Annotated in this window: 107 protein-coding genes (2 of these 107 only partly in view); 66 read left to right on the top strand and 41 right to left on the bottom strand. The window is 56.2% G+C overall.

Annotated elements, in window-relative coordinates; genetic code table 11:
- The 8 genes from ACT2B1_RS15735 to ACT2B1_RS15700 form a co-directional block, all read left to right on the top strand.
- A protein-coding gene (locus tag ACT2B1_RS15735; RefSeq protein ID WP_481668118.1) for a DUF262 domain-containing protein crosses the window boundary here: on the top strand, positions 1-454 show its 3' portion. 1,484 nt of this gene lie to the left of the window's left edge; the window shows 454 of its 1,938 coding nt (coding positions 1,485-1,938); its start codon lies off the left edge, out of view; the stop codon is at positions 452-454.
- Positions 455-521: 67 nt separating this feature from the next.
- Positions 522-1,502, top strand: coding sequence for a helix-turn-helix transcriptional regulator (locus tag ACT2B1_RS15730; RefSeq protein WP_170385636.1), 981 nt, complete (start codon positions 522-524; stop codon positions 1,500-1,502).
- 143 nt (positions 1,503-1,645) lie between these two features.
- Positions 1,646-2,773: a metallophosphoesterase family protein gene (locus tag ACT2B1_RS15725; RefSeq protein WP_481668117.1), complete on the top strand. Its 1,128-nt coding sequence runs from the start codon at positions 1,646-1,648 to the stop codon at positions 2,771-2,773.
- 3 nt (positions 2,774-2,776) lie between these two features.
- On the top strand, positions 2,777-5,386 hold the full coding sequence (locus tag ACT2B1_RS15720) for an AAA family ATPase (RefSeq protein WP_481668116.1): 2,610 nt from the start codon (positions 2,777-2,779) through the stop codon (positions 5,384-5,386).
- Complete coding sequence (locus ACT2B1_RS15715) at positions 5,383-8,688, top strand: TM0106 family RecB-like putative nuclease (protein ID WP_481668115.1); 3,306 nt, start codon at positions 5,383-5,385, stop codon at positions 8,686-8,688. The genes ACT2B1_RS15720 and ACT2B1_RS15715 overlap by 4 nt, the downstream gene beginning before the upstream one ends.
- Positions 8,689-8,932: 244 nt before the next feature.
- The gene (locus ACT2B1_RS15710) at positions 8,933-10,978 is read left to right on the top strand and encodes a hypothetical protein (protein WP_481668114.1); all 2,046 of its coding nucleotides are present in this window, start codon (positions 8,933-8,935) and stop codon (positions 10,976-10,978) included.
- A gap of 1 nt (position 10,979) precedes the next feature.
- Complete coding sequence (locus ACT2B1_RS15705) at positions 10,980-11,546, top strand: ATP-binding domain-containing protein (RefSeq protein WP_481668113.1); 567 nt, start codon at positions 10,980-10,982, stop codon at positions 11,544-11,546.
- Positions 11,547-11,593: 47 nt separating this feature from the next.
- The gene (locus tag ACT2B1_RS15700; RefSeq protein WP_481668112.1) at positions 11,594-11,740 is read left to right on the top strand and encodes a hypothetical protein; all 147 of its coding nucleotides are present in this window, start codon (positions 11,594-11,596) and stop codon (positions 11,738-11,740) included.
- A 252-nt stretch (positions 11,741-11,992) separates the two neighbouring features.
- On the opposite strand, the gene ACT2B1_RS15695 is transcribed toward ACT2B1_RS15700, so the two are convergent.
- Positions 11,993-12,469, bottom strand: a complete 477-nt coding sequence (locus ACT2B1_RS15695; RefSeq protein WP_481668111.1) for a DUF7255 family protein — start codon at positions 12,467-12,469, stop codon at positions 11,993-11,995.
- Between the two features lie 81 nt (positions 12,470-12,550).
- Here ACT2B1_RS15695 and ACT2B1_RS15690 point away from each other — a divergent pair, with 81 nt between their 5' ends.
- The 5 genes from ACT2B1_RS15690 (at position 12,551) to ACT2B1_RS15670 (ending at position 20,013) form a co-directional block, all read left to right on the top strand.
- Entirely contained in the window at positions 12,551-13,234 is a 684-nt protein-coding gene (locus ACT2B1_RS15690; RefSeq protein ID WP_481668110.1) for a DUF6946 family protein, read from the top strand.
- A 276-nt stretch (positions 13,235-13,510) separates the two neighbouring features.
- Positions 13,511-14,143 carry a hypothetical protein gene (locus ACT2B1_RS15685; protein ID WP_481668109.1) on the top strand — a complete coding sequence of 211 codons (633 nt, stop codon included), beginning with the start codon at positions 13,511-13,513 and terminating at the stop codon, positions 14,141-14,143.
- A gap of 254 nt (positions 14,144-14,397) precedes the next feature.
- Positions 14,398-15,636, top strand: a complete 1,239-nt coding sequence (locus ACT2B1_RS15680; protein WP_481668108.1) for a hypothetical protein — start codon at positions 14,398-14,400, stop codon at positions 15,634-15,636.
- A gap of 1,401 nt (positions 15,637-17,037) precedes the next feature.
- On the top strand, positions 17,038-18,033 hold the full coding sequence (locus tag ACT2B1_RS15675; RefSeq protein ID WP_481668107.1) for an HIT domain-containing protein: 996 nt from the start codon (positions 17,038-17,040) through the stop codon (positions 18,031-18,033).
- Between the two features lie 15 nt (positions 18,034-18,048).
- A complete protein-coding gene (locus tag ACT2B1_RS15670; RefSeq protein WP_481668106.1) occupies positions 18,049-20,013 on the top strand; it encodes a DNA/RNA helicase domain-containing protein in 1,965 nt (654 codons plus the stop codon).
- A gap of 137 nt (positions 20,014-20,150) precedes the next feature.
- On the opposite strand, the gene ACT2B1_RS15665 is transcribed toward ACT2B1_RS15670, so the two are convergent.
- Complete coding sequence (locus ACT2B1_RS15665; RefSeq protein ID WP_481668105.1) at positions 20,151-21,140, bottom strand: AraC family transcriptional regulator; 990 nt, start codon at positions 21,138-21,140, stop codon at positions 20,151-20,153.
- Positions 21,141-21,337: 197 nt separating this feature from the next.
- Between ACT2B1_RS15665 and ACT2B1_RS15660 the strand changes: the two genes are divergently transcribed.
- The 6 genes from ACT2B1_RS15660 to ACT2B1_RS15635 all read left to right on the top strand — a co-directional run bounded on the left by ACT2B1_RS15660 (position 21,338) and on the right by ACT2B1_RS15635 (position 27,141).
- Positions 21,338-22,774, top strand: a complete 1,437-nt coding sequence (locus ACT2B1_RS15660) for a metal-dependent hydrolase family protein (protein WP_481668104.1) — start codon at positions 21,338-21,340, stop codon at positions 22,772-22,774.
- Positions 22,775-22,840: 66 nt separating this feature from the next.
- Positions 22,841-23,578: a DUF3299 domain-containing protein gene (locus tag ACT2B1_RS15655; protein WP_481668103.1), complete on the top strand. Its 738-nt coding sequence runs from the start codon at positions 22,841-22,843 to the stop codon at positions 23,576-23,578.
- An 8-nt stretch (positions 23,579-23,586) separates the two neighbouring features.
- The gene (locus tag ACT2B1_RS15650) at positions 23,587-24,483 is read left to right on the top strand and encodes a hypothetical protein (protein ID WP_481668102.1); all 897 of its coding nucleotides are present in this window, start codon (positions 23,587-23,589) and stop codon (positions 24,481-24,483) included.
- An 8-nt stretch (positions 24,484-24,491) separates the two neighbouring features.
- Positions 24,492-25,685, top strand: coding sequence for a carbohydrate porin (locus ACT2B1_RS15645; RefSeq protein ID WP_481668101.1), 1,194 nt, complete (start codon positions 24,492-24,494; stop codon positions 25,683-25,685).
- A 16-nt stretch (positions 25,686-25,701) separates the two neighbouring features.
- Positions 25,702-26,070, top strand: coding sequence for a hypothetical protein (locus ACT2B1_RS15640; RefSeq protein ID WP_481668100.1), 369 nt, complete (start codon positions 25,702-25,704; stop codon positions 26,068-26,070).
- Positions 26,015-27,141 (top strand): IS3 family transposase gene (locus ACT2B1_RS15635; protein WP_480721046.1). Its coding sequence is split into 2 segments (ribosomal slippage): positions 26,015-26,279 and positions 26,279-27,141, totalling 1,128 coding nucleotides; the frame shifts between segments, so codons are not numbered across the junction. The genes ACT2B1_RS15640 and ACT2B1_RS15635 overlap by 56 nt, the downstream gene beginning before the upstream one ends.
- A 55-nt stretch (positions 27,142-27,196) precedes the next feature.
- Here the strand turns inward: ACT2B1_RS15635 and ACT2B1_RS15630 are convergent.
- The 3 genes from ACT2B1_RS15630 to ACT2B1_RS15620 form a co-directional block, all read right to left on the bottom strand.
- Positions 27,197-27,406 carry a helix-turn-helix transcriptional regulator gene (locus ACT2B1_RS15630; RefSeq protein WP_170776861.1) on the bottom strand — a complete coding sequence of 70 codons (210 nt, stop codon included), beginning with the start codon at positions 27,404-27,406 and terminating at the stop codon, positions 27,197-27,199.
- Positions 27,407-27,495: 89 nt separating this feature from the next.
- Positions 27,496-28,005, bottom strand: coding sequence for a helix-turn-helix domain-containing protein (locus ACT2B1_RS15625; RefSeq protein WP_170776863.1), 510 nt, complete (start codon positions 28,003-28,005; stop codon positions 27,496-27,498).
- Between the two features lie 380 nt (positions 28,006-28,385).
- The gene (locus tag ACT2B1_RS15620; RefSeq protein ID WP_170776922.1) at positions 28,386-29,288 is read right to left on the bottom strand and encodes a LysR family transcriptional regulator; all 903 of its coding nucleotides are present in this window, start codon (positions 29,286-29,288) and stop codon (positions 28,386-28,388) included.
- Positions 29,289-29,418: 130 nt separating this feature from the next.
- Between ACT2B1_RS15620 and ACT2B1_RS15615 the strand changes: the two genes are divergently transcribed.
- Both ACT2B1_RS15615 and ACT2B1_RS15610 read left to right on the top strand, forming a co-directional pair.
- Positions 29,419-29,643, top strand: a complete 225-nt coding sequence (locus tag ACT2B1_RS15615) for a DUF1127 domain-containing protein (protein ID WP_170776865.1) — start codon at positions 29,419-29,421, stop codon at positions 29,641-29,643.
- The gene (locus ACT2B1_RS15610) at positions 29,633-29,857 is read left to right on the top strand and encodes a DUF1127 domain-containing protein (RefSeq protein ID WP_170383499.1); all 225 of its coding nucleotides are present in this window, start codon (positions 29,633-29,635) and stop codon (positions 29,855-29,857) included. The genes ACT2B1_RS15615 and ACT2B1_RS15610 overlap by 11 nt, the downstream gene beginning before the upstream one ends.
- A gap of 279 nt (positions 29,858-30,136) precedes the next feature.
- Here the strand turns inward: ACT2B1_RS15610 and ACT2B1_RS15605 are convergent, their stop codons facing one another.
- From ACT2B1_RS15605 to ACT2B1_RS15535, 15 genes are all read right to left on the bottom strand, one after another.
- A complete protein-coding gene (locus ACT2B1_RS15605) occupies positions 30,137-30,415 on the bottom strand; it encodes a hypothetical protein (RefSeq protein WP_170776867.1) in 279 nt (92 codons plus the stop codon).
- Positions 30,416-31,025: 610 nt separating this feature from the next.
- A complete protein-coding gene (locus tag ACT2B1_RS15600; protein WP_170776869.1) occupies positions 31,026-31,793 on the bottom strand; it encodes an HpcH/HpaI aldolase family protein in 768 nt (255 codons plus the stop codon).
- Positions 31,794-31,842: 49 nt separating this feature from the next.
- Positions 31,843-32,643: an NAD-dependent epimerase/dehydratase family protein gene (locus ACT2B1_RS15595; RefSeq protein WP_170776871.1), complete on the bottom strand. Its 801-nt coding sequence runs from the start codon at positions 32,641-32,643 to the stop codon at positions 31,843-31,845.
- Between the two features lie 30 nt (positions 32,644-32,673).
- Complete coding sequence (locus ACT2B1_RS15590) at positions 32,674-33,543, bottom strand: amidohydrolase family protein (RefSeq protein WP_170776873.1); 870 nt, start codon at positions 33,541-33,543, stop codon at positions 32,674-32,676.
- Positions 33,540-34,679 carry a mandelate racemase/muconate lactonizing enzyme family protein gene (locus ACT2B1_RS15585; RefSeq protein ID WP_170776875.1) on the bottom strand — a complete coding sequence of 380 codons (1,140 nt, stop codon included), beginning with the start codon at positions 34,677-34,679 and terminating at the stop codon, positions 33,540-33,542. Before ACT2B1_RS15585 ends, ACT2B1_RS15590 begins: the two co-directional genes overlap by 4 nt.
- Positions 34,676-35,329 carry a bifunctional 4-hydroxy-2-oxoglutarate aldolase/2-dehydro-3-deoxy-phosphogluconate aldolase gene (eda, locus tag ACT2B1_RS15580; protein ID WP_170776877.1) on the bottom strand — a complete coding sequence of 218 codons (654 nt, stop codon included), beginning with the start codon at positions 35,327-35,329 and terminating at the stop codon, positions 34,676-34,678. Before eda ends, ACT2B1_RS15585 begins: the two co-directional genes overlap by 4 nt.
- Positions 35,326-35,568, bottom strand: coding sequence for a hypothetical protein (locus ACT2B1_RS15575; RefSeq protein WP_170776878.1), 243 nt, complete (start codon positions 35,566-35,568; stop codon positions 35,326-35,328). Before ACT2B1_RS15575 ends, eda begins: the two co-directional genes overlap by 4 nt.
- Positions 35,569-35,651: 83 nt before the next feature.
- Complete coding sequence (locus tag ACT2B1_RS15570) at positions 35,652-36,395, bottom strand: ribonuclease activity regulator RraA (RefSeq protein WP_170776880.1); 744 nt, start codon at positions 36,393-36,395, stop codon at positions 35,652-35,654.
- A 16-nt stretch (positions 36,396-36,411) separates the two neighbouring features.
- Positions 36,412-37,335 carry a sugar kinase gene (locus ACT2B1_RS15565; protein ID WP_170776882.1) on the bottom strand — a complete coding sequence of 308 codons (924 nt, stop codon included), beginning with the start codon at positions 37,333-37,335 and terminating at the stop codon, positions 36,412-36,414.
- 72 nt (positions 37,336-37,407) lie between these two features.
- Entirely contained in the window at positions 37,408-38,151 is a 744-nt protein-coding gene (locus ACT2B1_RS15560) for an SDR family NAD(P)-dependent oxidoreductase (RefSeq protein WP_170776884.1), read from the bottom strand.
- A gap of 54 nt (positions 38,152-38,205) precedes the next feature.
- The gene (locus tag ACT2B1_RS15555; RefSeq protein WP_170776886.1) at positions 38,206-39,078 is read right to left on the bottom strand and encodes an NAD(P)-dependent oxidoreductase; all 873 of its coding nucleotides are present in this window, start codon (positions 39,076-39,078) and stop codon (positions 38,206-38,208) included.
- Between the two features lie 10 nt (positions 39,079-39,088).
- A complete protein-coding gene (locus ACT2B1_RS15550) occupies positions 39,089-39,523 on the bottom strand; it encodes a GlcG/HbpS family heme-binding protein (RefSeq protein WP_170519537.1) in 435 nt (144 codons plus the stop codon).
- A 19-nt stretch (positions 39,524-39,542) separates the two neighbouring features.
- Positions 39,543-40,829, bottom strand: a complete 1,287-nt coding sequence (locus ACT2B1_RS15545) for a TRAP transporter large permease (protein WP_010437285.1) — start codon at positions 40,827-40,829, stop codon at positions 39,543-39,545.
- Positions 40,830-40,831: 2 nt separating this feature from the next.
- On the bottom strand, positions 40,832-41,365 hold the full coding sequence (locus ACT2B1_RS15540) for a TRAP transporter small permease (RefSeq protein ID WP_170776888.1): 534 nt from the start codon (positions 41,363-41,365) through the stop codon (positions 40,832-40,834).
- A 76-nt stretch (positions 41,366-41,441) separates the two neighbouring features.
- Positions 41,442-42,416 (bottom strand): TRAP transporter substrate-binding protein, encoded by a 975-nt coding sequence (locus ACT2B1_RS15535; protein WP_170776890.1) that lies wholly within the window; start codon positions 42,414-42,416, stop codon positions 41,442-41,444.
- Positions 42,417-42,737: 321 nt separating this feature from the next.
- Here ACT2B1_RS15535 and ACT2B1_RS15530 point away from each other — a divergent pair, with 321 nt between their 5' ends.
- Positions 42,738-43,406 carry a GntR family transcriptional regulator gene (locus ACT2B1_RS15530; protein ID WP_481668099.1) on the top strand — a complete coding sequence of 223 codons (669 nt, stop codon included), beginning with the start codon at positions 42,738-42,740 and terminating at the stop codon, positions 43,404-43,406.
- 450 nt (positions 43,407-43,856) lie between these two features.
- Here ACT2B1_RS15530 and ACT2B1_RS15525 read toward each other — a convergent pair whose 3' ends face one another.
- Together ACT2B1_RS15525 and ACT2B1_RS15520 are read right to left on the bottom strand one after the other, a co-directional pair.
- On the bottom strand, positions 43,857-45,956 hold the full coding sequence (locus ACT2B1_RS15525) for a VapE domain-containing protein (protein ID WP_481668098.1): 2,100 nt from the start codon (positions 45,954-45,956) through the stop codon (positions 43,857-43,859).
- A gap of 674 nt (positions 45,957-46,630) precedes the next feature.
- Positions 46,631-47,671 (bottom strand): hypothetical protein, encoded by a 1,041-nt coding sequence (locus ACT2B1_RS15520; protein ID WP_481668097.1) that lies wholly within the window; start codon positions 47,669-47,671, stop codon positions 46,631-46,633.
- A gap of 173 nt (positions 47,672-47,844) precedes the next feature.
- On the opposite strand from ACT2B1_RS15520, the gene ACT2B1_RS15515 reads away from it, so the two are divergent.
- The 4 genes from ACT2B1_RS15515 to ACT2B1_RS15500 all read left to right on the top strand — a co-directional run bounded on the left by ACT2B1_RS15515 (position 47,845) and on the right by ACT2B1_RS15500 (position 52,673).
- Positions 47,845-48,456 carry a PepSY domain-containing protein gene (locus ACT2B1_RS15515; protein ID WP_481668096.1) on the top strand — a complete coding sequence of 204 codons (612 nt, stop codon included), beginning with the start codon at positions 47,845-47,847 and terminating at the stop codon, positions 48,454-48,456.
- Between the two features lie 38 nt (positions 48,457-48,494).
- A complete protein-coding gene (locus tag ACT2B1_RS15510) occupies positions 48,495-49,154 on the top strand; it encodes a response regulator transcription factor (protein ID WP_171123494.1) in 660 nt (219 codons plus the stop codon).
- Complete coding sequence (locus ACT2B1_RS15505) at positions 49,151-50,503, top strand: sensor histidine kinase (protein ID WP_481668095.1); 1,353 nt, start codon at positions 49,151-49,153, stop codon at positions 50,501-50,503. The genes ACT2B1_RS15510 and ACT2B1_RS15505 overlap by 4 nt, the downstream gene beginning before the upstream one ends.
- A 400-nt stretch (positions 50,504-50,903) precedes the next feature.
- Positions 50,904-52,673, top strand: coding sequence for a pilus assembly protein TadG-related protein (locus tag ACT2B1_RS15500; protein WP_481668094.1), 1,770 nt, complete (start codon positions 50,904-50,906; stop codon positions 52,671-52,673).
- A gap of 18 nt (positions 52,674-52,691) precedes the next feature.
- Here ACT2B1_RS15500 and ACT2B1_RS15495 read toward each other — a convergent pair whose 3' ends face one another.
- The 5 genes from ACT2B1_RS15495 to ACT2B1_RS15475 are packed head-to-tail and all read right to left on the bottom strand — an operon-like array spanning position 52,692 to position 58,443.
- Entirely contained in the window at positions 52,692-53,702 is a 1,011-nt protein-coding gene (locus tag ACT2B1_RS15495; RefSeq protein ID WP_481668093.1) for an Ldh family oxidoreductase, read from the bottom strand.
- Positions 53,703-53,712: 10 nt separating this feature from the next.
- Positions 53,713-54,342 carry a DUF3726 domain-containing protein gene (locus tag ACT2B1_RS15490; protein WP_481668092.1) on the bottom strand — a complete coding sequence of 210 codons (630 nt, stop codon included), beginning with the start codon at positions 54,340-54,342 and terminating at the stop codon, positions 53,713-53,715.
- Positions 54,339-56,024: a hypothetical protein gene (locus ACT2B1_RS15485; RefSeq protein ID WP_481668091.1), complete on the bottom strand. Its 1,686-nt coding sequence runs from the start codon at positions 56,022-56,024 to the stop codon at positions 54,339-54,341. Before ACT2B1_RS15485 ends, ACT2B1_RS15490 begins: the two co-directional genes overlap by 4 nt.
- On the bottom strand, positions 56,021-56,998 hold the full coding sequence (locus ACT2B1_RS15480; protein ID WP_481668090.1) for a membrane dipeptidase: 978 nt from the start codon (positions 56,996-56,998) through the stop codon (positions 56,021-56,023). Before ACT2B1_RS15480 ends, ACT2B1_RS15485 begins: the two co-directional genes overlap by 4 nt.
- On the bottom strand, positions 56,998-58,443 hold the full coding sequence (locus ACT2B1_RS15475; RefSeq protein ID WP_481668089.1) for an aldehyde dehydrogenase family protein: 1,446 nt from the start codon (positions 58,441-58,443) through the stop codon (positions 56,998-57,000). Before ACT2B1_RS15475 ends, ACT2B1_RS15480 begins: the two co-directional genes overlap by 1 nt.
- A 101-nt stretch (positions 58,444-58,544) precedes the next feature.
- Between ACT2B1_RS15475 and ACT2B1_RS15470 the strand changes: the two genes are divergently transcribed.
- Positions 58,545-59,414 carry a LysR family transcriptional regulator gene (locus ACT2B1_RS15470; protein WP_481668088.1) on the top strand — a complete coding sequence of 290 codons (870 nt, stop codon included), beginning with the start codon at positions 58,545-58,547 and terminating at the stop codon, positions 59,412-59,414.
- Here the strand turns inward: ACT2B1_RS15470 and ACT2B1_RS15465 are convergent.
- Complete coding sequence (locus ACT2B1_RS15465) at positions 59,411-60,136, bottom strand: glutathione S-transferase family protein (protein ID WP_481668087.1); 726 nt, start codon at positions 60,134-60,136, stop codon at positions 59,411-59,413. The two genes, ACT2B1_RS15470 and ACT2B1_RS15465, sit on opposite strands and share 4 nt — an antisense overlap.
- Positions 60,137-60,606: 470 nt before the next feature.
- On the opposite strand from ACT2B1_RS15465, the gene ACT2B1_RS15460 reads away from it, so the two are divergent.
- The 4 genes from ACT2B1_RS15460 (at position 60,607) to ACT2B1_RS15445 (ending at position 65,286) form a co-directional block, all read left to right on the top strand.
- Positions 60,607-61,557 (top strand): ABC transporter substrate-binding protein, encoded by a 951-nt coding sequence (locus ACT2B1_RS15460; RefSeq protein WP_171126155.1) that lies wholly within the window; start codon positions 60,607-60,609, stop codon positions 61,555-61,557.
- Between the two features lie 84 nt (positions 61,558-61,641).
- Positions 61,642-62,679, top strand: coding sequence for a quaternary amine ABC transporter ATP-binding protein (locus ACT2B1_RS15455; RefSeq protein ID WP_481668086.1), 1,038 nt, complete (start codon positions 61,642-61,644; stop codon positions 62,677-62,679).
- Positions 62,672-64,261 (top strand): ABC transporter permease, encoded by a 1,590-nt coding sequence (locus ACT2B1_RS15450; RefSeq protein WP_171126152.1) that lies wholly within the window; start codon positions 62,672-62,674, stop codon positions 64,259-64,261. The genes ACT2B1_RS15455 and ACT2B1_RS15450 overlap by 8 nt, the downstream gene beginning before the upstream one ends.
- Positions 64,262-64,311: 50 nt before the next feature.
- Positions 64,312-65,286, top strand: a complete 975-nt coding sequence (locus tag ACT2B1_RS15445; protein WP_481668085.1) for an arginase family protein — start codon at positions 64,312-64,314, stop codon at positions 65,284-65,286.
- Here ACT2B1_RS15445 and ACT2B1_RS15440 read toward each other — a convergent pair.
- Both ACT2B1_RS15440 and ACT2B1_RS15435 read right to left on the bottom strand, forming a co-directional pair.
- Entirely contained in the window at positions 65,283-66,251 is a 969-nt protein-coding gene (locus tag ACT2B1_RS15440; protein WP_171241261.1) for an agmatinase, read from the bottom strand. The two genes, ACT2B1_RS15445 and ACT2B1_RS15440, sit on opposite strands and share 4 nt — an antisense overlap.
- A 60-nt stretch (positions 66,252-66,311) precedes the next feature.
- Positions 66,312-67,829 (bottom strand): trimethylamine methyltransferase family protein, encoded by a 1,518-nt coding sequence (locus ACT2B1_RS15435; RefSeq protein WP_481668084.1) that lies wholly within the window; start codon positions 67,827-67,829, stop codon positions 66,312-66,314.
- Between the two features lie 183 nt (positions 67,830-68,012).
- On the opposite strand from ACT2B1_RS15435, the gene ACT2B1_RS15430 reads away from it, so the two are divergent.
- A complete protein-coding gene (locus tag ACT2B1_RS15430; RefSeq protein ID WP_481668083.1) occupies positions 68,013-70,448 on the top strand; it encodes a GcvT family protein in 2,436 nt (811 codons plus the stop codon).
- Between the two features lie 90 nt (positions 70,449-70,538).
- Entirely contained in the window at positions 70,539-71,510 is a 972-nt protein-coding gene (locus tag ACT2B1_RS15425) for a LysR family transcriptional regulator (protein ID WP_171123460.1), read from the top strand.
- Here ACT2B1_RS15425 and ACT2B1_RS15420 read toward each other — a convergent pair.
- Positions 71,507-72,532 (bottom strand): LacI family DNA-binding transcriptional regulator, encoded by a 1,026-nt coding sequence (locus ACT2B1_RS15420; RefSeq protein ID WP_171123458.1) that lies wholly within the window; start codon positions 72,530-72,532, stop codon positions 71,507-71,509. The genes ACT2B1_RS15425 and ACT2B1_RS15420 overlap by 4 nt on opposite strands.
- 138 nt (positions 72,533-72,670) lie before the next feature.
- Here ACT2B1_RS15420 and ACT2B1_RS15415 point away from each other — a divergent pair, with 138 nt between their 5' ends.
- The 12 genes from ACT2B1_RS15415 to ACT2B1_RS15360 all read left to right on the top strand — a co-directional run bounded on the left by ACT2B1_RS15415 (position 72,671) and on the right by ACT2B1_RS15360 (position 82,098).
- Positions 72,671-72,856 carry a hypothetical protein gene (locus ACT2B1_RS15415; RefSeq protein WP_171241257.1) on the top strand — a complete coding sequence of 62 codons (186 nt, stop codon included), beginning with the start codon at positions 72,671-72,673 and terminating at the stop codon, positions 72,854-72,856.
- Positions 72,857-72,880: 24 nt separating this feature from the next.
- Positions 72,881-74,026 (top strand): TRAP transporter substrate-binding protein, encoded by a 1,146-nt coding sequence (locus ACT2B1_RS15410; protein WP_171241256.1) that lies wholly within the window; start codon positions 72,881-72,883, stop codon positions 74,024-74,026.
- A gap of 86 nt (positions 74,027-74,112) precedes the next feature.
- Complete coding sequence (locus ACT2B1_RS15405) at positions 74,113-74,625, top strand: TRAP transporter small permease (protein WP_171123452.1); 513 nt, start codon at positions 74,113-74,115, stop codon at positions 74,623-74,625.
- A gap of 11 nt (positions 74,626-74,636) precedes the next feature.
- Positions 74,637-75,965: a TRAP transporter large permease gene (locus ACT2B1_RS15400; protein WP_481668082.1), complete on the top strand. Its 1,329-nt coding sequence runs from the start codon at positions 74,637-74,639 to the stop codon at positions 75,963-75,965.
- A 12-nt stretch (positions 75,966-75,977) separates the two neighbouring features.
- Complete coding sequence (gene hisD / locus ACT2B1_RS15395; protein WP_481668081.1) at positions 75,978-77,285, top strand: histidinol dehydrogenase; 1,308 nt, start codon at positions 75,978-75,980, stop codon at positions 77,283-77,285.
- Entirely contained in the window at positions 77,278-78,039 is a 762-nt protein-coding gene (locus tag ACT2B1_RS15390) for an SDR family NAD(P)-dependent oxidoreductase (RefSeq protein WP_171241254.1), read from the top strand. The genes hisD and ACT2B1_RS15390 overlap by 8 nt, the downstream gene beginning before the upstream one ends.
- Positions 78,036-79,016 carry an alcohol dehydrogenase catalytic domain-containing protein gene (locus ACT2B1_RS15385; RefSeq protein ID WP_481668080.1) on the top strand — a complete coding sequence of 327 codons (981 nt, stop codon included), beginning with the start codon at positions 78,036-78,038 and terminating at the stop codon, positions 79,014-79,016. The genes ACT2B1_RS15390 and ACT2B1_RS15385 overlap by 4 nt, the downstream gene beginning before the upstream one ends.
- A gap of 9 nt (positions 79,017-79,025) precedes the next feature.
- On the top strand, positions 79,026-79,436 hold the full coding sequence (locus tag ACT2B1_RS15380; RefSeq protein ID WP_171241252.1) for a universal stress protein: 411 nt from the start codon (positions 79,026-79,028) through the stop codon (positions 79,434-79,436).
- A 47-nt stretch (positions 79,437-79,483) separates the two neighbouring features.
- Complete coding sequence (comD, locus tag ACT2B1_RS15375) at positions 79,484-79,990, top strand: sulfopyruvate decarboxylase subunit alpha (RefSeq protein WP_170698774.1); 507 nt, start codon at positions 79,484-79,486, stop codon at positions 79,988-79,990.
- On the top strand, positions 79,987-80,541 hold the full coding sequence (comE, locus tag ACT2B1_RS15370) for a sulfopyruvate decarboxylase subunit beta (protein WP_171123440.1): 555 nt from the start codon (positions 79,987-79,989) through the stop codon (positions 80,539-80,541). Before comD ends, comE begins: the two co-directional genes overlap by 4 nt.
- A 319-nt stretch (positions 80,542-80,860) precedes the next feature.
- Positions 80,861-81,418, top strand: a complete 558-nt coding sequence (locus tag ACT2B1_RS15365) for a TetR/AcrR family transcriptional regulator (RefSeq protein ID WP_171241251.1) — start codon at positions 80,861-80,863, stop codon at positions 81,416-81,418.
- Between the two features lie 98 nt (positions 81,419-81,516).
- On the top strand, positions 81,517-82,098 hold the full coding sequence (locus ACT2B1_RS15360; protein WP_481668079.1) for a hypothetical protein: 582 nt from the start codon (positions 81,517-81,519) through the stop codon (positions 82,096-82,098).
- A gap of 65 nt (positions 82,099-82,163) precedes the next feature.
- Here the strand turns inward: ACT2B1_RS15360 and ACT2B1_RS15355 are convergent, their stop codons facing one another.
- From ACT2B1_RS15355 to ACT2B1_RS15345, 3 genes are all read right to left on the bottom strand, one after another.
- Positions 82,164-82,916 carry an outer membrane protein gene (locus ACT2B1_RS15355; RefSeq protein WP_254428783.1) on the bottom strand — a complete coding sequence of 251 codons (753 nt, stop codon included), beginning with the start codon at positions 82,914-82,916 and terminating at the stop codon, positions 82,164-82,166.
- 37 nt (positions 82,917-82,953) lie between these two features.
- On the bottom strand, positions 82,954-84,195 hold the full coding sequence (locus ACT2B1_RS15350; RefSeq protein WP_481668078.1) for a DUF3179 domain-containing (seleno)protein: 1,242 nt from the start codon (positions 84,193-84,195) through the stop codon (positions 82,954-82,956).
- A 63-nt stretch (positions 84,196-84,258) separates the two neighbouring features.
- Positions 84,259-85,926 carry a sulfatase-like hydrolase/transferase gene (locus ACT2B1_RS15345; RefSeq protein WP_481668077.1) on the bottom strand — a complete coding sequence of 556 codons (1,668 nt, stop codon included), beginning with the start codon at positions 85,924-85,926 and terminating at the stop codon, positions 84,259-84,261.
- 660 nt (positions 85,927-86,586) lie between these two features.
- Between ACT2B1_RS15345 and ACT2B1_RS15340 the strand changes: the two genes are divergently transcribed.
- The 3 genes from ACT2B1_RS15340 to ACT2B1_RS15330 all read left to right on the top strand — a co-directional run bounded on the left by ACT2B1_RS15340 (position 86,587) and on the right by ACT2B1_RS15330 (position 88,322).
- Complete coding sequence (locus ACT2B1_RS15340; RefSeq protein ID WP_256368401.1) at positions 86,587-86,712, top strand: hypothetical protein; 126 nt, start codon at positions 86,587-86,589, stop codon at positions 86,710-86,712.
- A gap of 496 nt (positions 86,713-87,208) precedes the next feature.
- Entirely contained in the window at positions 87,209-87,409 is a 201-nt protein-coding gene (locus tag ACT2B1_RS15335; RefSeq protein ID WP_171241248.1) for a hypothetical protein, read from the top strand.
- A gap of 256 nt (positions 87,410-87,665) precedes the next feature.
- Positions 87,666-88,322 (top strand): histidine phosphatase family protein, encoded by a 657-nt coding sequence (locus ACT2B1_RS15330; protein ID WP_171123427.1) that lies wholly within the window; start codon positions 87,666-87,668, stop codon positions 88,320-88,322.
- A gap of 27 nt (positions 88,323-88,349) precedes the next feature.
- Here ACT2B1_RS15330 and ACT2B1_RS15325 read toward each other — a convergent pair whose 3' ends face one another.
- On the bottom strand, positions 88,350-89,348 hold the full coding sequence (locus ACT2B1_RS15325) for an NADPH:quinone oxidoreductase family protein (RefSeq protein WP_171241247.1): 999 nt from the start codon (positions 89,346-89,348) through the stop codon (positions 88,350-88,352).
- Between the two features lie 142 nt (positions 89,349-89,490).
- Here ACT2B1_RS15325 and ACT2B1_RS15320 point away from each other — a divergent pair, with 142 nt between their 5' ends.
- The 17 genes from ACT2B1_RS15320 (at position 89,491) to ACT2B1_RS15240 (ending at position 107,108) form a co-directional block, all read left to right on the top strand.
- Positions 89,491-90,663: an acyl-CoA dehydrogenase family protein gene (locus ACT2B1_RS15320; protein WP_481668076.1), complete on the top strand. Its 1,173-nt coding sequence runs from the start codon at positions 89,491-89,493 to the stop codon at positions 90,661-90,663.
- A gap of 45 nt (positions 90,664-90,708) precedes the next feature.
- Positions 90,709-91,824, top strand: a complete 1,116-nt coding sequence (locus ACT2B1_RS15315; RefSeq protein ID WP_481668075.1) for an acyl-CoA dehydrogenase family protein — start codon at positions 90,709-90,711, stop codon at positions 91,822-91,824.
- Positions 91,825-91,906: 82 nt separating this feature from the next.
- The gene (locus ACT2B1_RS15310; protein WP_171123418.1) at positions 91,907-93,103 is read left to right on the top strand and encodes an acetyl-CoA C-acyltransferase; all 1,197 of its coding nucleotides are present in this window, start codon (positions 91,907-91,909) and stop codon (positions 93,101-93,103) included.
- The gene (locus tag ACT2B1_RS15305) at positions 93,104-94,108 is read left to right on the top strand and encodes an NAD(P)H-dependent flavin oxidoreductase (RefSeq protein ID WP_481668074.1); all 1,005 of its coding nucleotides are present in this window, start codon (positions 93,104-93,106) and stop codon (positions 94,106-94,108) included.
- A 2-nt stretch (positions 94,109-94,110) separates the two neighbouring features.
- Positions 94,111-94,761 (top strand): histidine phosphatase family protein, encoded by a 651-nt coding sequence (locus ACT2B1_RS15300; RefSeq protein ID WP_481668073.1) that lies wholly within the window; start codon positions 94,111-94,113, stop codon positions 94,759-94,761.
- 9 nt (positions 94,762-94,770) lie between these two features.
- Positions 94,771-95,808 carry a phosphotransferase family protein gene (locus ACT2B1_RS15295; RefSeq protein ID WP_171241243.1) on the top strand — a complete coding sequence of 346 codons (1,038 nt, stop codon included), beginning with the start codon at positions 94,771-94,773 and terminating at the stop codon, positions 95,806-95,808.
- A 10-nt stretch (positions 95,809-95,818) separates the two neighbouring features.
- On the top strand, positions 95,819-96,601 hold the full coding sequence (locus ACT2B1_RS15290) for an IclR family transcriptional regulator (protein WP_171241242.1): 783 nt from the start codon (positions 95,819-95,821) through the stop codon (positions 96,599-96,601).
- A gap of 295 nt (positions 96,602-96,896) precedes the next feature.
- Positions 96,897-98,138 carry a branched-chain amino acid ABC transporter substrate-binding protein gene (locus ACT2B1_RS15285; protein WP_254428784.1) on the top strand — a complete coding sequence of 414 codons (1,242 nt, stop codon included), beginning with the start codon at positions 96,897-96,899 and terminating at the stop codon, positions 98,136-98,138.
- Between the two features lie 88 nt (positions 98,139-98,226).
- On the top strand, positions 98,227-99,183 hold the full coding sequence (locus ACT2B1_RS15280) for a branched-chain amino acid ABC transporter permease (RefSeq protein ID WP_171123406.1): 957 nt from the start codon (positions 98,227-98,229) through the stop codon (positions 99,181-99,183).
- Positions 99,180-100,466: a branched-chain amino acid ABC transporter permease gene (locus ACT2B1_RS15275; protein ID WP_481668072.1), complete on the top strand. Its 1,287-nt coding sequence runs from the start codon at positions 99,180-99,182 to the stop codon at positions 100,464-100,466. The genes ACT2B1_RS15280 and ACT2B1_RS15275 overlap by 4 nt, the downstream gene beginning before the upstream one ends.
- Entirely contained in the window at positions 100,463-101,218 is a 756-nt protein-coding gene (locus ACT2B1_RS15270) for an ABC transporter ATP-binding protein (protein ID WP_171123402.1), read from the top strand. The genes ACT2B1_RS15275 and ACT2B1_RS15270 overlap by 4 nt, the downstream gene beginning before the upstream one ends.
- Positions 101,215-101,919, top strand: a complete 705-nt coding sequence (locus ACT2B1_RS15265) for an ABC transporter ATP-binding protein (RefSeq protein ID WP_217354435.1) — start codon at positions 101,215-101,217, stop codon at positions 101,917-101,919. The genes ACT2B1_RS15270 and ACT2B1_RS15265 overlap by 4 nt, the downstream gene beginning before the upstream one ends.
- A 123-nt stretch (positions 101,920-102,042) precedes the next feature.
- Positions 102,043-102,240 (top strand): Clp protease/crotonase-like domain-containing protein, encoded by a 198-nt coding sequence (locus tag ACT2B1_RS15260; protein WP_254449266.1) that lies wholly within the window; start codon positions 102,043-102,045, stop codon positions 102,238-102,240.
- Between the two features lie 8 nt (positions 102,241-102,248).
- Entirely contained in the window at positions 102,249-102,791 is a 543-nt protein-coding gene (locus ACT2B1_RS15255) for an enoyl-CoA hydratase/isomerase family protein (RefSeq protein WP_481668071.1), read from the top strand.
- Positions 102,788-104,008 (top strand): serine hydrolase domain-containing protein, encoded by a 1,221-nt coding sequence (locus ACT2B1_RS15250; protein ID WP_481668070.1) that lies wholly within the window; start codon positions 102,788-102,790, stop codon positions 104,006-104,008. The genes ACT2B1_RS15255 and ACT2B1_RS15250 overlap by 4 nt, the downstream gene beginning before the upstream one ends.
- Complete coding sequence (locus ACT2B1_RS15245) at positions 104,005-105,984, top strand: acetoacetate--CoA ligase (RefSeq protein ID WP_481668069.1); 1,980 nt, start codon at positions 104,005-104,007, stop codon at positions 105,982-105,984. The genes ACT2B1_RS15250 and ACT2B1_RS15245 overlap by 4 nt, the downstream gene beginning before the upstream one ends.
- A 110-nt stretch (positions 105,985-106,094) precedes the next feature.
- Complete coding sequence (locus ACT2B1_RS15240) at positions 106,095-107,108, top strand: amidohydrolase family protein (RefSeq protein WP_481668068.1); 1,014 nt, start codon at positions 106,095-106,097, stop codon at positions 107,106-107,108.
- A 42-nt stretch (positions 107,109-107,150) separates the two neighbouring features.
- Here the strand turns inward: ACT2B1_RS15240 and ACT2B1_RS15235 are convergent, their stop codons facing one another.
- Genes ACT2B1_RS15235 through ACT2B1_RS15210 form a run of 6 tightly spaced genes read right to left on the bottom strand, consistent with a single transcriptional unit; the run spans position 107,151 to position 113,964 of the window.
- Positions 107,151-107,936: an SDR family oxidoreductase gene (locus ACT2B1_RS15235; protein WP_481668067.1), complete on the bottom strand. Its 786-nt coding sequence runs from the start codon at positions 107,934-107,936 to the stop codon at positions 107,151-107,153.
- 10 nt (positions 107,937-107,946) lie between these two features.
- Positions 107,947-108,720 carry an SDR family NAD(P)-dependent oxidoreductase gene (locus ACT2B1_RS15230; RefSeq protein WP_171241236.1) on the bottom strand — a complete coding sequence of 258 codons (774 nt, stop codon included), beginning with the start codon at positions 108,718-108,720 and terminating at the stop codon, positions 107,947-107,949.
- A gap of 9 nt (positions 108,721-108,729) precedes the next feature.
- Positions 108,730-110,016, bottom strand: coding sequence for an acyl-CoA dehydrogenase family protein (locus ACT2B1_RS15225; RefSeq protein ID WP_171123901.1), 1,287 nt, complete (start codon positions 110,014-110,016; stop codon positions 108,730-108,732).
- A 54-nt stretch (positions 110,017-110,070) separates the two neighbouring features.
- On the bottom strand, positions 110,071-110,847 hold the full coding sequence (locus ACT2B1_RS15220) for an enoyl-CoA hydratase-related protein (protein WP_171123389.1): 777 nt from the start codon (positions 110,845-110,847) through the stop codon (positions 110,071-110,073).
- 10 nt (positions 110,848-110,857) lie between these two features.
- Complete coding sequence (locus ACT2B1_RS15215) at positions 110,858-112,153, bottom strand: 3-hydroxyacyl-CoA dehydrogenase (protein WP_481668066.1); 1,296 nt, start codon at positions 112,151-112,153, stop codon at positions 110,858-110,860.
- A complete protein-coding gene (locus ACT2B1_RS15210) occupies positions 112,150-113,964 on the bottom strand; it encodes a class I adenylate-forming enzyme family protein (protein ID WP_371808264.1) in 1,815 nt (604 codons plus the stop codon). Before ACT2B1_RS15210 ends, ACT2B1_RS15215 begins: the two co-directional genes overlap by 4 nt.
- Positions 113,965-114,313: 349 nt before the next feature.
- Between ACT2B1_RS15210 and ACT2B1_RS15205 the strand changes: the two genes are divergently transcribed.
- Positions 114,314-115,343: the 5' portion of an alcohol dehydrogenase gene (locus tag ACT2B1_RS15205; protein WP_481668065.1), read on the top strand. It continues 11 nt past the right edge of the window; 1,030 of the gene's 1,041 nt are visible here — the first part of the coding sequence; the start codon lies at positions 114,314-114,316; its stop codon lies beyond the right edge, outside the window.

Below are 115,343 nucleotides of genomic sequence, written 5' to 3'. Positions count from 1 at the left end.
CAGTATTCTTGAAAAACGCGCTTACGGTCGTGTGCCGTCTCGTATTCTCACTGATATTCTTTGGTCACTAGAGCTGGCAAGCCGCACATCAATGACTGAAGAAACAATGCGACCGCAATCGTTGTGGGTCGAACACATCATGCCGCAAACTTGGGAACCGAACTGGCCGCTGGACGGCCATTTCGTCGCTGAGTTGGACAGTGATGTGCCGGGGTATTTTGAGCGTGAAGAGGCTATCCAAACACTTGGGAACTTGACGATCACAACGGACAGACTGAACCAATCGCTCGGTAACCTTGGATTTGAAGAAAAAGCCCTGAAACTTGTAGAGCACTCCAATTTAACGCTTAATCGAAAAGTGGCGGAGAAAGCGTCTTGGGACGAAGAAGAAATTCGCTCGAGAGGTGAGTATCTCGCGAATCTGGCGACTGAAATCTGGCCGGCAGCGAACTAGTACTCCAGTCGCTTAACCGCGCTGCGCGCTTCCACTAATGCTCCTGTTTCACTCATGAGGAGGGCAAATGTCTTTTGAAAAGGCGCGGGATATCTTGCGATTGGCGGACATGGCAATGTCCCGACACATGGGTGTTAGCCTGAGGGAGATTGAAGAAGAATTTGGTGTCGCAAAGCGAACGGCACAGCGAATGACGCAGGCGCTACATGAGATTTTTGGCGATAGCGTATCGGTCAATGACGCCGATCCCGACAGAATACGACGATGGAAGATAACTTCATCAGCTTTAGCCGGGTTGCACTTGAATGGGGCCGAGGAACTAGAGGCGATTGAAGTCGCTTTGTCGCGGTTAGACGAACCGGGGGACGTAAGGCAAAGGCAGGCTTTGCAAGCGCTGCGAGATCGGTTGTTGGCGGCGTTGCCATCTGCAAAGGCGAGAATAGCGGAGACAGACGCCGAGGCGGCGCTCGAGGCCTTTGGCATGGCTGCCAGGCCGGGGCCTGTTGCATATGCAGATCGTGAGGTTGTCGAAGCGATAGCAAAGGCGATCCGGGGCTTCAACGTGATGCGTATCGTATATGGTGGAGAAGTGCGGTTGGTGGAGCCATACGGCGTTCTTTTGGGAGCGCGCCGATATCTCGTGGCGCGACAACCGGCTAAAGGTAACAATCTACGTCATTTTAGGCTGGACCGTATCGAAGATGCTGAAGTGACGAAGGATTGGTTCGAACGAGCACCTGATTTCGACCTTTCGAGTTATGCAGAGGCGGCGTTTGGCTCCTATCACAATCCTGATCAGGTTACTGAAGTGGTTTGGATCTTCAGCAAGGCAGCGGCGGACCGAGCAGCAAACTGGCAGTTTCATCCCAAACAAGTCGTAAAACGGCTCGGCGATGGTCGGCTCGAAGTGCGGTTTCGAGCAGGAGGGTGGCTCGAAATGGCGTGGCATCTATATCAATGGGGGGATGAGGTCGAGGTGGTCTCACCAAAGGCGTTGCGGGATCTGGTCCATGTCGCGCGGCGTTCTGATTTCGAGGCGCTACCGTAAGTTTGTTCCTAATTTGTTCGGCGCGTCAAGTTCTTGGTTTAAGTTCAGTCGCGAGGGCATGACAGCTTTTGACGCCCCTAGGTGTCAAATAAGTTGGGTGTTTGGGGAGAGGCCACGTCAATTCGATTCGATGAGGGTAAGAGATGGTTGGTTTTACATTTGTTCATACGTCCGATCTGCACTTGGGAAGCGGTTTCGGGACGATGCCCGAAGAATTACGAGGGCGGCTGATTGAGGCACGTCACGAGGTGTTGTCGCGTTTGGTGCAAGCGGCGCGGAACCATGAAGCGCGGCATATTCTGGTCGCTGGGGATACATTTGACACAACCGGGCCGAGCGATGGGGTGCGTCGTCAGGCGGCGACAGAGATGTCGGCGGATGGCGATGTGCATTGGTGGATCATTCCTGGCAACCATGACTCGTTAGCCGCCGAAGAACTTTGGCGGCTCTTTGGGGAGGAGGCGGGGCCAAATGTTCATGTCCTACGTGAGGCCGAACCCGTAGAAGTCGAGGCGGGCGTTTGGGTGCTGCCTTCACCATGGCCGCGGCAGTTTCCTGGCCAAGACCTGACTGCTTGGATGCCTGAGGCCGAGACCCCCGAAAATGCGCTGCGCATTGGATTGGCGCATGGCGGAATCACTGATTTTGGCGACGATTACGACGCATCCACTTTAATCCCGCCGAACCGAGCCGAGAGTGCACAGCTGGATTACCTGGCGTTGGGGGATTGGCACGGCGTTGTTGACGTGAACCCGCGCACCCAGTTTTCCGGCACACCGGAACGAGACTCGTACCGACATGAAGGGCGCGGGTCATGCCATGTCGTGACGATTGCAGGCTCAGGGGCTGTACCTTCGATTAAACGGGTGGAAACAGGACGGTTCTATTGGAGCGCCAAACAATTGAGCCTGATGCCCAACATGGACGTCGTGGGAGCTTTTGAAGCATTGCTTGATCCCGAAACGGCACAGCGGCGCGACCAACTATTGCGGATCGAAGCACAAGGCTACTTGCACATGGAAGAGCGTGCAGCGCTGGAGGATGCGGCGGCCAAAGTCGCTCCAGATTTCGGGCGATTTGTGTTGCTCGATGACGAACTCGCGACGGAGTACCAGGCCGGTGACTTGGACCTTATTGCAACCGGTGGGGCGCTCCGAGTTGCGGCCGAGGAATTGCAAGTCGAAGCAGAAGGTCAGGGAGTGTCAGAGCACGATGCGCGCGTGGCGCAGGCGGCACTGAACCGGCTGTGGTCACTGGTTCGGCAGGGCTGAGTTATGATGATTACATCCATATCCTTACGAAATGTGCGCCGCTTTGTTGAACCTGTGACCATCGACAACATTGGACCGGGGCTAAACGTGTTGTCGGCTCCAAACGAGAGCGGAAAATCGACGTTCTTCGATGCGTTACAGGCCGGATTTTTTGAAAGTCACCGGTCGCAAAACCAACGGATCAAGGGGCTGACCCCGAGGGTGGGGGGGGATCCGGAGGTGACAATCTGTTTCGATCTGGATGGCGCCTCTTGGACGCTGTTCAAGCGGTGGAGTTCCTCTGGCAAGCGCAAGCAAGCGAGCCTTACGAAAGACGGGGTCTTGGTTGCGCAGGGTGAGCAGGCTGAGGATACCCTGGCCAGCATGGTCGCTGCGCCAAAAGAAGGTGGTCCGGCAGCCTTGCTTTGGGTCCGCCAGGGCGTGGTTGAAGTGTCGAGCGACAGTGCAGAAAACACCGCCCGTCAGGATATCATGAAGCTGGTCACCGGCGAAGTGGAGTCCATGACGGTCGGGCGGCGAATGGACAGGGCTGCCAAGGCTTGCGAGGAGGTTCTGAAGGCGAATGTAACCGCAACTGGTAAGCCTAAAACCGGCGGGCCGTTGCAAATGGCGTCCGAGACTGTCGCCGGCCTTACCAGCCATCGCAATGTTGTGCTGGAGCGGGTAACTGCGTTGGAGGAGGCACTAAAACGCCGTCGTGCTGTGAGAGCGGAGCTGGCGGAGCTTCGGGACGAAGAAGAGACAACAGCACGATTGGGCCGGTTGAAAGAGGCCGAAAAGCGCCTCTCTGAGGCGGAAAAACAGGACGCGGATGTGCAGCTTGCACAAGGCCGAGTCGATACCCTCGAGGCCAAGGAGACCCGAGCGCGAGAGAAGGTCGAAAAGTTGCGGTTGGACGTTGTAGGACTGGCCAAAGCCCAAAGTTCTGTCAAAAGAACCGCCGAGCGAACAGAGAAAGCGCAGAGGGCATTTGACACGGCGCGGGGCCGTCGGGAAAAGGCCAAGACGGCCCAGAGCGAGGCTCAGGCAGCGCACAACACGGCGACAGAACAGCTGAAGTTGGTCATGCAGTCCGAGGCTTCAGCCGGGGCTGTCGCTCGGCGCGAGGAACTGACGCGCCAGATTGCCGATGCCGAGACGCTGCGCGGTGAGATCGAAACCTTGAAAGCCGAAATTGGTCAGGAGATTTCGACCACGGGGCTGCAACAGCTGGAAGGGCTTGCAACTGCGCTTTCAGTGGCAGAACGGGCGCGAGAAGCTGCGGCGCCGATTTTGCGCGTCACATACGACGGGGCAGATGCAGGTAAAGTTCTGTGGCGTGGAGAAGCCGTTGAGGGGGATCGCGATCATCCCATCACTGAAGTCACTAACCTTCAGATTTCGGGCGTCGGGCGTATGTCGATAACGCCCAGTGACAGCACTGAAGGCGGTGGGGTCGGTGCTGCGCAGAAGGTACTGGATCAAGCTTTGGCCAGCTCCGGATATCCCACCGTCGAAGCGGCGCGCGCATCGGCACAAATCAGGACGGCAAGGGAAGAGCAACTGCGCACGAAGGAGGCCGAGTTCAAAGCGATTGCGCCGAAAGGTGTCGAAAGGTTGCGTGCAGCTCTGGCGGAACTGCCGGATGCCATAGAAACAGATGTTGACTTGCCGGTCCTCGCGGATGCGGAGAAAGCGGAAGCTGAGACCAAAGAGGCGCTGCACGGCGCCGCTGTAGAATTGAGCGCCGCGGAAGAAGCATTCGATACCCTCCGAGATACGCTAGAGTCTGAACAGAGGGAGGCGGCATCGGCCGAAGCGCTCATGCAGGCGGCACAAACGGCGCTGGGTGGTGTGAAGGACCCGGAGGCTGAGATTGCCAGTCAAGATGAGACGCTACAAAAGCTCGTCGGAGAGCTGACCGAGGCGCGGGATGGTTTGGCCACTTTGCGGGAGGCTGTCATCGACCTGGACGCTGCAAAGGTTGCCGTTGATCGCGCCAGAAGCGTTATCGAAAACAGCCGCATCCTTGGCGAGAAATTGGAGCGTGAGCTCGCCGGACTGACTGAACGAATCCGGCTGTCCAGTTCGGATGCGCCGGAGGAGGAACTCGCTTTCGTCGAGGGCCAGTTGGAAACTGCCGAGGCGCGGTTAGCCGAAATTGAGTTCGAAGTGGAAGTGAACCGGCGCCTCAAGGCGGCGTTAGATGCGGCGCGTAAAGCGGCGTTGGAGGCTCATGTCAGACCGGTGACAGATGAATTGCAACCGCTGTTAAGGATGCTGTGGCCGGACGCAGAACCCGAGATTGATGCGGAAAGCGGCACAATAATCCGGATCACCCGACGCAGCGTGGAAGAGGACTTTGAGGTGCTTTCGGGCGGTACGCGAGAGCAAATCTCTCTAATGGTGCGACTGGCATTCGCCAATATCCTTGCCAAGCAGGGTCGGCCAGCGCCACTCATCCTCGATGATGCAATAGTTTATACGGATGACGACCGCATTGAGCAGATGTTCAACGCATTGACCTTGCGGTCGAGCAATTTGCAGATCATCGTGTTTTCTTGTCGGCAACGGGCGTTCCGCGGATTGGGCGGTGATCTATTGTCGATCAACCAGGCGGACGATGCGGCTTGAAGCGGGACGGAGCGGACATACGGCTGTCGGCCTCGGACCTGATGCGGTTCATGGGCTGCGCGCATGCAAGCGCCCTGGATTTGGCGTATTTGCAGGGCGGGGGGGCGGAGCCAGTTCAAGACAGTGCCGATGCCGCATTGTTGCAAGCTCATGGCGATGCTCATGAGGCCGCGCATCTGGACCGGTTGCGGTCTCAAGGCCGGGCGATCATTGAAGTCGCAACCGAAGGCGTGCCGTTTAGTCAAGCCGTGGAAGCGACACTTGCAGCCCTGGCCGAAGGGTCTGAGGTTGTGTTTCAAGGTGCCTTGGAAGGCGGGATGTGGGGTGGGTATTCAGACTTTTTGGAACGAGTTGACCTGCCATCCGAGTTGGGATCATTCTCCTATGAAGTGACGGATACCAAGTTGAAGCGCAAACCCGCGCCAGGGCATGTTCTTCAACTGGTTCTTTATTCCGATTTGATAGCAACGGTGCAGGGTCGTGCGCCTGACCGAGCGCATGTGGAACTTGGCACAGGGGAACGGTTCAGTTTTCGGTTGAGTGAGTATTCAGCCTATGCGCGGGCGGCGCGGCGAAGGCTGGAGAGGTTTGTCGCCGAACCGAGTGCGACACGGCCTGTGCCGTGCAGCAGTTGTGGTTTATGTCGGTGGCGCGAGCATTGTGCCGAGGTTTGGGAGACTGAAGACAGTCTGTTCCGAGTGGCAGGGATTTCAAAACAGCAGGTCAAAAGGCTGGAAAGTGCTGGGATCAATACCATGCGGGGCTTGGCCGAAAGCGATGGACATGTGCCGAACATCGCTGCCGAGACGCTGGGTGCGTTGCGTGCGCAAGCGCGATTGCAAGAGGCGCGCAAATCGGGTGAGCCGCGAGCGGAACTGCGTCCACGGGTTGAAGGCAAAGGATTTGACCTGTTGCCGGAGGCTCAGGAGGGCGATCTATACTATGATATCGAAGGTGACCCGTTCTATCGCGAGGGACAGGCTGACGGTCTAGAGTATCTGCACGGCATCTGGGACGGGCGGGTTTTCACGGCCTTCTGGGCCCATGATCATGCGCAGGAAAGGCAGGCCCTGATAGACCTGTTTGCCTATTTCACTGACCGGCTTGCAGCATATCCGCTGGCGCGGATTTACCACTACGCCCCATATGAGATTACCGCGCTAAGGAAGCTTTGCACGCGCTACGGCGTGGGTGAGGCGCTGTTAGATCAATGGCTCCGTGAGGGGCGCTTCGTGGACTTATACGCTGTGGTACGCGGCGGGATTGTAGCGTCGGAGAAAAGCTATTCGATCAAGGACATGGAGGCTTTTTACGCCGTGGAACGGAGCGGTGAGGTAACCACGGCCGGCGGGTCAGTGGTAGCCTATGAAGAATGGCGGGAGAGCAATGATCAGAAAATTCTGGACGAGATTGAGGATTACAACCGCATCGATTGCATCTCGACACAGGAGCTTCGGGATTGGCTTTTGGTGCAACGGCCGGGTGATGCGATATGGAACTCTCTATCTGCGCCCAAATTAGAACAAGAGACAGACCCTTCCGACCCGGAAGAGGAAAGCCTTAAAGCGCAGCTAGCGGCAAGCGACCTGCCGGAGGATCGCCAAAAGGTTCTCTTTGATTTGGGCCGGTTTCATCCACGGGAGAAAAAACCTGCTGCCTGGGCGGTGTTTGATTCCGTCAAAAAAACTTTTGACGAACTGGCGGATGATCTGGAGTGTCTTGCTGGTTTACGGGCTCAAGCGCCAGGTCACATTGTCAAACAGTCTACTGAACGGCTCTACAAATACCCCTATCAGGCCACGAAACTGCGCAAGGGAAACAGTGTTTCTGCTGCGCGTGGAGATGGTACGGTAGTTGGCCTTACAATCACTGCGATTGACAAAAAACGGCGTGAAGTCACGGTTAAGGTGTCTTTGAGGCAAGGGTTTGACCTGCCTGAACAGTTGGACTTGCTGCCAGCCTTCGCACTTCAGACCAAGGCGATTGAAGAGGCAATTGCCGCTGTGATCGATGATCAATGCAGCGATAGGATCAATCACTCAGCAACAGATCTTTTAACCCGTTCAACGCCACGTTTTCGTGGGGTTTCACCGCTGGTTGCATCAGGTGATCCAGTGCAGCGGCTTTGTGCTGCCGTTGATGCCATGGATAATACGGTACTGCCGGTGCAAGGGCCACCTGGCACAGGCAAAACCTATGTAACGGCACGCGCGATTTTGCACCTGGTGCGAAAGGGCAAGCGGATCGGTGTAGCGTCCAACAGCCACGAGGCAATCAAGAACGTCTTAATGGGGTGTGTCGAGGCGTTGGAAGATAGCAACCTAGACGGCGATGGTGTTGAGATTGTTTATAAGGGGAAGGCTGGGAGTGACCCTTTTCCTGAAGGCTATGAGGCTATTCAGTTGTCTTCAAAGCCCGACGACAGTCGCCATAGAGGTGCCAATATCGTTGGCGGGACAGCTTGGTTGTTCTCACGCACGGACTTGGAAAAGAGTTTCGACTACCTCTTTGTGGACGAGGCGGGACAGGTCAGCTTAGCCAATGCGCTTGCCATGACGCGAGCAGCGGACAATCTGGTTCTAGTGGGAGACCCCAGACAATTGCCGCAAGTCATCCAAGGGTCGCATCCTTCCCCGGCACACCTGTCTTGCCTCGATTGGATTATCGGGGACCAGGCTGTCGTTTCAGAGGACTGTGGGGTCTATCTCGATACAACGCGACGTATGCACCCAGATCTCTGCAAATACATCTCGGAGCAGATTTACGAAGGTACGCTGCAAGCACACGAGGAAACGACGCGGCAAAAGGTCGACGTAGACGGGCTACCGCATGCTGGAGCGTTTCTGGTGCCCATCGCACATGAAGGGCGCGCGCAGGAAGCCGAAGAGGAGGTCGCTGCCATCTCCGCTATGGTCGAGCGGCTTCTGGAAGGCAGTTGGACTGACAAGGTTGGGAATACGCGCGAAATCCAGCGTCACGATATCATCGTAGTTGCACCCTACAACGCACAAGTCAATGCACTCTCAGAGGCATTGCCCGGTGTCCGGGTGGGCACAGTGGACAAGTTTCAAGGCCAAGAAGCGCCAATTGCGCTTGTATCGATGACCGCCTCTTCCGCCGAGGAAACACAGCGCGGACTAGACTTTCTTCTCTCGAGGGAACGTCTGAATGTTGCCGTGAGCCGGGCAAAGGGCCTGAGCCTTGTCTTTGCCTCCCCAAGACTGGTTGAGACGCCATGTACAACATTGGAACAAATGAGGTTGGTCAACACGTTGGCGGGGCTGCGTGTATGGTCTACATGAAGCCGAATAAAGGAACTAAAGGTAACAAATCTTAAGGTCACGCCCTGTCGGAGCTTTTGTCCTGCGAGACAAGTGCTCAGTCGCACACAGACTGTCCCAGTTAGATATCAGCGAACCAATTTGTTTAATCCACGCGACGGTACGCATTCCCTACATGGTCAAATTTTCATTATAATTCAGCATTGTATGATTACATCAGGATGCCTAAATTCACCCACTGAGGGAGACGGAAAGGACGATATAAATGGGGTGGCAATCAGAGCGGGATGCTGGCTTCGAAGTACTAGACAAGTTGCAGCTCATTTCAGACGCAGCCAAAGAAAGAATATCGGATCCAGGAGTTCTCATCCCGGCAGAAGACTTTAACCATCCACTGGCGGCTAGGGACGCAAAACGTGAATGGACGCGTAAGTCTGAAGAATACAGGCAACTTTCGAAAGAGCCGCTGGTGGTTGCGCTGCTCGCGGAAACTGAGGAAGGGGAAAGAAGAGTTTATTATTTCGCCCGAAGGGCACAAGTGGATGGTATCGCACGTTACTTTACTCATTCCATGTCTCCAATCGGGCATCTCGCGACCTATGAGCCAGGAGACGAGTATGATCTCCCGAATGGCCAAACACTCACCGTCGTTTCAAAGTTTGTTGTTACGCCTCAGTATCTCTCAGAAGTGTGGGATTCACGACCGGCACACATTTTTTGGGATGAGGAAACGCCGAAATCACTGTCATCACTGCTTGATCACCTAAACTTTGAGCAGGTGCAATCAGATGGCTGGGAGGCTCTAGAAGGTGAGCTGGAAACCCAGCCAAGGTCAACTCGCGGTGCTTTGAGAGGAACAGGTCTCCGAGACCAGGCTGTATTGGACAAAGTCCAAGATGAAATCTTCAGGCTTCCCCTTTCAAGTCAGTTGATGATTTCCGGTCCTCCGGGTTCAGGAAAGACCACGACGCTAATTCGTCGGATGGCTCAAAAGAACGAAATTTCATTTCTAACGCCAGAAGAGCAGGCCGTTGTTCAAAGAGCCGCCAGCCCAGATAAACACCATGCAGAGTCATGGATCATGTTTACCCCAACAGAACTTTTGGAGGGATATCTGTCGGAGGCATTTAACAGAGAGGGTGTTCCAGCACCCAAAGATCGCGTTTGGACTTGGTCTCAGTTTAGTGTGGATTTCGGGCGTGAGGAGGCACGTCTCCTTCGCAAATCGAATAACCGGTCAGGATTTGTTCTTGACGAGCAAGCTCGCCATTTGGCGCCCAAGGTACATGCTGCACCCACTGAATGGATGGCCAAGTTTGAAGAGTGGCTAGCTGAAGAACACTTGAAGGAACTGAAGAACGCGGCGACCAGACTTCAGACGTCACGGCAGACAGAAGTGATTTTACTATCAAGACGCATTTCAGACATCACGAACGATGAAAGCGCCGTCAGTATGTTCTCTGTTCTTGAAGAACTGTCCTCCCTTAGTGGCGAGCTGGAGCAGATTCGAGGCACCCTTCGTACAAAGTGGAGAGACTTGCTTGACCGGAGAATTGATCGATTTGGCCGGTTGGACAGTGACAATATCAGGAAGTTAGACGCGCTGGTTAAGGATATCGAAAAAGCTTCTAGCTCCGCTGCAAATGAGGAAGAGGTCGATGAGGAAGACGATCTGGAGTTAGAGGAAAGTCCGACGTCGCGAACAAGAAAAGACCGTGTTTTCGCGGTGATCAGGCAGGCACTGAATGCACAAGCTCGCAGTTTGCACAGCAAACGTAAACCGCCGCGTAGATACGAAGCCCTAATGGGCTTTCTTGGTGAAGAGGTGTTGGGCAAAGAACAGTTCGGTGAACTTGGAGGCGACTTAGAAATTCTGAGCGGTGCATCTCGCATAAGCCGTGCGTGTACGGTTTACTTTAGCTCTATGGGTTCTCGTTACAGGTCTTTTCGCAGGCAGGAACCTGAATGGTACAGCGAAGAAGAAGTGGCCCGAGAAAAAATTGATCGAGATGAGTTTGACGCCCTAATACTCACTAAGTTGAGAGCTGTGCGCGCATTGCTGCCTCGGGCAGATACCGACGTAAGGTTTTGGTCCGCACTTCGGCCCTTTGCAGATAAACTACGAAATCAAGTATATGTGGATGAAGCGACCGACTTTTCGGAGATTCAACTCGCAGCAATGTACCACCTCGCGCACCCTCAAGTGCGTTCTTTTTTCATGAGTGGTGACTTTGATCAGCGCCTAACTGAGCGGGGTATAAAAGACTTCTCAAGCTCTGCACCGTGCTGTTCCAGGTGTTTCAACCCGTGAGGTGGAGATTGGATATCGGCAGTCAAGAAAGCTTAAAGGTTTTGTTGATTTGATGCGACGTAGATGGTTGGGCGCGGAACCGAATTCAGCAGCGCCGACCTTTGGTCTTCATGATGGCTTCGAACCAGCCATGTTTGAAGCAAAGGGAGACTTAGACGCACAAGCGAGTTGGATCGCTGATCGCATTCAAGAAATTGACCGAATGAATGAACGGCTTCCATCTGTAGCGGTCTTAGTGCCGCGCGCTGATGATGTAAAACCTTTGGCAGAGCGACTTGAAGGGCTTCTGGATAGCATTCCTGTCTCGGCTCATGAAGAAGCTGGAAATTTAGGCCGTGATGAAGAAGTGAGAGTGTTTCCAGTGCATCATGTCAAAGGCCTCGAGTTTGAGGCCGCGTTCTTTGTCGGAGTTGATCAACTTCGCCACGATGTCCCTGAACTTTTCCAACGGTATCTTTACGTCGGCTCCACGCGAGCAGCAACGTTCCTGGGGTTTGCGGCTAACAACAAAATGCCATCTGAGATTATGGACCTGCGAGACAGCTTCGTTTCGACTTGGAAGGGCTAGACCAATTTCTTTTTCGCTGACCGGCGTTGACCTGGAGGCTGTTGTCTATGCGCGTGGACCGATGGCGAAATCGGTTGAACATGTGGACGTATCAGGAAATTGTTAAGGCACGACGTTGGATGGTGAACTACCTTCGCGGCAAAGCAGTCGAGTGCGAGCTAACAGGTGAGCGGAACTACGACCGCTATGTCTGAGAACGGCGGAGAGAAAGTCGACCACAGTAGCGGCGGGATGAACCTGCTGTGGGCGGCGCAAAAGTCGTCCGTCTTTGCCCTTTCTTTTGACGGAGGGAGGGTGGGAGGATCTTGACCGCGGACTTGTATTGTAAAGTTCGTTTAGCCCAGCCATCGAGGTCGACAGAGGATTGCACGGAGGATCTAGTCGAGATTCAATTAAAAATCGACAATCTTGGAGCATCCGCTGATATTCCCGCGCTAGAGGGCATCCTAGCCAAGGCAACAGAAGATGCGAGCGCCGCTGAAAGCACGCTGCCGCCATCGTGCAGGCCCTGCGCCGTTCAAACAGCTCCTGGGTGGCGAGGCACTAAATTGCTTTTCGCAACTCATGTTTGTCCATCTCTTTCCATGCTTGCCAGCGCGCAGGCATTCTTCTTCGTGCCGCGAGCAGAAGGACAGGTAGGAGGTTAAAGGAAAGTTTTCTAGCTCACCATATACACCTTCAGAAAGGGTCAGAGCACGATAGCGGTTGAAGTGAAGCTGCTCGTCGAGTTCGATTGCAACGCCTTCAAATTCAATATCCCAAGTCGCCCGCGGGTTGACTGGAAATTCCGCATTTACGCCACCCAGTCTCCGATAAGAGTCCATAGCAACCTCGAAGTAAGCCGAACCATAAATGTCTTCTTCGGTTAGGTGTCGCAGTTTGCGCCTGTCAACAGAGCCTTGGCTTGAAAGCGCTTCTTTCAACGCATTTTCTCTTTTGGGTATAAACGACCCTAGTCAAATTTTCCCTTGCAAAGCAAGGCAACCAACATTCCAAATGGGCACATGACTTTATTCTTTTGTAATGGCTCGGCTATAAAGAAGCCCGAAGAAATTATTCCATTCCTTGGTGGTGGTGAAAGACACTGGCGAAAGGGGCGCTCGGCGTACGAATTGGCTCACAGCTGGATGGATGTCAACGGTATACCGAACCAAGTTCGAAACGTACTTGAGACGCAAAAAGACTTCAGAAATCCAAAGCTTGTCGATGGGCACTTTGAGCGCGAGACCAAGATACCTGGCCGCGGCAAAGCCAGTCAAACAGACTTGTTAGCCCTCTGTAAAGCCGAGGGGGGTAGCTTTATTTTGGGGGTTGAGGGAAAAGTCGATGAAACTCTCGGCGACGTGGTTTCGGATTGGAACAACGGCACTCCGAACCGTCAGGTTCGATTGGAGGGTCTTGTCGACCTTCTTGGCGGTGATTTCACCGCTATTGGGAATCTGCGCTACCAACTCCTGCACAGGTCTGCTTCGGCGCTGCTCGAAGCCAGAAATTTCGGCGTCTCGAAGGCCATCATGCTTGTCCATTCGTTCGATCCGCGCCACGCATGGTTTGAAGACTTTGAAGCGTTCTCAGAATGGTTAGGTGTCCCGTGTGCGAAACCTGGTATTTTGTCCGATCCAGTACACCTACCCGATGTCGATCTTTTCTTGGGTTGGTGCGCTGACAGACCGGCTCTTAGCGAGTAAGATTAGCTGGTGCTCGGCCTTGGGCCAAAAGCGGTTTGCGCCGCCTCAGCGACCATGCTGACGAGAGCAACGCCAAATCTGCGCCGCACGAGGAGCGCATGCCATAGTTGGAGAAGGCACTTCACGAAAACTTGAACATCAGCCTGCGCATACCCATCTTCTCAATATTGTTAGAAAAAATTGGAGCCGCACATGCCTTTGCCTGTTTTCGCCGTAGCAATACCAGTCCTTCATTCCTCAGGCGCTTGGATCGCTTCTACTGGAGCGGCGGGGTACTTGGCAGGTACTATTTCCAGCACTTGGATCGGAGCGTTTGTATTCGGCAATAGCACACTACTGGGCAGTCTTGGGCTTATATCAGCAGCGGGTATTCTGGGGTCGACGGGTACTTTGACCGCGTTATCGTCCAGTGCAGCGCTCGGGGTCGGATCGGCATTAACTGCCGTTGGCCTTGGCGGGGTCGCAGGTACTTTGGGCATTGCGCCAGCAGTAACATTTCTTGGCCTGACGCCAGTGGGATGGGCGATTGCCGGTGCCACAGCGACTATCACCGCCACGCTTGGCTACTATTTTACACGGAAGACAATGCGGAGGCTCAACGAAGAGCGAGAGAAAGGCGGGCTTGAGCCAATCACCCTCGCACAAATTGTGGAAGAGGTAAGGCTACTCGAAGTGCAATCCTTGAAAACAATCCTCGCGCATTTGGAAAAGGAGTTAAGCAACGTCTCCCTATCAAACGACGGCATGGAAGTTTCGGTTGACGGCCAGATTTTTTCGATCCGCCGCCTGAAGTATGTCGTTAACCAGGACGGATCGGAGGAGGTTGTATTTGTGACCCGTTTAGGTCGCAAGAAGCGTGTTCTGCTGGTGAAAGCCGCGCCCGGAACCGATGATGGGCTGCCAGCGTAGGTCTGTCCTGCCCTTTTTTCGATGTGTGTTTAGTACTGTGCATTCCGTTTCGCGCATTGCGGCATAGCAGCGTCTTGGGAGAGTCGAGGCTGGCCTTTGCCCTCAGTCCACACGAGTCGATCCGCCGGGTCGAAGACTTGTAGTCTCAAGCATGATGCATACGCTTCGTCCATTTTTTTGAGCGCTTGAGCTTTCTCAGTCTCCGTCGCATCGTTACCTGGTACACTAACAAACTCGTGATTGAAGGAAGCGGCATGAAGCAAGACGATCTGTTTCAACCCTTGGAAATACGTCGAGCCCGAATTTCCAATCTGGGGAATAAACTGAAGACCCTGCGAGATATGCAGCAAGCCATAGCGCGCGAAATAGAAGACTACGAGGCATTCATACCATTAGTCGAAAAACAGAAGCTTCAAGATCTTGAAGCAAAAGTTCCGAAACTATCGCATCAGATAGCAACCGTCGACGAAGAAAGGAAAAAACTCGAACGCAAAATCGAAAATATTTCCGCGACACAAGTCAGCCCTGTGGTTTTCTGGGGGTATTTTCGTCACGGGCAAAGAGAACTACGAAGTGAAACGAAGAGACTGAAAAAAGAGCTCTGCGCAGTCGAAGTGCGATTAAAGTTCAATCGGGACTCACTGATCAGGACTAGGAACGAAATAGATACTACCAAGACACAGATTTCGTGGCACGAAGCCTTTGATCTCTTGGTCGCCAGCCAACGGTTTTCAAGCGCCGAGGCAGAAATCAGACGCGCCAAGGAAGATCGGGAAGCTCTTCAAGAAGAACTTGTGAAGCTTGAAGAGAAGATCCATCCCCACAAACAAGAGTATGATCGTTTGATGTCTGATCTTGCCTCGGCGAAATCTGATGTTGTAGCTGCGCAGGATTTGGACGAAGAACTCAGTAAGGCCCCCAATAGCTACGAACGTGCAATGATCCACGAGGAATGTCAGAGTAGGTTCGGCGCAGGCAGTCCAAGGAAGATCATCAGTGACCGCAACTGGAAGATCCGCCGTCTTGAGAATAATATTCCAAAACTTGAACGGCGGATCCGGGGAGAACTCCAGAAATCTGAACGCGTAATAAGTCACCTGCTGATTGATGGAAATAACGTCTGTTATGAAGGCCAAGCCTTTATAGGTCTGCGGGCGATCTCGACGCTAATTTCGGCGTTGAGTGATCGCATCAGAGTTACGGTCGTCTTCGACGCATCAATTCGTTCGATGCTTAGGACCGACACCCAAGGGATCAAAGGGAAGTTGGGGTCTTCTGTGACTGCTCACGTCGCTCCGACGCGGACAGCCGCAGATGAATATATCCTAAAGATGGCAGGGCAAGACAAACAGACATTCATTCTGAGCAATGATCGATATGCCGAGTATCACGACTACCACGCAGTTAAGTCGTGTCGAATCCTAAGGTTTCTGATCGCTGACGGAAAAATAATGGCTAACGATTTGGATATAGCACTGAGCATTCACAACTGAAATTTGATTCCGCACGAAGAGCGGCGGGCGCAGAAAGTGTCTCAAGGCGCAGTGTTCGGGCGAAGAATCATGAAGTGCACCCGAATTCAATGGGTCCTTACCCTAGCTTCTGAAGCGTGAGTAAGTGGTGAAGTCGTCAGAAAATTCGAACTCATCTTTCTGTACCACTTCTGTACTATCGCAAAATATGTCGACAAAGTTCGGTCCTTTGAGCGACCGTTTCCCTCGAAATTGATCGGACGCCATATCCGAAGCAAAGTTTGGGTTTATCTGATTTGAGACGCTGTGCTCGGACACTTTGACTCCAGGCGCTTTGGTTGGATTCCCAAAAGCGGAATCATACTTTTGAGCTAAGTTATTGAAATTTTTAGCAATTGAATCTGGGGGTGCTATTGGGGGTATTAACACGAATCCAACATCATTGTGTGCATTCAGATCTCGAACCTGGATCGTAAGGGTGGCTTGATAAGTGTTGCGTCTAAAGCCGGCTGAAAACAGAAGTAGTAAAACAAAGTGGTTGGCTCATCCATTTCGAGTGGATCATGACACTACGCTTCACTCTGGTTTTCGCTCTCATTGAGATAATGCCTTCATTAACCTGCAACAGGATTGTGCCACTCCATTGACCATGTATCGTGTCACAAAGGAGAAACCAGATGGCATTCGCTTGCTGCGCCTTCGCCACTTCTGGGAAACGCCCCCTGTGATTTGGTGCAGTTTCGGAAACTGGTTGTTTGCAAACACTAGCGAGGATCAATTTGGTTTGTCGGACTGATATCCTGTACCACTTCTGTACCACTTCTGTACCACTTACAAAAAAGTTGACACGGTCGCAGTTTCTCGAATTTTCTTCACCAAGTAGGCACTCTAGGAAAGGAGGGTTCCATTAAAAGATTATTAAATTCAAATTGTTACTTGTAATGCAGCCAATAAATCATGGGGCATGGGCACGAACAGTGAATTCAAGGTAATTGGATTGAAAATCCTCGTGTCGGTGGTTCGATTCCGCCCCCGGGCACCACTAAAGCTAAATGAAAACAAAAACTTACCGCTCATTCAGTGACTTGATCCAAATGCGATTTTGTGTTTGGGTGACAATTTGGGTGACAGTTGACGAATTTCGGCGAAATGTTGTTGTTCAGCCGCGGCGGTGATTTGTGAGTTGGCGAATCTAATGCGATTGTTGGATAGGCTAACGCCTGCTGTTTTCGAAACTCGGTGTGCCAAATTTCCTTCCTTCAGCTACGTAAAAGTTCACGCGGCGACTTGGCTGGACTTATGGGACTCTCAGCCGCGGCATGACTGCCTATGATTGCCTCGCCTTATGCCAGCATCAGCAGATGACGTATCTGAGCGGCACAGTCGCTTGCGAGCCGCAGATGTGTCGCTAAAGTCTTGGCAATGAACGTCGAACAACTGAGCCGATATATTACCGAGCGCATGCGCATGTCGCATGTGTATCAGCCCGTAATGCTACGTGAGCTTTTGAAGTCCGAAGGCGAAGCGAGCGTCGAACAAATTGCGAAAGCGCTGTTGTCACACGACCGGTCGCAAGTCGAGTACTATGAGGTCCGGACCAAGGACATGGTCGGAAAGGTATTAACAAAAAACGGCGTTGTTGACCCTGTGAAAATCGGCAACCGGATCGTCGGATACCGCTTAAAAGATCTAGGTGAAATCAGTGCAGATGACCGAACACGGTTGATCGCCGAATGTGAAGGTAAGATCGCCGATTATGTCGAGCGGCGCGGCGACAATATCTGGCAGCACAGGTTCAACGCCAAGGGCTATGTTCCGGGCTCGATCCGCTACGAGGTCCTGAAACGCGCCAAATACCGTTGTGAGCTATGCGGAGCGTCTGCCGAAGAGGTCGCTTTGCATGTCGATCACATCGTTCCCCGCAACAAAGGCGGTCAAGATGACCTGAGCAACTTTCAGGCGCTTTGCATCACATGCAACACGAACAAACGGGATCAAGACGACGCTGATTTTCGGGGCGTGGTGAATACTTATGGGCATCGTCAAAGGGGGTGCATCTTCTGCGAAGTGCCAACGGATCGAGTGATCGCCGAAAACGAACTGTGTTACGCAATCCGGGACCGATTTCCGGTTACGTCGTTGCACACACTGGTCATTCCAAAGCGGCACACCTCAGATTACTTTGACCTGTTCCAGCCAGAGTTGAATGCAATACGGCGAATGCTAGGAGAACTGCGTTCTGAGATTCAAGACGAAGACCAGACAGTGTCGGGGTTCAATGTTGGCGTGAACGCCGGTGAATTTGCCGGGCAAACGGTCTTTCATTGCCACGTACATCTGATCCCGCGGCGACACGGGGACGTGCCGAGCCCCCGCGGTGGCGTGCGTGGCGCCATTCCTCAAAAGCAATCCTATTGAGAAAAACTCGTTATCGTGACCAAGTCATACTTTGCCGCAAGTGTTGCAGATTTTTCGTCCCAACAGACTGATGACATCATCGGTCGGCTGTCGATGCAGGTAGGTCTGCAATTTGACGGCAACCAGCGGCAACAGATCCGCGCTTGGCGTACCCAGATCGAACTGTTGAAATCAGCTCTGGCGAACGTGGAGAGTGAAGGTTGGGGTATTCTTCTTGAGTTGCCCCTTTTGCGCCTGGGTCGGCGCATAGACACAGTCATCTTGGTCGGCGATGTAATCGCTTGTATCGAATTCAAAATCGGGTCGACGACATTCTCTGGTTCAGACCTAGACCAAACGATCGACTATGCGCTCTGCCTCCGGGACTTCCATGCCGCCAGTCACGGAAAGCGTATTGTGCCAGTGCTCTGCAGCGACCAAGCGCCAGTGACTGTTCCGCAGGGTGAGATTGAATTCATTGATGACGTAAGTCAGTGTATTCGAACGAACGGCGAAGGGTTGCTTACCGTTCTACGAGCAATCAAGGAACTGGCGACGGGAAATCAGATCGAGTGGCAAGCATATGACGCCGCCGCGTACAGCCCTACACCCGATATCGTAACCGCTGCGCGCAGTCTCTACTCGGGGCATTCCGTCAAGGAAATCGGTCGCGCAGATGCAACGGCGGAGGCATTGGAGCGGACTGCCGATCGTTTGAAGGAAATCACTAACGAAGCGCGACGAGAGCAAAAGAAAGTGGTGTGTTTCGTTACAGGTGAACCGGGCTCGGGCAAAACGCTTCTGGGATTGGACTTGGTATTCTCGGGAACCTCCGGGCGTGTCGCCGAAGAGCCAGCGGCGCTACTTAGCGGAAACCGGCCTCTTGTGTACGTTCTTCAAGCAGCGATCGCAGAGGATGCGCGTGAGCGCGAGGGAATAAAGGCGGCGGAGGCACAGCGCCGGTCGCAGCAGGCACTTCAAACACTTTTAGGGTATCTCAAAGATCATGCCGACGCGGATGCTCACCCACCGGAAAACGTCATAGTCTTCGATGAGGCACAGCGAGCGTGGGATGCTGACACAGGATTAAAGCTGCTTGGCCGAGCCAAATCAGAACCTGAACTGTTTCTAGAAATCATGGGGCGCCTGCCTTGGGCATGCCTTGTTTGCCTTGTTGGTTCGGGACAAGAAATCAATCGTGGTGAAGGCGGGTTAGCTCTGTGGGGTGAGGCACTAGCGAACTCTGACGACTGGACGGCCCACATTTCTGACAAGGCGCTCGAAGCGCGTGAGGGGTTGCTCGGTTTTTTTGATATCGCGTCCGGAGCCGAAGTATCACTCGTGAACGATCCGGATCTTCACCTGAGTTCGAACCTTAGAGCGTATCGGAACAATCTGCATGGTGCTTGGGTCGCCGCTCTTTTGGACGGCAATATAAGCTTGGCGCAAAAAGTATCTAATCAGATGGAGCATCCTCCTGCTTTGGTTACGCGCGACCTTTCGGAAATGAAAGCGTGGCTGCGGGCGCGTCGAAGAGGAGAGCAGCGTGTAGGTTTGCTCGCCAGCAGTGGTGCGACCCGCCTCGTCGCCGAAGGCATACCGCCGTCGCCCCGTTCTGATGACCTCAGCACCGTTGTTCACTGGTTTCTAAAGCCGGCAGGTGATTTCAGATCTTCGAATGCGCTTGAAACGCCACTCTCGGAGTTCGTCTGCCAGGGTTTAGAAATCGACTACGCGGGCCTGTGCTGGGGCAATGACTTAATTTGGAACGGCCAGGAGTGGATTCCGAGGAAGATGCGCGCGCCCAATTGGCAACTACTCAAGCGAGAGGACGCGCGGCAGTATCGCGTCAATACGTACCGTGTTCTCCTGACGCGAGGGCGAGCCGGTACGGTGATCTTTGTTCCGAAGGGCGACGAAACTGACTCTACGCGGACGTCGAAAGAGTTGGATGGGATCTATGACGTACTGCTGGCATCAGGTTGTCAGCATTTGTCCTGAGCATACGCTGCCCTCCGAACTATTGTTTTATGCCGTTGCAGCCATCGGTCCTGCGTGCAGCATGGTGCAAGAAGGGCGGTCTGCGGACATTTTCTGCGGAACCCACGAAGGTCGGGAATACGGTTTGCACCCTCAGATTAGTCGGCTGTCTCGGCTCTGAACTTGGATGGTGTACGGCCATTGGCCCGCCGGAACGCACGAGCGAAGTTGCCCGCGTTGGAGTAGCCAAGAGCCTCGGAGATATCTGCAATAGGCCGCTCGGTTTCCCTGAGTGCGCGACGTGCGTACTCCTGCTGAACGAGGTCAAGCTCGGTTGTGAAGTCTGTACCAACCGCAGCGAGGCGACGCTTGAGTTTTTGTGGGCTCATCGAGACCAGCTGAGCGCAATCGGTTGCCGAAAGCGCTCCCCGTCCAATATGGGTACGAAGCACCTGTCTGAACGACCAGATGAACTCACTTGTGCCCTCCTCAACTTGTTGCGACGTCGCCGGGTTTGAGGTCGACGGATCGAACGGCATCCAAAGCCACGACGAGGGAAACCGGATTGAGTAGCCGGTCCAGTCACCTTTGAACGGACGTGACAAATCGAACTCGGGCGGCAGAGCACTGGGGTTGCTAACCTTCAGGCTGATCATCGAAGGGTCGAGCTGATTTCCAAGTGCCCGGCGCAAAATGGCCCAGCTGATGGCGACCATGAACGCATCGACCTGTGACGGCTGTTTCACAGGTGCGTAGCTCCTCTCTTCGCCGAACTCAGCCGTTTGCCCGTCGATGTGGAGATACACAGTGCCGGTACTCGTCTGTTCGCTGGCCTTCGCGCAGAACATCGAAAGGTACTCACCGATGGTTTTCGCGTGTTCTTCGGCGTCAGCGAGCATATCCCAACCGTTCAGAGGGAGATTTGCGCCCGACCGTGCACAGAAATGAGGGTCATTGGCGACCTGTGCGGCGATCTCCAGAAACTGATGGACCACCAGGACGTGCATCGAGAGGTCCGGATCGTGGGTCGCCTCCTCAGACAGCCCCACGCTTTCGAATGCGAGATCGGGTTCGATTCCCCTGGATCGCAGTTCGTCTGCAAATGGTCGAAGTAGGCTCAGTTTGACGAGCGGCAGGGCTGGTTTCATGTCTCTCGGCTTCACAACTAGTGATTCAACCATACCGGCAAAAGATGGCGCCGGAAGCTCCGACGAGCGCAGAGCAATCATTTCGGGTCAAAAAAGTATCTCTGACGACCCTCCGGGATGAGCGAGCCTGCGATTTCCGGGGTAGGATCATTGGGAGATGCAAGTCCTTCCCTTGCACCAAGCCTCTGGAGGAATTGATGAAACGACTACTGACGACAGTTTCCTTGTCTCTTTTTGCGACAACGGCGATGGCAACCGACATGGCCAGTGTCTACGCGCCCGGCGAGACCGCTGCCATGGCACTTGACGCAAGCCGCCCCGAACAGACACTCATCACCAACGTCAACATTTTCGACGGCGTGAACGATGGGCTGACGGAAGGCGCGAGCGTCCTGATCGAAGGCAGCCTGATATCGCAGGTTGCAACCGAGGCTATTGATGCGCCGGACGCCGTTGTCATTGATGGCGGCGGGCGGACTCTCATGCCGGGCCTGATCGATGGCCATGCCCATGTGATGATAAACAACGACTACGGTGTCATTGAACGGGACAGCGACATCACCGATCTGTCCTACAATGCCGTTCTCGTCATGGAACGCTTTCTCATGGACGGTTTCACGGCGGTTCGCGACATGGGTGGTCCGGCCTTCGGGCTTGCGCGGGCTGTGGACAGCGGATTGATCGTCGGCCCCCGTCTCTATCCGTCTGGCGCTTTCCTTTCCCAGACATCCGGGCATGGCGACTTTCGCGACCGGGCCGATCCGGGGTTCAGCTACAGCGATGCAGCCGACCTATCGAACTTCGAACGCATGGGGATCGGAACCGTTGCTGACGGCGTTCCGGAGACACTCAAGGCGACCCGCCTGAACCTTCGTAATGGTGCGACCCAGATCAAGATCATGGCTGGCGGTGGTGGGTCCTCGCGCTTCGACCCAATCGATACGACCCAGTATTCGACGGAAGAAACCTGCGCGATTGTCCAAGCCACCAAGGATTGGGGAACCTATGTCGCCGCGCATGTCTTCACCGACCGGGCCGTGAACCGGCTGCTCGATTGTGGCGTGAAGACCTTCGAGCACGCTTTCTTCCTGTCGGAAGAGACCATGCAGCGTATCGCGGCAGAGGGCGGCTATGTTGTCCCGCAAATGTGGGGCATCTCTCCGGATCTCTCGAAGAACCCGCTCATGCCACCCGCCAAGATTCCGCTCGTGCAGGAGCTCGGCAAGCAATACGCCGATTTCGGTCGGAACCTGCTCAAGAATGGTGTGAAGGTCGTGTTTGCCTCTGACTACGTGGGGGTTAACGCCGATGCCGAACGCGCCCGTCGCTACGAGATCTGGTGGCGCACACAGACATTCGACTCCAACTACGAGGTTCTCAAGCAGATGACTTCTGTTGCGGGCGAGATCTTGGCGATGTCAGGCGAACGCAACCCGTACAAGGATGGCATTCAGGGCGTGATCCAGGCGGGCGCTTATGCCGACCTTCTGCTGGTGGACGGCAATCCGCTGGAGGATATCAGCGTGATTGGCGGACAGGAGCAGTGGTTCGATGCGCCTGAGGAATGGGAACCCATCGAAACCATCGACCTCATCATGCTCAATGGCGCGATCTACAAGAACACGCTGAACTGAGTGACGGGCGGGACGGTTTTCTACCTCGGTCGTCCCGCCTGTTCGCGACTTTAGGATATCTCAAAGATGGCAGTGGCTATACGTTCGATGCTTGCAGTGGCCTTCCTGTTGGCCGTTCCGGCCGGCGGGCATGCGCAACAGGCCGTGGCCTGGTCGGAGTTGCCGGATGCGTCGGCCCAGGTGTTCGAGGACCCGTACAAGGCCCTCTCGGCCGACCAGTTGTCCACTCTCGTGGAGATTGCGCGTATGCGCGAGCAGGTTGCCGCGGGCGATGCCTCTGTGTCGTCCCGGCTTGTCGAGCGCGAAGCCGAGTTCGCCGTGAGCGGTGGTGATGCGGACTGGTTGATATCCCAGAGATGGGTGGTTGCAGGCCGCCGGGAACATGCCGCCAATGCCGGCAACGAAGCTTTCAATGGGTCGCTTGTGACAGTGACTGGTTTCGCCATTCCCGCCCCACCTGACACAGATAGCACACCCGTCGCCTATCTCGTCGAGCAGAGAGGAATGTGCAGCCACATGCCCCCTCCGATGCCGAACCAGATGATTCGCGTTCGGCTGACTTCGGACTGGATACCCGAATACATGCACCAGCCCGTCCGCCTGACGGGCCGGCTCCACATCGATCCTACGGAAGAAATCTTCCGGGTGGTTGATGGCGACGTTCCGATGAATGCCACATGGCGGCTCGATGCGAAGGCGGTCGAGACCTTCACCCCGATGCCCGCTGCAGGAGACGCAAGTGCAGAATGGGTAGAACAGCTGCGTGCAAAACTGAAAACGAACAAGCCCGGACCCGGTGAGTAGGAGTTCCCATGTTGTACCCGAAACACCTTGGCGCGGCGCTGCTCGCCCTGTCGCTCACACCGGTTGCAGCCTCGGCGCAAGGCGTCGGCCCGAACATTGACGAACTCGCCAAAGAGTTGGCCAACCCGGGCGCAGCGAATGCCACGATGAACTTCAAGCTTGAATACCGAACGTTTTCCGGCACCCTGCCGGATGCCGACGAGCAGGACAGCCTGACATTGACATTCCAGCCGGTGTTTCCGTTCAAACTGCCGAACGGCAACAACCTGATCTTCCGCCCGGCCTTTCCCTATGTCTGGGATAACCCCGGATTCAACGCGGATTCATCCGCGTTCGAAAACGTCGATTCCTTCGGAGATATTCCCTACGATCTTCTTTACTCGTGGCAATCCGGCGCCTGGACACTGGGTGCAGGGGTTGTCGGCTCAATCCCGACCTACACCGACCTGTCATCCGAGAACTGGACCCTCGGTCCAAGTTTTCTGGCGGTGAAGACCTTTGACTGGGGCGTGGCCGGTCTGTTCCCGTTTCACAACGAGAAGATTGGCGGCAACGGCCCGGAGATGTCGATCACCTCGCTGCAATACTTCCTGTTCTACGGACTTGGAGATGGCTGGCAGATCGGCACCGGGCCGACGAACACCTATGACTGGAACGCAGACGCCGACGATGCCTGGACCGTCCCGATCGGGCTGACCCTTGCCAAGACCACGGCCATCGGCAAGCAACTTGTGAAGCTCAATTTCGCGGCCGAGAAGAATGTGATTGCTCCCGACAGCTTTGCGTCAGACTGGAAATACACCCTCCAGATCAGCCCCGTGGTCAAGAATCCTTTCCAACCCAACCCTCCGGCCCCACCGATTGACGCGGTCACCCGTGCGGCGCTTCTTGCGCCAATCCGATAGGAGAGCGAATGTTCATACGTTCTAAGGCGGCGCTGGCCGCCCTGACAGTGGCGGTGCTTCCCGGTCTGGCTCAGGCCCAACAGGGCCTATCCGGTCCGTCCTCGGTCGAAGCGGAACTGACGCCTGGCGACGGGTTGACTGATCCGCAGCCCCGAACGCAATTCCCGCGCAATGTCATGCCCGGCTACTTCGACTGGAAAGATCGGTTGGCTGAGAATGGCCTACGGTTCAATCTCGACTACTTTGCCCTCGGGCAATGGAGCGATAGTGATTTCGGTGAAGGGGAGGCCGGCGGTGGCGTACTCCGCTTCTACGGAAACTGGCAAGCCACCGAGAACGGGTCTGTGACATTCAAGGTCGAGAACCGGCACGCCTATGGTGAGGTTGCGCCTCAGTTCTTCGGTTTCGATAGCGGTGCGCTCTCGATTACCGGCACGGGTTTCAACGACAGTGAAACCATGTTGACCAACTTTTTCTGGACCCAGCGGGACCCGAATGGGCGGTGGACCATTCAGGTCGGTCAGTTGGACCTGACGGACTTCGTTGACATCTACGGCCTTGTCAGCCCGTGGACCTCGTTTCAGAACCTCGCCTTCAACACCAACCCCACGATCAACGTGCCAAACCCCGGCCTTGGCATCGCAGGCGGTGCGAAGCTTGGCGAGAATTTCTACGTTGTGGGCGCGGTTGCCGATGCGAATGCCGACCCGACAGAACCGGACCTCGATGTTTTCGACACCGGCGAAACCTTCAAGAGCATCGAGATCGGCTACACCAGTGGGGGCGACCGGATCTATTTCGACAACATCCACCTGACCTTCTGGCAGGCCGACGAAGCCGAGGATGGCAGTCGGGCCGAGGACAAGGGCGTCGCCTTCTCCGCCGCCTGGTTCATCGACAACACCTGGATGCCATTCATCCGCGCGGGCCAGTCAGAGGGCACGGCAGCGCTCTACGAGAGGTCCCTCTCCACTGGTCTCGGCTGGTTTCGCCGCAACACCGATCTTGCCGCGATCGGCTTCAACTGGGCCGAAGCGAAGGGGTTTGACGAGACGCAGTTCACCACGGAAGCCTTCTATCGCTTCAACATCTCTCCGGACTTCCAGATCACACCCTCGATCCAGTATATCCGCGACCCGCTCCTCAATCCCGGCCGGGACGAACTGACCATACTCGGCCTGCGCGCCCGGATCGTCTTCTGAGGCAGGACCAGAACACATGAAACTCCTCTTCTCCACTGTGCTGGCATGTTTTGCGCTGGCGGCCATTTCGCCTGCAGTCGCGCAGGACTTCTCACATAGTATTTCGGACGGCCCTCTGCCGTGGAACGACAAGCCTTTCGACACAGGCGAAGACCGGTTCATGTTTGCCATCCATTCGGACCTGACCGGCGGCGAGCGACCCCATGTGTTCGAGATCGCCATGGCGCAATTGAACCTGTTGCGTCCGGAATTCGTGATCAGCGTTGGCGACTTTGAGCCTCCCCCACTGAACTGGTCCACCGTTATGTTTAGGAAACGGAGGACCACGAATGGCAAACAAGAGACCAAAGCCCGAAGAGATTGTCTCGAAGTTACGGCAGGTTGAAGTTCTGATGGGGCAAGGCATGTCCCGTCTTGATGCGATCAGGCAGATCGGCGTTGTTGAACAAACCTATTACCGCTGGAGAAAGAAGTACGGTGGAATGGGTGTAGATCAGTTGAAAGAACTCAAGCGGCTTCAGAAAGAGAACGAGCGACTGAGACGCGCGGTTTCAGATCTGACGCTGGACAAACTGATCCTGACGGAAGCCGCAAAGGGAAACTACTGAGCCCCGCTCGTCGTCGTGCCTGCATCGATCATGTTCGTAGCCATCTGAACGTTTCCGAGAGACGCGCCTGCCGCGTGCTTGGACAACACCGGTCCACGCAACGGCGTGTCCCAGAAGGTCGCGCAGACGAAGACCGATTGGTGGCCGACATGATCGAGCTGACCCGTCAATACGGTCGATATGGCTATCGCAGGATCGCTGCACTGCTGAGAGAGGCTGGCTGGTCTGTCAGTGATGGGCGGATTGAACGGCTTTGGCGACGGGAGGGGCTGAAAGTGCCAGTGAAACAACCGAAGAAAGGACGGCTCTGGCTGAACGATGGGTCGTGTGTTCGGCTACGGCCAGAGTTTCGCAACCATGTTTGGTCGTATGACTTCGTCCATTGCCGAACCGATGATGGAAAAGCCTTCCGAACGCTGAACATCCTTGATGAATACAGTAGGGAATGCTTGGCAATCAGGGTCGAGCGGAAACTGAACTCGACCGATGTAATCGACGTTCTGACGGATCTGTTCATACTTCGCGGCGTGCCGAGTTTCATACGTTCTGACAATGGGCCGGAATTTGTCGCCCAGGCTGTCCGAGACTGGATTGCTGCCGTCGGCGCCAAGACGGCTTACATCGAACCCGGCAGCCCATGGGAGAACGGATATTGTGAAAGCTTCAATGGCCGGTTCAGGGATGAGCTACTCAACGGAGAGATCTTCTACAGCTTGCGCGAAGCACAAATCCTGATCGAACAATGGAGAAAACACTACAACACAAAACGACCCCACAGTGCTCTGGGTTACCGCCCGCCAGCGCCCGAAACCATCATCCCGATGGATCACAGGCCGATGATGCACTAACAATCAACTTGGACCAGTCAGTTGAGGCTGCTCATTTGACTGGGACACCAATGCTTTAGTTCCGTTTCCCGGCAAGCGCGGCAAGCGCTTCCAAGATTTCCGGCTCGGAGAAGATGACGGTTCTCGGTCCTAGCCGGATGCCCGCCGGGAGGAGACCTTTCTTGCGCAGCCTATTCTGGGTCCCTCGCGAAATTCCGTATCGCTTAACAATATCGCGTTCACGAACGAAGGGTGGTTGTACTAGCGGCTTAGCTTCCGATGTCATCTTCAAGACCTCATGTGCGTACTGGGCGACATGAGCGATGATTAATCGACTAAATCGGACGAGTCCCGGTGCCATAAAAGGCACTACCCTTAAAGCTCGCGTCTGCGAACACCCCTTTTCTCATCGCGTTCTTCCGCATCAAACTCAAGTTCCAGTTTCTGGATCAACTCATCGACCGTTATTCCACGATGGAGGGCCGTCTGCTCCAACCAGTTTTCTAGAAGAGATTGTCGGAAGCGCTTAATCGGGTAAATCGACTCGCCATCGCTAATTTGTTCGCTTGCCCCAACAGCGACGAGCGATTGACCGAGCGCCTCCAAACAAGCCTGCATCTTTTGAAGACTTGGCATAGGGCGATTTTCCGCTTTGGCGCTGAACCACTTCTTAATGGTTCGCGACGGAACTCCGGACCTTTCAGCCAGCTCTTCATACGAGATTTGCTGTTTGTTCATCAGAAGAGCCAGCCACTGGACAATGTCATCGGCGCCGGCGAGCCCCTTTTCATGTTTTACCCTTAATGGCGTGAGCTTCGTCTGTGGTGGCCAACTGCGCAGGGGCGGCGTTATCGAACGTTTTCTTGTGCTTGGTTTGTCCGTCATGCAGATGATTTGGTTGTCGGTTTAAAGCCTAGTCAACTATTTTCTGCCACTTATTGATTGTTGGTTCATTAGTTGAATCGATAGTCTTATCATACTTACGAAGCACGGACCGGATCATTGGTCGCTTGGTACTAGGTGTCAGTGTAACAGAATGACGAGCGGCTGCGTCATATGCAAAGCGGTCAAAGAAAGGAAGTGCTGCAAATGCCCGCTTCGAGCCCAAAGCTGCCACTACTGCTATCGCCAACGATCGCCATTTATTGGACTTGGGTGCCGTGTCAGTACACTTCCAATTTTGGCTGTGCTTTCAACTTTTCCGGCGATTGGGGCGCCAAGTCGATCTAAAGCCGTCCGGTTAGTCTTCATTGTTGATTGTCAGGTCATTTGTCGTCTTGGAGATTCCGAAACCGGCGCACCAGGTAATCCACGAACGCTCGGGTTTTCGGCGCTAGATTGCGCCTGTCGGCAAACATTGCGACGATAACAGTGCTGGGTGGTGCGTATTCCGGCATAACATGGACGAGTTCGCCGGATTTAAACTTGCAGTCTGCGATGTAACAGGGGAGCCGCGCGATCCCTATACCAGCCAGAACGGCTCTGAAGACGACATCCGTGCTGTTTCCCTCAAACCTGCCCGTTGCTTCAAATTCATCGCCTACCGTGGGTTCGATGCTTTTCCAAGTGTTCCTTTGGCTTCCTCCTGCTACCCTTAGGCAATTGTGGTCGGCCAACTCGGCAAAATTCGACGGTTTTCCAGACCGCTCAATGTATCCAGGTGAAGCACAAAGCACCCTGCGGCTCCGCATGATGCGCCTAACGACCACATCTGGGTTCTTGCGTTGTTCAGCAAAGCAGATTGCTACATCGAACCCTTCACTCCGAAGGTCTATCTCACGGTCGGTTAAATCCAACGACACTTGAACCTCGAGATTCTCTTCCATGAATTCAGGCAGAGCAGGGATCAGCTGGGACTTACCAAAGGCAACCGTGGACGCGACTCTTAATAATCCGCGCGGGATGCCGTCAAAGTTATGTATCATCGCTTCGGCTTCTTTGAATTTATCAGCCATCGCTTTGCATTTTTCGTAGAATGCTTGGCCTTCTTGCGTCGGGGAGACACCTGTTCTGGTGCGATTCAGAAGGCGGTAGTGCACCTGATCTTCGAGCAAACCGATCTGCTTGCTTACAGCCGATGGGGTTTGTCTCATTGATCGTGCAGCCGCAGATATGCTTCCCTGCTCGACAACCGTCGCAAAGATTAACATTTGCGCAGAAATATCCATGCCGTGACCCTTGCTGTTCCAATCTGGCATGGGGCCTTTGCCAAATTGCCAAATTGAGAGCGCTACCAAACTCGCCTATCTCTGCATTGCAGCATAAATACTGCATTGCAGCAATGGACGAGGTAATATCATGGCAATTACTCGATCAAACAGCGGGCTGGATGTCGTTTTCGAAGCTGGCCGCACGTTCTTTCATCAAAAATTGGACACGATGCGAAAGGCACAGTCCAAGCGCAGGATTTATCGCGCAACGTATTATGAGCTCTCAGTTCTGTCTGACCGCGACCTGACAGATCTGGGCATCCCGCGCAGTAACATCAAAAAACTTGCTTTGGAGGCCGCCTATGGCTGTTGACACCCAGACGGTTGGTACAAATCGCGGTCACACTATCGCCCAATCAATCAGCTTTTTGGCGTGGATCGGGTCCACAGCAAATGCTGCCTTAAAGGCACTGCAAATGGCTCGAATGCTCTCCACACTTTCGAACATGAGCGACTATCAGCTCTCTCAGATCGGAATTTCGCGATCCGATATCCCAAAATATGCCGCAAAGTTAATGGCTGACTAATTGATCCGAGGCTCTCTACGTCAGAGGGCAACACGAAATTTGCTGGTTCTCGCTCCTCCCAGAGTAAGCCAGCATGCGCGGGGGCGAAAAAGCCAACAGGGAGCGCCAACGCACGGGCCAGCACTTTCAACTCCTCCCGAAAGTGCTGGCTCGATAATTTTAGACGAATTTGCAGGACCAGAGCTAGAACGACTTGCAGGCGGAAAACAAGGATCCGCACTACCTACCACAGGACAACAGGCTTTGCTTCGGCTTCAGCGAACCTCTGTCCTATCGGGATCAAATCTCGGAATAGCCCAGCCTTGAAAGAGCACCGGCGACAGCCGGTTCCGTCGGATCTAGTCTACCTTCATGCGCCCATTTTTTGATGCAGATTTCAGTGCCCTCAGGTCTTTCAAACTCGTCGCCTTTAGCCAAAATCACCACAGCGGCTTCACACGCAGAAAGTCCCAAGGCCTCACACACGCCCATTGCGTAAAGCTGGTCATCTCTTTCCTGAACTGCTGAAGATACTTTCATGGCCGAAAGCGCAATATCTACACTAACTTCATAAACCATCGTATTTTAACGCCTTTCCTAACTCAAAACCCTGTGACACAATGAATTTAATGCACTTACTTTTGGCGATTATTAAGTGATTGTTAGGTCTTCTTAAGCCTCTTAGTTGGCCGGGTTTTGTCAGAAGGATTTGTGTCGAGGCGGACTGAGCATGCAAGTTCGTTGCGTAATTATTAGGCGGCTTTGTCCCACGGAGCGATCATTAGACCCGATCTGACGAATGGCTGTCATTCGGACAAAACAGCCAATGTGAGACTAGCTTACACGCCGCTTTTGACCACCCAAGTCTTGTTGAGCACGGGATGCAACTCAGAACTGGATTGCAGTTCTTCGCGCGTGAGCCCGTAGTTGAGATAACGTTCCAAATAGAGCGCGGTCATTTCCGGATCACTCGGATTGGCAAACCATTGACGTGATCTGAGGTTCTAGGGCTTCATACGTGACATGCGTGTCTCTTAAGTCTTGGTCGTGTTTCGGTTAAATCGTTCGACCATTTAACATACCAAACAGCGCGAAAAGCGGATCTTCATATTTGAGCAGCGCTCAGTAGCGGAAACCTGTCTGGCTTCACGTTTTTGAAACGCGCTTCCCAAAATTCACCGCCAACAGACTATGACAGTCCACCACGCACCCGGGCCAAAGCGTCTTTCGAAGCAGCAGCCATCAAACGGGCATCCGACGCGATTGTGACGAACTGGAACCCCATTTCGATGCGCTTCAACGCATATTCCGGTGTTCCGTTATGGCAGCCAGCGAACTTCCCATACTCTTTTGCCTTGGCGGCTATCAGTTCAATGGCCTCGGCCACGGGGGGCTCGACCTCATCGAATGCAGGGCGACAACCTAAAGCCAGGGAAAGATCGGAAGGTCCGATGTACACGGCGTCGAGCCCTGGAACCGACAGTATGTCTTCAAGGTTGTCGAGACCTTGCAGAGTCTCGATCATCGCAAAGACGACGATCGTGTCATTGGCATGCAGTGGGTAATCTGAACCTCCGTACAAGAGGCCTCGGGTCGGCCCAAGACTCCTTGTTCCGTTGGGCGGGTAGTGTGTCCACGCCACAAGATTCTCGGCATCTTCGCGGTAATTGATCATTGGGCAAATAACGCCGTAAGCCCCGGCATCGAGCACCTTCATCAAAATACCGGGCTCGAGCCACGGCACGCGCGTAACTGGGACGGTATCGGTTGTCGAAATTGCAGTAAACATCTCGACCGCCTTCTGGTAGTCGATTACGCCATGTTGGATATCAACAGTAAGCGTGTCCCATCCCTGATGCGCCATGGTTTCGGCCGAGAAACCGCTTGGAATCGCCAGCCATCCATTAACTACAGGCCGTCCGGCGGCCCAATGCTCTCTAATTTTGTTTGGTCGCATCAGTTTACCTTTTCAGAATGTCCACCCATATGGGCTGATCGGATTGGAGCTATTCTTCAAGAATGCCCTGACCACAGAACTCTCCGCCCTGATAAACTGCGGAAACTTCGTCTTTCGCAGGTGGGGTGCATTCGGCATCGATACGGGCGCGAAACGTCTCGGAGTTGTCTTTTGGCTTCCAGCCCAGAAAGCTTGTTTCACGATTGTCCCACCAGGATGCGTCGTTGTTCGAAGCACCGTAAACAATCGGACATCCCAAGCGTGGAATAGTGAAAACACTCTCTATAAGAGATATCAGGTCATCGTAACTCAACCAGGTTGCAAGCATGCGATGGTTCTTTGGTTCCGGAAAGGATGAACCGATGCGGACCAACGCTGTCTCGATCCCAAACTTCTCAAAATAGAGCCTTGCGAGAGCTTCTCCGAAGACTTTTGACACGCCATAAAGACCATCGGGCCTTACCTGTGCATTTGCATCAAGCCGCGATGTCTGTTCGTGAAAGCCAATCGCGTGATTTGAACTGGCAAAAAAAATCCTCGGCGTAACCGACGATTTTCGGGCGGCTTCATAGAGGTTGAAAACACCGTCGATATTAGATTGTTTTATAGTTTCCCATGGGGCTTCAATCGATTGCCCCCCCATGTGAACAATCCCTTCGCACCCTTCGACCATGGCCTCAACCGCATCTTTGTCGCCCAGATCACAATATACGATTTCTTCATTTGCGCCCGCGGGGCCCACATCCTCGCGCGCGCCAAGGCGAATTGTGGTAGCTAGGCCGTGCAAGCGAGACCTGCAAACCGACCCAAGGTTACCGTCCGCGCCCGTTATCAAAAGTTTGTTTAGCATTTTGTATATCTCACTTTTTGTTCGCGGCGATCAAGTTGCTACAGATTGGAAGCCGTAGAGTTCTTCGGCGTTTTCTACGAGAGCGAGGTGACGCGCGCGGTCGTCTGGAAACCAGCTCAGAACCGTGTCGAGCAACGCGGCGTCATTAGGGTAGTCCGCAGTTTTTGTCGCCGAATTGTGAGGAAAATTCGTTCCCCATACGATGCGCTCGGGGGCATAGGCTGCCATAATCCTCGAAACTTTAGCTACATCCGAATAATGCGGTTCGCCTTCAATGGAGGACTCATAACAACCAGCAAACTTGAACCAGCATCTGCCACCGTCGACCAGGCGTTTGAGCATTCGGATTTCATCGCCATCAGGCGCGAGACTCCTTAAGAATTTGCCATGGTGGTCCAACACCCATCTGGACCGTAGTTTTGAGAGCCTCTCAACATGGTCCGATATATTCGAGCCATCGAACTGAATCGCAATCATCCAGCCCGCGGCGGAAGCACGGGCATCAACCTCTTCGAGCTGGTTGAGACCAACCGCGCCCCCTGGCAGATCCACGATACGCGTCCCAACGGCCCCTCCATCCTTGAGCATTTCAAGCTCTGCATCAGAGGTTTCAGCGTCTATGGCGGCCACACCGCGTGCTACCTTGCCGGTTTCGTTGAGCGCTGCCAGCAAATTCGCATTGTTGGTCTGATGCGCGTTTCCTTGCGTGATGACAAACCGGTCGATGCCAAGCCGGCTCTTGACTTGTCGGTACTCTGATAACCCGGGCTGGCCCTCTGGCAGAGCAGGACCTCCTGGAAGTGCTGGAAACCCGGAAAGATAGACGTGAAGATGTGTATCAATGGCGCCTGCAGGCAGCTTGATTTCAGGGGCACGGCCAGAGAAGCTGCGTTCGATCATTCGGGGTCTCCCATGGCGAACTCTGCCAATGCGTCACGATTTATCTCAATACCCAGACCCGGTTTGTTCGGAATTGCGATCACACCGTTTTCATGTTCGATCGGGTGGGTGATTATCGCCTGCCTGAATGGGTTGTGCGTCCGATCAAACTCAAAAATCGGTTTGATTGGATTGCGTCGTGGCGGGTCTGGTAGTAGGGCCGAAACAAACTGAAGGCTCGCAGCGATTTGCACCGCTGTTCCCCAAACATGCGGAACTACACGTACGCCGTGAAGAGCCGCCATATCAACGACCCGGCGCATCTCCGAAAACCCGCCAGTGCCACACAAGTCTGGTTGGGCGATATCGATACATCCTGTTTCCAGGGGCTCGCGGAACGCGAACCTGCCATGCCAAGTCTCGCCACCAGCAACCGGAATAGGTTGACCGGCGCGTACGCGACGGTACGCGTCAAGTTGTTCGGGAATGACTGGTTCCTCGAACCAATCGATATCGAACTCTGCCGCACGGTTGCCCAGAGTGATCGCTTCTTGAATCGAGTATCCGTGATTTGCGTCGATCATCAGACGAGTATGCGTTCCTATCGCTTCGCGCACCGCCTTGATGACTGCAAGATCTTCCTCCACCCCAAAGCCAACCTTGATTTTAACTGCGTGGAACCCTGCAGCGACCTGGGCTGCGCATTCCTCGGCATTGTCCGAAATACGATCGACCCCGTCGCGCCGGAATGACCCAGTCGCATATGCCTTTACAGTTTCCCGAACACGTCCTCCGAGAAGCACCGAAACCGGAACGCCAAAGTGGTGACCCTTGATATCCCACAAAGCGACATCAATTCCTGAAAGCGCGGTCATTGTGAGACCGCGCTGCCCTTGGTCTCGTAGGAGATTATACAGGCCTTGCCAGAGAACTTCCGTGTCCAGCGGATTGCGGCCAATCAAGTAGGGCGCATAGGCCTTTACGATCGCAGCATTTGGCTGAGCTGGCCCCAGGCATTCTCCCCAACCCGTTGTTCCGTCGTCACAGATAATCTCGACCAAAACATGTTGGCGCCGCGTGAAACGAGTTGCTGCGCTCTCGAAGGCGGTCTCAAGCTTGTAGTCAAGAAGATGTGTATGGACCTCGGAGATCTTCATTTACACACCTCCAACTGGGCCGCGTCCCGAGCCAAAGTTTCGATACCCGCCCAATCACCCACAGCGATAAGATCATTGGGCGCCACCCAACTGCCTCCAACACAAACTACGTTCTTCTGCACCAGGTATGAACCGGCATTCGCCGCGCTGACCCCACCCGTAGGACAGAAGGAAATTTGCGGCAAAGGCCCGCCAATAGCCTTGAGTGCCGATACCCCGCCCGAGGCCTCGGCTGGAAAGAACTTGAGCATATCATAGCCGCGCGCCAAAAGACGCATCGCCTCAGACGCAGTCGCGGCCCCTGGCAGGAGCGGCAATCCTTCGGTTTCACAAGCCGCAAGAAGTTCATCGGTTGCACCCGGAGAGACACCGAAGGTAGCGCCCGCCTCTTTGGTAGACTGAACATCTTCGGGGGTTATCAGTGTGCCAGCCCCCACATGCCCATCCGGGACGCCGCTCATAATTCGAATGGCCTCGAGAGAGGCAGGGGTGCGCAACGTGACCTCCAGAGAGCGCAAACCGCCTGCGATAAGCGCCTTGGCCAATGGTCGGGCTGCTGCGACATCATTAACCACCAAAACCGGAACAATTGGCGCGAGTGCACAGATTTCTCGGGCCCGTAAACTCGCTGCCTTTGGAGAAACAATCATCTGGACAAATTATCCTTTTGGTAGGTGCATCGTTTAACCGATCCGACTGTGAAGCGGACCGAGTTGCACAGCGCGTTTTCTAAGCCAGACGAGGCAGTTAAAATTTTGGCGGCGGTCGCCGAGTTTTCGAGCAAGCCGGAATCCATACCGTTAAATGCTCCCAAAGCTGTCATACGCGGCGGGTTGATTTGTTTGTCGATCCGTTTCTGCCCCAGTTCTTTGCTGTTCTTTAAACCCAAAGCGATGATCCTCTTAGTGAGTGAGCCCTAAAGAGAAATGAGTTCCTTCCAGTATTGTACAATAAATGACAGCGATTCAGACATCAGTCAGAGAGCCGTGCGCGCCAGACCTCAAATCGTTCAAGAACGTCTGGGTCGGTTGCAGGATAGAGTCCGATTACGGGGGTGTTTTTTCGCACCTCTTCCAGAACGAAGCGTTCGAACAGCTCCATTGGGCCTGCCTCGATCGCAATGTCATCGGCGAGGTGACGTGGGATAATCATGACACCATCGCTGTCACCCAGAACGATGTCGCCGGGGTAGACCGCCACACCGCCACACCCGATTGGCAAGCCGATATCAACCGCATGATGTTTCGTAAGGTTGGTTGGGGCAGACGGTTTTGCAGCAAAGACTGGCATCTCAAGTGCTGCGGCACCGACGGCGTCGCGAATTCCGCCATCCGTGACAACGCCCGCTGCTCCGCGCATTTCCAGTCGCGTTAAAAGGATCGAACCTGCAGAGGCGGCCGTGGCGTCCTGCCGACAATCCATTACCAATACTGCGCGTTCAGGACATGCTTCCACGGCCACGCGCTGCGGGTGATCTGGCTCACGAAACGCCTCGATCGGGTCGGTGTCTGGCCGTGCAGGAATGTAGCGCAGTGTAAAAGCCGGGCCCACAAGGGTGGGCTTACCCTTGCCCAATGGGGCAACGCCTTGAACATAGGCGTTTTGATAACCGCGTTTGTAAAGCAGCGTGGCCACAGTCGCTGTGCTGACCTTTGACAAGCGATCAAGCGTATCCAGATGCAGTTTGATCGTTTCGGCAGGCTGAGGGTTCGGCAAGGGCTGGATCCTTCTGCTAAGGCTGTAGACAACTGTCGCGCAGGCTTTGGTTGATGGGAACAAGTGCACCTTTGCCTTGCACGACATGCCCTGCCAGTTTGCAGGCCAGCGCTATGCTGTCAGGCAAAGGTGTATCCGTTGCCAGCCCCGCCAGAATGCCAGCGTTGAAACTGTCGCCTGCAGCAGTCGTATCCACAACCGAGGCCAGAGGCGGAACATGGACTGAGCCCTCTGCGCCGCCGGTACGATAAAGGACCGTTTCTGCGCCATTCTTGACAACGATCGTTTCCGCACCCGCCTTTGCATAGCGCTGCAAAGTGGCCGCGGGGTCCTTGTCGCTGAACCAACGTGCCTCGTCCTCGAACGATGGTAAAGCGATATCGCTGACGGCGGCCGCCTGCATGATGTTCTCGGTCATCTCAGAGGGGCTGTCCCAAAGATGCGGGCGCAGATTGGGGTCGAAGGCAATCCGTTTTCCGGCGCGCCGCGCTGACCGAGCAACGTCGAGCAAGGCGGCGCGCCCTTCAGGGTTTAAGATTGCCAGAGTGATGCCCGAGAAATAGATGAGATCTGATTGCATCATGGCATGGGCAAGTGCTTGCTTGTCTTGGGCCAATAGGCGTGCGGCCGACTGGCCGCGCCAATAGGTAAAACTGCGTTCCCCGTTGTTTAACGTGATAAGATACAACCCCACTGAACTGTTTGGCACGATCCGCACCTGCTGGGTGTTGACTCCGCTTTCGCGCATCGCACCCAGCATCCGGGACGAGATGGCATCATCTCCGACGGCGGTAAAATAGGACAAGGGCGTTTCGGGTGTGAGTTGGGCCAGATACCAAGCTGTATTGAACGTGTCTCCAGCGAACCCCATTTGATATGTGCTTGGCGCGTCAGTTGGTGCCATTTCGGCCATGCATTCGCCAATCGCTAGAATTCGCATATTCCGGTTTCCATTACTTCGAAGTTTGACAAACGGTAGCGTTCGACAATTAGGCAACCTGTGTTGCAGTGGTCACGAGAACAGCATCCCACCATTGATATCGACATTGGTCCCGGTCAGATAAGCCGAGTCCTCGCTTGCCAGAAACGCCACGAGGTTCGCAACATCCTGAGATTGGCCTTGCCGCTTGAGCGGCGCAGCAGCTTCTAGCCCGCGACGGCCTGCATCGGGAGTGTGGATGTTATGAAAATCCGTGTCGATCATGCCTGGGCAGATTGCATTGACACGGATATCGGGACCCAGTTCTTTTGCAAGACTACGGGTGAGCGTCATGACCCCGCCTTTTGACGTTGCATAAGCCGACGCACCCGGGCCACCACCGTCGCGACCCGCCTGACTGGCGATGTTTACAATGGCCCCGGATCTCATATGCAGCAGTGCCGCTTTGACCATAAGAAATGTGCTGGTCAGGTTAAGATCCATGACAGCTTGCCAGTGTTCAAGCGACATCTCGTTGATTTTCTTGCGCGCGATCAAACCTCCGGCATTGTTCACCAGAATGTCTAGGCTGCCGTAGGTATCGGCTGTCTTGGCGATCAACGCATCGACCTCTTCAGGTTTGTTCAGGTCGCCTTGCATTGCAAACGCCTGTCCACCGATCTTTTTGATCTCGGCTACGGTTTCCTCGGCGCCGGCACTACTGGCGAAGTAGTTCACAGCGACATTCACTCCTTCGGAGGCGAGCTTGACAGCGCAGGCGCGCCCGATATCGCGGCCACCACCTGTGACAATTGCGGTCTTTCCCTTAAGTCTCATGGTTGTTCTTTCCCGTTCAATTGGTGCTGCTATGAGTGACTGATGGATCTGACGCTAAAGCTTGGCAAAATAGTCGAAGATTTCCGGTACGTTGCCGTCGCCCATGCCCGCGTCCGCGGCCGCCTGAAGGTTGTTCGCGGTTCCTTCAGCAATTTCGGCACGAGTGCCCAAGTCCTCGGCCAGCTTCAGGAAGTAACCAAGATCCTTGTTGGCGTTGTTAATCGAAAACCCCAAATCGCTGACACCATCCACCGCGTAGTTCTTACAAAACTGCATAAAGGGGGAATTGGACGGTCCAGCTGACATGATGTCAAAAAGCTGCTGTTTGTTTACCCCTGAGCGTTCAGCCATGGCAAAGGCTTGGCTCATGGTGCAAGCCGTAGTCATACCCATAAAATTGTTTATGAGCTTGGTCACATGGCCCGCACCCAGTTCGCCGAGGTGAAAGACATTTTCCCCCAGTACATCCAGGACAGGTTTCACCTTCTGAAAGGTGGCTACATCGCCCGCTGCCATGATGTTCAGCAAACCATCCTTGGCGTGTGCGGGTGTGCGTCCCAGCGGTGCGTCAATCATACCAGCACCTTTTGTGGACAAGTCTGCGCCGATTTTGCGAGTGGACGCTGGGATAGAGGTGCCAAAGTCAATGACCACGGCACTGTCCTTGATGCCTGCTAGGATGCCATCATCGCCGTAGATCAGGCTTTCGACGACATCCGATGTTGTTACACAAAGCATCACGATATCGCTGTTTTCGGCAAGCTCTCGTGGCGTTGTAACCTCTACAGCACCGCGGTTGACTGTGGCTGCGACGGCTTCCTTGTTCCGACCCATAACAACCAGATCAAAACTGTTGTTTTGCAGGCACTCTGCCATGTTACCGCCCATAAGACCGAGGCCGATGAAACCGATGACGGGTTTTGTCATATCTGACTCCTTAAACTCTTTCCAATTGGGCTTCGCAGAGCGCCGTGACCCCTGCCTGCGCAACTTCGAGATCCTGAGCTGGCGAGCCCGAGCTGACACCGATCCCGCCAACCACCTGTCCGTCGACCGTCACGGGAAGGCCACCTGCAACGGTCACCATTCGTCCGCCGAGCGTTGAGGATATTCCGTGTGCGGCCATGCCAGGCTGATTTGCTTCACCAAGAGCATCGGTTCCTTTTTGGATACCGGTTGCAGTGAAACTCTTGTCGATGGCCAAAATTATGCTGGTAATCTTGCCACCATCCATCCGCTCAAACGCGATGAGGTTGCCGCTTTCGTCTGTGACGGCAATACACATCGGCACGCCGATTTCCTGCGCCTTGGCTCGCGCTCCTGCGATCAACTTGCCCGCGTCATCGATGTCCAGGCGTCTTATTGTCAGCATCGCCTCATTCTCCTTTGATTTAGGGACCAATGATCAAGTTCGGCAGTGTCAGCGATATTGCCGGTACAAAAGTGATCAGCATGAGCGCGGCAAAGATGGCGAGGTAGAAAGGCCAAATCGTTTTGACCGCTTTCTCCATCGGTAGTTTTCCAACAGCACACCCCACAAAGAGACAGGTCCCGACCGGTGGTGTGCAAAGACCAAGACCGAGGTTCACCAAAAGGATCATGCCGAACTGTAGCGGGTCGATGCCCAACATGTTCATCACCGGCAGGAAAATCGGTGTGCAGATCAGGATCAACGCGGCCATGTCCATGATCATCCCCAAGAGCAACAGCACAGCGTTGATCATCAACAAGATCAGGATCGGGTTTTCTGTGATACCCAACAGGAATTCGACTGTTTTTGTCGGCACCCGGTTGAACGTCAGCATATAGGCAAAGGCACCGGCGCAGGCGATCAGGATCATCACCATAGACGTTGTGCGCACCGAAGAGATAACGGCGGTTTTGAAGTTTTCCCAGGACAGGCTGCGATAGACAATAAGCGTCACTACAAAGGCATACATTGCCCCGAACGCGCCGGATTCAGTGACCGTAAAGACGCCTGACAAGACCCCTCCAACAATGATCACAGCCGTCAGCAAGCCAGGGATCGATCCAACAAAGGCGATGGCCAGTGCGGTCCAACCCGGAAACTGTTCGGCCTGATAGCCGCGCTTGACCGCCACGACATAGGCGGCAATCGCAAGGCAGCAACACATAAGGACACCGGGCACAACTCCGGCCAGGAACAGTTTTGAGATTGAAACTGCACCGCCTGTTGCAAGGGCAAAGATGATCATGTTGTGGCTGGGTGGGATGATGATCCCGGCAATTGATGATGTCACTGTGACGTTCACCGCATAGTCGGCATCATAACCTTTGTCTTTCATCACCGGGATCAGGATTGACCCAAGCGCCGAGATATCTGCAATTGCCGATCCGGAAATGCCACCAAACAACATGGACGAGAAGACATTGACGATACCAAGCCCACCGCGCACAGCGCCTACGGCGGCCTGCGCAAACCGAACCAACCGGATCGCGATTCCACCGTGAAACATCAGCTCGCCCGCAAAGATAAAAAACGGGATCGCCATTAGGGAAAAGACGTTGATCCCGGACACGATACGCTGGAACCCAACAAACATCGGCAATCCTTCAAACCAAAAGGAAGCCAATGCAGCGATACCAAGGGCGTATGCCACTGGAGCGCCGATGATGACACACAGGGCAAAAACCCCCAACAGAATCATGAGTCCCATGACTATCCCTGATCTATGTTGTCCTGGCGTTCGTCTCGGCCCAGAAACAGGCGGATCAGATGGCCAGTGGAAAAAAGGAACACCAACGCGCCGCTGATTGTCAGTGGCAAGGAGCGCAAGCCCTCTGACCATTGGATGAGCGGGATCAGGGTGTTCCATTTGAATATTGTCAGCTCGATCCCGTACCAAAACATCATGCCACCGAAACCTGCCATCAGGACATCAGTGAGCACGACGAAAACCGTTCGCACAGAGGGTGGGACTAAATTGCGGAACACGACAACAGAGAGGTGCGTGTGATTGTGCACACCCGCAGCCGCTCCGAGAAACGCGATGACCATAACCAAAAGCAGTGAAACCTGCTCGACCCAAGTGGGCGTGTTGTTCAGAACGTAGCGCCCGAACACCAGCCAGGCAAAGATCGCAGTCATAACCACAATGGCGACGCCAGACAGCAACATGCAAACTCGTGCGAGCAGATCAAGAATCCTGTCCATGTTGCGCATGGCGGCAGGGGCGGTATCGGGCTCTTGCATTGGTTTTCCTCTGAGACAAAACGCCCGGCATCCAATTGGCGGAGCCGGGCGCTCAAAGTTGAACTGTTAAGAGAACTTATTCAGTGGCTTGCGCCATTTCTACCAACGCTTTCATGTCAGGATTTGCAGCCAAGTAGTCTGCATAAACCGAATCCATTGCGGACTGGAATGGGCCTTTGTCGGGGATTTCATTGACGGTGATGCCGGCCGCTTCAACATCTTTTCGCGCTTGTTCAGAGCCAATTGCCCAAAGCTCACGCTGGACCAATGCGGCTTCTTCTGCTGCACCGCGCACAGCGGCTTGCAATTCAGGAGACAGCGCATTGAATTTGGCCGTGTTCACGCAGATGCACTCGGGGATGATCAGGTGCTCGGACAAAGAATAATTTGTAGTCACTTCATAGTGACCGACATTCTTGAACGACGGGAAGTTGTTCTCCGCACCATCAACAACGCCGGTCTTTAGCGCTTGCTGAACTTCGGAGAAGGCCATTGGAGACGGGTTACCGCCCATGGCTGAAATCATCGATGTATAAAGATCGTTGTTCATCACACGGATTTTCAGACCTTCGACATCTGCGGGCGTGTTGATCGGCTTTTGGCTGTAGAAAGAACGCGCACCGGCATCAAACCATGCCAGTGGCAGAACGCCTGCTTCACCCATCGCAGCTGAAACAACCTCACCGGCGTCGCCTTCCAGCACGCGGAACATGTGCGGCACATCCTTGAAGATGAAAGGAAGCGATACAAGGTTAGCTTCTTTGACCATTGGGCCAATGGGACCGAGGTTGAAGTTACCAACCTCGATTGCGCCGATACGAACTTGTTCTAGGGCATCCGGTTGGGAACCAAGAACACCACCGTGGAACACATCGACGGTAACTTCGCCGTCTGTAGCAGCGTCAACCAGTTCGGCAAACTTGTCCATTGCAGCCGTGTTGGGATGACCGTCGTTGTGGATATTCCAGGCCCGCCAGTTTTCGGCTGAAGCTGACGTTGCAATGAATGCCACAGCGGTCGCAGTTGCAAAGAACGATTTCGTGAAAGTCATGGGTTCTCCTCCCCGATTAATTTTGGACAGGATTTGGCTTTCATGGAATTTCAGAGACCGTAAGCCACGTAGCTTTCGATTTCCCCAAGAACCAGAATCGCTGCTGTCCCTAAAAGGACACTAGTATCCAAGTTATGTCAACAGTAGGCTTTTAGTATGTCAGATTGCTTGACAGTCGAAAGCGCAGGGCATTTGATAGGTGAAAGGCCTACATTGGTTCACTCAAGCAAAACAAAATAGAATATTCTATTTGATTCAATGCCATAACAGTGAATCTGTAATTTGAAACGTGAATCAGATAGAGGGTGCAAGCAACATACCGTGGAAGAAATTGTCAGACGAACCACAACCGATGCGGTCTATGAAGCGCTACACGACGAGATCGTTTCGCTTGAAATTCTTCCCGGCACAAAGCTATCCGAAACAGAGGTAGCTAGCCAATTCGGCGTATCACGCCAACCTGTTCGCAACGCATTCACAAGGCTCGGCAACGAAGATCTGCTCTTAATACGACCACAAAAAGCGACCGTAGTTCGAGGATTTTCTATGGAGCGTATAGCTCTCGCGCGATTGGTTAGAATGGCGGTGGAGCTAGAGATTGTCCATCGAGCAATGGAAGTTTGGGACGCAACACGTGAAGCACAACTTGCAGAAAATCTCGCCTTACAAGAGCAGGCGATCAGTGACGGTGATCTATCGGCGTTTCACTCACTGGACTATGATTTTCACAAACTGATCTACGTGCTCAGTGGCAATCCGATGGCATTTAATGTAATGCTAGAATCCAAGCAAAAGGTTGACCGGCTTTGTATGCTCAGTCTTGAAAAGGGCAGTGCCGCAGACGCCATCCTCGCTGATCACCGAGAGATTGCAGAAGCTATGGCAGCAGGAGACCATGACCAAGCGCAAGCTGCTGTCAGAAAACACCTGTCTCGCCTCGACGAAACCATCGACTTCATTCACAAGACGCACCCGGGCTACTTTGAGTAACCGTGACCATGCGATCTGATGGTCTCAGGCCGTTCCTCGTTCCGGACGATTATTATCAATATTTAATTTCATGCCGTCCAAAAGCTCTTCCAAATCGGGACGTGCTGTAGGGCCGTTAGAGATAATCCCTTGTCCGCCAAATAGGTCTGTAACCGCCAACTAGCCCAAAAGCTCTCTGCACCCGGGGCTCGGCGCACCCCATGACAGGGGACGACGCTCTGGAGGTACCTAAGCGACTAACCTGTGGGGGGTACTCCTCTAAAAGCAAGGTTGATCGCGTGAACACCCTGAACACCAGATCGGAAAAGAGTCGAAAGTGGCTTCTATCAGTAGCGATCAAACGCCCAATTCCTCCATTCTAGTATTCAGGGCATTCAAACGATAATTAAAGATTTGATAACGCTTATTTTTACCATGAACACCGCCTAGTGGCGTCGGTGTTCAGAGTATTCAAATCAACCCCCAACCGTCCCATTTCCAGACATTTCCCTTCCCCGTGTGTGTTTTACTAAAACCGATCTTCCTCAGGACTCCGCTTAGCCGCATCTGCTTACGTTTGTCCAAGGCGGCTGGCGGGATATCCAGAGAATCTCGGGCTAACTCCCACAACGTCCACTCCCCTCGGCTGTAGGGATCGTTCTTCCACCAGTTGCGCACTCTGTCCTCCCACGGATCGATCTCACGAGCCGCGGCCTGCATCGGCTGGTAGTGCTGCTGCTCGAAGTCATGGTCCGGCCACCATTTCTCACCCGCCTCGAAGGCAACGACGGCTTCGGCGAACAGTTGATCCCGCTCCACCCGAAGCTGATCAACGTCGATCCGCCCCCGGACCTCAATCGGCCAGTAGCGCCGCCCGCCGTCTTGGTCATTCAGGAAGTTAGAGTTGTTAGTGGTGCCGAATAACACGCATGTACGGCCCACCTTGCGGTAGGTCCGAGCAAATGGGAACCGGACCTTATCGACACTGCCCGAAACAAACGCCTTTAACTCTTCCTTGTCGGTCTGCCGGGTCGGGGCCAGCTCGGCCAGCTCGACACCCCAGTGACCGACCAGATGCCGCAGCGCCTCTTCCTTCTTGTGTATCGACGGCGGAGTGTCGCTGAACCAGTCACCTGCCAGAATACGGCATACCGTGCTCTTGCCTTGGTTTTCTTCGCCGTGGAAAACCGGCATGTGATCGACTTTGGAACCAGGCTGCTTCATCCGAGCCACCAGCATCAATGGAATCCGACGGGAAACGTCCCGATAATAGGGTGTGTCGTCGGTGTGAACTGTCCGAACTAGCCAACTATCCAACCGTGGCTTGCCGTCCCAGATGAGTCCGTCCAGATAATCCTGAACTGGATGGTAGGCAAACCTGTGGGCGACCGCCTCAATGGCGTCGATAACGTTCAGCTTGGTCGCCCTTGGTAGCCCGTTGTGTTCGATCCCGGAACGGGCGGTAGTAAATATGTGGTCTTCCACAGTACCGCCTTGCCATTCCAGTTCGAACGTCAGCTTGTTGAACCGAAGCTCTGGAAGGATCGCGTCGAGGTTTTGTCCGAGCACGCGGATCGTATTGCTCTGATTATTTATCAGCTTTCCGTTGACGTCTAGAAGCGGCGAACCCCAGTCTTCCTTTGAATCAGGCTCAGGGACGTCAGCGGCTGACAGGTAGTCTTCGGCCACCACTGCCCACCCAGCGGCTTTGCCCGCTTCGGACTCGGAATAGGCCCAGTGGACCAGCCGGGGCAGATCGGCAAACCTTTCCTTCCATCGCGGAGTGTCTTTCTCGGACGACGCTAGGTAAGCAAGGCTCAGCTGCTGCGCGGTCCGGGCCTCCGTTTGATAGCCGCTGGTGGCCATGCGAATGGCATAGTCGAGCGTCGGCCCATGCAGGCTCTCGCCGCTCCTTATGGCAGCAAGTTCATCGCCTCCGGCCCAGTCTTCACCCTTGACTTGTTTCGATTTCCCGGTTGGCAGTAAAGCATCGGGCGGCGGCGGTAGGTCGGCAAGATCGGGCATTTCGCCGATGGGGTGGAATGTACCTTTATCAGTAACGGCTCCGGCTGCCCGGACGTATCCATTGTGGCCACGCCAGTCGAGCCCGGTCGCCGGGTCGTTCTGACTGTTGCGCAGCCCGGACCCGTCTGATTGGAAGTAGAGATGCAAACCATTGCTGTGGGTCTTGACCCTGCCGGGTGTCAGTTCTTCGGGCTCAACGCCAAGGCGTTTCAACTCGCCGATGCCGTCCTTGCCATCTTTCACGTCCACATCGAGGATGTAGAGCCCAGCCCCATCACCGGTAAGTACACCCGGCACGGCGTCGGGGAAGTCTGCCCACATCTGGTGAAGCTCCGCCGGGTCGGTCGTTGCCTTGTTCGGGAAGCCAGATAGATGCGGTGTTCCGGGACCGCGAGTCTCGCCGTTCTGTAGGGTCTGCGAATTGGCCCGCAGTGGATGGATCTTGTATCCCTTCTTTGCCAACTCCAGCGCTAGAGTCGGCTGGTTCAAGTCTTGTTGTAGATCTATGTTAGTTTTGTTAACATTTGGCATGGTGGCATGTTCCATTTGTTGCCCAGACCCGTTGCACAAGGTCGGACTGTTTCAGTGTCCCCCTGTCGTTTGATCGCGGCAGGGGCCTTCTCTTCGGGAGTGTTCAGTTCGATTCCGAAACGCGGAATCAAACTGCAGTTATAAGCCTCTGCGAACAGAAGTTTTTCATATTGCGGGTGCCTTTGGTGGTATCGTTACGCCAGCATCGCTCCAAACACGTGAGTTGTTTGATTGCTGGGCGAAATAGAGACCAGTGGAGGTGGGACAATAATCCTGAAAAACTTAATGAAACTATGGGGACTTGAAGTGTCCCGCTCTTTTATAGGTCATTGGTATTTCATGCTTATTGTATCCCGCCCCCGGGCACCACGTTCTCATGAGAACCCATTGATTGCCCTCAGTTCCGCTAGAACCTCGCGAGTGGCCATTGAGTAATTTTTGCGTGTACGAACGCCGATCGTCGCAATGCTCTAATGCAGATGTGGTCAGCAAAGTGAAAGCCCGCCCCTATTTGGGGCGGGCTTTCTTCGCTTCTAGAGTAAGTAATATGCGCGCTTCGATAAAATGAAGTCGCTTCCAGTAAAAATTCTTGTTCGGGTATCCGGGCCAGCCTGAGTTCATGTAGGTGGATGTATAGGCTGGCCCGGCACTCGTTGCCTCCGTGAGTATTTGGGCAAGGAGTTCAGAATTTATTCGAGGCCAAGCATGGCCTTGACCGTTGCCTCAACTTCGTCGGTTACAGGCTTGTTAGCAGCGTTCTCTAATGCTTCACGTTCTAGCTCAGGTTGTGCTTCAACTTGCTCAGTCAAATCATCGACCTCTTCTACCGCGTCCTCGTATTCATTGGCCGCCTGAAGCTCATCGTTAAGGTCCTGAGCCTCCTCAATTGACTCGTCCAATTCACCTTGTGCGGTTTCCAATTGTCCCAGCAACTCGTCGCTTGGATCGTCGGTTTCGTCCACTTGCTTCTGGAGGTCATCAACGATGTTCTTGTTTTCCTGTACCTCGGAAAGAGCGGTTTCCAGATCATCTTCGATCTTTTCGATGGAGCGATCCGGAACCTCGAGGTCGTCCAGGAAATCTTGGGCTTCCTGCAGGTCTTCGCGCAGTTCCTCGCCTGCAAGAACCGTATCACGGTACGCAGCTATCCGCCCCACGCGCGAGTTTGGTGAGGCGTTCAGCAACGCGGTTTCGCTTGCATTCGCGGCGTTTAGCGCGCCCAGCTCCGATGGGTGGGCTGCCAACAGGGCAGCGGCCTTATTCCCGGTCGTGCGGGCGGTTGGGCGAATAGAATGGGTTACTTCTACATTTTTGGCAGGTTTCGACTGTGTCGTAGTGGTTTTGCGGCCAGCTTTCGTTGTTTTGTTGCCTTCAAAGAAGCTCTTTAGGGAAAAGCCTTTGCCTGTTCCTGACTTCGAGCCGGAGCCATTCGTCTTGGCGAAACCTCGGCCGGAAAGGCCAAACCCCTTGCCCTTATTCGCCCCGGCTGCACCTTGGCCCTTGCGACCATTCTCGGAGCTGCCGCCTTTACTGCCGCTTTTCCCTTTGTCGCCCCCATTACCGCCGCCGTTACCATTACCGCCGCCGTTACCGTTGCCGCCACCATTGCCCTTGCCCTCTTTAGCGATGGCGGCATCTGGAACGGAAATCACACCCACGATTGCAACAGACCCCATAAGAGCAATTGCGATTGATGTGGCTTTCAGAAGGCGGGCGGTTTTGGTTCTCATTTTGAGCTCTCGTGCAAATCTCTTTTCAAAAACGTAGTCAATCGTAACAGAATCACCTGATGCTCTCATTTGAACTGATGTAGGCTGAACACAGGCGAAACCGATTGTTAATCAGCGGTTCACTTTGTTTTTTTTAGGCTTTACGCTCTCGAGCGCGATTTTGAGTGACGTCGATGATGAAGCATATTGCGATAGTGGTCTGTGCTTCTCTTCTCCTTTTAGGAGAGGGGGATGCTGCGCCACGCGAGCTTAAGCATTCTGAACTGCGTAAAGTCACTAGATCAGGTGGTGCAATTCGTCTGAAAAACGTAATCAAAGGTGTCGAGAAAATATTCGGCGGAACCCCGGTTGATGCTCGGGCATTTCAAGCCGACGGGGTCTATTACCGTATTTTGGTCAAAAAGCCGAATGGTAGCATTATCAGTGTGATAGTGGACGCAAAGACCGGGGTAGTGGTGCCGAACAAGTCCCGCGTGGGCCAACAAATAAAAGAAGCGGCGCGATCCAATCTTGGTAACTCGGCAACCGCGAAAGCCCAGGCCAACCTGAATGGATTTTCAGGAAATCGCGGTGTTGGCAACCGTGGTGGAAACGGAAATAGCGGCGGGAACGGCAACGGCAATAGCGGCGGGAATAGTGGCAACAGCGTTGGTGGCGGAAACGGAAACAGTGGCGGTGGCAAGAGCGGTGGCAACGGTGGTGGAAACAGCGGTGGCAACGGTGGTGGTAACGGCGGCGGCGGCAATGGTGGCGGAAACGGAAACAGTGGTGGCGGAAGAAGATAATTGATGAACAATTGCGACTATACCTGTAACTTTTTCGCATGAGAGTATTACTGGCAGAAGATGAGCCGCACCTGTGCGCTCAGATAAAGAAGCTCCTGAATGCTGAAGGGCGCGTGGTTGATATAGCCCGCACCGGAATGGAAGCCCTTCACTTGGGGTCAACTGAACCTTACGACGTCATCATCCTGGACGTTGGCCTTCCAGAGCGGGACGGTATTTCGGTTCTGCGCGAATGGCGCGACGAAGGCGTTAAGACCCCCGTTTTGATCCTGACCGCCCGAGACGGCTGGAGTGATCGCGTTGATGGTTTGGACGCCGGCGCGGATGACTATATGGTCAAACCGTTCCACATGCCGGAATTGGCCGCGCGAATACGTGCAATTCTGCGTCGCCAAAGTGGGCAACTTAATCCCCTGATCGAAATGGGTGATGTGGTTCTGGATCCAAAGAACGGTCGCGTGACCGTCAAAGGGGTCCCTGTTGAATTGACCGCTCAGGAAATTGCGGTCCTTGGCTATCTTTGTCACAACCGTGGTCGCCTGATTTCCAGAATGGAGCTCTCGGAACATATCTATGAATATGACGGGGATCGGGATTCAAACACGATTGCCGTTTTCATTACGCGCTTGCGCAAAAAGCTGGGGTCCGACCTGATCAAAACGGTCCGGGGCCGAGGTTACATGATCGACAGCGAATGATGTTTTCACTTCGTGAGCGGGCATTGTTGGGGGGGGTTCTATCCGGTGCCGTGTCCGTCGGAGTGAGCACTCTGGCCGTGTTTTCCTATATCAACGCAAGAGTGTCGGACCAGTTTGATACCGCTCTTCGCGACCGCCATACTCAACTTGTGGTTGGTCTGAGCGTGACGACTGAAAATCCCGATGCCCTGCGCGGTTTGATGTTTGATCCGGCCTATGGTGCGCCCTATTCAGGGCGCTACTGGCAAGTGACAGGAAGCGACGGTGAAATCTATACCTCGTCTTCTTTGTTTGACGAAACATTGGCCGAACCCGAGGCCGCGTCAAAGGAACCAGCCCTGTGGAATACGGCAGGCCCGGACGGTGAGGCTGTTCGGAGTATTTATCAGGAAATCTCATACGAAGACGGAACAGTCTGGGGGGTCAGCGTCGCTGAAAGCCGCGCGCAACTTTTTGAAGAAAGGCGCGCAGCACAGCGCAGCCTGTTGCCGGCCTTTGCGCTGCTTGGGCTGATTGGCGTTGCGGGTTCACTGCTGCTGGTGTCGGTCATTATGGGTCCTTTGCAAAAGCTAAGGAACGACGTGGCCCATCGTTGGGACACCGATGAAGGATTGAAGCCGGAAGACTATCCTGAGGAAGTGTCGCCGCTTGTTGAGGAACTCAAACAGTTGTCGCGCCGAAATCGTGATATTGTCGCGGGTTCCAGAAGACAGTCTGCGGATCTTGCACATGCTTTGAAAACACCCACGGCCATTTTGCGCAACGAATTGATTAACATTTCCGAAAGTGGGTCCGAAACGGAAATTGCCGAAGAAGCCTTGGATAGAATTGACGCGCAGCTCAGCCGCTCACTGGCAAGAATGCGGGCCATGAACACGGCGGAACTGAGTCATTTGCAGACGGACCTGTCGAACTCGATCGACCGGCTTGCGCGGTTGTTTTCGTCTATGGCGGAAAGAGAAGGCAAAACATTCGAGGTTACCCGCCCTTCGGGGCTGTGGGTGCGTATGGACCCGCAGGATATTGAAGAGGTTTTGGGCAATCTCATGGATAACGCCCTGAAGTGGTGCCAGTCCACGGTTCGTGTGTCGGCGAAATCAAAATCTAAGACCATCGAAATCTGCATAGAAGACGACGGACCGGGAATAACCGAAGAAGATCGGCGCGAAGCTTTGCGATCCGGGGGGCGGTTGGATACTTCGGTGACAGGCAGCGGCTTGGGACTAGCGATCGCGGTCGATTTGCTCAATGCTTATGGCGCGAAGCTGGACTTGGGAAGATCCAAGAAGCTTGGAGGGTTGGAGTGCCGCGTGATCGTTTATTCCGGAAGCGGAAAGGCCGTGTCCTGAATGAATTTCCATTTCGATAAATAGCCTGGAATTACAGTAACAAAATAAAATCTATTGCACTTGGCTGGCAACGAATTTGTTCGGGAAAGCCAGTGGGTTTTGCTCTGATTGGCTGACATCTATTTATCGTCAATAATGATTAGTCCGGCTAAAATGTGCTGGAAACAGAAATGTCTTGATGCTGCATTTCGAATGACGAGAGAAATTGAATTTCTCAGCTATTTTTCACGATTACAGAGCCAGTTTTGCAATTCAGTGTGTTCATTTAAGGTAAATATTCCGTTCATATTTAATTAATGTGCGGTTAATTTCGAGTAGCCTAAATGCCAATTGGACGACTTCTTGACGGCAAATTCATCCCGCATCTTGTCAGAAATATCTTGATGTAGTGGAGAGCGAAATGTTGTCAGGACGTGTCTGGGGGTCTTCGAAATCGCAACGTTTTTTGTTGCCTAAGGAACAAGCAAAATCTTTTACGACCCGAGAAGATGGTGGGTTAACTATTTTTGCGGTGTTCCTGTTTCTCGCCATCTTTGCTTTGACGGGCATTGCAGTGGACGTCATGAACTATGAGCGCGACCGCGCCAATCTTCAGTGGACACTTGATAATGCCGTGCTTTCGGCCGCCAGCCTTGAGCAAAAGCTGGACCCGGCGGAAGTTGTGCAAGCCCATTTGGACGTGCGCGGGTTGGGAGAGTACCAAAACAGCATCAATGTTCAGGATGACTATCTGGATCGTACTGTTACCGCCAGTTTGTCGAAAAGGTTCTCTACGAATTTCATGCAATTCAGCGGTGTGGATTCGCTGCCGATGAACGTATCATCTGCGGCAAATGAAGCTGCTCCGCATACCGAAATTTCCCTGGTTATCGACATTTCGGGCAGTATGGGAAGCAACAACCGCATGGAGCTGATGCAGGCAGCGGCCAAGGCTTTCATCACAAAAAGCCTGAGCAGGAACGAGGACCCAAGCACTGGTCAAAAATCTGATAAACAAACTTCGATCAATGTGGTTCCGTTCGCAGGTCAAACCAACCCGGGCGCCACAATGTTTGAATACTTGGGTGGCGAGCGTTTTGGGACGACCACGGAAGAAAATTTCTTCCCGGAATGGAAGCAGGATATCTCAAACGTCGTTTTCTGGTTTGATACGGACGGCAATGACAATCCTGATTTTTCTGTCAAAATCGACAGCTTTCCTGACAATGAAACCGATCTGTTCAACAAGGACGATGTGGACACATATTATCACTATGTTCGTGACTTTATCGTCAAAAACTCGAACCAGCTGCCAGAATCGGCCGAGCTGGTCGGGGCGTCGATCAAGGGTGGTCGGCAACAGACGACATATTTCAGCATTACAGGTCAAGAAGAAACCAGTTCGACCAAGTTCAATCAAGTCGACATTGAACTTCAATATTCGGATTTCCACAACTACGTGGGAACCATTCCGAATAACGAGTCGTCCTGTCTTGAGATGGAATACTCGGACTTCATGACCTCGCAGCTCCCGTCGGCTTCCAATGTTCAGGTGCCTTATTTCGTGAACTGGGACTATGATGAAACCACTCAGAACTGGGGTTGGTGCCCTGATGATGCGATGAGCATCAAGTACGCCCAGAACGATGAGCTTCTGCTGAACAACTTCATCGACAATCTGCGCCTGTTTGACGGTACCGGAACCAACTACAGCCTGAAATACGCGCTGGCATTGCTGGACCCGTCGTCACGTGACGCCTTCGCGCATCTCAGCGCAGCTGGTGAAATTCCGGCAGAGTTCGCGAACCGCCCGCTGAACTGGGATCATGAGGACACCTCGAAATACATCGTGATCATGACGGACGGCCGCACAAGCCCGCAGGTTCGCCCCACGGACCAGATGGAAGAGGAAAACGGTCTGACGGAACTGATATCCCGTCCGTCGGAAGACACGACCATTACGTCCTCGCAGACGACGAACCTGCAACTGTTCAAGCAGCAGTGCGAATTGGCCAAAGCGAACAACGTGATTATCTATGCCGTTGCTTTCGAAACGTCCGATCAGGCAGCCGCCGAAATCAAAGCGTGCGCCTCATCGCCGTCCCATTACTACGAAGTAACGGGTGATGAGATCATCGACTCGTTCGTATCCATCGCAGGTTCGATCCAGAAACTGAGACTCATCCAGTGAGGTCAGAGTAAAGGTCGGTTACTGGAGAATTGCTTCGATCTTGCCCAGTGTGGTGACGTTGACAGCTACTCCGGTTTCCAGCGCAGCAATGCGTTTGGCGCACCTCCCGTCACCGGGCAGGTGCGCCCCGTCTTGTGAACGAATATCCGAGACAAGCTCGGCGATACTTGATGCAAATACGCCGTCGGACGTGGCCGACGGGTCGACGGCAATAAAGAATTGCCCGGTTTTGGGTGGCCCTCCGGCCGTTCCGGAAAAGGGTGACGCGTTCAGGCCCAAGGTCGCTCCTGTCAAAGCGGCCGCCATAATTTCGGTAAGCAACGCGACGCCCACACCCTTGTAGCCCCCCGAAGGCGCCATGGAGCCCTTGAGGCCGACATTCGGGTCGGTCGTGGGGTTGCCGTCAGCGTCCAGCGCCCAGCCAACGGGAATGGGCTTTCCTTCACGGGCATGTTTCATGACTTCGCTTTTGGCGATGGTGCTGGCGCTCTGGTCGATCAAAAGGGCAGGTTGGCCGTCCGTGCCGGGAGCGGCGATCGAGAAAGGATTGGTTCCAACCACGGGCTTGGAGCCGCCCGATGGCGCGATGGATGCCGGTGCATTGGTAAAGCCCAATCCGACCAAACCGGCTTGAGCCAGGCGATAGGTATGATACCCAAGGACACCGCAGTTATAGCTGTTGCGGATGGCAAGCGCCGCGATGCCCTGTTCGCGCGCGGCAGGGATCAGCGCATCAAACCCGGCTTCAATCGCCGGATGCGCAAATCCTGTGGCAGCGTCCACCGCCACCACGCCGGGTCGGGGCCGCGACAGAACCGGTTCGGCCTTTCCATCGACCTTGCCGCACTGAACATGCTCGCAATAGATCGGGATGTAGGCGAGGCCGTGGCTGGCGACGCCGTCTGCCTCGGTTGCGGCTGTGGCAATGGCCAGAGGGCGCGCATTGGCCTCGCTGGTACCGGCTGCAACAAGTGCGCGAAAGGCGAGGTGTTCGATTTCGGTCAGGGTCAGGATACGGGTTTCAACCATTTCAACCTCTTCAATCGTTGTCGGACAGGCCCGCTCCGGCACCGCGTAGGCGGGATTCCTCGGTCGCAGGGGCATAGGTGCGATGGGCAAAGCCCGTCAGAGCGGACCAAGCCGCAGGATCAGGTGTTGCGCGTGAGTGCTGCCGTTGGGTCGGGGGCGCAACCTGTTCTAACCGCACAGTAACGGATTGGGCTTGATCCGGCATCGGCCCGGTCAGGTGCAGGGCAATCCCATCAGTTTGTGCCTCCGTGCCGTCGATCGTGATCGCGACGCTTTTGTTCAATATGCGTGCCACGTTGGATACGAACGGCAGCAATAGGGTCGGCGTCGTAACATTGGTCAACGTGACCGGTGCGGCCTCTAGTACCAACGCGCTGTCTGAAAGCGCGCTCCCTGCAGCAAGCGGACACAGTACGTCCGTTCCGGCCCAGCCTTCGCCAGAAATACAGGGCACGTGCATTTCGGGCGAGCGCGATAGATCTTGCTGCAGCAAAGATGCAAGCGCCGCCACGCCGTCCAACCCTTGTGCGCAAAGCCAGCGGGTCGCCTTTCCCGCCTCTTCCGCATGCCCCCAAGTGTAACCAGCGCCACGGGCGGCACGTTTGGAGGTCGCCTCAATCTCGTTTAGCGAAAAACTCATGCTGCAGGCTCCGGGTAGACCCAAGTATCCGCCGTGTCATTCGTCAGGTCTTCGGGATAGGGCGCGCCCGCAAACATGCAGATTCGAACCCAGCGATCGGAACGCGGGTCGAAATGCGTCGCGCCAAAGAACGAAAGCTTGGCACGCAACATGTCTATAGGCATGACATCGGCGCTGATCGTATTGTCGCGGACTTCTCCGTAGGGGGCGATACGTCCGATCTGCGCGCGCCGGATGGTGTGTCGATGTTCCGGGTGCTGCAACAGGAAATCGCGGATTGGGGTGTCGCCGTCCCAGTCAGCAAGCTCCTTATACGCCGTTGCAGCGTCCCGCGCGGGGGCCAAGGGTTGCTCGTATTCGGCGATGGGTTCCTCAAACCGTTCACCCAATCTGGGTTCCAGCTTTTCCTCGGACACATACCAGGCGCGGGCGCAATTCGGCTCGGCCGCCCAATCCAGTTCAAGCGCCCAGTCAAAGTTGCTCAGGATCAGTTCGCGGACCTCGGACACCGGCATCGCACCGTCGATGATTTGCGCATTCAGGTTGCTGTCGGCCATGCAACTTGCCAACCCGTCCACCAGATCGCCATAGGGCTCCAGCATCAGCGACGCGAGAAGTTCCTGACCTTCCTCGCTGAGCGCGTCCTCAGCCCATGTGATTAGCCGGTCCCACGGGGCGTCCTGCGTCAGGACATCCCCGTCCAGATGTTTCGAGATTGCCTGAATGTCTGAGGTCAACGCCGCCAGTTTCCTGATTTGGACAGGATGCTCGGATCGCCACCACGACATCGACAATGTGCTGCGGTCAAAAATGTTCTGGAACTGCGCAATTTCCGCGTCAGAGGCGCTGGGCAAGGACCGCACGCGCGAGATCGCCTCTTCGCGCACCATGATCCAGTTATTGAACAGGATTGGATGGTTCACGATAAACGGTGCCATACCCAACCCGGTCGAATTGCCAATGCCCAGCCAGCGGGCGATGTCGGGGTCCAGATCGGCTGTATTCTCACCGCCTTTGGCACGGGCCATGTGCTGAACCAAATCGCGGACATATGTGCGAGTCAGATAGACCGATAGCATTTCGGTCTGGAACGGGGCGTTAAATTCCGGGCGGCCAGCGGTTTTTTCCCGGTCCGCCGCGCCGAATTTGCCAGAGCCGTACACGGCCGTCGTGCGCATCAGGTAGCCGACGTCGTAAATTTGATCGAGGTCCGGTTGCTGGCCACCGGCCAGCCTGTCGACGACATGTGCCCATAGGCGCACAGAACGGTTTGCGCGCGACAGGGACAGCTCGTGCTCACTGACGCGGCCAGCCTCCTGCAAGGGGACATTCTGGGAAAGGCGTTCAATATCCTGCGCGGTCGGAACGCCGTCGAACAAAGTGAAAGTGGCATCCCAAGCTTCGGCAATCACCCGGTCAGAGCGTTTTTCGGGGGGCAGGTCATGTGCGAAGGCGACCAGCGAATAGGCATGGTCCGGGCCTTGTGCGGTATAGACGGCGTGGCCGACCCCGTTTGCGCCGATCTTAAAAACGGGCCGGGTAAAGGTCCATTCCTCACGCGCCATGCGTCGCGTCAACTGCCGCATAAAGCTAAGGCGGCATTGGTGCAGGGACCCCAGCCGCGACAGGCGCATGACCTGAGCGGGGTCTCTGCGGGCGATATGGCGACCGGTTTCGTTCATTTCCCCAATGGTCCGAAATTCTCGTCGAAGAAGCGGTACCAATTTCCGCCCATGATACCCGAAACCTCAACTTCGTTCATACCAACCGCGCGCAGCCCAGCCTCGATATTTCCGAAATCGCGGCTGTCCTGAAACCAGCCGGGCATCGGCGGAAAACCGGGGGCCGAGGCCGAGCCTTCGCCATAGTCGATCTCTTTGGTCCAGCGTCCGACGCGCATCCATTCGACCACGCTGTCGGGCTGGTCCTGACACAGATCGGTGCCAATCCCCAGATGCTGAACGCCGTATCTGTCGGCAGTGCGGGCGATCATGTCGCAAAAACTCTCTACTGTGCAGGCAGACTTGTCTTTCAGGTGATGAGGGTAGACCGAAAAGCCCAGCATCCCACCGTTTTCCGTCACGGCCCGGATCACCGCATCGCGCTTGTTGCGCAGCGCTGGGGCCCAGTCATGGGGGTTGGCATGCGTAATGGCGATGGGGCGCTCCGATATCTCGGCGGCCTCGATGGTCGAACGGTCTGCGGAATGGCTCATGTCGACCACAAGGCCCACGCGGTTCATCTCTTTGATCACCTGCTTACCCATGCGTGTGATGCCGCTGTCTGTGGCCTCATAGCAGCCGGTGGCCAGCAGGGATTGATTGTTATAGGTCAACTGCATGAACCGCGCGCCCAGATCGTGCAGGATTTCGACCAGACCGATATCGTCTTCGATGGGCGAGGGGTTCTGAAAGCCGAAGAACACCGCCGTCCGCCCGGTTTCGCGCGCCCGGTCAATATCGCTGACCCAACGGCCCTTCATGATCAGGTCGGGGAATTGCTCGAACCAGCGGTTCCACTTTTCAAAGTTCAGAACCGTTTCGCGGAAGTTTTCATGATAGGCGATGGTGACGTGGATCGCGTCCACATCGCCTTCGCGGAGTTGCCGGAAGATCTTTTCCGACCAGTTGGCGTATTGCAGACCGTCGATGCGCATTAGACCGGCGTCCCGGCGCTGATGTATGCGGTTTTGACTGTGGTGTAGAATTCCGCTGCCGCCTTGCCCTGTTCGCGCGGCCCGTATGAGCTGTCTCCGCGACCGCCGAAGGGCACGTGATAATCGGTTCCGGCGGTGGGCAGGTTCACGGTGACAACCCCGGTGCGCGCGTTGCGGCGGAAATGGGTGGCGCGGGCAAGGCTTTGGGTGACGATGCCCGAGGTCAGGCCGAAATTGGTGTCATTAACGACGCTCAGTGCCTCATCATAGCTGTCCACTTTGATAACGCTGGTCAGGGGGGCGAACATCTCTTCGCGGTTGATGCGCATGTCGTTGCTGGTGTTCAGAAACACACCCGGCGACATGTAGAACCCGTTATGAGGCATCTCCAGCCGTGCGGAGCCGCAGGCGAGTTCCGCACCCTCGGACTTGCCCAGCTCGACATAGGCGAGGTTCTCTTGCAACTGCTGCTCGCTGACGACCGGCCCCATTTGGGTGCCGCTCTCCAGCGCGTGCCCAACCTTCATCGCCTGCGCCCCCGCGACCAGTTTGTCGACAAAAGCATCATGGACCCGTGCGTGAACCACCAGACGCGACGAGGCCGTGCATTTCTGCCCGGTGCCGCCGAATGCGCCACCTAGCGCCAGTGTCACAGCCAAATCCAGATCGCCGTCGTCCATCACGGCCAGCGCGTTCTTGGATCCCATCTCCATCTGCACCTTGGTCAGGTTCTGAATGGCAGCGGCGGCGATCCCTTTGCCCACAGGCACCGATCCGGTGAAAGAGATCGCGTTTACCTTGGGGCTTTCCACCAATCGTTGACCGATGCTGCGCCCTGACCCCATCACAAGGCTGAACAGACCCTTGGGGATGTCCTGCCGTTCGATGATTTCGGTCAGCGCCACGGCTGAGGCCGGGGTGATGTTCGCAGGCTTCCAAACCACTGCGTTGCCGTAGCACAGCGCCGGTGCGATCTTCCACGAAGCAGTCGCGGTGGGGAAGTTCCACGGGCTGATAATGGCGACAACGCCCACGGGTTCACGCCGCACGTCAATCTCAACGCTGGGGCGGACAGAGTCGGCGTTCTCACCGATTTGGCGCAGGCATTCAGCGGCGTAATAGGTAAAGAACTGACCGGCGCGATAAACCTCGCCCTTGCCTTCGACCAGTGGCTTACCCTCTTCGCGTGACAACAGTGTACCTAGTTCCTCGGCGCGGGCCATGAGTTCGGTGCCAATGGCGTTTAGAACCGCTTGCTTGCGCTCGGGAAGGTAGGCAGCCCACTCAACCTGCGCGGCACACGCCTGGTCCAGCGTGGCGTCCAACTGATCTGCACTGGCCTGCGCGAAAGTGCCAACCAGATCGCTCAAGTCCGATGGGTTGCGGTTCTCGATTTCGGATTCACCTGCCAGCCATTCGCCGGCAATCAGGTTCAATGTGGTCACAATGCGCCCCGGAGTCGTATTTTGGTCGCGCTTAGAGTGCGGGGGCCTTGTGATATCAGTCAAACTCAAATAAATTGAATATAATTCAGAAATATTGAAGTATGGCCATCAAAATTGAGACATTGCGGTGCTTTTGCACCGTGGCGCAAACCGGCAACCTGATGGAGGCCGCCGATCGGCTGGGCAGAACCCAGTCGGCCGTTTCAATGACGCTGAAACAGTTTGAAGATCACCTTGGCAGGAAACTCTTTGAAGGTGAGCGCAAGAACCGCCTGTCCCCGCTGGGTAAGCAGGTGTTTGAATTGAGCCTGAAGCAACTGCGTCAGTTCGATCAGGCGGTTCTGGATATCGAAGCCGCTGTGAACGCTGAACACGGATTGTTGCGGATCGTATCCGTGCCATCGGTGGCGGCAATCGTATTCCCCAAAGTTTTGCAGCACATGACGCAGAATTTTCCGGGCGTGAAGGTCGAACTGCGGGATACGGATACCGCGCAAGTGCTGGACGCGTTGACCGAAGGAAAGGCTGATATAGGCATTGCTTCGGGGCACCATGCGTTGAACGGTGTGACGGCTCTGCCGCTGTTTGAAGACAGGTTTGGCCTTGTCTGTGCCGTGGACCACCCCTTGATGACACAAACTAGCCCGCTGGTGATTGACGATATTCTATCGGTTCCGTTCATTCGGAATGCGCTGTGTGACTTGATCCAGTCGCCGCGTTTTCATGAGGCGATCGGACAGGCCGACATCACCATTCACAACACACATTCCTTGATCACTATGGTCCGGACAGGGAATTGGGTGACGGTTCTGCCGCAGACCGTCGCCGATTACATTCCTGAAGCAACGGCGTTCCGTCCGATCAAAGACCTGCCGGAACAACGGCAGGTCTATTTGTATGTAAACGAACGGTCCCGCTTTCCTGATCTGACCAATGCGACAATCGAATTTATTCTGTCGCACGGCACCTAGTCCGAGCCTGACTTTACATCTCCGGCAAAACGCGCTGCGTTTTCTTTTGCAAAGGCCGATGCGTCCGCCGCCGCGTCCCAGAACTGAGGATTTGCCTTGGGTATTGTCAGCGCCTTTTGAACAGCGGGGCGTGCGTCCATGCGTTCGAACCAGGCATTCAGATACGGCAAGCCATCGACCTCGACCCGGGCCCAGACATAGGCGCGCGCCCACGGGTAAAGCATCATATCAGCGATTGTGTACTCATCCGCGGCGATCCAGTCGCGCCCTTCCAGCCGGGTGTTCATGACTTCAAGCAACCTGCGGCCTTCGTCGACATAGCGGCGGATCGAAAACGGCTCTTCGTGGCCGTTCGGGGCCGCGATATGCTGGAAATACATGGCCTGACCCATCATCGGACCAATATGGCCCACCTGAAAGAGGACCCATTGCATAACCTCGGACCGTTTGACCGGATCGGTTGGCAGGAACTTTCCGTACTTTTCGGCTAAATGCCACAAGATTGCGCCGCTTTCAAAAATCGCACGCCCCTCTGACCGATCAAAGATCGTAGGGATCTTGCCGTTGGGATTCAGCGCCAGATAGTCCGGGGCCTTTTGTTCCTGTTTTGAGAAGTTGATATGCGTCAGGTCGTAGGGAACGCCCGCTTCTTCCAAGAAGATGACGGGCTTGTATCCGTTCATCGTTCCAGCGGTGTAAAGATGAATATCAGGCTGCGACATCGTCTACCTCTGCGAATAACTGGGCCAAATGGGCTTCAAACCATAACTAATCTGTCTCGATCTTCGGAATTTTCAACGTGTTTACCGCCCACTTGGTCGGGCTGGCACTCAGTTTCCAGTGTCGAATTCATTCGGTTGTGAGCTATTTGAATATTGAGTTTGCGCGTGCTTTTTTCGATGGCCTGTATCGGCGCAGCGAAGCTTTGCCCGAGGCTTACACAGAATCTGAAGCTGTCAAATTGCAATAAACCGAAACAAATATATGATAATTTCGCATACGCTGTTTTGGTTTACGTAACGCTTGATGGGCGGCGCGCATGCGTGCTTGAATTTTCCTACCATTCCGGCACCTCAAGCCGTTGGTCAAAAAAACCGGAAAGCTACTGCTTTTTGATACTGTTTGCAAAGTGCGACACCGACCCAGATCGGACAAAAAACAGCACCGTGAACGCCCAACATGGAGAAACCTGATGAAAAAACTAGCCACGCTATTGGGAAGCGCGACAGTTGTCGCAGCCGGTCCTGCCATTGCTGCGGACATCGTGATCGGTGTGCCGAACTGGGCATCGGTGAATGCCACCGCGCATATCCTAGAAGTCGTTATCGAGGAAAACCTAGGCCTTGATGTGGAACTGCAGAACGGAACCAACCCAATTGTATTTGAGGCTATGGACAGCGGGTCGATGCACGTGCACCCCGAGGTCTGGATGCCAAACCAGCAAAACCTGCATGACACATACGTCAAGGATAACGGCACAGTCGTTATGAACGAAAACCCTGTGCAAGCCGAACAGGGTATGTGTGTTCCGACCTATATCGCCGAACAGCACGACATAAAATCTATTGATGATCTGAGCGACCCCGACAAGATAGCGATTTTTGACACGGACGGTAACGGCACGCCAGAAGTTTGGATCGGCGCGCCGGGCTGGGCCTCGACCGTGGTTGAGAAAATTCGGGCCAAGTCTTACGGTTATGACCAGGTTTTCGACCTGACCGAGTATGAAGAGACAATTGCCTATGCCAACCTGGCCAACGCGACCAAGGCAGGTGATCCGTGGATCGGGTTCTGCTATAGCCCCCACTACATCTTTGTGACACAGGACCTGACAGTTCTAGAAGAGCCCGCGCATGATCCGGCCACTTGGACCATCGTTCAGCCGACCGATGATCCGGATTGGCTGGCCAAGTCTGAGGCATCTTCGGCATGGAATGGCGCGACACTCCATCTGCATTACGCCAAGGAGCTGGAGGAAAACTATCCCGAAGTGGCCGCCCTGTTCCGCAACTACCAGATGGAGGGCGACGACCTAAGCGCGATGGGTAAGGCGCTGGCTGTCGACAATGTCGAAGCGGCGGATTTCGCCCGGCAGTGGGTGGCGGATAACGAGGACACAGTCATCGGTTGGCTCACCAACTAACATTCAAAATCGGGGGGCCGTCGCGACAATTCGCGGCGGCCCTTTTCTTATATGCCGGGGCAAAGCCCTGCACATGAGGGGCAAATGGACGAACCTGTCGTAAAACTGGAAAATGTCTGGAAGATCTTTGGCGCACGGGCAGAAGAGGCCATGGCCGCCGTGCGCAGCGAAGGCATTGGAAAACCTCAAGTTCTGGAGCGTTTCAACTGCGTCGTCGGCGTGCAGGGCGCAACCTTCGAAGTGCCGCGCGGCGAGATTTTCTGTATCATGGGCCTGTCGGGGTCTGGCAAGTCGACGCTGGTACGTCACGTCAATCGCCTGATTGAGCCGACCGCAGGTAAGATCGAAATTTTGGGACGGGATGTCTCAAAGATCTCCGAGTCTGAATTGCGCCGCATCCGGGCGCAGCAGATCGGGATGGTCTTTCAGCACATGGCGCTGATGCCGCACCGTTCGGTGCGCGACAACGTGGCGTATCCTCTGGAAATCCGCAAAGTGCCGAAATCCAAGCGATGGGCGGTGTCTGACCATGCACTCAGCCTCGTGAACCTGACCGGTTACGAAGATCGCCTGCCCAAAGAGCTTTCTGGCGGGATGCAGCAGCGCGTCGGTATCGCCCGCGCATTGGCCTCGGACCCGGAAATCCTGTTGATGGACGAGCCGTTCTCGGCGCTTGACCCATTGATCCGGTTGCAGTTGCAGGATCAGTTCAAGGCGCTGGTGGCGCAGCTCAAGAAGACGACCTTGTTCATCACGCACGACTTGGACGAGGCGATCCGGATCGGACATCGCATTGCGATCATGAAAGACGGTGTGATCGTTCAGATCGGCACTCCCGAAGATATCGTCATGAATCCCGCCGATGATTACGTGCGTGAATTTGTGCAGGGCATCTCGAAACTCAAACTCGTCAAAGCGCACTCGATCATGGAGCCGATGGGCAGCTATTCCGGGTCACTCGACGGCGCGCCGCGCGCGGATGAGGGCGCGGATCTGGACCAGTTGATCGACCTAGCGGTGAATACCGAGATGCCAGTGGTCATAACGGATGCAGGTAATGACGTGGGGATCGTGACCAAGCCGCGCCTGCTGCGTGGTATTCAAGGGGGCAAAAATGACTGACGCAACCACCGAGCTGAAAGTTACAGCCGCCTCTGATATCGAAGTCGACCGCGAGGCGCTGGACCGTTCGATCAAGGAATTCGTCGGACCGAATGGCGACTATTACGTCAATGCGTTTCACAAGATCCATGATGCAACAAGCCCTGTACCCAATACCTTCAACTTGTGGGCCGCCGTGCTGGGGCCATTCTGGTCAGCCTCGCGCGCGATCTGGGGGATGTTCTGGACCTTCCTGATCCTTGAGATCATCGCGTGGGTTCAGATTGGCCGGGGTGCCTGGGGCAATCCTGGCGCTGATTTTGCGGAACGGGCCGCGCGCCAACAGGAACGGGCGGCCGAGTTGATGGCACGTGCAGCGGATGCCACTGAAAAGGCCGATATCGACCGCTTTACCAAGCTGGCCGAGAACATCCAAAAAGCAGCGGACACCAGCCTAGAAAGGGCGGCTGCCGCGCAATCCGAAGCGGCAGGGATTCTGATCACGGGTCTGTTGATGTTGCTGGTTTTCAAACTGGTGCAGGGGTTCTACGCAGATCGCGTCTACGAAAAGCAATATTCGAAATGGCGGATTGATCCGGGCAGCACGGAAAGCGGACAGTCCAGAAGGAACACCGTGCTGGGCGCGGTTCTCATCGCCGCGATCGGCCCGTTGATCGTGTACAAATTCACGGTCAACGCATCGCTGCCCTTGCTGGATGCATTCCCGGAACAAGAGGTTTCCGCGATCTTTCTTGGCGAAGGCAACGGAACACTGTTTTCTGCCCTCGCCAGTTGGATGGAAGCCAAGATTGATGCTGCTGCAGCGGCGGGTGGAGACGTTTTTGACGGGATCGTGGCTGGCGTCCGCTCGGTTTTGGATGCGTTGACGATTGCGTTGATCGGGTCGCCTTGGCCCGTTGTCATGCTGGTCATTTGTGTCACCGCATGGCGTGCAGCAGGCCCTCGGGTTGCGATCTTCACCGCCGCGTCGCTGGCCTATATCGCGCTTCTTGGGTACTGGGACGTCGCGATGGAGACAGTGGCCTTGGTCGGCGCTGCCGTGATCCTGTGCGTGATCTTCGGCATCCCGCTGGGCATCTGGTTCGGGAAGTCCCAGCGCGCCTATCGTGCGGCAGAACCGGTGCTGGATTTGATGCAGACGCTGCCCGCCTTCGTCTACCTGATCCCGATCATCGCCTTCTTTGGCACCGGCAACCCGCCGGGCATTCTGGCCACGATCATTTTCGGAATGCCACCTGTGATCCGCCTGACGGCCTTGGGGATGCGCGGCGTGCCGGAAAGCATCAAAGAGGCTGCGGTCGCCTTTGGCGCTTCGAAATGGCAGTTGCTGAAGGATGTCGAAATTCCATTGGCGCTGCCTTCGATCATGACTGGGGTGAACCAGACCATTCTGATGTGCCTGTCGATGGTGGTGATCATCTCGCTGATCGGCGGCGGCGGTCTGGGCAAGGAAATCCTTGAGGCGCTGCAATACGCGGCCAAGGGTCCGGGTCTGCTGGGCGGCTTCGCCATCCTGTTCTGCGCCATGGTCATCGACCGGATCGTGCAGGGGGCTTTCCGGCGAGAAGACGAGAAAATCTGAACATATGCGCCCCCGCCAGCCCGGGGGCGTTTTTCTTGAAGGGGATGCAGATGACCGACCGCTATGAACAGTCGATGATGGATAACCTGTATTGGTGGGGCGTGCCGACCCTGTTCCGCTGTCCCAATACCGGCCCCGAGGGGCAGGATATCGCCTTGGTCGGCGTGCCCCATTCCACCGGCAACGGCACGACCGAGCGGGATCAGCACCTTGGCCCCCGCGCGCTGCGCCATGTCTCGGCCGTGCAGCGACGGGTGCATTCGGTGTTCGAAATCGACCCTTGGGCCCGCGCCAAGATTGCCGATGTAGGCGACGTGCCCTTTCCGCGCGCTAATGACAACGAGGACTGTATCGAACGCATCACGGGTTTTTACAAGGACATCGACGCAGCGGGGGCGCGGCCTGTGTCGGTGGGCGGAGATCACTCGATCACCGGCGGTATCGTGCAGGCGCTGGGGCGTGGTCAACTGGCTAAAGGTGAGCCGATCAGCTTCCTGCATCTGGATGCGCATACGGATGTGTTCACCAAGGTCGATCACTTTCTGGGGGCCAAGAAATCCGCCGCCCATTGGGGCGCCTATCTGGCCGATCAGGGGCAAGTTGATCCAACGCGGTCCATGCAGATCGGCCTGCGGGGTCATCCGCGCAGTCTGGACTGGCTGCAACCGTCCTATGACTATGGCTACAACATCGTCACCATGCACGAGTTCCGACAGTGCGGGCTTGCGGATGTAGTGGCGCAGACGCGTGAAGTTTTAGGCGATCGCCCAGTCTATATCACCTTTGATCTGGATTGCCTTGACCCCTCTGTCGCGCCTGCGGTGTCTAATCTGGAGCCCAGCGAGAAGGGGTTTGATATTGACGAAGCCGTGGGTATTTTGCGGGCCGCGCGCGGGCTGAATATTGTGGGCGGAGACGTGGTTTGCATGATGCCCACCAAGGACAGCCCGAACAATATCACCGCCCTGACCGCAGCGGCGGTGATGTTCGAGATGATCTCGATGATCGCCGAAAACGTCAGTTAGCGGCGGGCGTCCACGGCTTGCGCCAGAACGCAGAGCAGTTCGAACATCAATGATATTCCCAGCCACGCGGTGCCGCCCGAAGCGTCGAAGGGTGGAGAAACTTCAACCAAATCGGCCCCTACGAGGTTGATCCCAGACATTTCCCGAATAACCTGCTGGGCCTGAAAGCTGTTTGGGCCGCCGATCTCGGGCGTTCCGGTGCCGGGGGCAAAGGTGGGGTCGACGAAGTCGATGTCATAGGTGCAATAGGTCGGCGCATCACCCACAATACCGCGCACTTCGGCCATGACATCGCCGATGCCGCGGTCGAACAGTTCTTCGATTCGGATGATACGGATGCCCTGGGCCTCGCCCCACTCGATATCCTCGGTGTTATAGGCGGTGCCGCGAATGCCCACCTGAACAAAGCGTTTGGGATCGACTAAGCCCTCTTCGACGGCCCGGCGGAACGGGGTGCCATGGGTGAACTTATGCCCGCCAAAATAGCTGTCAAAAAGGTCAGTATGGCTGTCGAACTGGATCAACCCCAGCGGGCCGGATTTGGCCAGCGCGCGCAGAACGGGCAGGGTGGTTAGGTGATCCCCTCCGGCGGTCAGGGGGGTGATGCCGCGAGCGGTTAGGTCGGTGTAGAACGATGCCACGCGGTCCAGCGTATCTTCGATATCTACCGGGTTCGGGGCCACGTCGCCCAGATCGGCGCAGTTCATCATCGCAAAGGGCGCAACCCCGGTCACGGGGTTCATCGCGCGGATCATGGTCGAGTAATCCCGCAACTGGCGCGGCCCGTGGCGCGCACCGGGGCGGTTTGTGGTGCCGCCGTCCCATGGAATGCCGACCAGCCCGATATCAACCTCGGCGATCCGCGCGTGATCCAGCGTCATGCCGGGCAGGCGCATGAAGGTGGGTACGCCCGCAAAGCGCGCCAGTTCCATGGCTGAGACGGGCTGAAAGAAGGGGTCGGTCATCGGGGCCTCATTCGTCGCAAGTCCCGCCGACCCTAGCCGCCGAGGATGGGTTGGGGAAGGTTAATCAAGGATATGAAACCGGGCGCGGATTTCCGCATCTTGTTCAGGCGTCAAATATTGGGGATTGTGTGTGTCGAGGATTTCTTGCGCGCGGGCGCGGGCGGTGGTCCATGCGTCGCTTGCGCCTTCATCCGCCCAGGTGCGCGGCTCGGTCCGGTCGGCGAGTTCGGGGTAGTAATAATCGCGCTCCATCGCGTCATAGGTATGCGCGCTGCCCAGAAAATGCCCGTCGCCCAGAACCGACTGGCAGATCGCTTCGAACCCGAGGTTTTCCTCGGTCACTTCGATCCCGCGCAGAGCGCGATAGGTGTGGGCATGCATTTCATTGTCCAGCACGAAGCCCTCGAAACTGGCCCCCAGCAGCGATGCGGTCATGCCCGAGCTTTCATAGATCAGGTTCCCGCCCGCCAGCGCCGCCGCCAAAGAGGTGATGCCTTTCTCCGCCCCGTATTGCGCATCAATCGCCTTGGCATCGGTCATTGAGGCCGCCACACCTGACGGCAGCCCCAACCAATTGGAAATCTGCGCCGAGGCCGCGTTCAGAATCGCCGTCTCGCCACTGCCGCCCGCAAAAGACCCGGTGCGCAGGTCCACGATGAAGGGCCAGTTGGAAAACACCATCGGAAAGCCCGGTTTGATCGTGTTGACCATGACAAGGCTGGCCAGTGTTTCGGCCAGCGATTGCGCCAGAAACCCGGCCAGCGTGGCCGGGGCCGTCGCACCGGCTTGTGCCGCAGTGATGCAGGACATGGGGATGTTATGGGTGACGCATTCATAGACCACGTCCACCGCATCCTCGCCATAGCGCAGGGGCGAGATGACCGGGCTGATATGCGCCTTCAGGAACGGGCGCGCGGCGAACGCGCCGGGGCCTCCGGCGACGATATCCAGCATCTTGACGATGGGCGCGACATGTTCAGCCAGCGTAAAGGACGTGGCAATTGGTTTGGTGGTGTTGCGGATCAGCGCATAAACGGTGTTGACGTCCAGATCGAAATTGTCGGGCACGTCGGTCGCCACGCAGCACCGGGTGAACCAGCTGACATTGGGCAGCGTGTCCTGTAGCCGGGTGAAATCATGCAGATCGGTCAGGGTTGAGGGGCGATATAGCCCCGTGTCGATATCCAGCGTCTGAACCGCCGCGCCGCCGGTGCCGAAATACACCCGGTCTCCGCCCACCTCGATCGAACGCGAGGGATCGCGGCCGTGAAAGGTGAATTGTTTGCGGGCGGATTGAATGGCCTGTTCGACCATGGCGCGCGGGAACAGCAATCGGTCGTCAGGTCCGGGTCTCGCCCCTGCTGCGCGCAGGTCGCGGGCCAGCCGATCGGGTACCTCTCCCATCCCGAGGGTTTCCAGCAGGCGCAGGGCGGAATCGTAAATCTGCGTGATCTCAAGGTCGGTCAGCGGCTTAAAGGCGCCACCGATCTGACCGGGCGGGCAGGGATCAATCACAGGGGCCGCCGCGCGCTTCGCGTGCCGGGCGCGTCTACCGCTTCGTTTGCTGCCCGTGCTCATCCGGTTCCTTTCTTGCCCTGTTACCTGAACCCTAAGCGCGGGTTCACGCGCTTGGCAAAGGCCAAGTGCAATTTGCAGAATCCGCAATCGCGGTTTCGATTTTTCAATACAAGCACTGGGCGGCTTGTCGCGGGCGCGCATTGTTCCGCAAGACTTGTGGGCAGCAAAGCAGGAGCCACGTCCATGAAATCACGCACCAAAGTCGTTGTCATCGGAGGCGGGATTGCAGGCTGTTCGACCCTTTATCATCTGACGCAGGAGGGGTGGAGCGATGTGGTTCTGGTCGAGCGGAACGAGCTGACCTCGGGCACCACATGGCATTCGGCGGCGCAGGTGACGAACTTTGGAATGAACCAGACGATGGTCGGGCTGAAATCGCACTCGATCCGGCTGTATAAGGAACTGGCCGAAGACCCGGATTATCCGATCAATTATCACCATGGCGACGGCGGCATCCGGCTGGCCAATACCGAAGCGCAGATGCAGGGCTATCGCCATTTCGCATCAATGGCGCGTGGGATGGACGTGCAGTTCGAGGTGATTGATGCCAAGGAATGTGCGCGCCGCCATCCTCTGATCTCGACCGAGAATCTGATTGGCGGGCTGTGGGATCCGATGGACGGCGATATCGACCCCGCCCAGCTGTGTCAGGCGTTGGCGCGCCGGGCCCGCAAGGCAGGGGCCGAGGTGTATCGCAACACGCCGGTTATCGGGCTGAAACAGCACGCCGATGACACATGGACGGTGAAGACCGAAAAGGGCGATATCGACTGCGATATCGTCGTCAACGCGGGTGGCTATCGCGTGAACGAGGTGGGCGCGATGATGGGGGTGCATCATCCCGTCGCCTCGATGGAGCATCAGTATTTCCTGACCGAAGAGATTCCGGCCATTCGCGATGCCAGCCACAGGATGCCTCTGCTGCGATGCCCGATCAGCGATTACTACTGTCGGCAGGAAAAGAACGGGTTGTTGCTGGGGTTCTACGAACAGGATTGCAAGACATGGGGTATGGACGGGATCGACCCCAACTTCGTCAATGCGCTGTGCCCCGACGATTTGGACCGCGTGACGGATGTGCTGGAGGGCGCTTTTGCCCGGATGCCCGCGCTGATGGAGGTGGGCGTGCATACGGTGGTCAACGGCCCGATCACCTATACGATCGACGGTGCGCCTTTGGTCGGGCCGATCCCGGGCAAGCGCAATGCGTTCTGTATCATCGGCCTGCGCGCCGGTCTGGGCGAGGGCGGCGGCCACGGCTGGCTATTGGCGCAACAGATCGTGCATGGCGAGGCGTGTTACGACACGTGGTGCCTTGATCCCCGCCGGTTTACGGGTCACGCGAATGTCGAACTGACGGCGCTAAAAGCCATCGAGGATTACCAAAACGAGTTCCGCTTTCACTTTCCGCATGAACACCGCCCCGCCGGGCGACCCGCCAAGACGACCCCTCTGACCCCGGTTCTGGCGGCTGAAGGGGCCGAGTTCACCGTGGTCAACGGGTGGGAGAGGGTGGATTACATCAAGCCATCGCCCGATTTCGCGCCCAGCCACAGTTTCGATTTTGACGAAACCTTCGATCTGGTGGCCGCCGAGGTTGCCAATGTCCAGACCAATGTGGGGCTGGCCGAGGTGAACGGTTTCAGTCGGATCGAGATCACGGGTGCAGATCATCACGCGTTTCTGGATCGGATGTTCTGCGGCGCGGTTACCCGCCGCGACGGGCGTGTAGGGCTGGGTTATCTTTTGAACCATCACGGTATGATCAAAGCCGAGGCGACGGTGGCCAATCTGCCCGCCAGTGACCGGGGCCTTGAACGTATCTGGTACGGATCGGCAGCGGCCAGCGAATTTCACGACATGGACTGGCTGACCAGCCATTTGCGGGCTGACGAAGACGTCCACCTGCGCAGCCTGACCAACGATCAGACCATCCTGATCCTTGCTGGCCCCAAGGCGCGCGATGTCCTGTCCGCCTGCGCCCGCGGCGACTGGTCGGCCCAGGCGTTCCCATGGCTCAGCGTTCGCGAGTGTTTTGTCGGGATCGCCCCCGCCACCGTTATTGGTGTTAGTTTCTCGGGCGAACTGGCCTATGAAATTCATGTGCCCAACGCATCGCTCTATGCTGCGTACTTGGCTTTACGTCAGGCCGGTGAACCCATGGGCATGAAGTTGTTTGGCGCACGCGCTGTCGACTCGATGCGTATGGAGAAAAGCTTCCTGCATTGGAAATCCGACTTAATTACAGAGTTTGATCCTTTTGAAACCGGCTTGGATCGGTTCGTGAAGCTGGACAAAGGCAACTTTACTGGGCGCAAGGCATTGGAGGCGCGGCAAACGGACGGACCTCGCAAAAAGCTGGTTGTCTTGCAGGTGCACACATCGCAAGGCCCCGCGCATCCCGGAGGGTCGCTCATGCAGGGGGATAGGGTGGTTGGTACGGTCACGTCTGGCGAATGGGGGCATCGAGTCGGCCTTAACCTAGCGCATGGATTTGTTGAGCCGGAACTGGCCGAAATCGGCAGCGAAATGGTGTTGGACCGTTGTGGCGAGCATGTGGCGGTCACCGTCGTCCCGGCCTCGCCCTACGATCCAAATCTTGAACGGGCTCGGTCTTAGGTTAGGGCCGAATAAACAACATCACCATTGCCGAACGGACATTTCTCTGCTTGGCTTGTTTCGAGGTAATCGAAACAATGGACGGTTGCTGTGTCTAAATCTCTAAGCCTCCGCTGGCTGGAAGTGTTTCAACTGATCGCCAAGTCAGGGTCGATCCAACAGGTCGCGTCGGAAACGGGCTTGTCCATCAGTACTGTCTCAAACCACCTGCGCAGTCTTGAACGTGCGCTTGGCATCGAACTGGTAGACCATGGTCGCCGCCCAATGGGGCTGACCCCGGCCGGAGAGGTTTTCGCGCGTTATGTCCGAGATGGCCTGACGGTATTGAAACGGGGTGAGGCTGAAATCCGAACCGGAAACTGGCGCCACGCGACCGATCTGAGGCTGGCCCTGATCGACGATTTCGACAACCAGATCGCGCCTGATCTGTTCCGGTTTCTGGCTCAGGCGTTGCCGCGCTGTAACTTTCGACACTACACCCGCCCCAGCCATGAGATCATCGCCAAACTTCAAGAGCATAAGCTGGACGCTGGGGTCGCCACGCGGCCATCAGAACGCACAGAGGGGTTGATCGAATACCCGCTGATGCGCGACCCTTTTATCGTCATTTTACCTAGTAGCATTGAAGTTCAGCCCGAAGAACTGTTTGAGCCGGATGCAAACCTTCCGCTGTTGAGATATTCGCGGGATTATATGATCGGTAAACAGATCGAAATTCAGTTGACCCGTAGCAAGTACAATTTGCCGAACCGGTTCGAACTGGAATGCAATCAGTCGATCATTGGGCTGGTTGCCGAGGGCGCGGGATGGGCGATTACCACTGCCGCGTGTTTCCACCGCGCTCAGCGATTTCATGACAGCGTCAAAGCAATGCCTTTTCCGGGCCGGAACTTTGTGCGGACCGTGTCTTTGTTTACCACCGAGGTCTATCCCGAAACGACATCGGCTTTGATCCAGAAGGCGATGGAAAAGCTGATACGCCAGCACTTTACCGAACCTATGTGCAAAAAACATATCTGGCTCAAAAATGAATTCAGGACGATGGAGGCCGAGGCAGCTTAAGTTTTGCCCGGCGGCCCAAGCGATTGACCTTCGATGATACTGGTGTCGAGCTGTTCGCCCTGATCCGTGACCTGTTTTTCGACCATCTCGACCAGTTGCAGGGCGGCCTTGCGCCCCATCTCGCGATGTGGAACGTGTACAGTTGTCAGGGCCGGGCTAACAATTCGGGCTAATTCGATGTCGTCAAATCCAGTGATTGAAACATCCTTGGGAACGCGCAGCCCGATTTCTTGAGCCCGCCGCAGCGCGCCAACGGCTAAGACGTCGTTACCGCAAAGGATGGCTGTCGGGCGCGAAGCTTGGCCTATCAACTGGGAAAACGCCTGGGCCCCGCATTCAATTTCGTAAGGCGTTTCGATGATTGTCAGATCCGAAACGTCTAATCCGTTCTGCCGCGTGGCGTCTTTTACGCCTTCGATCCGCAGGCGCGCGCGATCGTTGCCTGCGCTGACGCCGGAAATCACGCCAAGACGCGTGTGGCCCATGGCAATGACACGGTTCGCCAATGCGCACATCGCCGCGCGGTTGTCGAACCCGATCGAGGGGACCGGCGCATCTGGCGCAAAAGACCACGCGACCAGGGTAGGGATATTTCGACGGTCCAGAAACTCATAAATCTTTGGGTCGCGGTCATGGCCAATCAGCAAAAGCCCATCCGCGCCCCGCGCCGCGAGCGTTCTGATTTGTTCTTCCTCGATGTCTGGCTTGTAGGCCGAGCTTGAAACCAAAAGGGTATATCCGTGCTGGTGCAACTCTTCCTGAAAGGCTTGCAGCCCGCGCGCGAATATTGCGTTCTCCATTGTCGGGATGATCGCACCAATGGTGAATGTACGTTTGGCGGCCATCACCTGTGCAGCAAAATTCGGTGTATAGCCCAAGGCATCAACAGCCGATTGAACGCGTTCCCGCGTCGCCTTGACGACGCGGTCGGGGCTGTTGAGGCAGCGCGAGACAGTCGCCGTCGAAACGCCCGCCATCTTGGCCACATCGTCCAGCGTTGGTGCCGCCCCCAATTTCGACATTATCAAACCCGCAATTCACTTTTGCCAATAAGTCTAATCTCAACGGGCCCCCAAGGAAAGCAGATATGTAAGCGCTTGCATTTTTGATGTAAGCGCTTACAAATGACTTTGGGCCGAATCCGAAGGGAGTCCGGAAAAGTGTTTCTGACCGCATCCATCATCGTGTTTGTCATTTACTTCGCGAACGTGGCTTTGGGTGCTTTTGCAGGCAGTGCCTTTCTTGGGGACGTGGGTGAGATGTTGGTCCTGTTCGCGGCGTCGATCCTGTTCGTTGTCGCAATTCTGAAAAAGGAGGCTGACCGCGACGCAGAAGGCGACGGCTGACTTTTTTGCTTGGGAGGGCAATCAATGAACAACGACAAAACTGAACTGGCATCGGCCGAGCGCCGCAATTTCCTGAAGCTCAGCGCCACGGGGGCGTTCACGGCGGCGCTGGTTGCCGGGGCGGGGGGCGTGCTGTGGTCATCCGAGGCCGCAGCGCAAACCGCCAAAGAAGAGAGCGAGCGCGAAAAGGCAGCGGATCACGTGATGACCATCGCCACAGCCTATGTGCTGGGTGCATCACGCAGTTATCCGATCATGCAGTTGGACCTTAAGGAAAACATCCAGAACGCCACTAATGGCAAGGTCTATGTAAAGCTGGCCCCCGGTGGACAGTTGGGTGCAGGCGGATCTTTGGTGCAAAAGGTTCAGGGCGGCACCATTCAGGCCGCGCAACACTCGCTGTCGAATTTCGCGCCGTTTGCGTCGACCGTTGACCTGATCAACATGCCATATCTGTGCGGCTCGAACCAGAAATTCACCAATCTTGTGAATTCGGACACGTGGAAAAACGAAGTCCATCCCAAGGTCGAAGCTGCCGGGTTCAAGGCGTTGTTCTACGTCGTGATCGACCCCCGCGTTGTTGCCGTGCGGCAGGGCGGTAATGCTATTATCACTCCGGGTGACATGAGCGGCATTAAGTTTCGCGTGCCGGGTTCCAAGATGTTGCAGCAGTATTATCGCATGGTCGGCGCAAACCCGACGCCCGTCGCTTGGGGTGAGACCCCCTCGGCCATCAAGCAGGGCGTCGCGGATGCGCTTGATCCATCTGTGGGCGCGCTGTTCGTCTTTGGTTTCAAGGACATCCTCAGCCACGTGACCTTTACGCAGGCCGTGCCGGACAGTCAGGTCTATTCCTGCAATCTGGAGTGGTTCAATTCGATGCCGGCGGACGTACAGGAAGGCATCATGTGGGCGTCCGAAATGACGAGCCACCAGAACCTTGCCAAAGTGCCCTCGGCCCGCGCCTATGCAATGGCTGAACTGAATAAGGCGGGTGTCGAGTTCCACTCGCTCAGTTCTGACCAACTGGCCGAGTGGGAAAGCGTCGGTGGATATCAGAACGCCGATTGGGATCCGTTCAAGACGGAACTGGCCGGGTCGATGGATGCGTTCGAGAAATTGGTCGAGGCCGCAGGGACCCAAGGCAAGTATTTCGTCCACGACGCCTGATCGACCGTCACAACCTCATGCAGTCAGGCCGGTAAACGCCCGGACCAGAAGGCGCGCGTCTGACTGCCTGCACGCCGAGGGAACAGATGACCTTACTTCAAAACATAGACCGCAACGCCGAACGCTGGCTGCTGCTGGTGTTCTACGTGATGCTGGTCATCACCATGGCCATCGAGGTCCTGCGGCGCGAAATTTTCGCGTATTCGTCGATCTGGGGTGAAGAGATCGTTCGCTATTCCTTTATCTACCTCGCGTGGATTGGCGCTGCGGCGGCGGTCAAGGAACGCGCCCATATCCGCATCGACGTGATCATGCATTATCTCGGGCCGCGTCCCAAGGCGCTGCTGTATATCTTTGGCGATCTGGTGATGTTCGGCGTGGCCGTCATCGCGCTTTATTGGTCGTACGAGGCTGTGCATGTTTCGGCCAAGTTCGGCTCGGTCACGGATGGGCTGCGCGTGTCAAAGGTCTGGTTCCTGATGGCCGTGCCCACCGGTTTTGCGCTGATGATCTGGCGGCTGATCCAGTCGCTGATGCGCGATCTGAAATGCCTGAGGGACGGCAAGCCCGTCTTCGAAGGCGATAAGCTGTTTGACTGAAGGGACACGCGATGCTTTGGGGTTCCCTTAATCAAACCGTTGAACTGGGATGGGATTTTTACCTGCCGGTGATCCTGTTCGTTGGCCTGATTGCACTGGCCGTACCCGTCTGGGCGGCCATCGGTACGGCGGCCATCGTGATGCTAATTATGTCGGGCGATCTGCCGCTCAGCCTTGTGGGTGAAAGTCTGTTCACCGGCATCGACGCCTTTGCCCTGACTGCCGTGCCGCTGTTCATCCTGACGGGCGACGTGCTGGTCCGAACGGGGCTGTCGCGCAAATTCCTGGATGTGGCCGAGGCGCTGACGTGTTTTGCCAAGGGCGGGTTTGGCTCGGCTACCGTTCTGGTCTGCGGCATGTTCGCCGCCATCTCGGGTTCGGACGCGGCGGGTGCTGCTGCGGTGGGCCGAATGACGATCAACCGACTGGTCGAAAGCGGCTATCCCCGCCCCTATGCCTGTGCGTTGGTCGCAGCAGGGGCCTGTACCGGCATCCTGATCCCGCCATCGATCGCCTATATCATCATCGGTCTGGTGCTGGGGATTTCCGCATCGACCCTGTTTCTGGCGGCGTTGATCCCCGGACTGGCCATTTTGGTCTCGATCCTTGTGACCAATATCATCATGAACCGCATCTACGCCTATGAGGGCGGCGGCATGATGACCATGGGCGAGTGGCTGGCCAATCTGGGCAAGGCGCTGAAATCCGGCTGGTACGCGTTCATCGTGCCGGGGATAATCTTCTACGGCATCTTCTCGGGCCGCCTGACCCCGACCGAGGCGGGCGCGACCGCCGTGGTTGTCACCATCATCATGGGCTTCATCCTGCGCACCCTGACGCTGGCCGACTTTCCGTCAATGTTGGTCAGTTCGGCCAAGGTAAACGGGGTGATCCTGCCGATCATCGCCTTTTCCGCGCCCCTGGCCGAGGCTTTGGCGATCATGGGTGTGCCGCAGGGCTTTGTGACCGCCGTGACCTCGTTGACTGACGATCCATATCTGCTGATCCTGCTGATGATCGGCATCCTGATCGCGGCCGGATGTGTGATGGAAACGACGCCGAATATCGTGATCCTTGCACCGATCCTGAAACCGCTGGCGGATAACATCGGCATGAATGAGATCCAGTTCTGCATCATGATGATCACTGCGCTGGGCGTCGGGTTCATTACGCCCCCGTTAGGGCTGAACCTGTTCGTGGTCTCGGGGATTACCGGCGAGTTGATCCTCAAGATTGCAGCCCGTGCCGTTCCTTTTGTTTTGACAATGCTGATCGTGGTTATTCTGATCGCCTATGTTCCGGCTGTGTCGACCACGCTGCTTCCTGAAATCTACCAATAGGGTTTTCCAACCATGCCGCGCGAGTATTTGAAAAAAGCGACGCTAACCCCGCAGTCTCATGCAACCGAGGTGCATGACACGGTGAAGACAATCCTTGCCGATATCGAAACGGGTGGCGACGCCAAGGCCATGGAATACGCGGCGAAGTTCGACAAGTTCGAGGGCAACGTGCTGATGACTCAGGCCGAGATTGACGCGGCCATCGCGCGGGTGCCCGAAAAGCTGAAGGCCGATATCCGGTTTGCCCATGACAACGTGCGTCGCTTTGCCGAAACGCAAAAAGCAACAGTTTCCGACGTTGAGATGGAGATCGTGCCCGGTTTTGTCGCAGGGCAAAAGGCGATCCCGGTGGATGCGGCGGGTTGTTATGTGCCCGGCGGGCGGTATAGCCACATCGCCAGCGCGATCATGACGGTGACGACGGCCAAAGTGGCGGGTTGTCGCCATATCACCGCGTGTTCTCCTCCAAAACCCGGAGAAGGTGTTGCCCCGGCCATTGTCTATGCCGCACATATCTGCGGGGCCGATAGCATTCTGGCTATGGGTGGGGTGCAGGGCGTGGCTGCGATGACCTATGGCCTGTTCGGACTGCCGCGCGCGAATATCCTTGTGGGCCCCGGCAATCAGTTCGTGGCCGAGGCCAAGCGTATCCTCTATGGCAAGGTCGGCATCGACATGATCGCAGGACCGACCGACAGCCTGATCCTTGCGGATAAATCCGCCGACGCGCATGTGGTGGCAACCGATTTGGTCAGTCAGGCCGAACATGGGTATAACTCACCCGTCTGGCTGGTGACGGATGATCGGGCTTTGGCGCAAAAAGTGATGGAGCTGGTTCCCGCCCTGATCGCAGACCTGCCCGAATTGAACCGCGAAAACGCCTCTGCCGCGTGGCGGGATTATGCCGAAGTGATTGTCTGCTCGGATCGCGAGGAAATGGCCGCCTGTTCCGACGCCTACGCGCCCGAACATCTGACCGTTCAGGCCGAGGATCTGGATTGGTGGCTGGATCGGCTGACCTGCTATGGCTCCTTGTTTTTGGGTGAAGAAACCACGGTTTCCTATGGCGATAAGGCAACGGGTACGAACCATGTTCTGCCGACGTCGGGCGCGGCTAGCTATACTGGGGGGTTGAGCGTCCACAAATACATGAAGATCGTCACGTGGCAGCGCGCAACACGGGAAGGGTCCAAGCCTATTGCCGTCGCAACCGCCCGCATTTCTCGGCTGGAAGGGATGGAAGGCCATGCACGTGCCGCAGACGTGCGATTGGCCAAGTATTTCCCCGACGAACAATTTGACCTGACCGCAGATGGATGACCCGCGCGCGCTTTTTGACCTGAGAGGCAGAGTTGCCTGCGTGACCGGTGCAAGCTCGGGCCTAGGGCGACAGGTGGCCAAGGTTCTGGCGGCTGCGGGGGCGCAGGTTGTGGGCGTTGCGCGCCGATCCGAGGCGTTGGCCGGGCTGATCGAAGAGATCGGCGAAAATGCCGATGCGGTCGTCGCTGACATTTCAGACAGATCGCGTGTAGATGCACTGACGCGGGAAGTCTCGGCCAAGTTTGGTGCGCCGGATATCCTCGTCCACGCGGCTGGGTTGAACACCCGTGAGACAGCCGATGACGTGACCCCCGAGGGGTGGGATCAGACATTGGCTGTGAATCTCAGCGCACCATTTTTTATAAGCCAGTCGATGGTTCCTGAGATGAAAAAAAAGGGGTGGGGCCGTATCGTGAATTTCGCCTCGCTACAGACGACGCGCGCCTTTCCGGGTGGTGTTGCCTATGGTGCCACGAAGGCGGGGATCGGCCAATTGACCCGTGCAATGGCCGAGGCATGGTCGCCCTCCGGCATCACGGCCAATGCAATAGGGCCGGGGTTCTTCCCAACCGAACTGACGCGCGCCGTTTTTGATGATCCTGAGCGCGCGGAACGTAATGCGGCCCAGACCTGTATTCGCCGCAATGGCGAAATGGCGGACATCAACGGCCCGATCTTGTTTTTGTGCTCGCGCGCGTCGGACTATGTCACCGGGCAGGTGCTGATGGTTGATGGGGGGTTCACCGCAAAATGAAGGCTTTGGTCTATGAAGGTGTCGAACACGTGGCCTATCGGGATGTCCCGGATGCCAAGCCCAATCCGGGCGAGCACCTCATCCGGATCCAAGCGGTCGGGATCTGCGGGTCGGACATGCACGCCTATCTGGGCCATGATGCGCGTCGACCGGCACCGTTGATCCTTGGACATGAGGCGGCTGGCGTTATTGTAGGCGGCCCTCGTGACGGCGCGCGGGTTACCATTAACCCGCTGGTTTCCTGTGGACGTTGTAGTGCTTGTTCTGCTGGGCGCGAAAACCTGTGCCCGGACCGTCAGATCATCTCAATGCCGCCCCGTGAAGGTGCTTTTGCACAGTTTGTTGCCATGCCAGAACGAAATTTGATCGAGGTGCCGCAGCATGTCAGCCTTTCACAGGCTGCTTTGGCGGAACCGCTGGCCGTGGGGTGGCATGCGGCGCGCCTTGGGCTTGAGGCGTTGCATTCATCCATGGAGCGTCGCGCGCTGGTGTTGGGCGGCGGCGCCATCGGGGTTGCCGCTGCGCTGGCCCTGTCCGCAATGGGGGTCGAAAACCTTCAGATTGTTGAGCCAAACACATTGCGACGCGCATATCTGCAAAATGCGATCCCTTTTGAGCTAGTCGCTGAAACCACCGATACGTTTCCGTTGATCATTGATGCGGTCGGGTTTGCCGCGACCCGCGCGACGGCCTCCGCTCTGGCACAGCCGGGCGGGGTGATCGCTCATGCGGGTTTGGGTGAGGATAGCGGCGGGCTGGATGTGCGCCGTATGACCTTGCAGGAAATCACGTTTTTCGGCACCTATACATATACGGCTGAGGATTTCCGAGAAACCGCACAGGCCATTTTTGATGGCCGTCTGGGTGCGCTTGACTGGGTCGAGGTACGCGCGTTGTCTGACGGCGCGCGCGCATTCCAGGATCTGCGGAGGGGTGCGGTTTCCGCGCCCAAGATCATCCTCGCGCCATGGGAGTAGGAGGCTTTTATGTACAAGAAAATTCTCGTGCCGATGGCGCTGGATCATGGGTTGTCACAGCACACATTGCAGGTTGCACGTGCCTTGTCCGCCGAAGATACCGAGATCATAGCCCTGCATGTCTATGAAATGCCGCAAGGGTCGGTCAGCGCATATCTGGACAAGGACGTGGTCGCCGAAGGGTTTCGCGCTGCGCGCAACCTTCTGCGCGAAAAAGTGTCGGATATTGAAGGGATCAAGTGCGATATCATCAAGGGCCACACCGCACGGACCATTATCGACTATGCCAGTGACAACGACTTTGAATGCATCGTCATAGGGTCGCACAAGCCTGGCCTCAGCGACTATTTTCTGGGGTCGACCGCCTCGCGCGTCGTCCGTCATGCGGCCTGTGCCGTGCATGTGCACCGCAGGCCGTAACTCGTCAATCGCGCTTTTGCGCCCCAATCAGGACTGACAAACAGGACATGAACATAGACAAAAAGATCACGGATGATCTGATGGCCAACGATATTTCGTTCGTCACCACTGTCCCGTGCAAGCAACTGGCGGGCGTCATCGCCGAGATTGATGAGCGTGATGGCATCTACCACATCCCCTCCAACAAAGAGGATGAGGGCATGGGCCTGTGTGCAGGTGCATGGATGGGTGGAAAGCGCCCGGCCATCATCATGCAGAACACGGCAATTGGTGTAACGATCAACACGCTTGCGACGTTGATTCAGTACTACCGGATGCCGCTGCCCATGCTGATCTCGTATCGCGGAGAACTGCGTGAACCCATCGCTTGTCAGGTTGAAATGGCGGTGCACACCAAGGCCCTGCTTGCCCAGTTGAACATCCCCACCTACCACTTTCACCATCAAGCGGATGTCGAGGAATTGGACGCAATCCTGAAATACACGTTCATGTGCAACAAACCGGTCGCCATTCTGACCGATGCCAACTTTTGGGGAGGCTACGGCGACCAATGATCCGTTCAGAAATCCTTAAAGAAATCGCTCCGATCTTGCGGGATCAACTGGTGGTCTGCAACATTGGTATCCCCAGTCAGGAGCTTCACGCAATCGACGATCAGCCGACCAATTTCTATATGTTGGGCACGATGGGTCTGGCCTCTTCCATCGGTTTGGGTTTGGCGCTTGCCCAACCTAAGCCGGTTATCGTCATCGACGGCGATGGGTCTGTTTTGACCAATCTTGGCACTTTGCCCACTATCGCCAATAACGTTGCTGACAATTACATCCTGTTGATTGTCGACAACGGGTCATATGGGTCGACGGGCGATCAACCCACCTATGCCGGGCAAAAAACCTCGCTTGCCAAAATGGCCGAGGCGGCGGGCTGCGATCGGGTGATCGAATGTCAGGCCGAGGATACAGGCCGCGTGCTGCAGGAGGCGCTGGACGCCAAGAAAATGACGATCATCGTCAGTAAGTGCGAAAGCGGTAACGCGAAAATGCCACCGATTACGATGGACCCCGTCGTGATCCGAGACCGGTTCATGAAAGCCGTGCAATCCTAATGCTGTCAAATTAGTCGAGCCGTCGCTTGCGTTCCGCAGGCGACGGTTTTTTTGGCCAGTTTCGTCAGTTGCAACGCAACTGCGACGCCAAGAGCCGTTGGCAAGTTGGACTGGTTGTGTAAACCAAGTCCCAAAAAATGCGCGACGTTCGGCCCTGCCTCAGGTTTGAAGCCTAATTTGATTCAAACTGGGAGTAGCGGCTGATGAATTCGTGCAGGCAAAACGTGACGCGACAGGAAGAGGCAACCTGAAGATGAGCGGACTTGCACCTGCCTAAGGGTAGGTATCCGTCATGCACCGGGTTGATGAGAGGTAAGACATGGTAACGGCGCCAACGATTTCGGGTGTTGATCCCCGTGATGTGATGAACACGTTTGCGCAATATGGGTTCCGTAAGACATCCATGGAAGACATCGCGAAGGCGGTCAGGCTGTCCCGTCAGTCGATTTACAAGAAATTCGGCTCGAAGGAGTCCTGCTATACGTGGGCGCTGAGAACTTATACCGAAACCCTGTACCGGAAGGTATTTGAGCTTTTGGAGAAAGGTGACGGCGCTCCGCTTCAAGTTTTGGAAGAAGTCCTGCTTCATGTCGTGAGCGACTCGTTGGAAATATCCAAAACGGACCATGGTGCAAAGCTGCTGGAAGATGCGTTGGAGATTGCGGCGGCGCAGCCGGAAAACTGGCCAGGGGCCTATGTTGCAAAACTGGGTGAATTTCTGTTGCGGCAAGGTCTGGCGTCCACTTCGGAACGCGCGCAAGACCTTTCTTATCTGGTCATAACCGCCGCGCGCGGCGCGTTGGTCATTTCCCAGTCGAAGGAAGACTTTGTATTGGAGATCCGCCGCTTGCTGCTGGTGATATTTGTCGAGGAATAACCCGGCTGGCCGTTGATTTATTGAACTTTTCCGGTGTTACCAAAGCCTGATCTTTTTTCCGACGCCTCCGACTGGCCATTTCCAAGCCGAAGGAAAATTTGAAACGCCGCACTAAGGTGACCACGCAGTCTTGGTCCTTCGGTGGCAAAGTCTCATTTCCGCCCAGATTTCGTCAGATCAACCACAAATTCCGGCTTCAGAAAGGTCTGGTCAGTTGGCTCAGGGGCTTTGCCGTGAAACGGATTGTCGAACATCTAAACCGGGAAAAGCGCAGACTTTATTCCATTGCCTTCCTCGCGTTCTCGGCGGGTTGTGTTCTGTACTCGCATGTCGATGCTACACGGTTGGGATTGCCGCTGCCGGTTCTGGCGGGGTTTATCTACATGGGGTTGATCGTGTGCGCGTCTGCGATCACGTCTTATTTCCTGCCTAAGCTGACCCGCGTAACGGACGCGGTGGCCGTGACCCGCCTTGGGTTCGCATTGTGGATCGCCAGCACCCAAAACTATGAACTTGCGGCCTCTCCCATGATAGGCGCGACAATCGTTGTCGGCGGGGCAGCGATCCTGCTGCAGGTTCGTTCGTGGGTTCAGGTGGCGCATCAGAATGTGCTTGAAACGATGTCACCTGCTTTCGCTTTTGACGCCTCGCCGCAGCGTATCAAAGTACCTGTGACCTGATACCCCCAACAGTGGGAATTGCGGCGATCCCAGACGCATTTCCCGTTTGTGTGCAAAGCAACCGGCTAGAACCGATAGGTTGCCCCAAATAGCGGGCCGGATTGATCAAACTTGAAGTCGCCGCCGTTTATTTCGTGATCGAACGAGATATAGCGGTACCCCCCTCTCAGCAACCACCGGTCGTTGATTGCATAGTCTGCGGTCAGCAGAACTTGCCAGGTTTCGCTGTCGCTTGCGAAACCGCCATAGTCAAAAAAACCGGTTCCGGACCACCGTTCATTGAACCTCATGCGCGCTCGGACGCCGATGACAGGGTCGGTCCAGCTTTCGTCGACATTTACCATTCGTCCCGGCGCGGCTCCCGGTAAAACGGTAAAATCTGTTTGGGTTCGGAACCACCGGAACCCTCCGGCCAAATCGACGGTCGAGGTGTCTGTGGTCAACACCCTGTACCCCAGATAGCCGCTCAGGAACTGCGTGGTCAGTGATGTTTCGACGCCGGAACTGGCCGGACCGGGCGTGTCGTTGCTGAACGAAAGGTCGGTATAGTTATAGTCGGCCAAAATCGACCAACGCCCGTTGGTTGCCGCAAATGTACCCATGAACGCCAGATCGAGGTTTTCCAGCGCGTCTGAAAAGGCCAGAGTTCCCTCTACTGTTCCATTGGGCGTTTCCTGGGATACTTCTGTTTCGGGCGTAAACAGGTAAATCGTGGCCTGATAAGACCAATCAGACTGTTGCGCGTAAACTGACGTGGGCAGCGTCGCGGCGAATGCCAGTTTCAGTGCGGTATCTCTAAGTCTTTTCGTAATAGCCATTGATCCCTCCCAAGATCGTTAAGCGTGAAATTGTGTGTCAGGCGACCGCTTCGCTTTTGGTCTCCCCTCGTGAAACGCGATTGATGTCGGTTTCCGGAAAGAACTCGGACCAGACATGCCAGAACACGCCCGCGCGCAGCGTTTCGACACGTTTCAACCGGCCCTGATCCGACATCCCCCAAAAGTCACAGCGCGTCACAGGCTGGCCGCTGTCATTGTACCATACGCCAAGGCTTTCGTATTTGGGGTCCAGGCTGACGACTACATCGCGCCCGCCGACATTGGCGTTGACGATCCAATTGTTGTCGACCACGAAGTCATCCGTCCAACAAGCGGCGTCATTGTCAATAGTGATCCCCCAAACATAGGTTTTGTTGGGCAAGCGATTGTCGGTCCGATCCATGTTGTCCATGACAGGGGCGTCCTCTTGATGCTGACGCCCGATGCCCCAGCCGAACGTGATCTCAGTGATCATGTCCAGCAGACGCAAAGCCAGATTTGGCGAGGGTGGGTTCAGAAAGACTTCGCCCTCGGGAAAGGCTTTCTGAAAGCCGCGAAACGTCATCCGGTAGGTCGGCCAAGGCGTCATTTGCGCTTCGGGCCGCAGGGGGCAGGCAAGGCCATCGGCCTCTGGGTCCCGGTCGGCTTCGCGGAACCCATAGATGTGTTGGATTGGCTCACCGGTTTCATTGTCGCGCAGGATCAGGTTGTTGCCGTGCTGTGCCAGAACTTCCAGATCAAGACGCTTGCCCTCGATCCGGGGGGCATAGCCCTGTCCAAGATTTGCCATCGCGCAATAGGTCATCACGATGTCCTCTCCGCCCAACCCGTTCACATCGCCGGCCAGATGAGGCCTCATGATCTGTGCATCGGGATGCGCGCGGGCGTGTCCCTTGTTTTCAATTACGATAACGGGCGCTGACGGGCCGACGTATTTCCGGGCTTCTGAAATCGGGAAAAAGGCGGCATCGTTCAGTTGGTTTCTAAGTCCCAAGTGGACCCAGACATAGGGAAATCCATAAAGGAAGATCACAAGCAAAGCTGAAATGATCCATAGCCAGAATAGCCCGCTGCCAAAAATGAAATGCACCAGCGTAGCGACCACGAAGCTTCCCAGCCCAACGGCGATCAGTGTGTATTCATGCCGGATAAAGCGCACCATGTTTTCGCGCTTTACCTTCAGCAGCATCTGCGAAACGTCCCCAAGATCGCGAAAGTACAGAAATCCGATGCCAAGCGAGATGACCAAGCCAAAAGTGAAAATTAGATTTGCAGCCATTTGTGTTCCTTGATGTCTATAATGCTTGGGCCTTTGGCAGGGTTGCGGCAAAGGGGGTTCTGATTACTGCATGGACGAGCCTTGTTTTGCGAGAAATGCCTCGACCGCCCGCTGGGTTTCCGGTCGGATGTTTTCGATCCCTTCATAGGGAACACCAATCGCGGGTTGAGTGTCCGGGAATTTCTCTTTGCGGGCCATGTGCCGGCCCAGTATCCGAACGAACTCGGCCCCGCCCCACGCGCCCACTTCGGTTGAAACGGGGTATTCTTCTCGTGTGTCCCGGTAGAGGTTGAAGAAGTCCGCCAGGATCGCATTTTCCAGCGAGCCGGGGAAAACCAGCTTGAGCTGATCCTTGATAATCGCCTCAGGCGAGTGGATCGAATAGGCGATCACACTGTCGCGGCGCGCTTTCTGTTCGTCCTGAAACAGGATCGCCGCGCTTTGATCGACGCCGTCCACAAGCCGGTCACGCGGGATATGTTGTGTGGCACCGCCAAATCGTGCAAGCGTCGTATAAAGGTCCGAGACATGCACAATGCTGTTGAGCATTCCATCGGCTTCAATCATGCCGGACCAGCGCATGAAGGCGTCGACGCGAATTCCGCCCTCGCTGGTGTCCCCTTTGCCGCCACGAAATACCATCGCAGAAAAGCCGGATTGCGGGGAATATTTGGTGAAATGTCCGTTGTCCCCCATCACGACGACAATGGTGTTTTCCAACAGCCCCAGCGCGTCGATTTCGTCAAACAAATCCCCCAGCCACTGGTCCAGCAACTGCATCTTGTCGACGAACAACCCGGCATTGGCGCTTTCGGGGCCAGTTCGCCCTGTTCTTGTGCTGTCTATCGGGATCATGGGCCAGTATTGCAGGAAAAATGGCGCTTCGCCTTCTGACAACCGCCGCAATTCGCTGAGCGTTTTGTCCTGAAATGCCTGGTTCATCTCATCGTATTTTTCAGCGCCCCAGCGCTCGCCTGGCTCCATTCGGATTTCGCGGATCGGGCCTCCGGCTTCACCTTCGATCACGGTAACCATCGCCGCGGGATCGGGGCGGAACCAGTTATCCAGCGTATAGATGGGATCGTAGTCGCCTATTCCGACCGAGACCTGTTCCCGAATGCCATCATCATTGAAGATATCCAATTGTCCCTGTTGGTGCACCGCGTGCTGGGCGTAATCAAACCCCTGATTCATGGCCCAGCTTTCCGCAATGTCGCCCATGTGCCATTTGCCGACATGCGAGGTTGCGTATCCTTCGCCCTTCAGCACCTCTGCCAACGTGACTTCGTCGCTGGGTAAACCGAAACCCGAAATATCGACCGAGGTGTTTCCCATCCCCATGCGAACCGGTAGCCGCCCGGTCATCTGTGCCACGCGGGTTGGCGTGCACGAGGGTTCTGTGTACATGCGAACCATCCGCATCGCCTGATCCGAAAAGTCGTTCATGTTGGGGGTTGAATATCCTCTGACAGCATTCAGTTCAGGAATGCCCATGTCGCCAAAGCCGACATCGTCAATCAGAACATTGATGATATTCGGAGGCTTGCCCCCGTTTTCCGCCCGAAAAGTGGCAAGCGCCGCGTCCACGGCAGCATCATCCTGAGCCCATTGCTGGGCGTATTGAGCCTGTAGGACGTAGAACTCTGCATCGTGCTGGATCGGCGCATCTTGTGCGAAGGTCTGCGAACAAATAAGGCTCGCCGACAACGCGACCAAGCAATGCAGTTTCATAGAAATCCTCCCAATTGTGCGTGCTAAAGTCCTGTTTTGTCGCTAAAGCGCTGATCACATAGAAACATTACTATGTAATTCTGACAAGCCTTGCGCCCTGCGAGGCACCAAGATTGCCGTTTCTATGGCCTTGGAACGTAATGAATCGACGACCTGATTAAGCCCACAGAAGATTCTCAAACTTTTGGCTCAAATTGGTCGCTTGGCGGGAATTTTCACCCGTTAAAGTCTCTAATCAGTAAACAGTGTGCCGATGTGCTTTGTCACTGTTCTGAGTATTGATCAAAAAACCTCTCAAGTCGCAAAAAATGCGTCGATAATTTTCCAAGCGAGGCTGTGAATGATAATTGTATGACACGTTGAGTAACGAGTTAAATGTTGAATGACCAAATTTGTGGGAGCCGTTTCCGCCAGTTAGGGAGATGGCTCCCTAAATTTTTGAACAAGCAGATTTTTGGATGAAAATTCCGGTAAAGGCTGTTGCTGTGTTCCCATCTTCACAGGCTTTGCACTGATAATACCCTTTTAAGGGTGATCTCGACCCATTATGTGCGGCGCCATTTTATACGCCAATACGGGACATGGTTTGGTCTTGTGTGCCCTTGTTCACAGAACATGTTCCGGGTCTGAGTTAACCTTAGGTAAGCTTAGGAGGCAGTCATGTCCCACCCGACCAAAAACGAACCCTTTGTTGACCCCTCGAATTCAAACGGAATCGTGTATCCCATCCTTCGACTTCTGCGTCTGTGTTCCAAGATGCAGCGTCAGGTGAACCAATATCACTGAACCAATAAGACGCTGAGTGTGCGGAAGGTCCGGCCCACTTGTGCGGCTTACCGCTGGTATTGGCTGGTGCCCAAGCGAGCCACCAGTAGAAACACAAAACAAGCGCCGAAAAAATGAACAGCGCAGGTTTGTCGGCGCTACGGCCAAGGTCTACAAAAATCTTGGCCGCCAAAGCCATGAGAACCGGGGAATGAGGAAGGAGATACTGCGTGCTGCTTCCAAAGCCGCCGTCCCAAGACCGGAACCAGACGTTAAGGGACTAAAGCAAGGCTACGACCCAGATAAGGGTCCACACTTGTCTGTTCTTCTTTCGCTAGCTCACGAAGGGTACGATCGCCGTCACCGTTCCGGGTATTTCAACAATGGGCGATCCTGCGGATTAATATCCCCGGATTTGGTGGCAAAGTCCCCGGTAATAGCTGAATTATAACAGCGTTAATATTGGGTTAAATTAGAGGGGAATAGGTTGTCCAAAGTAGTTAGTAACGAGTTGAACATGGTTAAATATATCTCAAAGGAGCTGTTCCCAGCAGCGCGGAAGTCCAAGACAGCGGATTCGGGCCTGCGCGGGAATGGCTCCTCAAGGTTCATTAGGGATGCGATGGAGTTGATAGCTCCTATTTCCGTATGCGCGTTGCTGTTGGCCTATTTCCTGCACAACGCATCCGCCGAAAGCTACGCCGCGCTTCTGATGTAAGCGAGGCAGGCTCACCCCAACATAGGGTGAGAGGCTCCGAATGGACCGAGCCGTTCAAAAGACATCTTAACATCATGCGCGCGCCCTTGTTTTTGCCGTTCAGCGCAGTTCCCAGCCCTTCAACACTATCATCTACCGCTTAGCGATAGGCGACCTTCTGGGTTCGCGACCTATTTATAGTCAATTGGCATCAGGACGTTGCGCTTGGCGCGGGGGTGGTGTTGTGTCGTGTGGAATGCTGAAAAGGACGCGCGCCATGACCAAAGAGTTTCGCCAGCATGTTTTTGTTCCGCCTGCAGGTGCAGCGGATATTTTGCTGGTCCGACACGGTGAATCCGAGCCGGCGATACCGGGCAAACCCTTCCCGCTGAAAGACGGGCATGGCGATCCGGCCTTGCATCCGAATGGCGAAAGTCAGGCCGAGGCCGTTGCAGCGCGGCTGAAGTCGGTTCCCTTTTCTGCCGTCTACGTCACTACATTGCGACGCACCCGCCAAACAGCGGCACCGCTGCTGGAGCATCTGGCCTTGGAGCCGATCGAAGAACGCGATCTGCGCGAAGTTTTTCTGGGCGACTGGGATGGCGGAGAGTACCGCATTCGCGCGGCCGAGCGGCATCCGGCTTTTCAACGCGCTGAGGCCAGCCATGAATGGGGTGAGATTCCGGGGGCGGAAACCACAGCTCAGTTCACCGGGCGTGTTCGCGCCGGGTTGTTGCGGATCGCAGCGGCGCATCCCGATCAGCGCGTGGCCGCGTTTGTCCATGGCGGGGTGATCGCCGCCGCCATGTCGATTGCCACAGGCGTGCCTGCCATGACTTTTCTGGGCGCGGCCAATGGCTCTTTCACCCGGTTGGTGATCCATGGCGATAAGATGGTGGTGCGCGGGTACAATGACACGGCGCATCTGGAATAGCGCCCGCAGGAAAGGCTGCGCCGTGCTTTAGCTCATTGTCAGAACAACTTTCCCCATCGCTTTTCTATCATCCATCAGCTTGAGGGCCTCGGCAGCCTGTTCCAGGGGAAAGCTGGCTGAGATCTGGGGTTTGATCTTGCCCTCCGTGTACAGTGTGAACAGGTCCTTCATATTCGCGGCATGTGCCGCAGGATCGCGCATCACTGACGCACCCCAGAACACACCAACAATCTGGCAGCTTTTCAGCAGCGCAAGATTGGCCGGTATCTTTGGAATGCCCGCAGGGAAGCCAACAACCAGAAACCGCCCGTCCCAGGCCATGGCGCGGATGACCGGCTCGGCATATCCGCCGCCGACTGCGTCATAGGCCACGTTAACCCCATTCGGCCCGGCCAGCGCCTTGACCTGCGCCGACAGTTCTTTTTGTGCGTCGCGGCTGTCCATTTCACGTGCATAGATGAGCGTTTCATCTGCGCCAATCCGGCGGCAGAAATCGGCCTTTTCCTCGGACGAGACGGCCGCAATCACGCGCGCACCCATGGCCTTGCCCAGCTCGATCGCCGCAGCCCCTACGCCACCGGCAGCGCCAAGGATCAACAGGGTATCCCCATTAGCCAGATAGCCGCGGTCCTTCAGCGCGTGATAGGACGTGCCGTAGGTGAAAACAAAGCAGGCTGCATCTTCATAGGGCATGGCATCGGGGATTTTCACCGCGCGCCACGCGTCAATCGCGACATGGGTGGCAAATCCGCCATATGAGGTCAGCGCGAGTATCCGATCGCCCACCGCCAGATCGCTTACGCCTTCACCCAAGGCAACAACTTCGCCCGCGATTTCGCCGCCGGGGGCAAACGGGCGGGGTGGCTTAATCTGATAAAGATCCCGAATCATCAAAGTGTCAGGGAAATTCAGCCCTGCCGCGTGGACACGTATCACAACCTGTCCCTTGCCTGGCGTCGGGTCTGGCAGTTCAGTCAGTTCCAGTGTTTCGGGGCCGCCCGTGGCGGTGCTTAGCATGGCTTTCATGGGGTCCTCCTCGCGACACCTGAGCGCTCTTGGCAAGCATCATCGGGCGTAGAGAGGGGTTGTCAACACGAAATTGAAATGCAATTCTGCACAGCGGAACGGCGTCGCAGAGCTTGGGTTCTGTGAGGCGTGGGAGGACGCGATGCACAATATTACCGAGCCGAATCTTTTCCGGGCCGCTTTGCGTGCGTGGCTAGAGGAAAACTGCCCGGCCGAGATGCGCGATCGTAGTTCAAGCGAAGCAACAATCTGTTGGGGCGGCAAGCGCTGGGAGTTTGAATCGCAGGCGCAGAAAGACTGGCTAGAGCGGTGTGCGGCACAGGGGCTGACAGTTCCCACATGGCCGCGCGCCTATGGCGGGGCCGGTCTGGATCGGGCGCGGGAAAAGGTGTTCCACGAAGAAATGCGCCGTATCAGGGCGCGTTCCCCGCTTGAAAGCTTTGGTATCTGGATGCTGGGGCCTGCGCTGCTGCAATTTGGAACCGAAGAGCAGAAATTGCACTATCTGCCGCCAATCGCGCGCGGCGAAATACGCTGGTGTCAGGGTTATTCAGAACCCGGCGCGGGGTCTGATCTGGTGTCCTTGCAGACCAAGTGCGAGGACAAGGGGGATCACTGGCTGGTCAATGGCCAGAAAGTCTGGACGTCATATGCCGACAAGGCGGATTGGATTTTCGTGTTGGTGCGCACCGACCGCGACGCGCCCAAGCACAAGGGGATTTCCTTCATTTTGGTCGATATGGAAACGCCCGGCATTTCGACCAGCCCCATTCGCCTGATCTCGGGTGAGTCGCCTTTTTGCGAGACCTTCTTTGATGATGTCAAAGTGCCCAAGGAACAGGTGGTGCATGAGGTCAACAAAGGGTGGGACGTGGCGAAATACCTGCTGACCCATGAACGCGAGATGATCTCGGGCGGGGCCGGTGGGTTGATGGGGTCGGGCCGGTCTCTTGGTGCGGTGCTGACCGACGAAAGTGACGGCGCCCTCAGCGCCAGTCTGCGCGCCGAGGCTATGCAGACCGAGATTGATGCGTTGACCATTGGGCTGACGCTGGAACGCTACAAGGATCAGGCCGAAGCAGGTCACGGCGCAGGTGATGCCTCGGCGATGTTGAAATACATGGGCACCGAGCTGAACAAGCGCGTGTTTGAGGTGTTGATGGACTCGGGGGGGTCGGACGCACTGGAGTGGGATGGGTCTATGGGCACGCGCCCGTCCGATTGGCTGCGCACCAAGGCGAATTCCATCGAAGGTGGCACGTCCGAGGTGATGCTGGGCATTGTAGCCAAGCGAGTCTTGGGATTGCCGTCGTGACTTTGGGCGCAAGCGGTTGCTGATCATGGGCAGAAAGGGTCACGCATGACCAAATTGGTGAAAACCGAAGAAGAGTTGATGCTGGCTGATGCTGCGCGCGGTTTTTTGGATCAGGCCGCCCCGGTTGGTAAGCTGCGCGCCATGCGGGATGCGGGCGAAGCGCATGATCCCGCGCTTTGGGCTGAGATGGCGCAGATGGGTTGGGCCGGTATTCTGGTTCCCGAGGCGCAAGGCGGGTCGGATATGGGCCATGCCGCCGCCGGGGTTCTGGCCGGTGAAATGGGCAAAACACTTGCTGTGACGCCATTTATCTCGACAGCGGTAATGGCGGCAACTGCGTTGCGGCAGGTGGCGGATGATAGGGCTTATGCCGCGCTGCAGGCGATCGCGGCGGGTGAACGAACCTATGCGCTGGCCATCGACGAAGGCCGTAAACACGCACCGGATAAGACGACCTTGGCCGCCACCAAGGACGGCAACGGTTTCCGTCTGAACGGCGACAAGAGCTTTGTGGTGGACGGCGGCTTTGCCGACCGATTGCTTGTTCTGGCCCAAGCGGACGAAGGTTTGACCCTGTTTGATATCCCCGCCGACCGTGACGGCGTGGAACGGTCAGTTTCGGATATGATCGACGCGCGCTCGTCGGCGCGGATTAGGTTTGTGGATGTCGAGGCCACGGGCGAGGATGTTCTGGGCACGGTTGGCGATGCCATGGAAATCTTGCGGCCGACGCTGGAGGCTGGTCAGGCCGCCTTGGCGGCCGAGGCCGCAGGTTTGGCCGTCGGGGCCTTTGGCATGACGGTTGAATATCTGAAAGAGCGTAAGCAATTCGGCGTTCCAATCGGCGCGTTTCAGGCCCTGCAACACCGCGCGGCGCATCTTTGGTGCGAGACCGAAGTGACCAGTTCCGCCATTCTGCACGCCGGGCGGATGCTGGATGAAAATCCCAAGGACGCCACCCTTGCCGTGTCGCTGGCCAAGGCCCGAGCGACCAAGACCGCAAAGCTGGCGGTGATGGAGGGGGTCCAGATGCATGGCGGCATCGGCATGACCGATGCGTTTGACATGGGGTTCTACATGAAACGGGCGCGGGTCTCGGCGGAATGGCTTGGGGATTATAGTTATCACGCCGAAATCGTGGCCGGATTGCGGGGGTTCTAATCGCACCGGGGCCCGTTCGCCCCTTTGGTTAAATGTGAAATTTTCGAAACAGACAGCATAATCCGTCGAAAGGACAAACGAAATGCGCGACGCAGTGATCGTCTCAACAGCACGTACCCCGATTGGCAAAGCCTATCGCGGCGCTTTCAATGCTACCACCCCGCAAGCTCTGATGAGCCATGCCATTGAACACGCGGTGCAACGCTCTGGCGTTGATCCGGCCGAGATCGAGGACTGCGTCGTGGGTGCCGCCCTGCAACAGGGCTATCAGGCGGGCAACATTGGCCGCCAAGCCGCTATCAGGGCCGGTTTGCCGGTAACAGTGGGCGGTATGACGCTAGACCGTCAGTGCGCCTCGGGGATGATGGCGATTGCCACGGCAGCCAAGCAAGTGGTGCACGATGGCATGGATGTAGTGATCGGCGGCGGCGTTGAGAGTATTTCGACGGTGCAGACGCCTGAGATGCGCGTGGGGCGCGACCCGTGGATCGTTGAACACAAGCCTGAGCTTTACATGACCATGCTTGAAACCGCCGAAACCGTTGGCGAACGCTATGGTCTGAGCCGTGAATATCAGGATGAATACGCCGCGCAGTCTCAGGCTCGCACCCATGCCGCGCAGCAGGCAGGCAGGTTTGACGCCGAGATCGTTCCGATGACTACGGTGATGAAAATGCAGAACCGCGAAACCGGCGAGATATCAGAACATGAGGTGACGCTGGACAAGGATGAGGGCAATCGCCCCTCGACCACGGTCGAGTCTCTGGCCGGTCTGCAGCCGGTGTTCAAGGATGGCATCCACATCAAGGAAGGCAAGTGCATCACGGCGGGCAATGCCTCGCAGTTGTCGGATGGGGCATCGGCCTCGGTGATCATGGAGGCCAAGGTTGCAGAACAAAAAGGACTGGAACCTCTGGGCCGCTACGTCGGTGTGATGGCTGCTGGGTGTGAGCCGGATGAGATGGGCATCGGTCCCGTCTTTGCCGTACCCAAGCTGCTAAAGGCGCATGGCTTGACCATGGACGACATCGACCTGTGGGAATTCAACGAGGCCTTCGCAGTGCAGGTTCTGTATTCCCGCGACCGTCTGGGCATTCCCAACGAGATTATGAACGTCGATGGTGGCGCGATTTCTGTCGGCCACCCGTATGGCATGTCCGGCGCGCGGATGGTGGGTCATGCCCTGATCGAAGGCAAGCGGCGCGGCGCCAAATATGTGGTCTGCACCATGTGCATCGGTGGTGGCATGGGCGGCGCTGGCCTGTTCGAGGTTCTATAAATGACCGCTTGGAACCGCGACGATTCACATCTGCCGAAGGTTCTGCGGGGTCTGCGCATTCCGATGATCGGCTCACCGCTGTTCATCATCTCGAACCCTGACCTGGTGATTGAGCAATGTAAGGCAGGCATCATCGGCTCTTTCCCTGCGCTCAACGCGCGAGAGGCCGAAGGCGAGCCGCCCCTGCTGGACGCCTGGTTGACCCGCATCAAAGAAGAGTTGGACAGGCATAATCAGGAAAACCCCGACAACCCGGCCGCGCCTTATGCGGTGAACCAGATTGTGCACCGGTCAAACGGACGGTTGCAGCGGGACATCGACATCTGCGTTAAGCACGAGGTCCCGGTCTGGATCACCTCTTTGGGCGCACGGGTCGAAGTGAACGAGGCCGCGCATTCCTATGGTGGCGTCGTGTTTCACGACATCATCAACAACAAGTTCGCAAAAAAAGCGATCGAGAAAGGGGCCGATGGTCTGGTGGCCGTAGCCGCCGGAGCAGGGGGGCACGCCGGATCGCTGTCGCCTTTCGCCCTGATCCGTGAAATTCGCGAATGGTTCGATGGGCCGCTGGCGCTGTCTGGGGCGATTGCCTCGGGCAACTCGCTGCTGGGGGCTTTGGCGATGGGGGCTGATTTCGGCTATGTTGGGTCACCCTTTATTGCCACGGATGAGGCCAATGCCGATCCCGGCTACAAACAAATGATCGTGGACAGCGCCGGGGATGACATCGTCTATTCTTCGCTGTTCACCGGCGTCTGGGGCAATTACCTGCGTGGGTCGATTGTGAATGCAGGAATGGACCCTGAAAACCTGCCCACGGCGGACCCGACCTCGATGAATTTTTCGACTGACCGCGAAAAGCCCAAAGCGTGGAAAACGATCTGGGGTTCTGGCCAAGGCATTGGTGAGGTCAAAAGCATCGAGCCTGCCCGGGCGCTGGTTGACCGAATTGCAGATGAGTATCTGGCTGCTGGCGCCAGTCTTGCGCGGCAGTTTCCGGGCTGAATATGGCAGAGCTTCTTCTTGTCCGCCACGCACAGGCCTCGTTCGGGGCGGACAATTACGACAAACTCTCGGATCTGGGGCACCGGCAGTCTGCTCAATTGGGCGACTGGTTGCGGGGCACGGGTTGGGTTCCGGACCGTCTGATCACTGGTACATTGACGCGCCAAGCCGAAACGCTGGCCTCGATGGGGTTTAGTGCGGCGCCCGAGCGGCATGCGGGTTTGAACGAGTATGATTTCAAGGACCTGCTAAACGCTCGTTGCGGCGGCGACGTTCCCCAGAGGGTACAGAGGGATCGCAAAACCCATTTCCGTGCGCTAAGGGAAACCATCCTGCACTGGCAGGAAGGTGGCTTGCCCGACGCGTCGGAAAGCTGGGCCGAGTTTTCGGCGCGCGTCGCCGCTGCCTTGCGTTTTGTCACACAAACCGAGGCCCGGCGGGTTCTTGTGGTTTCGTCCGGTGGACCCATTGGCCAGATCACGTCGTCTGTCTTGAATGCGCCCAATCCGCAAATGATGGAATTGAACCTGCAACTTCGCAACACCTCTCAGTCTCGGTTCCTGTTCTCATCGCGGGGTATCGGGTTGACCGAATTTAACGCAATCCCTCACCTGCACCCTGTAGCGCAGGCCGAGATGATCACTCATAGCTGAGGAATTACGATGTCCCAATCGACCCAGACCCTAGATGCAAAGGCCGTGGCTGACTATCTGTCTGACAGGATTGAAGGCTTCGAGGGACCGGTCGAGTTCACGAAGTTTGAGGTCGGTCAATCCAATCCAACCTTCTTGCTAAGCACGCCTTCGCATAAATATGTACTGCGTCGCAAGCCGCCGGGCCAGTTGTTGAAATCGGCTCATGCGGTTGACCGAGAATACCGGGTGCAAAAGGCGTTGGCCGAGACGGACGTGCCCGTGTCAAAGATGCATCTTCTTTGCGAAGATGAAAGCGTCATCGGCTCGATGTTCTATGTAATGGACTTCATGGACGGGCGGCACTTCAACTTTCCCGAATTGCCCGATGTACCCCGGCACGAGCGGGGCGGTATTCAGAAGGCGATGAACAAAACACTGGCAGACTTGCACAGCGTCGATATCGGCAAGGTGGGCCTGTCGGATTACGGGCCGCCGGGGAATTATTTTGAACGTCAGATCGGCCGCTGGTCAAAGCAGTACCGCGCTTCGGAAACCGAGACCATCGCGGCGATGGACCGGCTGATGGCGCATCTGGTGGATGAGGCCCCCGAGGATGACGGACAACGGACGCTGGTGCATGGCGATTACCGCATCGACAATATGCTTTTCTGCAAGAGCAGCCCGGATGTGCTGGCTGTTTTGGATTGGGAATTATCCACCATTGGCCATCCCTATGCAGATTTGGCCGCCGTGATCATGCAATGGCAGATGCCGCCGGGTGGTATGGGCCGCGGACTGGCAGGCGTGGACCGTGCCGCCGAAGGTTTGATGACCGACGAAGAATTTGTCGCCGCCTATTGCACCTACCGGGGGTTGGATGGAATTGACCATTTCGGCTACTACCTGGCTTTTTGCTTCTTTCGTATGGCCGCAATTATTCAGGGCGTTTATAAACGAGCTTTGGACGGCAATGCATCCAACCCCGAGCGTGCGCGACAGTCCGGGCAGTTCGTTCCGATCTTTGCCGAACATGGGCTGCGTGCGTTGGATAGTGGTTGGAATTAAGGGGTAAACGATGGTCGAAGGCACCAGTGAGGAACTGAAAGACCGTAACTTCATCACCGCTTTGGCGCGGGGGCTGGATGTTCTACGGTGCTTTCGCGAAGGGGATACCGCACTTAGCAACACCGATCTGTCCAAACGAACCGGACTGCCGAAGGCAACCGTTTCGCGCCTGACCCACACATTGTGCAAGCTGGATTATCTTGAGGTCGACAATCGCACTGGCACCTATCGACTAAGCGCGGGCGTTATGCTTTTGGGGTTTGGCGTATTGGCAAGTCTGGACATTGCCGAACGCGCACGGCGCGAAATGCTGAAGTTGCGCAATGGTCCCAACTCGTATGTTGTTGTGGCTTTGGGCGAACGGCATGGAATGAATGCAGTTTATCTGGCGACCGAAACCTCGCGTGAACAGGTTTCCTTGGTGGCCCGTGTTGGGACGGGTCTGCCTTTGTTCCGCTCGGCCATGGGGCGGGCGATATTGACCGCGATGGACGAAGATGAACGCGCCCAGGCATTTGAGACCGCGCGGACGCAGGACAGCGATACCGAAGAGTTTCGGCAAAGCAGCTTCAACACAGCACAGGAAGAGATGGACCGGCTGGGTTTTTGTACCGGCTATGGAGATTGGCGACCGGACGTAAACGGAATCTCGGTTGCCTTCAGATCGGTTATCGACAACCGGGTGTTTGGTCTGAACGTAGGAGGTCCGTCTTTTCACCTAACCCCCAAAGAGCTGGAAACAGTCTATGGCCCGATGCTGGTTGAGGCCGGGAAAAATCTTAGTCTGGCCTAGGGACCGAAGTTGCCCGGGGTCTGTACTTCGATTGGACCGGCTCTGCGGCAAGTCTTGGAAATTTCTTTAGTCCGGTTTGTTCGTTTTTTTTAGCTATTGAACAAAAATTTTGCACCGGTGATCAGAACGCTGCTCAAGATTTGGGTGGCGCCTTTGGGTCTCTTAACTAATTGATTGTAGGCTATAAAAATCAAAGGAACTGTTGACTCTTTTCGGGGGTGTGTCACTGTGAGCCTGTGTTTTCCGGCACTGCGGAGGAGGCGTGTGTCGGACAATAACAGGGAGGAACAATGATATGAAAAATACAACAATGCGCGGCTTGAGTGCTGCGCTGGCAGTGGCGATTAGTGCAACTGCCGTATATGCCGAGAATATCAAGATTGCCTTTATCGACCCATTGTCTGGCCCTTTTGCGGCGACGGGCAATCAGGGTCTTGCGACGTTTAAGTTTGCCGCCGATGAACTGGTCAACAAAGAAGGCGGTGTTCTGGACGGTCAGAACTTTGAAATCGTCGCATTCGACAACAAGATCAGCCCCAAGGAATCGCTCATTCAGTTGCAGGTGGCAATCGATCAGGGCATCCGTTTCATTGCGCAGGGCAACAGTTCGGGCGTGGCCAACGCCCTGACCGACGCTATCGACAAGCACAACCGCCGCAATCCCGACAATCAGGTTATCTTTCTGAATTACGCGGCCGTTGATCCGGCCCTGACCAACGATAAATGTAATTTCTGGCATTTCCGCTTTGATGCGAATGCAGACATCAAGATGGACGCGCTGACCGATGTGATTGCAGCAGATGATGGCGTCGAAAAAGTGTATATCATCGGGCAGGATTACTCTTTTGGTAAAGCTGTGGCCGCCGCTGCGGTGAAATTCCTTGGCGAAAAGCGCCCCGATGTCGAGATCGTCGGAAACGAGTTGCATCCGATCGGCAAGGTCAAAGATTTCACCCCCTATGCCCGTAAGATCATGGCGTCAGAGGCAGATCTTGTGATCACCGGCAACTGGGGCGCAGACATGCTGAACCTCGGAAAGTCGGTGCTTGAGAACGGTTTTGAGGGGCCGATCTACACCTATTACGGCGCGGCTGACGGCATTACCGCTGCGTTCGGGGAATCCGGTGTCGGATCTCTGCGGGTGGTGGGCGAAGGCCAGATCAACCCGCCGGTCTCGGACCGTGCTGCCGCGTTTGTGACGGGCTTCAAGGAAGCCTATCCCGACACCGACCCGGCACAGCCGCGGATTGCCAACGTGGTTGAGATGCTGGCCAAAGCCATCAACGAGGCGGGCACAGCGACAGATATGGCTCAGGTTGCCTATGCTCTGGAAGGTATGGAGCATGACAGCATCTGGGGCACCAAGCTGAAAATGCGCGAGATCGACCATCAGATCATTCAGGACGTGCATATTCAGGCCCACACTGACGACGTGCAGTTCGACTATGACAACTCGGGCTTCGGGTTGAAGGCTGAGGACACGGTCACAATGGCGGCTGCCGATGCGGCAACCACCTGCAAGATGAAGCGCCCCTAACGCCTATGAGCGCTTGCAGCCTGCCGCGTGCGATGCGGCAGGCTGGTCTTGTCTGATGTTGTCAAATTCTTCGTGAAAGGGGACAGGCATGGAATTGATTGCCGTCAACCTGATCGACGGGCTGGTGACAGGGTTGCTTCTGTTCATGCTGTCCGCGGGTCTTACACTCATCTTTTCCATGATGGGTGTTCTGAACTTTGCCCATGCCAGTTTCTATATGCTGGGGGCGTATTTTGCTTTTCAAATCAGTGTCTTTCTGGGGTTCTGGATGGGGCTACTGATCGCGCCGGTCATTGTCGGTGTTCTGGGCGCGCTGGTCGAGCGTTATGGTTTGCGCCGAGTCCACCAATACGGTCATGTGCCCGAGCTAATCTTCACCTTCGGTCTGGCTTTGCTGATAGAAGAGCTGGTGCAGTTCATCTGGGGCAAAAGCGCGATGCCCTATGAAATTCCCGAGATTTTGCAATTCACCGCCTTTTCGATCGCGGGCAATGCTATCCCGGCCTACAAGATTTTCATGATCTTCACCTCGGTCGCGATCTTCCTCGTGCTGCTCTACATACTGACCAGAACGCGGGTAGGACTGATCATTCAGGCGGCCCTGAGTTACCCCAAGACAGTTGAGGCGCTGGGACACAACGTGCCGCTGGTCTTCATGGGGGTGTTCGGCGTCGGCACGGCTTTGGCCGGTGTCGCCGGTGTGATCGCGGGGCCGGTCCTATCGACCTTTCCGGGCATGGCTTTCGTGCTGGGCTCGATCGTGTTTGTCACCATCGTTATCGGCGGATTGGGCAGCCTTGGTGGTGCGCTTGTCGCGTCGCTGATCATCGGCTGGCTGACCACGTTCTCCAAGGCATATAACGTGCGTATGGAAGACATCCTGAACGGCATCGGATTTACCACGCCCGACCCGATCTGGGACAGCGCATGGCGCGATCTCTGGACGCTGACCTCGCCGCAGATCGCGGACATTCTGCCTTATATCCTGATGGTCCTGATCCTTGTGTTTCGGCCCTATGGTCTATTCGGAAAGCGGCAGGCATGACACAGACATCTCAAATCTCTGCCAGCAGACAGGCACCGGGCCTTTCGCTGGGCGTCGTCATGCCGTGGCTTCTGTCGGCTGCCGCGCTGGTGCTGTTGCCGATGGTGTTCACAGCCAATTCTGCCATTACCGTCATGAACCAGATGGCTATCACCATCATCTTTGCGCTGGCTTACAACATGTTGCTGGGGCAGGGCGGTATGCTGAGTTTCGGCCATGCGGTTTATATGGGTGTAGGCGGGTTTGCCTGTATGCACATCATGAACATGTCCGACTTTTTCGCCGCGCTGCCGCTGCCGGTTTTGCCGATCTTTGGCGGGCTTGTCGGGATGGGGCTGGCAATTGTCGTAGGCAGTTTCTCAACCCGCAGTTCGGGCACGGTTTTTGCCATGATCTCGCTTGGCGTGGGTGAGTTGATTGCCGCTTGCTCCATCATCATCGTCGTGTTTTTTGGCGGCGAAGAAGGGATCAGCGGTGACCGGACCTATGGCCTGCCTTTCTTTGGCATCGAGTTCCTGCGCCAGATCGAGGTTTACTATCTGACGGCCTTTTGGCTTATGTTGTCGGCGCTGCTGATGTTTCTATTCTCGCGCACGCCCATTGGCCGGATTGCCAATGCGGTGCGTGACAACCCCGAACGGGCCGAGTTTCTGGGCTATTCCCAGCGTTGGGTGCGGTTTCACAGCTTTGTCGCCTCGGGGTTCTTTGCCGGGGTTGCAGGGGCGCTGTTTGCGATCAACTACGAAATCCTGACGGAAGAGAACCTGAACCTTGCCACCTCGGGTGAGATCCTTCTTGTGACGTTTCTGGGCGGTGTTGGTTTCTTTTTCGGTCCGATCATCGGGGCCATCGTGTTTACGCTGCTGCGCACGGTGCTGGGGCTGGAAACCGAGCTTTGGGCCCTGTATGTCGGCCTGCTGTTTCTGGTCACCGTGATGTATTTCCCCGGCGGTTTGGCCGGGCTGTTGATGATGCATGCGCCGGCGGTCAAAATGAAACGGCTGAGGTCGCTGGCCGTGCCCTACGCCAAGGTGCTGGTCCCCGGCGTGTTTGCAATCATCGGCGCGGCCTGTCTGATCGAGATGGTGTTCCACCTGCGCCATGCCCCGCCGGGGGATCATCAGATGACCTTGTTCTGGATCAGCTTTGACAGCCACACGTTTCTGCCCTGGGCGGTTTCAACCGTGTTGCTGATCGGCGGCGGTTGGCTGGCCAAACGGTTCGCGCCTGACATGGCCAATAGCTATCACGCGGCAACCAGCCTGGATGGAGGTGGCGCATGACGTCTGCTCTTGAAATCACCAATCTGAGGAAAAGCTTTGGTCAGACCGAGATCATCCGGGGCGTTGACCTAAGCGTGCGCAAGGGCGAACGCCATGCGGTGATCGGGCCGAACGGGGCTGGAAAATCCACCTTGTACAACCTGATCACCGGGCGCTTTGCCCAGACCGCGGGCACTGTGCAATTGCATGGGCAGGATCTGCGGGGCAAGGCTCCGTTCCAGATCAACCGCCTTGGGCTCAGCCGGTCGTTCCAGATCACCAACATCTTTCCCAATATGTCGGTGTTCGAGAATATCCGCTGCGCATTGCTTTGGACGCGCGGGTACAAGTATTCTTTCTGGACGCTTGTGTCGCGCAAACAGGATCTGACCGACGCGGCCGATGAAATCCTTGCACAGATCAACCTGACCACCCGCCGGGATTTGCCAGCAGGGGTTCTGTCTTATGCCGAGCAGCGCGCGCTTGAGATTGGGATCACCATCGCGGGCGGGGCGGATGTCATCATGCTGGACGAACCCACCGCAGGCATGAGCCATTCGGAAACCGACTATATCGTCGAACTGATCCGTCAGGTGACCGAAAACAAGACGCTGATGATGGTGGAACATGACATGGGTGTGGTCTTTGGTCTGGCCGACCGTATCTCGGTTCTGGTTTACGGTGAGATCATCGCCACCGGCACCCCTGAAGAGGTGCGCGGCAATCCCCGAGTTCAAGAAGCCTATCTGGGCACCGCGATGGAGGATCACTGATGCTCGAAGTCAGGGATATGCACGCCTACTATGGCAAAAGCCACATCCTTCAGGGTGTGAATCTGAACATCGCCGAGGGTGAGATCGTGGCCCTGCTGGGGCGCAACGGGGTCGGGCGGTCCACGACCTGCAAGGCGGTGATGGGCGATGTCGAACCACATGGTTCTGTCCGGTTCAAAGGGCAGGAGATCGCCGGTAAAAAAGCCTACGAGATCGCCAATCTGGGCATCGGTTATGTGCCTGAAAACCGGGATATCTTTCCCGGTCTTACCACGCGGCAAAACCTGATCCTTGGGCTGAAACCTGGCCAGAAAGACGGCGAAGGCCGCTGGTCGATGCAGAATATGTTCGACATGTTCGAAAACCTCGATAACCGCGCCGACGTTGAGGCCAGCGTTTTGTCCGGCGGAGAGCAGCAGATGCTAACCATGTGCCGGACCCTGATGGGCGATCCCGATCTGGTGATGATCGACGAACCGACCGAGGGGCTGTCGCCGCAGATGGTCAAACGCGTGGCCGAACTGTTGCAGGAAATCGCCGGGCGCGGCATCTCGACCCTGTTGGTGGAACAGAAGCTGGACATCGCTTTGGACATTGCCAACCGGGTCTATGTTATGGGTCATGGCCACGTGGTGTTCGAAGGGACGCCGCAAGAGTTGAAGCAGCGCGACGATATCCGCAAGGAATGGCTGGAGGTCTGAGCGCGCCACGTCGAAAGGCAGCAAAAGGGGGCGTTTGTAGCCCTCTTTTTGTGCGTTGGTTACGGGGCGGAGGTCCTATGCCGGTTGGATGATCGGGATGATGATCCCGTTGAAGGGGGGAAGATGACCGAATTTTTGCAAAGTCGCGATTTGGGTGACGGCGTGATGGCGTTGACGTTGGCGCGGGGGCCGGTGAACGCTCTGGACCCTGATTTTCCGTACGGCTTTGTCGACGCGCTAAACAATTTTTCAGCGCGCGACGATGTGCGCGGGGTGGTTCTGGAAAGCGCCTGCAAGGTTTTTCCGCCGGTCTGGACCTAAAGGACGCCATGGATTTGGATCGCGAGGCGCAAAACGGTCTGGTGGATGCGTTAAATCATGCATTCCTCACCCAGTTCTGTTTTCCGAAACCGCTTGTTGCGGCCGTGAACGGGGCGGCCATCGCCGGTGGGTTTTTCTTTGTACTTGCAGCAGATTGGCGTGTGGCTGGTCCGAAGGCCAGTTTCGGTCTGGCCGAAATCCGCGTGGGCGTTGACCTGCCCATTGGCCCGCTTGAGATCGCGCGCGCAACGCTTGAACCCAACACGCTGCGGCGGTTCCTTCTGACCGGCCAGCCGATCCACGCAGAAGATGCTGCGGCGCAAGGTGTGGTGGATGAGTTGATCGAGGTTGAAACCCTGTTGGATGCCGCGCAAAGCAAAGCGCAAGAGCTGGCCAGCTTGCCCGCCTTGACTTATGGCCGGGTCAAGCGGCAGCTTCGCGCCCCGGCAATTGAAGTGATCGAGGCTGAAATGAAACGGTTGGCGGGTGACACGGACCGGTCTTGGTTCAACGAAGAAACCCGCGACGCTATGCAAAGGATGCTGGCATGAGCGAAGGGTTCGACTTGGCGCGGCTGGAGCGTATCCGGCCCTGGATGCAAAGCTATGTTGAGGCGCGCAAATACCCCGGGGCCTCGGTCCTGGTCAAGCGTAACGGGACCGAGGTGTTCTATGCCGATAGCGGTCTGCGCAACATCGAAGAGGACCTGCCCTTCACCCGCGATACCATTGCGCGCATCTATTCCATGACCAAACCGGTGACGTCTGTGGCGCTGATGACACTGGTGGAACGGGGCCTGATCCATTTGGGCGCGCCAGTGTCCGAGTTCATTCCGGGTTTTGCCCGGATGCAGGCGCTGATCCCGGGTGCCACTCGCTTGGATCAGACGGAACCGGCTGCTACGCCGACCTTGCAGCAACTGCTGACGCATACCAGTGGTCTCAGCTATTCCTTCAACCCCGGTCTGGTGGCCGAGGCGATGGCGGATCAAAGGCTGGATTTCACTCCCAAACGCGGCACTTTGGCCGAGGTGGCTGACAAGGTCGCGGCACTACCACTGGCGTTTCAGCCCGGCGCTCGCTGGATGTACTCGGTCGGCATCGACATTGCAGGTCGGGTGGTCGAAGTTGTTTCGGGCAAGACACTGGACCAGTTCTTTGATGAAGAGATTTTCCAGCCACTTGGCATGACGGAAACCGCATTCAATGTGCCTGTGGATGCGGGTGACCGGTTTGCCAATCTCTATACGCCGCTCGATGATCCGATGGCGCTGAATGCGGCTAAAGACGGAGGGGATACTTTGCGTTTGGCCGATGATCGCAAGACCTCGCCCTATCACACCACCAAGCAACGCTCGGGTGGCGGCGGGCTGGTTGGCACCATCGACGACTATATGAATTTTACCGAGATGCTGCGGCGTGGCGGTGATGCAGGCGATCATCGTATTCTGTCGCCCAAGACGCTGGTCTTCATGATGTCGAACCATCTGAAGGGCGATATTGCCGACATGGGCATCCCCAGTTTTGCTGAACAGCCAATGGCCGGCACCGGTTTTGGCATCGGCGGGTCTGTGACGCTGAACCCCGGTCGGGTGGGCGTGCCCGGCAGTGTCGGGGATTTTGCCTGGGGTGGCATGGCCTCGACCGCGTTCTGGGTCGACCCGGTGCATCAGATGAGCGTTGTGTTCTTCACTCAACTTTCGCCCAGTTCATCCTATCCATCGCGTGCGCAATTGCGCGCCCTGATCCACGGAGCTTTGATCGCATGACTGGGCAAAACACTGGCCGTCCGATCCTTTGGCAACCAACGCTGGAACAGGCGCAGGCTACCCCCATGGCCGGGTTCATTCGCTGGCTTGGGGCCGAACGGGGTTTGGAATTTGCCGATTACCCCGCGCTCTGGAATTGGAGTGTCACGGATCTTGAAGGGTTCTGGTCTGCCGTTTGGGAATTCTTCGATCTTCGTGCCAGTGTGGAACCCACGATTTTCTTGGCCGAACGGAAGATGCCCGGCGCGGTCTGGTGCCCCGGCACGATGCTGAATTACAGCGATCAGGTATTGCGGTGGGCAGAGGGCCAGCCCGACGCGACTGCGCTGATCATTGAATCCGAGACCTTTGGGGTGGCGTCACTGACATGGACCGAGCTTCATGATCGCGTGGCGAATCTGGCCGCGAACCTGCGACAGATGGGGGTGGGGCAGGGCGATCGCGTGGTCGCCCTCCTTCCCAACACCGAAACGGCGCTTATTGCCTGCCTTGCAGCGGCCAGTCTGGGCGCGATCTGGTCGCTTTGCGCGCCCGACATGGGGCGTGTTGCCATTCTGGACAGGTTCCGACAGATCGAACCCAAGGTGTTGATCGTGCAGGACGGCTATACCCATGCGGGGAAAGAAATTGACCGTCGGTCCCTGCTGCAAGAAATCCGCTCTGGGTTGCCTTCGGTGCAGCACACACTTTGGGTGCCCGTTGCGGGCGAGGTTCCCGATGATGCGCACGCTTTCCGCCCGCTGACACAGGGCGATGCGACGTACCAAAGCACGCCCGTCCCCTTCGATCATCCGCTGTGGATTGTCTATTCCTCGGGCACGACGGGGAATCCCAAACCCATCGTGCATGGTCATGGCGGCGTGCTGCTTGAAAGCGCAAAGCGCAGCCTGCACCAGAACCTGACGCAAACCGACAGCTATGCGTGGATGACGTCATCTGGCTGGATCATGTGGAACACACAGCTATCGGCGCTGGGCCAAGGGGCGACAGCCGCGTTGTTCGATGCTGCGCCCAATCATCCGGACATGATGGCCTTTTGGCGTTTTGCCGCCCGGAACCGGCTGACGTTTCTGGGGGCGGGGGCCGCGTTTTATGAGGCTTGCCTCAAGGCAGGCATACGTCCTGCCGATCTGGACCTGTCCGCGCTCAAGGGTCTGGGATCGACCGGATCACCGCTGAGTGCGGATGGCTATGACTGGATTTACGGCAACGTGAAGTCCGATCTGTGGCTGGCCCCGATCTCGGGCGGGACCGATATCGCCAGCGCTTTTGTCGGCGGCAACCCGATGCTGCCCGTGCGCGCAGGTGAAATGCAGTGCCGAATGCTGGGCAATGCCGTGCGCGCCTTCGACGAGGCCGGAAATGAGGTGTTCGACACTGTTGGTGAACTGGTATGCACTGAACCGCTACCTTCAATGCCCCTGTATTTCTGGGGGGATGAGGATGGATCGCGCCTGCATGACAGTTATTTCGACACTTATCCCGGCATCTGGCGGCATGGCGACTGGATCGAAATCACGCCCGAGGGCGCCTCGGTAATCTATGGCCGTTCGGACGCCACCATTAACCGCAAGGGGCTGCGGCTGGGCTCGTCCGAGATTTATCAGGCCGTTGAGGGGTTGGCGGAAGTGATGGATTCACTGGTGGTTGATCTTGAGTTTCTGGGCCGCGACAGTTTCATGCCGCTTTTCGTGGTGCTGGCCGAAGGTCTGACGTTGGACGAGTCTATGAAGGACAAGATCAATGGTGCAATCCGCAGCGCCGTTTCCGCGCGCTTTGTCCCCAACGAAATCATTCAAATCACCGAGGTGCCGCGTACCTTGTCGGGCAAGAAGTTGGAAGTTCCGGTGAAAAAGCTGCTTTTGGGTGGTGATCCTGCCCATGTGGTCAATCGGGATTCCATGTCGAACCCCGGCAGTTTCGACTTCTTTGTCGACTACACCAAATTGCGCGAGGAGGATCTGGTGCGGGGGTGATTTTGCGCACATAGGTTTTGCCCTGCGGCCAGCCCCTGCGACTTAGCGCCAAAAGGACCTTTACCATTCTGAAATGAAGAACGGGAATATTACGCAACTAAGGAGGCGTGATGAAAGTCGATAAAGCTTGGATTCCCCGCATGGCCGCGCGTGACGACTGGCTGGCGCAAACCACCGAAAATATCATCGACCCCGAGCGCGAGATCGTCGATCCGCATCATCATCTGTGGGTGCGGCATGGGCACGTCTATGAGATGGCCGAGCTGCAAACCGATACCTCAAGCGGGCATAACGTGGTTGAAACTGTCTATATGGAATGCCGTTCTTACTATGATCCAGCATCGTCAAACCCGCTTGCCCCGGTAGGCGAAACCCGGCAGGTCGCGGCATTGGCCCGCGCCCATAACGGCCCGGCGCGTCTGGCTGGGATTGTCGGTTTTGCCGATCTGCGGAACCCGGATTTGGACGCCGTTCTGGATGCTCATGTCGCTGCGGGGCAGGGGTTGTTCAAGGGGATCCGCCACGCCGGAGCCCGAGATGCCGAGCCTGAACAATTGTTCCTGCCGGGTCGGGGGCCGAAAGACCTATATTCGGACCCGGATTTTCGCAGGGGCGTGGCGCTCTTGGGTGCGCGGGGGCTGACTTATGACACGTGGCAGTATCATCACCAACTGCCCGCTTTTACGGATCTGGCCCGAGCAGTGCCGGGTACCACGCTGGTTCTGGATCACCTGTCTACGCCTCTGGGCGTGGGGCGGTTTTCGGGACAACGCGACAGCATCTTTGCCCAATGGAAAGATGACATCGCAGCCCTTGCGGAATGTCCCAATGTGGTTGCCAAGCTGGGCGGCATGGCCATGCCCGATAATGGGTGGGGCTGGCATGATCGCAGCCAGCCACCGGGTTCGGATGAATTCGTCGATGTCATGGCCCCCTGGTATCACCACATGATCGCCTGTTTCGGGGCCCGGCGCTGCATGTTCGAAAGCAACTTTCCGGTCGACCGTATCTCGATCAGCTATCCGGTGTTGTGGAACGGCCTCAAGAAGATCGCCGCCGATTACAGCGAGAAAGAAAAGGCCGCGCTGTTCAGCAGCACGGCCCGCAGGGTTTATGACCTGTGACCAGCGTCCTCTATGTCGATCGCGGAGGCTAAACGGGGTGCTTTACTTCGGCGTTCCGGTCATGGCTGCGCCGTAAAACCGGTTGAGTTTGCGCATGCCCCCCAACCACCTGTCGAAGTTATCGGTCTTGTTGCGCATATAACCCAGCACCTCGGGGTGCGGCAGGATCAGGAAAGTTTCGTCTCGGATGGCCTGCAGGCAGGCTTCGGCCACGGGTTCGGCTTCTAACATACCGTCTTGCGAGGCCACTCCGTCCTCGTGTCCGCGCGTCATTTCGGACCGAACCGCCTGCGGGCAGAGTAGCGACACCCCGATGCCCTGATCGCGATAGGTGAAAGCCAGCCATTCGGCAGCTCCGACCGCGGCGTGTTTGGTAACCCCATAAGCCATCGAGCCAACCTGATTGAGCAGTCCAGCAGCCGAAGCGGTGTTCAGCAGATAACCACCCCCGCGTTCTATCATCCGTGGCACCACATGGCGCGCCGCCCAGATATGGGACATCACGTTGACCTCCCACATACCTTGCCAGATGTCGTTGTCGGTTTCAGGCCCACCGATACTGAGGATACCCGCGTTAGAGCAGAAGATACCGATCGGCCCAACCTCGGTTTCGGTTCGGTCGATCAGCGCGGAAATGTCATCCTCTTTCGAGACATCTGCTTTGATTGCGATGCCGCCGATCTGGTTTGCGGTTTCTTCCGCGCCGGGCAGGTTCAGGTCGGCGCAAATAACCGATTTGGCACCCGCCGCAGCAAAGGCCGCAGCCAAAGCTTTACCGATGCCGCTGGCGGCGCCGGTTACGACAACGATTTGTCCTTCGATTTCCATGGCTTTCCCCTTAGGTCCACATCACGGCGCCGCCATCCACGGTCAGCGCCTGACCCGTGATATAGCGGCTGGCGTCAGAGGCCATGAACGCGGCGATGCCGGTGAAATCCTCTGGCTCTCCCAGTCGGCGCAGGGGCACCTGGCGCAGGTAGGATTCGGCTATTTTTGGATTGTCCCACAGGGCGCGGGCGAACTCGGTCTTAACCACACCGGGGCATAGCGCATTGACCCGCACCCCCGCCGGACCCATTTCCATCGCCAGGTTTCGCACCAGCGCGATCAGCGCCAGTTTCGAGATGTTGTATGTGCCCAGCGTGTCAGATGGCTTGAACGCGCCGACGGACGAGGTGAACAGCATCGAACCGCCGCCCAGCCCCTCCATATCCGGGAAGACAGCATTTGCCAGCCACAGGTTCGACTGGACGTTGGCCTGCATGGTCTTTTCAAAGGCTTCATCCGTGATGTCGCGCATTGAGCCGTAGAACGGGTTCACGCCAGCGTTTCCGATCAGGACCGAGATCGGCCCCACCGTTTCGCGGGCTGCTTTGGCCAGTGCCTCAACCTCTTGCCTGTTGCCGATGTTGCAGGTCATTGGTGTTGCGGCCTTGCGACCCACGGCGTCGTTGATTTCGGCGGTGGCGGCCTCAAGCGCTTCGATCTTTCGCGCCGAGATCACCACATTGGCCCCTTGCTGTGCCAACCCTTTTGCCATTTCCAGCCCCATCCCGCGGGACGCGCCGGTCAGCAGGGCATTACGCCCGGTCAGATCAAACATGTTGTTCATCGTTTTTCCTTACGGCCCGTCGAACTGCCTTCCGCCTTTTGTTCCGGCTGATGTACCTGCCTGACGTTCGTTAGAAGCCAAATAATCCTTGACCTCTGCCCGCGCGACGACGGCGTGGTGGACTTCATCCGGGCCATCAGCAAAACGCAGGGTGCGCTGGCCGGTATACATCTCGGACAGGGGCGACCATTGCGAAATACCGGTCGCGCCGTGGATTTGCATGGCCTGATCAATGATTTGACAGACTTTTTCCGGCACCATCGCCTTGATCATCGACACCCAGATGCGCGCCTCTTTGTTGCCCATCGTGTCCATCGCCTTGGCGGCCTTGAGGACCATCAGGCGCATCGCCTCGATTTCGATCCGCATGCGTGACAGGGTTTCCATGTTCTTGCCCAGATCCAGAAGTTTTCTGCCAAACGCCTCGCGGCTGATACCGCGCGCGATCATCAGGTCCAGTGCCCTTTCCGCTTGACCGATTGAGCGCATGCAATGGTGAATTCGCCCCGGCCCAAGCCGCAATTGCGAGATTTCGAACCCGCGCCCTTCGCCCCACAAGATGTTGCTTTCGGGGACGCGCACATTGGTGAACCGGATCTGCATATGCCCATGCGGAGCGTCATCCTGACCGAAAACATGCATAGGGCCTACGATCTCGACACCCGGCGTGTCCATCGGCACTAGGATCTGGCTTTGCTGACGGAATGTCTCTGCGTCGGGCGAGGTTTTCACCATCACGATCATGATCTTGCAGCGCGGATCGCCCGCGCCCGAGATGTAATATTTCTCGCCATTGATGACCCATTCGCCGTTTTCCAGCACGGCGCGGGTGCTGATATTGCGCGCGTCAGATGAGGCCCTGTCCGGTTCCGTCATAGCAAAAGCCGACCGGATTTCACCGGCCAGCAGAGGTTTCAGCCATTTTTCCTTTTGTTCTTCGGTTCCGATCCGCTCCAGCACTTCCATGTTGCCGGTATCGGGGGCCGAGCAGTTCAGCGTTTCCGAGGCCAAGGGGTTTTTGCCCAGTTCAGCGGCGATATAGGCATAGTCGAGGTTCGACAGACCCTCGCCGGTTTCGGCATTGGGAAGGAAAAAATTCCACAGCCCCGCATCGCGTGCCTTTTGCTTGGCGGTTTCCAACAGTTCAAGCTGACCGGGGGCATAGGACCAGCGGTCGGCCCGGCCATGGCCTAGCCGGTGATATTCTTCGGTAATAGGATCGACGTTTTCAGCGATGTGCTTGATCACCTTTTCCAAAAGCGGCTTGGCCCCTTCGGACATTTCCAGATTATTCATATCTGCAACGGTTTGGACCATGTCAGGTCTCCTGTTTTGACGAGCGCGGCTCGTTTAGCGGTTGACCCAATTGGGCTTGCGTTTCTCGGCAAAGGCTTGCACGCCTTCTTTGAAATCCTCGGTCTGGGCCAGATCTTTCAGTACCTCGCGCGAATGCTCCATGCTTTCGCCAAAGCCCTCGATCTGGGCCATTCGGTTCAACACACGTTTGGTGGCCTTTACAGACGACGGTGACACGCTGCAGATGTCATCCGCCAGTGCCATCGCGCGGGTCATCAGATCGTCATGCGGGACAACTTCGTTCACGCAACCCAGTTTCAAGGCTTCGTCCGCGTCAACGGTGCGGCCGGTAATCATCATCTCTTGCGCCGCGAGGCGGCCGATATAGCGGCTCAGACGCTGCACGCCGGACGCGGCGGCGAAAAAGCCGACTTTCACTTCGGGCAAGGCGAATTTTGCGCGGTCCGAAGCCAGAATGATGTCGCAGCTCAGTGCGGTTTCAAACCCGCCGCCCATGGCAAAGCCGTTAACGGCTGCGATGACCGGCTTTTCCAGATCATAGCGCATGGCCAGCCCGGCAAACCCGGTCTCGGGGATCGGTTGCGGGCCATGTTTGGCGGTGAATTTCAGGTCGTTGCCTGCCGTGAACGCCTTATCCCCTGCGCCGGTCAGAACGGCGACCCATTGATCCTCGGCGGCGGCAAACTTGTCCCAGCAATCGGCCATTTCGTGATGCATCGGGGCATGGACGGCATTGTAAACCTCGGGGCGGTTCATGGTGACCAGCAGGACATTGCCCCGTTGTTCGGTGGTGATGAATTCGTATGACATGATGTCTCCTTCAGACGCGTGCGGTTTTCAGACCACCGGTGTCAATTTCAGTAAATTTCCCACCTTCGGCAGCCAGCTTTCGCAGCATCTCCGCAGGCGCAAAGTCAGGGTCTTCAGCCCCCAGTTTTTCCATGACCTCCAGCACTTTGGCCGCGCCGATCATGTCGCCGTAATACATCGGGCCGCCCTTGTCCGCAGGCCAGCCATAGCCGTTGATCCAGACCACATCGACATCCGACGGGCGCTGTGCCTTGTTTTCCTCAAGGATCTTCAACGCCTCATTGATCATCGGGCAGATGCAGACGTCGATTATGTCGTCCTGCGACATTTGCGAAGGCTCTGCCCCGGTAATGTCAGTGATGATTTTCGCGGTTTCTTCCGACGGAACAGGCGTGCGGTTTTCGTCGTAGTCATAGTACCCGGCCTTGGTTTTCTGGCCCCGGCGGTCCAGTTCGCACAGAGCGTCACGGATCGGATTGTCGGTTGTGGCCCCCTTTGACCAGCCGATGTCCAGCCCGGCTAGGTCCGCCATTTGAAACGGTCCCATCTTGAAGCCAAAAGCGTTCAGTGCCGCATCGACATCCCATGGCATCACGCCGCGATAGACCAGCTTCATCGCCTGATCCTGTCGTTTGAACAGCATCCGGTTGCCGACAAACCCCGGGCAAACCCCGACGACAACAGCAATCTTGTTGATCTCAAGCGCTACATCCAGACAGGTGGCCAGAACATCCTGTGCTGTGTGTTCCGCCCGGACGATTTCCAGCAGCTTCATCACATTGGCAGGCGAGAAAAAGTGCAATCCGATAACGTCTTGGGGGCGGCTGGTCACTGAGGCAATCTCGTCAATGTCCAGCGCCGAGGTGTTGGTGGCCAAAATCGCGCCCGGTTTCATGATCCGGTCCAGATCGGTGAAGATTTTGCGCTTCAGCCCCATGTCCTCGAACACGGCTTCGATCACCAAATCGCAGTCTGCCAGATCCTCCAACGAGAGGCAGCCGTCGTATCGCGCCATGCGAATGTCGACCTCGGACTGAGGGAACCGGCCCCGGTCGGCGCTGCGCTGATAGTTGCTGCGCACCACGGAAAGGCCGCGGTCCAGCGCCTCTTGTTGGGTGTCGACGATCTTTACATCATAGCCTACGGTGGCAAAATTCATGGAGATGCCCCCGCCCATTGTGCCTGCACCTATGATGCCGACGGTCTTTACCGGGCGTCTGGGGGTTGCGGTGTCGATATCCGGTACGTTCCAGGCAGCCTTACCAGCCGAGGCGTGATACGCAACGAGGGTGTCTTGGGTATTCATGCATCTGTTCCATTTAATGACTTTATACACTGAGCGCGCAACGCGCGCCGGTCGAGCTTGTCTGTGGCACCCCGCGGCAGGGGGTCTGAGTGCAACCACAAGTGTTCCGGAATTTTGAATGTGGCGATGTGTTTCGCCAGATAATCCTGAATTTCCTGCGCGGTTGCGTGATAACCGGCGCGCAACTGAACACCGGCCCCGACGACTTCGCCCAATCTTTTGTGCGGTATGGAAAACGCACAGGCTTCGGCCACCGCAGGATGTTTGTGCAGCGCGCCTTCGACATCCAGGCAGGCGATGTTTTCGCCCCCGCGGATGATGATATTCTTTTTGCGATCCACGATAGTGACAAAGCCGTCTGCGTCGATAAACCCCAGATCGCCAGAGCGCAGCCAGCCTTCGTTCAGAACCTCGGCGGTGGCCTCGGGCTTGTTCAGATAACAGCGCATGATCGTGGGGCTTTTGATAGTGATCTCTCCGACCTCGCCCGCCGGCACGTCCCGCCCTTCATCGTCTAGGAAGCGCAGTTCCTGCACCGGCGGATACAACCGACCCGCCGATCCGGGGCGGGCGACATAGTCTTCCCCAGCTGTGCCCATGCCGAGTGCGTTAGTCTCGGTCATGCCCCATCCGGTTGCGATTTGAGCAGCCGGAAAAACCTGAGCCAGCTCCCCCACCTGCGGCGGAGGCCGCTTTGCGCCACCCGAGTTAATGAAGTCCAGCGTTTCAAGGGGCTGACCCATTCGCACAGCGGCCTCCATCAGGTCGTGGGTTTGGGTCGGAACACCCAGAAACCGGGTGATCTGTTCTTCCTGTATTAACTGAACGGCGCGGTCAGTGTCCCATTTCTCCATCACCACAAGCTTGGCGCCGGACGGGATCGAAAACAGAAAGACAGGATGAGTTGCAGTGACGTGGAATAGCGGCGTCACCACTAATGTGGCCGGGCGCAGCGGTGCAGGGTCATCTGCGGCAGGGGGGGTAACCAGCGGGGCCGCAGTCATGACCATCGACCAGGAAAACACCGCGCTCATCGCGCCGCGATGGGTCAGAACAACCCCCTTGGGGTGGCCGGTTGTCCCCGAAGAATACATGATCCCCATGTCGTCATCGGTGTCGATGTCGACCTGCGGCCAGCTATCATCTGAACTGGCGTCCAGCAGCGAGGCATAGTTGATCGGTGTCAGGTCACCGCCATCGCGCACCCCGATCACCTGAATATCCCTTTCGGCTTGCAATGGTAGCAGACGTTCGACCCTTATCCGATCGCCGAAAACGATCTTTGCGCCGCTGTCTTGCAGGGCATAGACCAACTCTTCCGTGGTCCACCAGCCATTCAAAAAGACAGTCACCGCACCGATTGACGCGATCGCTGTGAACAGAAACAGAAACTCGGGGCAATTGCGCATTGCGATGGCGACTGGCTGCCCCTTGCGCACCCCAAGTTCGGTTGTAAGTGCGTGCGCTATTCTGTTTGTTTCCGAGCAGAACTCATCATAAGTCCAGCGTTCTTCGCCAAACACCAGATAATCCGCCGCACCGTCGCCTTGATCGGCCCGGCTGAGTTGCATCAGGGCGCGGATGTGACCGGGGATGTTCTTGAATACGCGGGTCTCGACCCCGCGAATCCGGGCTTGGGACAGCTCGTAAATCGGTTCATTTGCGATCAGGTAGTGCACGGCCTGTTCAGGCGTCATAGCCGAGGTTCCGTCACTGCCGTGCGCATAGTCTTTCAGCCACGCATCAACCGCGCCTGTCAAAATCAAAGCGATATCCTCCCATGCGCGTGGCATCCCATTGGGCAGAACCACGACTCCTCCCTCAAGGATGTTAGAGCGGTTTCTTAGCTGTGCCAAGACCGCTGTACGGAACAATGTTCCGCAAAAGTGATATTTCCCGGTTTTGCGATTGTGACGCTGACTTTTTGCGCTGGGCAGTTAGTCGACCCCTTTTCACACAGCGGCGATCTGCCTGTCGAAGGGCATGACATGCATCATGCAGGTCGCAATGGGTCGATGGTAAAGGGAGCAAGTTTTGTTGACATCAAGGTAGGCTTGATGGGATGATGATCATCATGCAGATGCGGCTGAATGGCAACATTTCCAAGCAATTGCGATACGAAGAACAAGAGGCCAGACGATGAAAAATGAGTGCTATTGCGTGACGGAACACCAGGCGCCACTGCAGAAAATCGTGCAGGATCTGCCCGAGTTGGAAGGGGACGAGGTGCTGTTGAAGGTGCGTGCCTCGGGCGTGTGTCACTCTGATCTGCACTTCTGGGAAGGTGGCTATGATCTGGGCGACAACCAAGAGATGAATTTGTCCGATCGGGGCGTAAAGCTTCCCTTGACGATGGGTCATGAGATTGTCGGTGAGCTGGTCGCGTTGGGTCCCGAAGCGCAGGGTTTGGCGCTGGGCGAAAGCTATCTGGTCTATCCCTGGCTGGGGTGTGGCACCTGCGAAACCTGCGCAAAGGATCAAGAGAATTTGTGCCCCAATGCACCGCGGGCCCTTGGGATATTCACCCCCGGCGGCTATGCGCAATACGTGGTGGTGCCGCGCGCCAAATATTGTCTGACGCTTGGCGACCTGGACCCGGCAGAGGCCGCGCCTTTGGCCTGTTCCGGGGTGACCACCTATAGCGCGCTTAAGAAATTCGGGGACGATATCCGCGACACGCCGGTGGTGATCCTGGGTGCGGGTGGACTTGGGCATATGGCGCTTCGGGTGATCCGTGCTCTTGGTGGCAAGGGGGCCGTTTTCGTCGATCTTGACGAGGCAAAGCGCCACGCCGTGCTTGAGGCCGGGGCGCTTGCGGCCATTGATGGCAATGCGCCCGATGCGGACGAGCAGATCAAAGCCGCCACAGGGGGAGGGGCCCTGTTGGTCATGGACTTGGTGGGCGCCGAGGCCACGATTAATCTGGGGTTGGCCGCCGCGCGTAAGGGCGTTCGGATCGTTGTGGTGGGATTGTTTGGCGGTCAGTTGAAAATCCCCACCGTCTATTTCCCAATACGCGCCATGGCGGTGATCGGTTCATATGTGGGCAATCTGAACGAACTGTCCGAACTGCTTGAGTTGGCCAAATCAGGCAAGTTGAGCTTGGCACCTGTGACGCGCCGCCCATTACAGGACGCCAACGACGCGCTGATGGATCTGAAAGACGGGAAGGTTATCGGTCGGGTCGTCC

Source organism: Ruegeria sp. S263 (genome assembly GCF_056780525.1).
This window is presented reverse-complemented; position numbering and strand designations above follow the sequence as displayed.

Bases quoted from the DNA above. Each gene is read 5' to 3' on its own strand.
- ACT2B1_RS15730 (WP_170385636.1), top strand. From the start codon at position 522: ATGTCTTTTGAAAAGGCGCGGGATATCTTGCGATTGGCGGACATGGCA.
- ACT2B1_RS15725 (WP_481668117.1), top strand. From the start codon at position 1,646: ATGGTTGGTTTTACATTTGTTCATACGTCCGATCTGCACTTGGGAAGC.
- ACT2B1_RS15720 (WP_481668116.1), top strand. From the start codon at position 2,777: ATGATGATTACATCCATATCCTTACGAAATGTGCGCCGCTTTGTTGAA.
- ACT2B1_RS15710 (WP_481668114.1), top strand. From the start codon at position 8,933: ATGGGGTGGCAATCAGAGCGGGATGCTGGCTTCGAAGTACTAGACAAG.
- ACT2B1_RS15700 (WP_481668112.1), top strand. From the start codon at position 11,594: ATGCGCGTGGACCGATGGCGAAATCGGTTGAACATGTGGACGTATCAG.
- ACT2B1_RS15690 (WP_481668110.1), top strand. From the start codon at position 12,551: ATGACTTTATTCTTTTGTAATGGCTCGGCTATAAAGAAGCCCGAAGAA.
- ACT2B1_RS15680 (WP_481668108.1), top strand. From the start codon at position 14,398: ATGAAGCAAGACGATCTGTTTCAACCCTTGGAAATACGTCGAGCCCGA.
- ACT2B1_RS15675 (WP_481668107.1), top strand. From the start codon at position 17,038: ATGAACGTCGAACAACTGAGCCGATATATTACCGAGCGCATGCGCATG.
- ACT2B1_RS15665 (WP_481668105.1), bottom strand. From the start codon at position 21,140: ATGAAACCAGCCCTGCCGCTCGTCAAACTGAGCCTACTTCGACCATTT.
- ACT2B1_RS15660 (WP_481668104.1), top strand. From the start codon at position 21,338: ATGAAACGACTACTGACGACAGTTTCCTTGTCTCTTTTTGCGACAACG.
- ACT2B1_RS15655 (WP_481668103.1), top strand. From the start codon at position 22,841: ATGGCAGTGGCTATACGTTCGATGCTTGCAGTGGCCTTCCTGTTGGCC.
- ACT2B1_RS15650 (WP_481668102.1), top strand. From the start codon at position 23,587: ATGTTGTACCCGAAACACCTTGGCGCGGCGCTGCTCGCCCTGTCGCTC.
- ACT2B1_RS15645 (WP_481668101.1), top strand. From the start codon at position 24,492: ATGTTCATACGTTCTAAGGCGGCGCTGGCCGCCCTGACAGTGGCGGTG.
- ACT2B1_RS15640 (WP_481668100.1), top strand. From the start codon at position 25,702: ATGAAACTCCTCTTCTCCACTGTGCTGGCATGTTTTGCGCTGGCGGCC.
- ACT2B1_RS15630 (WP_170776861.1), bottom strand. From the start codon at position 27,406: ATGACATCGGAAGCTAAGCCGCTAGTACAACCACCCTTCGTTCGTGAA.
- ACT2B1_RS15625 (WP_170776863.1), bottom strand. From the start codon at position 28,005: ATGACGGACAAACCAAGCACAAGAAAACGTTCGATAACGCCGCCCCTG.
- ACT2B1_RS15620 (WP_170776922.1), bottom strand. From the start codon at position 29,288: ATGGATATTTCTGCGCAAATGTTAATCTTTGCGACGGTTGTCGAGCAG.
- ACT2B1_RS15615 (WP_170776865.1), top strand. From the start codon at position 29,419: ATGGCAATTACTCGATCAAACAGCGGGCTGGATGTCGTTTTCGAAGCT.
- ACT2B1_RS15610 (WP_170383499.1), top strand. From the start codon at position 29,633: ATGGCTGTTGACACCCAGACGGTTGGTACAAATCGCGGTCACACTATC.
- ACT2B1_RS15605 (WP_170776867.1), bottom strand. From the start codon at position 30,415: ATGGTTTATGAAGTTAGTGTAGATATTGCGCTTTCGGCCATGAAAGTA.
- ACT2B1_RS15600 (WP_170776869.1), bottom strand. From the start codon at position 31,793: ATGCGACCAAACAAAATTAGAGAGCATTGGGCCGCCGGACGGCCTGTA.
- ACT2B1_RS15595 (WP_170776871.1), bottom strand. From the start codon at position 32,643: ATGCTAAACAAACTTTTGATAACGGGCGCGGACGGTAACCTTGGGTCG.
- ACT2B1_RS15590 (WP_170776873.1), bottom strand. From the start codon at position 33,543: ATGATCGAACGCAGCTTCTCTGGCCGTGCCCCTGAAATCAAGCTGCCT.
- ACT2B1_RS15585 (WP_170776875.1), bottom strand. From the start codon at position 34,679: ATGAAGATCTCCGAGGTCCATACACATCTTCTTGACTACAAGCTTGAG.
- eda (WP_170776877.1), bottom strand. From the start codon at position 35,329: ATGATTGTTTCTCCAAAGGCAGCGAGTTTACGGGCCCGAGAAATCTGT.
- ACT2B1_RS15565 (WP_170776882.1), bottom strand. From the start codon at position 37,335: ATGCGAATTCTAGCGATTGGCGAATGCATGGCCGAAATGGCACCAACT.
- ACT2B1_RS15560 (WP_170776884.1), bottom strand. From the start codon at position 38,151: ATGAGACTTAAGGGAAAGACCGCAATTGTCACAGGTGGTGGCCGCGAT.
- ACT2B1_RS15555 (WP_170776886.1), bottom strand. From the start codon at position 39,078: ATGACAAAACCCGTCATCGGTTTCATCGGCCTCGGTCTTATGGGCGGT.
- ACT2B1_RS15550 (WP_170519537.1), bottom strand. From the start codon at position 39,523: ATGCTGACAATAAGACGCCTGGACATCGATGACGCGGGCAAGTTGATC.
- ACT2B1_RS15545 (WP_010437285.1), bottom strand. From the start codon at position 40,829: ATGGGACTCATGATTCTGTTGGGGGTTTTTGCCCTGTGTGTCATCATC.
- ACT2B1_RS15540 (WP_170776888.1), bottom strand. From the start codon at position 41,365: ATGCAAGAGCCCGATACCGCCCCTGCCGCCATGCGCAACATGGACAGG.
- ACT2B1_RS15535 (WP_170776890.1), bottom strand. From the start codon at position 42,416: ATGACTTTCACGAAATCGTTCTTTGCAACTGCGACCGCTGTGGCATTC.
- ACT2B1_RS15525 (WP_481668098.1), bottom strand. From the start codon at position 45,956: ATGGAACATGCCACCATGCCAAATGTTAACAAAACTAACATAGATCTA.
- ACT2B1_RS15520 (WP_481668097.1), bottom strand. From the start codon at position 47,671: ATGAGAACCAAAACCGCCCGCCTTCTGAAAGCCACATCAATCGCAATT.
- ACT2B1_RS15515 (WP_481668096.1), top strand. From the start codon at position 47,845: ATGATGAAGCATATTGCGATAGTGGTCTGTGCTTCTCTTCTCCTTTTA.
- ACT2B1_RS15510 (WP_171123494.1), top strand. From the start codon at position 48,495: ATGAGAGTATTACTGGCAGAAGATGAGCCGCACCTGTGCGCTCAGATA.
- ACT2B1_RS15505 (WP_481668095.1), top strand. From the start codon at position 49,151: ATGATGTTTTCACTTCGTGAGCGGGCATTGTTGGGGGGGGTTCTATCC.
- ACT2B1_RS15500 (WP_481668094.1), top strand. From the start codon at position 50,904: ATGTTGTCAGGACGTGTCTGGGGGTCTTCGAAATCGCAACGTTTTTTG.
- ACT2B1_RS15495 (WP_481668093.1), bottom strand. From the start codon at position 53,702: ATGGTTGAAACCCGTATCCTGACCCTGACCGAAATCGAACACCTCGCC.
- ACT2B1_RS15490 (WP_481668092.1), bottom strand. From the start codon at position 54,342: ATGAGTTTTTCGCTAAACGAGATTGAGGCGACCTCCAAACGTGCCGCC.
- ACT2B1_RS15485 (WP_481668091.1), bottom strand. From the start codon at position 56,024: ATGAACGAAACCGGTCGCCATATCGCCCGCAGAGACCCCGCTCAGGTC.
- ACT2B1_RS15480 (WP_481668090.1), bottom strand. From the start codon at position 56,998: ATGCGCATCGACGGTCTGCAATACGCCAACTGGTCGGAAAAGATCTTC.
- ACT2B1_RS15470 (WP_481668088.1), top strand. From the start codon at position 58,545: ATGGCCATCAAAATTGAGACATTGCGGTGCTTTTGCACCGTGGCGCAA.
- ACT2B1_RS15465 (WP_481668087.1), bottom strand. From the start codon at position 60,136: ATGTCGCAGCCTGATATTCATCTTTACACCGCTGGAACGATGAACGGA.
- ACT2B1_RS15460 (WP_171126155.1), top strand. From the start codon at position 60,607: ATGAAAAAACTAGCCACGCTATTGGGAAGCGCGACAGTTGTCGCAGCC.
- ACT2B1_RS15455 (WP_481668086.1), top strand. From the start codon at position 61,642: ATGGACGAACCTGTCGTAAAACTGGAAAATGTCTGGAAGATCTTTGGC.
- ACT2B1_RS15450 (WP_171126152.1), top strand. From the start codon at position 62,672: ATGACTGACGCAACCACCGAGCTGAAAGTTACAGCCGCCTCTGATATC.
- ACT2B1_RS15445 (WP_481668085.1), top strand. From the start codon at position 64,312: ATGACCGACCGCTATGAACAGTCGATGATGGATAACCTGTATTGGTGG.
- ACT2B1_RS15440 (WP_171241261.1), bottom strand. From the start codon at position 66,251: ATGACCGACCCCTTCTTTCAGCCCGTCTCAGCCATGGAACTGGCGCGC.
- ACT2B1_RS15435 (WP_481668084.1), bottom strand. From the start codon at position 67,829: ATGAGCACGGGCAGCAAACGAAGCGGTAGACGCGCCCGGCACGCGAAG.
- ACT2B1_RS15430 (WP_481668083.1), top strand. From the start codon at position 68,013: ATGAAATCACGCACCAAAGTCGTTGTCATCGGAGGCGGGATTGCAGGC.
- ACT2B1_RS15420 (WP_171123458.1), bottom strand. From the start codon at position 72,532: ATGTCGAAATTGGGGGCGGCACCAACGCTGGACGATGTGGCCAAGATG.
- ACT2B1_RS15410 (WP_171241256.1), top strand. From the start codon at position 72,881: ATGAACAACGACAAAACTGAACTGGCATCGGCCGAGCGCCGCAATTTC.
- ACT2B1_RS15405 (WP_171123452.1), top strand. From the start codon at position 74,113: ATGACCTTACTTCAAAACATAGACCGCAACGCCGAACGCTGGCTGCTG.
- ACT2B1_RS15400 (WP_481668082.1), top strand. From the start codon at position 74,637: ATGCTTTGGGGTTCCCTTAATCAAACCGTTGAACTGGGATGGGATTTT.
- hisD (WP_481668081.1), top strand. From the start codon at position 75,978: ATGCCGCGCGAGTATTTGAAAAAAGCGACGCTAACCCCGCAGTCTCAT.
- ACT2B1_RS15390 (WP_171241254.1), top strand. From the start codon at position 77,278: ATGGATGACCCGCGCGCGCTTTTTGACCTGAGAGGCAGAGTTGCCTGC.
- ACT2B1_RS15385 (WP_481668080.1), top strand. From the start codon at position 78,036: ATGAAGGCTTTGGTCTATGAAGGTGTCGAACACGTGGCCTATCGGGAT.
- ACT2B1_RS15380 (WP_171241252.1), top strand. From the start codon at position 79,026: ATGTACAAGAAAATTCTCGTGCCGATGGCGCTGGATCATGGGTTGTCA.
- comD (WP_170698774.1), top strand. From the start codon at position 79,484: ATGAACATAGACAAAAAGATCACGGATGATCTGATGGCCAACGATATT.
- comE (WP_171123440.1), top strand. From the start codon at position 79,987: ATGATCCGTTCAGAAATCCTTAAAGAAATCGCTCCGATCTTGCGGGAT.
- ACT2B1_RS15365 (WP_171241251.1), top strand. From the start codon at position 80,861: ATGGTAACGGCGCCAACGATTTCGGGTGTTGATCCCCGTGATGTGATG.
- ACT2B1_RS15355 (WP_254428783.1), bottom strand. From the start codon at position 82,916: ATGGCTATTACGAAAAGACTTAGAGATACCGCACTGAAACTGGCATTC.
- ACT2B1_RS15350 (WP_481668078.1), bottom strand. From the start codon at position 84,195: ATGGCTGCAAATCTAATTTTCACTTTTGGCTTGGTCATCTCGCTTGGC.
- ACT2B1_RS15345 (WP_481668077.1), bottom strand. From the start codon at position 85,926: ATGAAACTGCATTGCTTGGTCGCGTTGTCGGCGAGCCTTATTTGTTCG.
- ACT2B1_RS15340 (WP_256368401.1), top strand. From the start codon at position 86,587: ATGTCCCACCCGACCAAAAACGAACCCTTTGTTGACCCCTCGAATTCA.
- ACT2B1_RS15335 (WP_171241248.1), top strand. From the start codon at position 87,209: ATGGTTAAATATATCTCAAAGGAGCTGTTCCCAGCAGCGCGGAAGTCC.
- ACT2B1_RS15330 (WP_171123427.1), top strand. From the start codon at position 87,666: ATGACCAAAGAGTTTCGCCAGCATGTTTTTGTTCCGCCTGCAGGTGCA.
- ACT2B1_RS15325 (WP_171241247.1), bottom strand. From the start codon at position 89,348: ATGAAAGCCATGCTAAGCACCGCCACGGGCGGCCCCGAAACACTGGAA.
- ACT2B1_RS15320 (WP_481668076.1), top strand. From the start codon at position 89,491: ATGCACAATATTACCGAGCCGAATCTTTTCCGGGCCGCTTTGCGTGCG.
- ACT2B1_RS15315 (WP_481668075.1), top strand. From the start codon at position 90,709: ATGACCAAATTGGTGAAAACCGAAGAAGAGTTGATGCTGGCTGATGCT.
- ACT2B1_RS15310 (WP_171123418.1), top strand. From the start codon at position 91,907: ATGCGCGACGCAGTGATCGTCTCAACAGCACGTACCCCGATTGGCAAA.
- ACT2B1_RS15305 (WP_481668074.1), top strand. From the start codon at position 93,104: ATGACCGCTTGGAACCGCGACGATTCACATCTGCCGAAGGTTCTGCGG.
- ACT2B1_RS15300 (WP_481668073.1), top strand. From the start codon at position 94,111: ATGGCAGAGCTTCTTCTTGTCCGCCACGCACAGGCCTCGTTCGGGGCG.
- ACT2B1_RS15295 (WP_171241243.1), top strand. From the start codon at position 94,771: ATGTCCCAATCGACCCAGACCCTAGATGCAAAGGCCGTGGCTGACTAT.
- ACT2B1_RS15290 (WP_171241242.1), top strand. From the start codon at position 95,819: ATGGTCGAAGGCACCAGTGAGGAACTGAAAGACCGTAACTTCATCACC.
- ACT2B1_RS15285 (WP_254428784.1), top strand. From the start codon at position 96,897: ATGAAAAATACAACAATGCGCGGCTTGAGTGCTGCGCTGGCAGTGGCG.
- ACT2B1_RS15280 (WP_171123406.1), top strand. From the start codon at position 98,227: ATGGAATTGATTGCCGTCAACCTGATCGACGGGCTGGTGACAGGGTTG.
- ACT2B1_RS15275 (WP_481668072.1), top strand. From the start codon at position 99,180: ATGACACAGACATCTCAAATCTCTGCCAGCAGACAGGCACCGGGCCTT.
- ACT2B1_RS15270 (WP_171123402.1), top strand. From the start codon at position 100,463: ATGACGTCTGCTCTTGAAATCACCAATCTGAGGAAAAGCTTTGGTCAG.
- ACT2B1_RS15260 (WP_254449266.1), top strand. From the start codon at position 102,043: ATGACCGAATTTTTGCAAAGTCGCGATTTGGGTGACGGCGTGATGGCG.
- ACT2B1_RS15255 (WP_481668071.1), top strand. From the start codon at position 102,249: ATGGATTTGGATCGCGAGGCGCAAAACGGTCTGGTGGATGCGTTAAAT.
- ACT2B1_RS15250 (WP_481668070.1), top strand. From the start codon at position 102,788: ATGAGCGAAGGGTTCGACTTGGCGCGGCTGGAGCGTATCCGGCCCTGG.
- ACT2B1_RS15245 (WP_481668069.1), top strand. From the start codon at position 104,005: ATGACTGGGCAAAACACTGGCCGTCCGATCCTTTGGCAACCAACGCTG.
- ACT2B1_RS15240 (WP_481668068.1), top strand. From the start codon at position 106,095: ATGAAAGTCGATAAAGCTTGGATTCCCCGCATGGCCGCGCGTGACGAC.
- ACT2B1_RS15235 (WP_481668067.1), bottom strand. From the start codon at position 107,936: ATGGAAATCGAAGGACAAATCGTTGTCGTAACCGGCGCCGCCAGCGGC.
- ACT2B1_RS15230 (WP_171241236.1), bottom strand. From the start codon at position 108,720: ATGAACAACATGTTTGATCTGACCGGGCGTAATGCCCTGCTGACCGGC.
- ACT2B1_RS15225 (WP_171123901.1), bottom strand. From the start codon at position 110,016: ATGAATAATCTGGAAATGTCCGAAGGGGCCAAGCCGCTTTTGGAAAAG.
- ACT2B1_RS15220 (WP_171123389.1), bottom strand. From the start codon at position 110,847: ATGTCATACGAATTCATCACCACCGAACAACGGGGCAATGTCCTGCTG.
- ACT2B1_RS15215 (WP_481668066.1), bottom strand. From the start codon at position 112,153: ATGAATACCCAAGACACCCTCGTTGCGTATCACGCCTCGGCTGGTAAG.